The sequence below is a fragment of the Streptomyces diversicolor genome (assembly GCF_057537855.1).
Map to the genome: position 1 here is coordinate 1 of NZ_BAAJXA010000022.1, position 114,686 is coordinate 114,686.

100 protein-coding genes and 8 pseudogenes (1 of these 108 running past the window's edge) are annotated in these 114,686 nt (G+C 71.0%); 68 read left to right on the forward strand and 40 right to left on the reverse strand.

Translation table 11 applies throughout. The annotated features are described in order from the left end of the window. The first annotated feature begins 741 nt into the window (after positions 1–741). The gene (locus AC27LF_RS25260; protein ID WP_479658884.1) at positions 742–2,283 is read left to right on the forward strand and encodes an AMP-binding protein; all 1,542 of its coding nucleotides are present in this window, start codon (positions 742–744) and stop codon (positions 2,281–2,283) included. A 19-nt stretch (positions 2,284–2,302) separates the two neighbouring features. On the opposite strand, the gene AC27LF_RS25265 is transcribed toward AC27LF_RS25260, so the two are convergent. Then, a complete protein-coding gene (locus AC27LF_RS25265; RefSeq protein ID WP_479658883.1) occupies positions 2,303–3,253 on the reverse strand; it encodes an alpha/beta fold hydrolase in 951 nt (316 codons plus the stop codon). 306 nt (positions 3,254–3,559) lie between these two features. On the opposite strand from AC27LF_RS25265, the gene AC27LF_RS25270 reads away from it, so the two are divergent. Then, positions 3,560–4,447 (forward strand): alpha/beta fold hydrolase, encoded by an 888-nt coding sequence (locus tag AC27LF_RS25270; protein ID WP_479658882.1) that lies wholly within the window; start codon positions 3,560–3,562, stop codon positions 4,445–4,447. On the opposite strand, the gene AC27LF_RS25275 is transcribed toward AC27LF_RS25270, so the two are convergent. The 4 genes and pseudogenes from AC27LF_RS25275 to AC27LF_RS25290 all read right to left on the reverse strand — a co-directional run bounded on the left by AC27LF_RS25275 (position 4,426) and on the right by AC27LF_RS25290 (position 7,009). Next, a complete protein-coding gene (locus AC27LF_RS25275) occupies positions 4,426–4,965 on the reverse strand; it encodes a hypothetical protein (protein WP_479658881.1) in 540 nt (179 codons plus the stop codon). The two genes, AC27LF_RS25270 and AC27LF_RS25275, sit on opposite strands and share 22 nt — an antisense overlap. A 188-nt stretch (positions 4,966–5,153) precedes the next feature. Continuing rightward, complete coding sequence (locus AC27LF_RS25280) at positions 5,154–5,501, reverse strand: hypothetical protein (protein WP_479658880.1); 348 nt, start codon at positions 5,499–5,501, stop codon at positions 5,154–5,156. A 102-nt stretch (positions 5,502–5,603) separates the two neighbouring features. Then, positions 5,604–5,798: pseudogene (locus AC27LF_RS25285) on the reverse strand (cupin domain-containing protein); the annotation flags it as partial. 290 nt (positions 5,799–6,088) lie between these two features. Further along, positions 6,089–7,009 carry a sigma-70 family RNA polymerase sigma factor gene (locus AC27LF_RS25290; protein ID WP_479658879.1) on the reverse strand — a complete coding sequence of 307 codons (921 nt, stop codon included), beginning with the start codon at positions 7,007–7,009 and terminating at the stop codon, positions 6,089–6,091. A 353-nt stretch (positions 7,010–7,362) separates the two neighbouring features. Between AC27LF_RS25290 and AC27LF_RS25295 the strand changes: the two genes are divergently transcribed. Continuing rightward, entirely contained in the window at positions 7,363–7,629 is a 267-nt protein-coding gene (locus tag AC27LF_RS25295) for a WhiB family transcriptional regulator (protein ID WP_479658878.1), read from the forward strand. Positions 7,630–7,744: 115 nt separating this feature from the next. On the opposite strand, the gene AC27LF_RS25300 is transcribed toward AC27LF_RS25295, so the two are convergent. Next, positions 7,745–8,341 (reverse strand): YceI family protein, encoded by a 597-nt coding sequence (locus tag AC27LF_RS25300; protein WP_479658889.1) that lies wholly within the window; start codon positions 8,339–8,341, stop codon positions 7,745–7,747. 80 nt (positions 8,342–8,421) lie between these two features. Beyond that, entirely contained in the window at positions 8,422–10,152 is a 1,731-nt protein-coding gene (locus AC27LF_RS25305; protein WP_479658877.1) for an L-aspartate oxidase, read from the reverse strand. 430 nt (positions 10,153–10,582) lie between these two features. Here AC27LF_RS25305 and AC27LF_RS25310 point away from each other — a divergent pair, with 430 nt between their 5' ends. Both AC27LF_RS25310 and AC27LF_RS25315 read left to right on the forward strand, forming a co-directional pair. Beyond that, positions 10,583–10,774, forward strand: a complete 192-nt coding sequence (locus tag AC27LF_RS25310) for a hypothetical protein (RefSeq protein WP_479658876.1) — start codon at positions 10,583–10,585, stop codon at positions 10,772–10,774. Between the two features lie 8 nt (positions 10,775–10,782). Then, positions 10,783–11,412: a DUF5134 domain-containing protein gene (locus tag AC27LF_RS25315; protein WP_479658875.1), complete on the forward strand. Its 630-nt coding sequence runs from the start codon at positions 10,783–10,785 to the stop codon at positions 11,410–11,412. A 7-nt stretch (positions 11,413–11,419) separates the two neighbouring features. Here AC27LF_RS25315 and AC27LF_RS25320 read toward each other — a convergent pair whose 3' ends face one another. The 4 genes from AC27LF_RS25320 to AC27LF_RS25335 form a co-directional block, all read right to left on the reverse strand. Continuing rightward, complete coding sequence (locus AC27LF_RS25320) at positions 11,420–12,811, reverse strand: aldehyde dehydrogenase family protein (protein WP_479658874.1); 1,392 nt, start codon at positions 12,809–12,811, stop codon at positions 11,420–11,422. After that, on the reverse strand, positions 12,811–13,911 hold the full coding sequence (locus AC27LF_RS25325) for a phenazine antibiotic biosynthesis protein (protein WP_479658873.1): 1,101 nt from the start codon (positions 13,909–13,911) through the stop codon (positions 12,811–12,813). The genes AC27LF_RS25320 and AC27LF_RS25325 overlap by 1 nt, the downstream gene beginning before the upstream one ends. A gap of 189 nt (positions 13,912–14,100) precedes the next feature. Then, positions 14,101–14,871: a class I SAM-dependent methyltransferase gene (locus tag AC27LF_RS25330; RefSeq protein ID WP_479658872.1), complete on the reverse strand. Its 771-nt coding sequence runs from the start codon at positions 14,869–14,871 to the stop codon at positions 14,101–14,103. A 30-nt stretch (positions 14,872–14,901) separates the two neighbouring features. Further along, complete coding sequence (locus AC27LF_RS25335) at positions 14,902–15,024, reverse strand: hypothetical protein (protein ID WP_479658871.1); 123 nt, start codon at positions 15,022–15,024, stop codon at positions 14,902–14,904. A 43-nt stretch (positions 15,025–15,067) separates the two neighbouring features. Here AC27LF_RS25335 and AC27LF_RS25340 point away from each other — a divergent pair. Together AC27LF_RS25340 and AC27LF_RS25345 are read left to right on the forward strand one after the other, a co-directional pair. Beyond that, positions 15,068–15,268, forward strand: a pseudogene (locus AC27LF_RS25340) (alpha/beta hydrolase); the annotation flags it as partial. 548 nt (positions 15,269–15,816) lie between these two features. Continuing rightward, positions 15,817–16,275 carry a cupin domain-containing protein gene (locus AC27LF_RS25345; RefSeq protein WP_479658870.1) on the forward strand — a complete coding sequence of 153 codons (459 nt, stop codon included), beginning with the start codon at positions 15,817–15,819 and terminating at the stop codon, positions 16,273–16,275. Positions 16,276–16,529: 254 nt separating this feature from the next. Here AC27LF_RS25345 and AC27LF_RS25350 read toward each other — a convergent pair whose 3' ends face one another. Together AC27LF_RS25350 and AC27LF_RS25355 are read right to left on the reverse strand one after the other, a co-directional pair. Next, positions 16,530–16,745, reverse strand: a complete 216-nt coding sequence (locus AC27LF_RS25350; protein WP_479658869.1) for a hypothetical protein — start codon at positions 16,743–16,745, stop codon at positions 16,530–16,532. Positions 16,746–16,934: 189 nt separating this feature from the next. Continuing rightward, a complete protein-coding gene (locus AC27LF_RS25355; RefSeq protein WP_479658868.1) occupies positions 16,935–17,405 on the reverse strand; it encodes a carboxymuconolactone decarboxylase family protein in 471 nt (156 codons plus the stop codon). Positions 17,406–17,712: 307 nt separating this feature from the next. Between AC27LF_RS25355 and AC27LF_RS25360 the strand changes: the two genes are divergently transcribed. From AC27LF_RS25360 to AC27LF_RS25375, 4 genes and pseudogenes are all read left to right on the forward strand, one after another. Continuing rightward, complete coding sequence (locus AC27LF_RS25360) at positions 17,713–18,501, forward strand: DUF427 domain-containing protein (protein ID WP_479658867.1); 789 nt, start codon at positions 17,713–17,715, stop codon at positions 18,499–18,501. Between the two features lie 225 nt (positions 18,502–18,726). Next, positions 18,727–19,677: an alpha/beta hydrolase gene (locus AC27LF_RS25365; RefSeq protein ID WP_479658866.1), complete on the forward strand. Its 951-nt coding sequence runs from the start codon at positions 18,727–18,729 to the stop codon at positions 19,675–19,677. Positions 19,678–19,872: 195 nt separating this feature from the next. After that, positions 19,873–20,591 (forward strand): annotated as a pseudogene (locus tag AC27LF_RS25370) (alpha/beta fold hydrolase). A 175-nt stretch (positions 20,592–20,766) separates the two neighbouring features. Beyond that, complete coding sequence (locus AC27LF_RS25375; protein WP_479658865.1) at positions 20,767–21,108, forward strand: hypothetical protein; 342 nt, start codon at positions 20,767–20,769, stop codon at positions 21,106–21,108. A 192-nt stretch (positions 21,109–21,300) separates the two neighbouring features. On the opposite strand, the pseudogene AC27LF_RS25380 reads toward AC27LF_RS25375, so the two are convergent. Beyond that, a pseudogene (locus AC27LF_RS25380) lies at positions 21,301–21,843 on the reverse strand (ATP-binding protein); the annotation flags it as partial. A 360-nt stretch (positions 21,844–22,203) separates the two neighbouring features. On the opposite strand from AC27LF_RS25380, the gene AC27LF_RS25385 reads away from it, so the two are divergent. Continuing rightward, positions 22,204–23,061 carry a helix-turn-helix transcriptional regulator gene (locus AC27LF_RS25385; protein ID WP_479658864.1) on the forward strand — a complete coding sequence of 286 codons (858 nt, stop codon included), beginning with the start codon at positions 22,204–22,206 and terminating at the stop codon, positions 23,059–23,061. Between the two features lie 77 nt (positions 23,062–23,138). Here AC27LF_RS25385 and AC27LF_RS25390 read toward each other — a convergent pair whose 3' ends face one another. Next, positions 23,139–23,576 (reverse strand): nitroreductase family protein, encoded by a 438-nt coding sequence (locus AC27LF_RS25390; protein ID WP_479658863.1) that lies wholly within the window; start codon positions 23,574–23,576, stop codon positions 23,139–23,141. A gap of 268 nt (positions 23,577–23,844) precedes the next feature. Here AC27LF_RS25390 and AC27LF_RS25395 point away from each other — a divergent pair, with 268 nt between their 5' ends. From AC27LF_RS25395 to AC27LF_RS25430, 8 genes and pseudogenes are all read left to right on the forward strand, one after another. After that, entirely contained in the window at positions 23,845–26,658 is a 2,814-nt protein-coding gene (locus AC27LF_RS25395) for a helix-turn-helix transcriptional regulator (RefSeq protein ID WP_479658862.1), read from the forward strand. Positions 26,659–26,819: 161 nt separating this feature from the next. After that, on the forward strand, positions 26,820–27,554 hold the full coding sequence (locus AC27LF_RS25400; protein WP_479658861.1) for a sigma factor: 735 nt from the start codon (positions 26,820–26,822) through the stop codon (positions 27,552–27,554). Positions 27,555–27,706: 152 nt separating this feature from the next. Further along, positions 27,707–28,054 (forward strand): ArsR/SmtB family transcription factor, encoded by a 348-nt coding sequence (locus AC27LF_RS25405; RefSeq protein WP_479658860.1) that lies wholly within the window; start codon positions 27,707–27,709, stop codon positions 28,052–28,054. A gap of 216 nt (positions 28,055–28,270) precedes the next feature. Beyond that, positions 28,271–29,038: an SDR family NAD(P)-dependent oxidoreductase gene (locus tag AC27LF_RS25410; RefSeq protein WP_479658859.1), complete on the forward strand. Its 768-nt coding sequence runs from the start codon at positions 28,271–28,273 to the stop codon at positions 29,036–29,038. 458 nt (positions 29,039–29,496) lie between these two features. After that, entirely contained in the window at positions 29,497–29,952 is a 456-nt protein-coding gene (locus AC27LF_RS25415; protein WP_479658858.1) for a VOC family protein, read from the forward strand. Beyond that, positions 29,949–30,098, forward strand: a pseudogene (locus tag AC27LF_RS25420) (Dyp-type peroxidase domain-containing protein); the annotation flags it as partial. The gene AC27LF_RS25415 and the pseudogene AC27LF_RS25420, both read left to right, overlap by 4 nt. Positions 30,099–30,535: 437 nt before the next feature. Then, positions 30,536–31,603 (forward strand): ferritin-like domain-containing protein, encoded by a 1,068-nt coding sequence (locus tag AC27LF_RS25425; RefSeq protein ID WP_479658857.1) that lies wholly within the window; start codon positions 30,536–30,538, stop codon positions 31,601–31,603. A 250-nt stretch (positions 31,604–31,853) separates the two neighbouring features. Further along, positions 31,854–32,789 carry an SDR family oxidoreductase gene (locus tag AC27LF_RS25430; protein WP_479658856.1) on the forward strand — a complete coding sequence of 312 codons (936 nt, stop codon included), beginning with the start codon at positions 31,854–31,856 and terminating at the stop codon, positions 32,787–32,789. A gap of 2 nt (positions 32,790–32,791) precedes the next feature. On the opposite strand, the gene AC27LF_RS25435 is transcribed toward AC27LF_RS25430, so the two are convergent. After that, positions 32,792–33,886, reverse strand: a complete 1,095-nt coding sequence (locus tag AC27LF_RS25435) for a sensor histidine kinase (protein WP_479658855.1) — start codon at positions 33,884–33,886, stop codon at positions 32,792–32,794. 10 nt (positions 33,887–33,896) lie between these two features. Continuing rightward, a complete protein-coding gene (locus AC27LF_RS25440) occupies positions 33,897–34,592 on the reverse strand; it encodes a response regulator transcription factor (protein WP_479658854.1) in 696 nt (231 codons plus the stop codon). A gap of 293 nt (positions 34,593–34,885) precedes the next feature. Here AC27LF_RS25440 and AC27LF_RS25445 point away from each other — a divergent pair, with 293 nt between their 5' ends. The 6 genes from AC27LF_RS25445 (at position 34,886) to vanX (ending at position 40,507) form a co-directional block, all read left to right on the forward strand. Then, the gene (locus tag AC27LF_RS25445; protein ID WP_479658853.1) at positions 34,886–35,962 is read left to right on the forward strand and encodes an endonuclease/exonuclease/phosphatase family protein; all 1,077 of its coding nucleotides are present in this window, start codon (positions 34,886–34,888) and stop codon (positions 35,960–35,962) included. 212 nt (positions 35,963–36,174) lie between these two features. After that, positions 36,175–36,348, forward strand: a complete 174-nt coding sequence (locus tag AC27LF_RS25450; protein ID WP_479658852.1) for a hypothetical protein — start codon at positions 36,175–36,177, stop codon at positions 36,346–36,348. 261 nt (positions 36,349–36,609) lie between these two features. Next, a complete protein-coding gene (locus tag AC27LF_RS25455) occupies positions 36,610–37,683 on the forward strand; it encodes a lipid II:glycine glycyltransferase FemX (RefSeq protein ID WP_479658888.1) in 1,074 nt (357 codons plus the stop codon). Positions 37,684–37,828: 145 nt separating this feature from the next. Then, on the forward strand, positions 37,829–38,869 hold the full coding sequence (gene vanH, locus AC27LF_RS25460) for a D-lactate dehydrogenase VanH (RefSeq protein WP_479658851.1): 1,041 nt from the start codon (positions 37,829–37,831) through the stop codon (positions 38,867–38,869). Further along, on the forward strand, positions 38,862–39,902 hold the full coding sequence (gene vanA-Sc, locus AC27LF_RS25465) for a D-alanine--(R)-lactate ligase VanA-Sc (protein WP_479658850.1): 1,041 nt from the start codon (positions 38,862–38,864) through the stop codon (positions 39,900–39,902). Before vanH ends, vanA-Sc begins: the two co-directional genes overlap by 8 nt. Continuing rightward, on the forward strand, positions 39,899–40,507 hold the full coding sequence (vanX, locus tag AC27LF_RS25470; RefSeq protein ID WP_479658849.1) for a D-Ala-D-Ala dipeptidase VanX: 609 nt from the start codon (positions 39,899–39,901) through the stop codon (positions 40,505–40,507). The genes vanA-Sc and vanX overlap by 4 nt, the downstream gene beginning before the upstream one ends. A 50-nt stretch (positions 40,508–40,557) precedes the next feature. Here vanX and AC27LF_RS25475 read toward each other — a convergent pair whose 3' ends face one another. Then, positions 40,558–41,223, reverse strand: a complete 666-nt coding sequence (locus tag AC27LF_RS25475; protein WP_479658848.1) for a hypothetical protein — start codon at positions 41,221–41,223, stop codon at positions 40,558–40,560. 251 nt (positions 41,224–41,474) lie between these two features. Here AC27LF_RS25475 and gcl point away from each other — a divergent pair, with 251 nt between their 5' ends. After that, entirely contained in the window at positions 41,475–43,268 is a 1,794-nt protein-coding gene (gcl, locus tag AC27LF_RS25480; RefSeq protein WP_479658847.1) for a glyoxylate carboligase, read from the forward strand. A gap of 214 nt (positions 43,269–43,482) precedes the next feature. Here gcl and AC27LF_RS25485 read toward each other — a convergent pair. From AC27LF_RS25485 to AC27LF_RS25500, 4 genes and pseudogenes are all read right to left on the reverse strand, one after another. Beyond that, a pseudogene (locus AC27LF_RS25485) lies at positions 43,483–44,052 on the reverse strand (TIGR04222 domain-containing membrane protein); the annotation flags it as partial. Between the two features lie 163 nt (positions 44,053–44,215). Further along, complete coding sequence (locus AC27LF_RS25490; protein ID WP_404032491.1) at positions 44,216–44,452, reverse strand: hypothetical protein; 237 nt, start codon at positions 44,450–44,452, stop codon at positions 44,216–44,218. Between the two features lie 131 nt (positions 44,453–44,583). Beyond that, positions 44,584–45,528 carry a 2-hydroxy-3-oxopropionate reductase gene (locus tag AC27LF_RS25495; protein WP_479658846.1) on the reverse strand — a complete coding sequence of 315 codons (945 nt, stop codon included), beginning with the start codon at positions 45,526–45,528 and terminating at the stop codon, positions 44,584–44,586. A 40-nt stretch (positions 45,529–45,568) separates the two neighbouring features. Further along, positions 45,569–46,399: a TIM barrel protein gene (locus tag AC27LF_RS25500; protein WP_479658845.1), complete on the reverse strand. Its 831-nt coding sequence runs from the start codon at positions 46,397–46,399 to the stop codon at positions 45,569–45,571. Between the two features lie 584 nt (positions 46,400–46,983). On the opposite strand from AC27LF_RS25500, the gene AC27LF_RS25505 reads away from it, so the two are divergent. The 6 genes from AC27LF_RS25505 to AC27LF_RS25530 all read left to right on the forward strand — a co-directional run bounded on the left by AC27LF_RS25505 (position 46,984) and on the right by AC27LF_RS25530 (position 51,036). Next, positions 46,984–47,235, forward strand: a complete 252-nt coding sequence (locus AC27LF_RS25505; RefSeq protein ID WP_479658844.1) for a YkoF family thiamine-binding protein — start codon at positions 46,984–46,986, stop codon at positions 47,233–47,235. A 47-nt stretch (positions 47,236–47,282) separates the two neighbouring features. Further along, on the forward strand, positions 47,283–47,594 hold the full coding sequence (locus AC27LF_RS25510; protein WP_479658887.1) for a helix-turn-helix domain-containing protein: 312 nt from the start codon (positions 47,283–47,285) through the stop codon (positions 47,592–47,594). Positions 47,595–47,782: 188 nt separating this feature from the next. Continuing rightward, a complete protein-coding gene (gene uraD / locus AC27LF_RS25515) occupies positions 47,783–48,295 on the forward strand; it encodes a 2-oxo-4-hydroxy-4-carboxy-5-ureidoimidazoline decarboxylase (RefSeq protein ID WP_479658843.1) in 513 nt (170 codons plus the stop codon). A gap of 2 nt (positions 48,296–48,297) precedes the next feature. After that, positions 48,298–48,732, forward strand: a complete 435-nt coding sequence (gene uraH / locus AC27LF_RS25520) for a hydroxyisourate hydrolase (RefSeq protein WP_479658842.1) — start codon at positions 48,298–48,300, stop codon at positions 48,730–48,732. 4 nt (positions 48,733–48,736) lie between these two features. Then, on the forward strand, positions 48,737–49,639 hold the full coding sequence (pucL, locus tag AC27LF_RS25525) for a factor-independent urate hydroxylase (protein WP_479658841.1): 903 nt from the start codon (positions 48,737–48,739) through the stop codon (positions 49,637–49,639). Positions 49,640–49,659: 20 nt separating this feature from the next. Continuing rightward, positions 49,660–51,036: an 8-oxoguanine deaminase gene (locus AC27LF_RS25530; RefSeq protein ID WP_479658840.1), complete on the forward strand. Its 1,377-nt coding sequence runs from the start codon at positions 49,660–49,662 to the stop codon at positions 51,034–51,036. A 338-nt stretch (positions 51,037–51,374) separates the two neighbouring features. Here the strand turns inward: AC27LF_RS25530 and AC27LF_RS25535 are convergent, their stop codons facing one another. Then, the gene (locus tag AC27LF_RS25535) at positions 51,375–52,805 is read right to left on the reverse strand and encodes an MFS transporter (RefSeq protein WP_479658839.1); all 1,431 of its coding nucleotides are present in this window, start codon (positions 52,803–52,805) and stop codon (positions 51,375–51,377) included. A 141-nt stretch (positions 52,806–52,946) separates the two neighbouring features. Between AC27LF_RS25535 and AC27LF_RS25540 the strand changes: the two genes are divergently transcribed. Then, positions 52,947–53,348: a winged helix-turn-helix transcriptional regulator gene (locus AC27LF_RS25540; protein WP_479658838.1), complete on the forward strand. Its 402-nt coding sequence runs from the start codon at positions 52,947–52,949 to the stop codon at positions 53,346–53,348. Between the two features lie 70 nt (positions 53,349–53,418). Here the strand turns inward: AC27LF_RS25540 and AC27LF_RS25545 are convergent, their stop codons facing one another. The 4 genes from AC27LF_RS25545 to AC27LF_RS25560 form a co-directional block, all read right to left on the reverse strand. Then, complete coding sequence (locus AC27LF_RS25545; RefSeq protein ID WP_404032515.1) at positions 53,419–53,841, reverse strand: acyl-CoA thioesterase; 423 nt, start codon at positions 53,839–53,841, stop codon at positions 53,419–53,421. Positions 53,842–53,896: 55 nt separating this feature from the next. Continuing rightward, positions 53,897–54,559: a hypothetical protein gene (locus AC27LF_RS25550; protein WP_479658837.1), complete on the reverse strand. Its 663-nt coding sequence runs from the start codon at positions 54,557–54,559 to the stop codon at positions 53,897–53,899. A gap of 119 nt (positions 54,560–54,678) precedes the next feature. Next, entirely contained in the window at positions 54,679–55,275 is a 597-nt protein-coding gene (locus AC27LF_RS25555; protein WP_479658836.1) for a histidine phosphatase family protein, read from the reverse strand. 106 nt (positions 55,276–55,381) lie between these two features. After that, positions 55,382–56,590 carry a pyridoxal phosphate-dependent aminotransferase gene (locus AC27LF_RS25560; RefSeq protein WP_479658835.1) on the reverse strand — a complete coding sequence of 403 codons (1,209 nt, stop codon included), beginning with the start codon at positions 56,588–56,590 and terminating at the stop codon, positions 55,382–55,384. A gap of 87 nt (positions 56,591–56,677) precedes the next feature. On the opposite strand from AC27LF_RS25560, the gene AC27LF_RS25565 reads away from it, so the two are divergent. Then, a complete protein-coding gene (locus AC27LF_RS25565) occupies positions 56,678–57,304 on the forward strand; it encodes a winged helix-turn-helix transcriptional regulator (RefSeq protein ID WP_479658834.1) in 627 nt (208 codons plus the stop codon). A gap of 41 nt (positions 57,305–57,345) precedes the next feature. Here the strand turns inward: AC27LF_RS25565 and AC27LF_RS25570 are convergent, their stop codons facing one another. Genes AC27LF_RS25570 through AC27LF_RS25580 form a run of 3 tightly spaced genes read right to left on the reverse strand, consistent with a single transcriptional unit; the run spans position 57,346 to position 60,947 of the window. Next, positions 57,346–58,158, reverse strand: a complete 813-nt coding sequence (locus AC27LF_RS25570) for a hypothetical protein (protein WP_479658833.1) — start codon at positions 58,156–58,158, stop codon at positions 57,346–57,348. Beyond that, a complete protein-coding gene (locus AC27LF_RS25575) occupies positions 58,158–59,420 on the reverse strand; it encodes a VWA domain-containing protein (protein ID WP_479658832.1) in 1,263 nt (420 codons plus the stop codon). The genes AC27LF_RS25570 and AC27LF_RS25575 overlap by 1 nt, the downstream gene beginning before the upstream one ends. Positions 59,421–59,429: 9 nt before the next feature. Beyond that, positions 59,430–60,947, reverse strand: a complete 1,518-nt coding sequence (locus AC27LF_RS25580) for an IucA/IucC family protein (RefSeq protein WP_479658831.1) — start codon at positions 60,945–60,947, stop codon at positions 59,430–59,432. A 123-nt stretch (positions 60,948–61,070) separates the two neighbouring features. Here AC27LF_RS25580 and AC27LF_RS25585 point away from each other — a divergent pair, with 123 nt between their 5' ends. After that, positions 61,071–62,576 carry an IucA/IucC family protein gene (locus AC27LF_RS25585; RefSeq protein ID WP_479658830.1) on the forward strand — a complete coding sequence of 502 codons (1,506 nt, stop codon included), beginning with the start codon at positions 61,071–61,073 and terminating at the stop codon, positions 62,574–62,576. A gap of 194 nt (positions 62,577–62,770) precedes the next feature. On the opposite strand, the gene AC27LF_RS25590 is transcribed toward AC27LF_RS25585, so the two are convergent. Beyond that, on the reverse strand, positions 62,771–62,917 hold the full coding sequence (locus tag AC27LF_RS25590) for a hypothetical protein (protein ID WP_479658829.1): 147 nt from the start codon (positions 62,915–62,917) through the stop codon (positions 62,771–62,773). Between the two features lie 187 nt (positions 62,918–63,104). Next, positions 63,105–63,713, reverse strand: a complete 609-nt coding sequence (locus AC27LF_RS25595; protein ID WP_479658828.1) for a TetR/AcrR family transcriptional regulator — start codon at positions 63,711–63,713, stop codon at positions 63,105–63,107. A gap of 146 nt (positions 63,714–63,859) precedes the next feature. On the opposite strand from AC27LF_RS25595, the gene AC27LF_RS25600 reads away from it, so the two are divergent. Beyond that, entirely contained in the window at positions 63,860–64,546 is a 687-nt protein-coding gene (locus AC27LF_RS25600) for an SDR family NAD(P)-dependent oxidoreductase (RefSeq protein WP_479658827.1), read from the forward strand. Positions 64,547–64,577: 31 nt separating this feature from the next. Here AC27LF_RS25600 and AC27LF_RS25605 read toward each other — a convergent pair whose 3' ends face one another. Further along, a complete protein-coding gene (locus AC27LF_RS25605) occupies positions 64,578–65,480 on the reverse strand; it encodes a LysR family transcriptional regulator (protein ID WP_479658826.1) in 903 nt (300 codons plus the stop codon). Positions 65,481–65,591: 111 nt separating this feature from the next. Between AC27LF_RS25605 and kdgD the strand changes: the two genes are divergently transcribed. From kdgD to AC27LF_RS25650, 9 genes are all read left to right on the forward strand, one after another. Beyond that, positions 65,592–66,518 (forward strand): 5-dehydro-4-deoxyglucarate dehydratase, encoded by a 927-nt coding sequence (gene kdgD, locus AC27LF_RS25610; protein ID WP_479658825.1) that lies wholly within the window; start codon positions 65,592–65,594, stop codon positions 66,516–66,518. A gap of 34 nt (positions 66,519–66,552) precedes the next feature. Further along, the gene (locus AC27LF_RS25615; RefSeq protein ID WP_479658824.1) at positions 66,553–66,768 is read left to right on the forward strand and encodes a hypothetical protein; all 216 of its coding nucleotides are present in this window, start codon (positions 66,553–66,555) and stop codon (positions 66,766–66,768) included. 228 nt (positions 66,769–66,996) lie between these two features. Further along, positions 66,997–67,872: an ABC transporter permease gene (locus tag AC27LF_RS25620; protein WP_479663712.1), complete on the forward strand. Its 876-nt coding sequence runs from the start codon at positions 66,997–66,999 to the stop codon at positions 67,870–67,872. An 18-nt stretch (positions 67,873–67,890) separates the two neighbouring features. Further along, positions 67,891–68,919, forward strand: a complete 1,029-nt coding sequence (locus AC27LF_RS25625; protein WP_479658822.1) for an ABC transporter substrate-binding protein — start codon at positions 67,891–67,893, stop codon at positions 68,917–68,919. A 19-nt stretch (positions 68,920–68,938) separates the two neighbouring features. Further along, complete coding sequence (locus AC27LF_RS25630; RefSeq protein ID WP_479658821.1) at positions 68,939–69,718, forward strand: ABC transporter ATP-binding protein; 780 nt, start codon at positions 68,939–68,941, stop codon at positions 69,716–69,718. 50 nt (positions 69,719–69,768) lie between these two features. Beyond that, positions 69,769–71,418, forward strand: coding sequence for a M24 family metallopeptidase (locus tag AC27LF_RS25635; protein ID WP_479658820.1), 1,650 nt, complete (start codon positions 69,769–69,771; stop codon positions 71,416–71,418). A 52-nt stretch (positions 71,419–71,470) separates the two neighbouring features. Beyond that, entirely contained in the window at positions 71,471–71,929 is a 459-nt protein-coding gene (locus AC27LF_RS25640) for a RidA family protein (protein ID WP_479658819.1), read from the forward strand. Positions 71,930–72,048: 119 nt separating this feature from the next. Further along, positions 72,049–73,002 (forward strand): HipA family kinase, encoded by a 954-nt coding sequence (locus tag AC27LF_RS25645; protein WP_479658818.1) that lies wholly within the window; start codon positions 72,049–72,051, stop codon positions 73,000–73,002. Next, positions 72,999–73,268: an Rdx family protein gene (locus AC27LF_RS25650; protein WP_479658817.1), complete on the forward strand. Its 270-nt coding sequence runs from the start codon at positions 72,999–73,001 to the stop codon at positions 73,266–73,268. Before AC27LF_RS25645 ends, AC27LF_RS25650 begins: the two co-directional genes overlap by 4 nt. Positions 73,269–73,394: 126 nt before the next feature. Here the strand turns inward: AC27LF_RS25650 and aceB are convergent, their stop codons facing one another. Together aceB and AC27LF_RS25660 are read right to left on the reverse strand one after the other, a co-directional pair. Then, on the reverse strand, positions 73,395–75,020 hold the full coding sequence (gene aceB / locus AC27LF_RS25655; protein WP_479658816.1) for a malate synthase A: 1,626 nt from the start codon (positions 75,018–75,020) through the stop codon (positions 73,395–73,397). 172 nt (positions 75,021–75,192) lie between these two features. Beyond that, a complete protein-coding gene (locus tag AC27LF_RS25660) occupies positions 75,193–75,801 on the reverse strand; it encodes a nucleotidyltransferase family protein (RefSeq protein ID WP_479658815.1) in 609 nt (202 codons plus the stop codon). 184 nt (positions 75,802–75,985) lie between these two features. On the opposite strand from AC27LF_RS25660, the gene AC27LF_RS25665 reads away from it, so the two are divergent. Continuing rightward, complete coding sequence (locus AC27LF_RS25665; RefSeq protein ID WP_479658814.1) at positions 75,986–76,297, forward strand: DUF5955 family protein; 312 nt, start codon at positions 75,986–75,988, stop codon at positions 76,295–76,297. Between the two features lie 245 nt (positions 76,298–76,542). Here AC27LF_RS25665 and AC27LF_RS25670 read toward each other — a convergent pair whose 3' ends face one another. Beyond that, positions 76,543–77,334, reverse strand: a complete 792-nt coding sequence (locus AC27LF_RS25670; RefSeq protein ID WP_479658813.1) for an IclR family transcriptional regulator — start codon at positions 77,332–77,334, stop codon at positions 76,543–76,545. 269 nt (positions 77,335–77,603) lie between these two features. On the opposite strand from AC27LF_RS25670, the gene allB reads away from it, so the two are divergent. The 5 genes from allB (at position 77,604) to AC27LF_RS25695 (ending at position 83,268) form a co-directional block, all read left to right on the forward strand. Then, entirely contained in the window at positions 77,604–78,944 is a 1,341-nt protein-coding gene (gene allB / locus AC27LF_RS25675) for an allantoinase AllB (RefSeq protein ID WP_479658812.1), read from the forward strand. Between the two features lie 44 nt (positions 78,945–78,988). Continuing rightward, positions 78,989–80,131 carry an allantoicase gene (alc, locus tag AC27LF_RS25680; RefSeq protein WP_479658811.1) on the forward strand — a complete coding sequence of 381 codons (1,143 nt, stop codon included), beginning with the start codon at positions 78,989–78,991 and terminating at the stop codon, positions 80,129–80,131. Positions 80,132–80,716: 585 nt separating this feature from the next. After that, positions 80,717–81,337, forward strand: a complete 621-nt coding sequence (locus AC27LF_RS25685) for a dihydrofolate reductase family protein (protein ID WP_479658810.1) — start codon at positions 80,717–80,719, stop codon at positions 81,335–81,337. Positions 81,338–81,440: 103 nt separating this feature from the next. Beyond that, positions 81,441–81,827 carry a guanyl-specific ribonuclease gene (locus AC27LF_RS25690; protein WP_479658809.1) on the forward strand — a complete coding sequence of 129 codons (387 nt, stop codon included), beginning with the start codon at positions 81,441–81,443 and terminating at the stop codon, positions 81,825–81,827. Between the two features lie 253 nt (positions 81,828–82,080). Beyond that, on the forward strand, positions 82,081–83,268 hold the full coding sequence (locus AC27LF_RS25695) for a hypothetical protein (protein WP_479658808.1): 1,188 nt from the start codon (positions 82,081–82,083) through the stop codon (positions 83,266–83,268). 149 nt (positions 83,269–83,417) lie between these two features. Here AC27LF_RS25695 and AC27LF_RS25700 read toward each other — a convergent pair whose 3' ends face one another. Beyond that, complete coding sequence (locus AC27LF_RS25700) at positions 83,418–84,437, reverse strand: DUF4331 family protein (RefSeq protein WP_479658807.1); 1,020 nt, start codon at positions 84,435–84,437, stop codon at positions 83,418–83,420. Positions 84,438–84,901: 464 nt separating this feature from the next. After that, positions 84,902–85,102 carry a hypothetical protein gene (locus tag AC27LF_RS25705; RefSeq protein WP_479658806.1) on the reverse strand — a complete coding sequence of 67 codons (201 nt, stop codon included), beginning with the start codon at positions 85,100–85,102 and terminating at the stop codon, positions 84,902–84,904. 169 nt (positions 85,103–85,271) lie between these two features. On the opposite strand from AC27LF_RS25705, the gene AC27LF_RS25710 reads away from it, so the two are divergent. Both AC27LF_RS25710 and AC27LF_RS25715 read left to right on the forward strand, forming a co-directional pair. Further along, the gene (locus AC27LF_RS25710) at positions 85,272–86,546 is read left to right on the forward strand and encodes a sensor histidine kinase (RefSeq protein ID WP_479658805.1); all 1,275 of its coding nucleotides are present in this window, start codon (positions 85,272–85,274) and stop codon (positions 86,544–86,546) included. A gap of 83 nt (positions 86,547–86,629) precedes the next feature. After that, positions 86,630–87,328, forward strand: coding sequence for a response regulator transcription factor (locus AC27LF_RS25715; protein WP_479658804.1), 699 nt, complete (start codon positions 86,630–86,632; stop codon positions 87,326–87,328). Positions 87,329–87,398: 70 nt separating this feature from the next. Here the strand turns inward: AC27LF_RS25715 and AC27LF_RS25720 are convergent, their stop codons facing one another. Beyond that, complete coding sequence (locus AC27LF_RS25720) at positions 87,399–88,439, reverse strand: Gfo/Idh/MocA family protein (protein WP_479658803.1); 1,041 nt, start codon at positions 88,437–88,439, stop codon at positions 87,399–87,401. Between the two features lie 117 nt (positions 88,440–88,556). On the opposite strand from AC27LF_RS25720, the gene AC27LF_RS25725 reads away from it, so the two are divergent. The 10 genes and pseudogenes from AC27LF_RS25725 (at position 88,557) to AC27LF_RS25770 (ending at position 101,765) form a co-directional block, all read left to right on the forward strand. Beyond that, the gene (locus AC27LF_RS25725) at positions 88,557–89,306 is read left to right on the forward strand and encodes a GntR family transcriptional regulator (protein WP_479658886.1); all 750 of its coding nucleotides are present in this window, start codon (positions 88,557–88,559) and stop codon (positions 89,304–89,306) included. A gap of 487 nt (positions 89,307–89,793) precedes the next feature. Continuing rightward, positions 89,794–90,798, forward strand: a complete 1,005-nt coding sequence (locus tag AC27LF_RS25730; RefSeq protein ID WP_479658802.1) for a sugar ABC transporter substrate-binding protein — start codon at positions 89,794–89,796, stop codon at positions 90,796–90,798. Then, positions 90,795–91,832 (forward strand): ABC transporter permease, encoded by a 1,038-nt coding sequence (locus AC27LF_RS25735; RefSeq protein ID WP_479658801.1) that lies wholly within the window; start codon positions 90,795–90,797, stop codon positions 91,830–91,832. Before AC27LF_RS25730 ends, AC27LF_RS25735 begins: the two co-directional genes overlap by 4 nt. Next, positions 91,829–92,620, forward strand: coding sequence for an ATP-binding cassette domain-containing protein (locus AC27LF_RS25740; RefSeq protein WP_479658800.1), 792 nt, complete (start codon positions 91,829–91,831; stop codon positions 92,618–92,620). The genes AC27LF_RS25735 and AC27LF_RS25740 overlap by 4 nt, the downstream gene beginning before the upstream one ends. A 64-nt stretch (positions 92,621–92,684) precedes the next feature. Then, positions 92,685–93,830 (forward strand): ROK family glucokinase, encoded by a 1,146-nt coding sequence (locus AC27LF_RS25745; protein WP_388706551.1) that lies wholly within the window; start codon positions 92,685–92,687, stop codon positions 93,828–93,830. Beyond that, complete coding sequence (locus AC27LF_RS25750) at positions 93,827–94,408, forward strand: sugar kinase (protein ID WP_479658799.1); 582 nt, start codon at positions 93,827–93,829, stop codon at positions 94,406–94,408. The genes AC27LF_RS25745 and AC27LF_RS25750 overlap by 4 nt, the downstream gene beginning before the upstream one ends. Before the next feature lie 98 nt (positions 94,409–94,506). Next, positions 94,507–97,518, forward strand: a complete 3,012-nt coding sequence (locus tag AC27LF_RS25755; protein WP_479658798.1) for a DEAD/DEAH box helicase — start codon at positions 94,507–94,509, stop codon at positions 97,516–97,518. Between the two features lie 362 nt (positions 97,519–97,880). After that, a pseudogene (locus tag AC27LF_RS25760) lies at positions 97,881–99,167 on the forward strand (SWIM zinc finger family protein); the annotation flags it as partial. 588 nt (positions 99,168–99,755) lie between these two features. Further along, positions 99,756–101,015, forward strand: a complete 1,260-nt coding sequence (locus tag AC27LF_RS25765) for a sulfite oxidase (protein ID WP_479658797.1) — start codon at positions 99,756–99,758, stop codon at positions 101,013–101,015. A gap of 267 nt (positions 101,016–101,282) precedes the next feature. Further along, the gene (locus AC27LF_RS25770; RefSeq protein ID WP_479658796.1) at positions 101,283–101,765 is read left to right on the forward strand and encodes a hypothetical protein; all 483 of its coding nucleotides are present in this window, start codon (positions 101,283–101,285) and stop codon (positions 101,763–101,765) included. A gap of 355 nt (positions 101,766–102,120) precedes the next feature. Here the strand turns inward: AC27LF_RS25770 and AC27LF_RS25775 are convergent. After that, a pseudogene (locus AC27LF_RS25775) lies at positions 102,121–102,766 on the reverse strand (IS30 family transposase); the annotation flags it as partial. 411 nt (positions 102,767–103,177) lie between these two features. Between AC27LF_RS25775 and AC27LF_RS25780 the strand changes: the two are divergent. The 4 genes from AC27LF_RS25780 to AC27LF_RS25795 form a co-directional block, all read left to right on the forward strand. Beyond that, entirely contained in the window at positions 103,178–105,871 is a 2,694-nt protein-coding gene (locus AC27LF_RS25780; RefSeq protein WP_479658795.1) for a LamG-like jellyroll fold domain-containing protein, read from the forward strand. Positions 105,872–105,892: 21 nt separating this feature from the next. After that, complete coding sequence (locus AC27LF_RS25785; RefSeq protein WP_479658794.1) at positions 105,893–107,464, forward strand: LamG domain-containing protein; 1,572 nt, start codon at positions 105,893–105,895, stop codon at positions 107,462–107,464. Positions 107,465–107,948: 484 nt separating this feature from the next. Next, positions 107,949–114,605 (forward strand): polymorphic toxin-type HINT domain-containing protein, encoded by a 6,657-nt coding sequence (locus tag AC27LF_RS25790; protein ID WP_479663713.1) that lies wholly within the window; start codon positions 107,949–107,951, stop codon positions 114,603–114,605. Next, a protein-coding gene (locus AC27LF_RS25795) for a hypothetical protein (protein ID WP_479658792.1) crosses the window boundary here: on the forward strand, positions 114,598–114,686 show its 5' end (the start). The gene runs 595 nt beyond the window's last position; only the first 89 of its 684 coding nucleotides appear in the window; the start codon lies at positions 114,598–114,600; its stop codon lies beyond the right edge, outside the window. Before AC27LF_RS25790 ends, AC27LF_RS25795 begins: the two co-directional genes overlap by 8 nt.

The following is a 114,686-nucleotide window of genomic DNA, read 5'->3' on the forward strand; positions in this document are numbered from 1 at the left end:
AGTGGGAACACCGGCACCGCGCTCCGTGCCGACTCTACAGACGGGCACACGTGCCCGCACAGCGCGGTGAAGCAGGAAGCCCCCGGAAGGGCCAGACGACCCAGGCCGGAATCCCTGGACTTTAGGCCAGGGAGCACGTCAAACGATGCCAGAGAGCCGCCCGGCAATGGTCCGGCACGGAGGGGAGCGAGTGAACAGGAGCGGCGGACCGCCACCGTCCGAGGCGCCCCAGGCGAGCGACGGGAAAGACGCAGCAGCAGGGAGCACACGATGACGACGGCGACCGGCCGCGCGGCGAGCACTCCGTCCGGGCCCTGGACCACACCGGACGGGCCCACGCGCGGCGGGGAACCGTCGACGCTCTGCTCCGCCCCGGCAGGCCCGCCCGCTCCGCCCGTGTCGCGGACCGGCCGCGCTCGCGCGGGGTCGCCGCCGATGACGACGTCACGGTCATGCTCGCCGATCCGGGTGAGAACGCGCCGGCCGCGATGAAGCCGGGCGCCGTGGTCGCCCGGCCACCGCGCTGCTCGTCCCCGCCGACCGGCTCGATCGTGCCGAGCGCGACCGTATCCGGCACACGCTCGTCCGTACGGCCGGGTGTCCCACCGCGCGAGGCCGTCGTCGCGTCATCCGTGTCGGTCGCGTGGGCGACGTGGTGGTGGCGTCCGGAGCCGGGGGGCGGAACGCGGGCCGTGGGGTGTGCGTAGGGGCAGGCTTGACCGAGAGGAGTGGAGGAGAGCGATGCGGGTTCCGATGACGATTGCGGACTTCCTGGACCGGGCGGAGCTGGGCTTCGCCGCCAGTTCGGGGGTGATCGACGAGCCGAGCCAGCCCGCGCCGCCGGTGCCGGACTCGACGTACGGACGGCTGGGCGAGCGCGTCAGGGCGTGGCGGGCGGGGCTGGACGCGCTGGGCGTGGGGGAGGGCGAGCGGGTGGCGGTGGTCAGCCACAACTCGGCCCGTCTCCTGGAGTTGCTGTTCGCGGTGCCGATGAGCGGGCGGATCTGCGTACCGGTCAACTTCCGTCTGAAGGCGGAGGAGATCGAGTACGTGGTGCGGCAGAGCGGTGCCTCGGTGCTGCTGGTCGATCCCGAGGTCCAGGACACGGTGGCGGACATCAAGACGGATCACCGGTTCGTGCTGGGGGAGCAGACGGAGCGCGAGCTGATGCGGTTCGGCGTGGAGCCGCGCCCGTGGTCGGAGCCGGACGAGGACGCCACCGCGACGATCAACTACACCTCCGGAACCACCGCACGCCCCAAGGGAGTCCAGCTCACCCACCGCAACATCTGGGTGAACGGGCTGACCTTCGGCCTGCACACCCGGGCGTGGGAGCGGGATGTGTATATGCACACGCTGCCGATGTTCCACTGCAACGGCTGGGGCATGCCGTTCGTGATGGCCGGGCTCGGTGTGAAGCAGGTGGTGCTGCGGAAGGTGGACGGGGCGGAGATCCTGCGGCGGGTGGACGAGCACGGCGTGACGCTGATGTGCGGTGCGCCGGCGGTGTGGAACGCGGTGCTGGACGCGGCGGCGGGCCGGCAGGGGGAGATCCCGGGTCGGGGCCGGGTGCGGATCGTGTGTGCGGGGGCGCCGCCGCCCAGCCGGATGATCCAGCGGGTGGAGGAGGAACTGGGGTGGGAGTTCACACAGATCTACGGACTGACGGAGACCTCGCCGGTGCTGACGTTCAACCGCACGCGGCCCCAGGACGAGGCGCTGCCCGCGCGGGAGCGGGCGCGGAAGCTGTCGCGGGCGGGGCTGCCGGCGCTGGGGGTGAGGCTCCGTGTCGCGGATTCAGGCGAGGTGCTGGCACGGTCGAACGTGGTGCTGGACGGCTACTGGGAGAAGCCGGAGGAGACGGCGGCGGTGCTGGAGGACGGGTGGTTCCACACCGGGGACGGCGGGTCGATCGACGAGACGGACGGGCATCTGACGATCTCCGACCGGAGGAAGGACGTGATCATCACCGGAGGTGAGAACGTCTCCTCGATCGAGGTGGAGGACACGATCTTCAGTCATCCCGCGGTTGCGGAGGTGGCGGTCATCGGGGTGCCGGACGCGAAGTGGGGCGAGACGATCAAGGCGTTGGTGGTGCCGGCCGAGGGCGCCGATGTGTCCGAGGCGGAGATCATCGCGTACTGCAAGCAGCGCATGGCAGGCTACAAGGCCCCCACCTCGGTGGAGTTCCGGGACGCGATTCCGCGTACGGCGACGGGAAAGATCCAGAAGTTCAAGCTGCGCAAGCCGTACTGGGCGGGCCGCGACCGGGACGTCAACTGATCCTCGGCCGGCGACGCCGTCACGGGATCTGCTCACTCCCGAGGACACCGCGGAGGAACGCCAGGACCGCGGCACTGAATTGCTCGGGCCGTTCGATGTGCCCGAGGTGCCCGGTCTCCTCCAGGACGGACAGCTCGGTGTCAGGCATGTTCTCGTGCAGAAGACGGGCCCATCGCGGTCCGCAGATGAAGTCCTGTTCGCCGGCCAGGACGAGCGCCGGGGTGGTGATGCCGGGCAGCTCGTCGCGGATGTCGAAGGGAGCGCCCTGCCCTCGGGTCGGAGCCGCGTACATCCGAAGCGACCGGCGGGCGGGCGCGAACTCCTCCTCCCTGCCCCAGTAGTCGAAGAGATAGGCCGGCATCATCGTCCGCAGCACGGCAGTGGTGCCCTCGTCGTCGAGCTGGTCGAGACGGCTGGTGAGGGCGGCGACGTAACCGGCCACCTCCGGATGGTCATCGACATGGTCCTGCACGAACCGTTCCATGGCGGCGACCGCCGCCGACCAGAACTGTTCGTCCGCGACCGGCGACGTGTCGTACAGGACGAGGGCGGCGAGCCGTCCGGGATGGTCGAGGGCGTACTGCTGGGCGACGAAACCACCGTGGGAGTGGCCGAGCAGGGTGACCTCCGGCAGCCCCAGCTGTGCAATCACACTGTGCAGGAGACGTGCGTACGTGGCCACGGTGTAGTCGTGCGGATCGGGGAGCCGTCCGGACTCGCCCGTGCCGACCGGTTCGACGTAGACCATGGTCAGATGGCGTTCCAGGCCGGGCATGCGCAGATAGTCCCAGCCGATGCCCGGTCCGCCCGGATGAGCGATGCACACCGGGCCCGAGCCGGCGACGTGGTACCGCTGTTCGACGTGGGCGGGTCCATGAGGGACAGTGATCGTGTGGGTGCCGGGGGACAGCGGCGATGACGGGTCGTCGGTCGTCCGGGGGAGTGTCCGCGGCTGATACGAGTGCTTCACACCTTCCGATGATCCGCCGACGGCGGGTGTACCTCAAGAAGAAGCCCACCAGGTGATCACACTGTTACAGGACGATCCACTGTCTTTGACCCACAGCGGTGTGACAGGAACCGAGTCCGGTCCGTCACCGGCCCGGACGCCGGCCCATCGTGCCTGTTCCGTCGGCATAGCGGCGGATGCGTCCCCGTGCGGATGGGGCGATCCCCGGTGTGCGCCGATGGCACACCATGAGTCGACAACAGTGTGACAGGATGGATCGCCGCTCTCATGTACGAGGCGTCGTCCACTGATGAAGGAAAATCACTCATGCCTGCGATCCTGATCCACGGCGTTCCTGACACCCACCATGTATGGGACGGTGTGCGACAGCACCTGACCAGGACCGACGTGGAAGCCTGGGACCTGCCCGGCTTCGGCGCCGCGCGTCCGGCCGGTTTCGGTTCCACGAAGGAGGAGTACGTGGACTGGCTCATCCAGCGCCTGGAGCAGGTCGGTGAGCCGGTGGACCTGGTCGGTCACGACTGGGGGTGCATTCTCACCCTCCGTGTCGCCTATCTGCGTCCCGATCTGGTCCGCACCTGGGCGGGAGGCAACGGGCCGATCAACTCCGGTTACGTCTGGCACCCGTTGGCCAAGGTCTGGCAGGACCCGGTCGAAGGCGTCCGCTTCATGGCCGACCTGCGACCGGAGCCCTTCGCCGCCGACCTGGCGGCCGGCTTCGACGTGCCCATCGACCTGGCCAGGGAGATGGTGAGCCGCGTGGACGAGCCGATGAAGGACGCGGTCCTCAGGCTGTACCGGTCGGCGCTCACCATGGGCGCGGAGTGGGAGCCGGGGCTGTCCGCCGTGTCGGCGGCGTGCCTGGTCTTCTGGGGGGGCGCTCGACCCCGCCTGTCAGATCGAGTTCGGGCGCAAGCTCGGCGCATCCCTGCACGCCTCCGCGGTGGTCGAGATGGACTGCAATCACTGGACGGTGCTTCAGCGGCCCGCGGAGGTCGCCGAGATCCTGGAGCGGCACTGGGCCGCACACGCGAGCGTGTGACGAGCGCGGCGGCCCGGCCGACCGGCCGGGCCGCGTCTCCTGGCGGAGCGAGGCGGGCGCCCGGTGCGCGGAGGCGGGCAGCCCAGGACATCGGCGTAACCGCCCCACGCGGCGCGGCACCGCCGTCGGTTCAGGAGGTGACCGCGCGGTAGAGACCGCGACCGGCACGGCGGACGCGGGAGGTGCCGACGAGCCGGTCGAGTGTGCTGCGGACCGCGTTGATGCTCCCACTGTCGGTGTCACGGCCCAGCGCGGAGGCGACATCCCGGGCACGGACATCGACGTCTCCGGCCTCCGCGAAGTACGCGAGGATCTGCTCGGTGAGCCTGCCGTACGTCTTCACACCGTCGGTGTCGGTGGCGGTGGGGCCGGCCGCCGCCCTGCTCTCGTCGGCGTCCTCGGCCGGGTCCGCGGGTGTCGCACGTGGCGCGGGCACCGGCTCCGCCGGCGCGGGCACCTCCGGAAGACCGGGTGCCGCCGATGCCGGAGCGGCCCCGGGCATGAGGGCCTGAAGGGCGCTGAGGGCACGCTGTACGGAGCCGAGATGAGCGGTGACCGCGGCCAGTTCCCGCTCCAGCGCCTGCTTCTGAACCTCCAGCCGAGCCAGGTCCTCCTGAAGGCTCTCGGCGGTGATCTCGATGTTGCGAGCCGTGGCGGTCACGGAGACCATGGTTCCTCTCGTCCTCACCCCTTGTTCCGGCGGGGCCGCCCGATGCGCCGGCTCCGTCGCTCGGCCCAGTACCGAGGGGATGCTACCCGGACATCATTATGCAGCGGCCCGCGCCGGCCGGGAACGGAGCGGGCGGCGGACAGCCGAGACCGGCTGGCACGACGACTCGCGGATCCGGCCGCGCTCCGTCAGGGACGGTCCGTCGCCGAGTGATCGAGCCCGGTGACGCCCGCCTCGCCCGAGCGCGCCTCGCCGTCGGCGGGCCCGGCCACCGAGCGCTGCAGTCGCCTCAGGGTCTCGGAGACCGCGTCGATGCGGGCGTCCACCGTGTCGATCGCCTCTCGGAGCAGGCTCAGCCGTCCCTCAAGCAGGGCGGCCTCCGCCGCGAGCGACGCGGTGACGGCGGCGGGCTCGGTCTGCCGGTCGGTGCTTCGGGGCATTGCCTCGTCCTTCCTCAACTCGTGCGGGAAGCCCATGGACGGGTTTCTCCCGAACAGCGATCGCTCGAAGGCCCGGCCGACGTGTGCGGCTGCCATGCTCCTCCTCCTTCGCTCCGGGGCCCGGGCGGGCCCGGGCCGTCGACACCGCATTGACCGAGCAGTGGGGAGAGCTGTGACAACCGCCGTACGGCACGCCCGCTACTGCGGTTCGCAGCCGGGGTCGGGGGCGTCCTGCGCGAGGGGGGCGCCGTGCGGCAGGACGTAGAGGACCTCCAGGACGACGTTCGTCGCGCCACGGTTCTGGCCGATGTGCACGTGGTCGGCGCCCGACGGTTCCGTCAGGAAGCTGCCCTTCCCGTACACACCGTCCAACGCGCAGGCGGAATCGAAGTGGCGGCCGCCCCGGTCAAGTGGGCTGCATGGGCGGCCTGTTGACACAACACACTGTATTGCCACGGGATCGGCGGAGGACGGCGGGGTCCGGATGAAAGTGTGTTTCGTTGCGGAGCTGTCACAGCATCGGCCCGCGTCCGGTCTAGCTGTCAGACCGACAGCGCACACCGCCCGCGGCGGCGGTGATGCCGAAGGGCCGTTCAAGGGGAGGAGGCGGTGTGGAACCCGTCGGTGACACCCCGCCGACGCCGCCGACCACGGGCATGCCGGCACCGGCCGGGAAGGCGTGCTCAGACACCGCTGACGGCCGCGTGACGGGAGCGGGAGCCGAGGAAGGCGGCGATCTTGCTCGGGTTGAAGACCCACATCACCTGGTGGATGCCACGGGATGTGGCCGCGATGGTCATGAAGGTGGCGGGCTGGCCGTCCCGGTGGAGCAGGATGCCGCCTCGCCCGTTGGCCTCGACTGTTTCGGCCTCGACCGTCGGCCAGAACCGCGGATGGGCGGTCGACAGGTTCGCCACGCGGGCACGGCCGAGGACGGGGACCCGGGCCGCCCCCCGGATGCCGTTCCCGTCGGACACACTGACCGCGTTCGGGGTGAGCAGGGCCTCCAGCGAGGCGACGTCCCCCTGTCGCGCGGCGGCGACGAAGGCATGGAGCAGCTTGCGGTGCTCGGCGGCGTCGACGCTGTCCCGCTGGTCGTCGGTGAGGTGTTTGCGCGCGCGGCTCACGATCTTCCGCACGTTGACGGGGCTGAGCCGCAGGATGCGCGCGATCTCGGGATAGTCGTAGTCGAAGGCTTCTCTCAGCACGTACGCGGCGCGCTCGGTCGGGGGAAGCTTCTCCAGCACCAGGAGCAGCGCGAGCTCCAGTGCCTCCGCCCGTTCGGCGCCGACCTGCGGGTCATTGCCGGTGTCGATGGGCTCGGGCAGCCACGGACCGATGTACGTCTCGCGGCGGACGCGGGCTGACTGGGCCACGTTGATGGCCAGCCGGGTGGTTGTGCTCGACAGGAACGCCACGGGGCTGACCACGAGGGCGCGGTCGGTCCGCTGCCAGCGCAGCCACACCTCCTGGACGACGTCCTCGGCCTCCACCGCACTGCCCAGCACGCGATAGGCGATGCCGAACAGCCGTGGCCGGAGCTCCACGAAGACGGAAACGGCCTCGCTCAAGTCGCCTTCCACGCAGGGCGCCTCTGGATGCATGATCGTTCGGCCTCCGTTTCTTTGTCAGCGGCGTTGTCGCGGAGGGGACCAGGCGGCCGGGTGCCGAGGACCGCCGGGGCGGCGGCCCGGCGCACCGAGGGTTCTGGCCGGGTGTCGCGGTCACCTCCGCTCGAAGTGACCGACGGCGCGGGCGCTTCGTGACAGTTTCCCGGTGGATTTCTTTCCGGACCTCCGGGACGCGGGCGGTCCGTCGGCCCGATGTCACACGCACGCCGATCGTCCGGTCTCTCAAGTGAGAAGCGGGATGTTATTACCCACCGCTTTCTGTGCACTCCCTGACACGACGAGCCACCCCCCGAACCGGTATCCGTTCCTCACCCAGGAGGTGTTTCATGGATTGGCGCGTACGGGGCCTGTGTCTACGCGAAGACCCTGATCTCTTCTTCCCGATCGGCAGCGTCAACAGTGGTCCGGCCGCGGTACAGACGGATGAAGCGAAAGCCGTCTGCCGTCATTGCCCGGTGACGGAGCAGTGCTTGGCGTGGGCCCTCGACGCGGGCCCGGTCGACGGGATCTGGGGCGGCACGACGGAAGGGGAGCGCCGTGCCCTGCGGCGGCGCGCGGCGCGCGAGCCGGCGGCGACGGAGGCCGCCGCCTGAGCGCGGGCGAGCGGCCGGCCGTCCCGGTCGCCGAACCGCGCGGCGGGTGTCACCGACGCGGGTGGGCGGGTGGCCCCGGAACCGGGACCACCCGCCCACCCGCGTCGGCCTCCGGTCAGGACGCCGCGTCCGGGTCGACCCGTACCGCCGAGACGTCCAGGGTCACGGTCACCTTGTCACCGACGAGGACACCCCCCGTCTCCAGCGGAGTGTTCCAGGCCAGCCCCCAGTCCGAACGCCGCAGGGTGGCCGTGCCCTCGAAGCCGACCCGATGCTTCCCGTAGGCGTCGTCGCCGGCTCCGCCGAAGACGACGTCGATGTCCAGGGGCAGTTCGATGTCCTTGATGCGCAGACGGCCCGCGAGGCGGAACTCGTCGTCGCCGAGCGGGACCGCGTTGGTGGAGCGGAAGCTCATCAGGGGAAACGTCGCCGAGTCGAAGAAGGCGGGTCCGCTCAGGTGCGCGTCGCGGTCCCTGACTCCCGTGTCCAGACTGTCGGTCTGGACGCTCACGTACGCCTCGGAACGGGACGGGTCGGAGCCGTCGAGTGTGACAAGGCCCTCGAAACGGACGAACCTCCCGCGGACATTGGAGATCATGGCGTGCCGGACGGAGAAGCCGATCGTAGTGTGCAGCGGGTCGATGATGTAGGCGCCGGTCACCGCCGGGTACGGACCGGGGCCGGGAGAAACGGCCTGATGGCGTTGGATCAGCATGGTCGGTGGCTTTCTCTGTGATCGCTGTCTGTCGGTGAAGGGGCGGGGCGCCGGCGCTCGTCATGGCTGACGGCCCGCTATTCGACGAGCTTTCCTTCGGTGGAGACATCCGCCATGAGGGACGCGATCTCTTCCGGGATGGGCGGAATGCTCTCGTGGGTGATTCCGGTCGTCGGGGACCAGACGAGGTTGACGCGGAAGGCGGGGTCCGTGCCGGGGAAATCGCTGCGGTTGTGGCAACCGCGGGTTTCCCGGCGTTCCAACGCCGCTTCGAGGGTGGCGCGGGCCGCCAGCGCGGCCGACTTGAGGTCGAAGGCGTGGGCCAGGTCCTGGAAGCCGGCGATGTCGGGGTGGACTCCGACGTTCTCCATGCGCTTCTCGATGGTGTCCAGTTCCGCAAGGCCGGTGCGCAGCCCCTGTTCGTCACGGACGACGCCGGCGTGTTCGGTCATGGTGTTGCGGATGGCGCGCTGAAGGGCGCGGACGTTCTCCGGCCCGTCGGCGGCGAGCAGTTCGTCGACCTCGGCGCGGGCCTCGGCCACGGCGGCCGCGGACCGGGGCTGCGCGGTCAACGACTCCGAGTAGGCGGCGGCGGCCTGGCCGGTGATACGGCCGTAGACGAGGAGTTCGATGAGACTGTTGCCCCCGAGGCGGTTGGCGCCGTGCAGACCGCTGGACGCCTCGCCGATCGCGTACAGGCCGCGGACGTCGGTGCTGTGGTCCTCGGGACGGACCCAGACGCCGCCCATCGAGTAGTGCGCGGTGGGGGCGACCTCGATGGGTTCGCGGGTGATGTCGAGCATCTGCAGTTCCAGGAGCGTCTGGTAGACCCGGGGCAGCCGGTTCATGATCGTCTGGCGGGGGAGGTGGGAGACGTCGAGCCACACCCCGCCGTGGGGGGTGCCGCGGCCTTCCTTGATCTCGGTGTAGGAGGCGAGGGCCACACGGTCGCGCGTGGACAGTTCCATGCGCTGGGGGTCGTAGCGGTTCATGTACCGCTCTCCGAGGGCGTTGCGCAGGATGCCGCCCTCGCCGCGGGCCGCCTCACTGACCAGGGTGCCGGCGGCGTTCTCCGGTTCGATGATGCCGGACGGGTGGAACTGGACCAGTTCGGGGTCGCGCAGGCGTGCGCCCGCCTCGACCGCCAGGCGGAAGGAGTCGCCGGTGTTCTCGTCCCGTCGCGAGGAGGTACGTCGCCAGATGCGCGTGTGCCCGCCGGCCGCGAGGACGACGGCGTCCGCGTGGATCAGGTGACGTGCGCCGTCGGTGAGGTCGAAGCCGTAGGCCCCGAACACGGCGCCGTCGTGGACCAGGAGACGAGTGATGTAGACGCTGTCGAGCACGGGTATGTCCAGCTGGCTCGCGCGCCGGATGAGAGTGCGCTGGATCTCCAGGCCCGTGTAGTCGCCGGCGAAGGCGGTGCGGCGGAACGTGTGGGCGCCGAAGAAGCGCTGCGAGATCCGGCCGTCCGCTTCGCGGGCGAAGGCCATGCCGTAGCGTTCCAGGTCGTCGATGCCGAGGGCCGCGCCCTGGGTGACGATCTCGACCGTGCGGGGATCGCCGAGCAGATAACTCTCCTTGAGGGTGTCCGCGGCGTGCTGCTGCCAGCTGTCCTCCGGGTCCATGGTGGCCAGCGCCGCGTTGATCCCTCCTGCGGCCAAGGAGGTGTGGGTGTCCTCCTTGGGGCGCTTGCCGACGGCCATCACATCGACGCCGGCCTCGGCCAGCTCGATCGCCGCCCGCAGGCCGGCCCCGCCGGTACCGATCACCAGCACCGTGGTGGAAAGACGTCGTTCGGTGATAGGCACGATTGCTCCCGTCGCTCTGGATGGTCACTGTCTAGGACCAGGCCAGGCGGCGGTTTGTGACACCGGCGCCCGAGGGGTGATGACCACCGGGGTGTCACAACGTGACGGCATCCACGGTCATATCGACGAGTCCGACGGCCGCACGGGCCCCGTGATGTGTTCGACGCCGAGGAGGAGAAGGATGGCGTACGTCATCGCGCGCCCCCGCGCCGGCGTCGAGGACCGGGCCTTCGACGCCGCGCCGCCGGGACCGCGCCGGGGGACTGGATGACCGACGAGTAACCGTTCCTGTGACGACCGTCCGCCGCAGGTCCGAGAACGCCCGGGCAGGTCAGCCGCTCATCGCACCCCCCGGGCCGGGTCGTGTCACACGTCGACGGCGCCCCCGGTCAAGTCTGCGAACCGTCATGGATCAGGGAAGGCGCACACAGTGTCGGACGAGAAGCCAGCACACGACCACTTCGCTCTCGGCCACGGCGACCGGGAGGCAGCGGCGGGCGGGATGCGTGCGGCGAAGCCGCTTCAGGGCACGGCGCCCCTGACCCGCGCCGGGCGCGCGGTCGAGGCGGGCGGCGCGTTGCGCGAGCCGGGCGGTGGCGCGGCCCCGTGTCCCACCGCCTGAACCGCCCCATGGACACTCCCGTCGACGTCGTGCACTGCATACTGACGGCGCTCTTCGCCCTCGTGGCATGGCACGCACTGCTGCACGGCGTCCGGTCACCGGGGACGGGGCGCCGTGACCGGGTGGACCACATCCTGCACTTCGCCATGGCCGTGGCCATGGCGGCGATGCCTTGGCACCTCGCCCGATCGCTGTCCGGTCGGACCGTGACGGTCCTCTTCACGGCCGCCGCCCTGTGGTTCCCACTGACCGCCCTCCACCGCCGCACGGCGGGCACCGTGGCGGCGATCGCCGGCCGGCTGCCGTCCGCGGCCGGCATGGCGGCGATGGCCTGGGTGCCGCGTGCCCACGGCCAGGGGGTCCCTTCCCACGAGACCCTGGCCGGAGGCGTCCCGGCCGCGCACCACACCGCGGCCGTCGGCCATGCCGCGGGCGCTTCGGCAACGGCTGCCGTGGTCACCGGCCTGCTGACGGTGTATCTCCTCGCCTGCGCGATACGGTCGTTGACCCGCGCCATGCCCTCGCTCCGGTCCGCCACGGACACCGCGCACCGCGCCGCCGCGACGGACCCGTACGGTCACGCGCGCGACGGAGCGATGCCGCTGGGGACGGCCGTGATGCTGCTCATGCCGCACTGACGGCGTGTCACACGGTGCCGATGACGGCCTTGCTGCGCATCAGGAAGTCCGACAGATAGCTGTCGTGGGGCACTCCCGGAGCCATCCAGTAGGTCGGGTGGTCACCTACGTACACATTGGCAATGGTGGGTTCCGCCAGCAGCGCGTCGAGCAAGGAGCGGTCGCGGGTGAGGGCCGACAGCACGAGCGTGTCCCGCAGCGGAGCGGTTCCGTCCGTACGGTTCCAGGGCGCCACCCACACGCAGGGGAAGGGCAGTTCGGTCCGCAGCTGCGCGGCGCCTGCGCTGCCGACCTGGTGGACGGCGGGACGCAGGACGGCACTTCCGTCACCGAGGTCGTCGACGACGCCGTCGCCGCCGAGCCAGGCACGGGCCCCCACCGCCACCGACCTCAGATAGGAGGAGAGGGCCCGTGCCCGGTCCAGCGGGCACACCGGGAGCACCGCCCGCGCGTCCTGCGGCGGCAGACCGGGCAGCCGGGACAGCCGGGCCGCGACGGCCTCGGCGAGCGGCGCCGGATCGCCCTCGACGAAGACGGCGGTGGCGTTGACGCACGCGGTGCCGCCCTCGTCGGCGACAGAGCCGACGATCGTGTCCAGGTGTTCCCGCCAGTCGGTGTCCGCGGTGATGAGGATCTTGGACCGGCCCGGCCCCTGGGGCAGCACGCGGGGATCGCGGGCGTACCGGGCGACCACCTCGTCGCCGCCGTAGACCACCGCGCGATCGGCACCGCGGATCAGCGTGTCCGCGGTCCGGTGGTCCGTGGGCACCAGCACCAGCTGGTCCTCCCGGACACCCGCTCGGTGCAGCGCCCCGACCAGGCGGTGCGGCGTGAACGGCTCCCGCCGCGAGGGACGTACGGCGACGCGGTAGCCGAGGGCCAGCGCCTCAAGCCACAGCCGGTGGACGCCAGGGTGGTTGCCGGAGGCGTTGACGGCGAACACCTCGCCCCGGCGGGCCCATACGGCGTGCCCGGCCCCGAGGGCCGGATCGCGGCGGTCCGGGACCGCCCCGCGCGGCCTGCCCTGCTCGGCGGACGAACGGGCCAGCCGCACGAACCGTGCCGTGCCCCGCGTCGCGGCGCGCACCACCGTCAGCGGGGTGCCGGAGGTACGGCTGACGAAGTGTTCGTACTCGCGTACGCCCAGCCCGCCGACGGTGCCGGCGACGAACTCCTCGCCGGCCGCCTCCAGCAGCGCGTCAACGCCGGCCGCCGGCACCGCCTCGGCCCTGCGCAGGGCGGCCAGCGTCCGGTCGACGTACACCGGCGGCACCAGGCTCAGCCGCGCCACCTCGGCACCGGACACATCCGTCACCGTGCTCGGCACCCGCGTCCGGTAGGGACCGCGGGGGCCCTGCGCGTCCAGGTACACCGGCCCGGTGACCTCGGCAGCCGCCATCAGTACACGCCCTCGATCACCGTCTCACCCTGCACCGTGGGCACCGGCGCCACGTCCGCGACGGCGTCGCCCGCGTGACCGTCGGCAGGCCGCACGCGCACGGCCGTGTCGCGTTCCGCGTTGTTGGGGATCAGCATGGATTTGCTGACGTGACTCACGATCACCTGGCCCCGCTCACCGATCTCGACCCGTTCCCCGGTGCCGGGGGCCACGACCGAGAGGAACACGTACGGCGACACCGGGTCGAACACACAGGGCTGCGACGTGCTGAGGCCGACCCGTTCGAGCAGCGCGGTGAGCATCATGGTGTTGCCGTACATGCCGATGAGCGGCACATCGGGGAAGACCTCCGTGCCCAGCAGATGACGGGTGTCGGGGTCCATGTGTGTGCCACCCCAGATGATCGCCGCGACGGAGCCGTTGATCCGCTCCAGAAGGTCGTCCTCGCGGGCGAAGCGCTCCAGCAGCGGGGTGGTGGCGGCGAGCACCCCGATGTCCTGGGTCAGCAGAATCCGCCGGCACTGTTCGACGAGATGGTCGGTGTAGGACTCGACCTCGTCGCTCCGGCCTGCGGCGACCAGCTTCTTCACCCAGCGGGGGTCCATGTCGATGCTCAGCCCCGGGCCGCCGAGGGCCCCGGCCGCCCGCTGCAGCACGTCGCCCACCAGGTGCGGGCCAGTCGGCGCCACGGTCAGCCACTGGACACCGGTGGGCAGCCCGTGGTCCCGCAGACGCCTGTCGACCTGCTGGGTACTGTGCCGCATCCAGTCGTCGAGCTGGACGACCCGCTTGGGCGCCCCGGTCGTTCCGCCGCTGTCGAAGACGTTGACCAGCCTGGCCCCGCCTCCGTAGCCCCGGGGGATCAGGTCCGCCACCGGGACGTCCCGCAGTTCGTCGGTCAGGTCGGGGAAGAGCGACAGGTCGTCCACGCCCTTGACGTCCCGCCGCGGATCGAAGGCGAGCCGATCGGCCCGGTCGAGCCAGTAGCGGGAGCCTGTCGCCGGGTCGAAGTGCCAGCGCATGGCCGCTCGCACGAACGCGTCGGGGTCGACGCCGTCGGACGGCCCGGCGTCCAGAACGGCAGGGGACTCGTACGTCATGGATGGTCCTTTCTCGGCATGGTCCGGTGCCTCAGGGAAGAAGGTTCTCCAGGGGAACCGCGGGGTCGCGGAGCACGGCGTCGTCCGTCCCCACGCCGGACTCCAGTCTGAGGTTGTGAGGCACACACGATGAGGCACACACGATGAGGCACACACGGAGAGGCACCCACAGCGAGCCGTGCGGTGCGGTCATCCAAGAGACCGGGCGACGGCGGCGGGTGTGACACCTCCGGGTGAGCGTGCCGGGCCCGCCGGTGTCCCCGGCCCGGCCGTCTCGGCGTGGACACCCGCCGGCTCGTCCCGCACACGTCGTTCGGGCCGCCGGACGAGACGGCGTGCTCCGTCGGCCGACCGGGGGGCACGCAGCGTCATCGCCAGGACCTCGGGGTCGTGGTGCCCCGGCAACGGGACGAACCCGTGCCGTGCCAGGTCGTCGATCAGCCGGGCACGCGAGGCGGGCCACATCCAGAACGTCTCGGTGTGCTCCCGCAGCACACCTTCCGCGCCGTGGACCCAGTAGTCGACGCGTGTGCGGATGCGGTCACCGGCGGTCGACATCACCATGCGTCCGCCGTACGCGTGCTCGCCGACCCGCCGCTCGGGCAGGGCGCGCAGGACGGTCCTTGCGGGAAGCCGGGCAGGCGGCAACTGGAGGAACAGCGAACCGCCGGGGGCGAGGGCCGCGCCGATCGCGGGCCAGACCGCGTGCCGCGCGGCCGGCGAGAGACAGGCGACCGTGTTGTGGCAGACGGCCACGTCCGCGACCGCGTACAGCGCCGTCTCGTCCAGGGCGTGCGGGTGCACGGTCACCCGCTTGCGCAGCGGCGCGGGCAGGGCGGCGAGACGGGTCATCAAGGACGTGCGCATGGCCCGTGCGGGCTCGACGGCGTGCACGTCGGCCCGGGACTCGGCCAGGCTCATCAGCGTGACCCGTCCGGTACCGGCACCGATGTCCAGCACCCCGAGACGGGCCTTCGCGACCTCCCGGCCCTAGAGGTGACGGACGCGCGTCTCGTCCTCGTCGGCCTGGAGGATGTCGTAGAACTCCGCCGTGACGGCGTAGGAGTCCCCTTCCGGCCGGGCGGTCGGTGCTCTCGTGATGACAGGGCGCATATCCAGCAAGACAGCACGCGGGCCGCGCGTGTGACAGCGTTGCTTGCTTGCTTGCTTGCTTGCTTGCGCGCGTGCCCACGGTTATCCGGTGGTCGCCGCAGCCAACCCGCTGCGCTCCCTGAGCGGCGACTGCGCCTACCTCAAGGACGTCCTGGCCGGCATCGACGGTCCCGTCGTCCTGGCCGGTCACTCCTACGGCGGCTCGGTGATCAGCAACGCCGCCACCGGCGACAAGAACGTCAAGCTCGGTGCGCTGACCCCTCCGCGCAGCCGGTGACACCCGCCGGCCGGCCCGGCGTTCCGCGCCACAGCGTCGGGACAGGCCCGCCGTTCGGCGGTCTCCTCGCGGTCACGGTCGGGTAGCCGGTCCAGCTCACTGATCACGGGGGTCTCAGTGGGCCGGGACGGTTCACTCATGGCAGCCTTCCTGTCACGGCGTGGGTGTCGGCGACGCCGGCCGCGGACACGGTGGGTGTCGCGGGACGAGGGGTGGGGAAGCACGAGCGACGACGCGTCGCCCCGCCGGGGGCCGATGGCCCCGCCGGGTATCCGTCGGAGACGGTGGCGGACGCGGTGCGCCGACCGTGCTCAACACACCTGGACAGGACGGGTCCGGTTCTTGTGACACCGCGCCGGGCTCCCGGGCGCGGTACCACGGTCGGCGCCGCCCCTTGTCACAGATCCGCCGGACACCCGGTCAGGAGGGCGAGCGGTCTTGACGACCGGACATGACCACCGTGACGGCGGACGATGTGCCGCCCGGGCACGGTGGAACACGGAAGGTGCGACTCAGTGTCGGAGAATTCACAGCACGCCCACCACGGCCACGGTCACGGAAACGGCGGCGAGGACGGGCCGAGCTGGACCCGAGCGGCGAAGATGCTTCAGGACGCCTCCCCGATCACCATTCCCGAGGGTGCCTCGGCGATGACCATCCACGTCGAGTGGGAGCCCGGCGACCCGGGCACCCCACCGCACCGCCACTCCGGCCCGGCGTTCGGCTACGTCATCAAGGGCGCGGTCCGCTTCGAGCTGGAGGGCGAGCCCGAGCGCGTCGTCGAGGCCGGCGGCACCTTCTGGGAGCCGGGCGGCGACGCCATCCACTACCAGGACGGCAACGCCCTCTCCGACGAGAGGACCGAGTTCGTCGTCACCATGATGTGCGCCCCGGGCAAGCCCATGCTCGAACTGGTCGACGAGGAGGAGCTGAAGGAGCGCGCCCACCTGCGCGCCCCACGGCCCACCGCCTGACCCTCGCGGCGGGGCCCCGCGCCCGTGACACCCCGGCGACGGCCGCTGTCACGGGCGCGGGGCCCCGCCTGTCGGCGGCTTGCGCCCCTGCGCTACGAAGCTCCACGAGTACACGTCGTGCTTGACGCAGTACGCGTCGTGTGCCGGAGAACGCGGCACGCTCCTCCTGCGGAGCGTGCGCCGGCTGTGCCCTCTGCTCGAAAGCGAGACCGGTGGGCTTTCGCCGGTGAGAGGGCCGGGGTCCCGGCCGGGTGTCATTCGACGGGCTGGTGACGGGTGAAGCGGGACACCAGCGGCGGCTCCATCAGTCGGCCGTGTGTCCGCCCGTGCGGCGCAGGAGAGGCCGCGGCGGTCTGCCGCAGCGTGCCGAAGGCGATCGACGCACCGACGGCGGGCAGGCGGTCGAGGGCGACGGCGGGCAACTCGGCGAGAGGTGCCTCACGGCCCGCGATGGCGGATCCGGAACCCACCGTTGCCCGTGGAGCCGGCCACGGTTCGCCGGGAACGCGGGGTCGCGTGGAGGACGGCGGTTCCGCGGGGGATGCGGCCGGGCGGCCACCGGTCCACCGGCGGGGCCCGGGCCCCGTCCCCCGCCTGACCGAGGGTCGGGGCGACCAGGCGGGGGGCGGGCCGTGTCCGGCCGGGCCGAAGCGGCTGACTCAGCCGAACATGCCGGGCTTGTAGCCGCCGGCGGGCTGCCGGTTGATGACGTTGATGCGGTTGTAGGCGTTGATGACGGCGATCAGCGAGATCAGCGCGGCGAGCTGGTCCTCGTCGTAGTGCTTCGCGGCGTCCGCCCACACCTCGTCCGACACGCCGCCCGCGCCGTCAGCGATGCGCGTGCCCTGCTCGGCCAGCTCCAGCGCCGCACGCTCGGCGTCGGTGAACACCGTGGCCTCGCGCCACACGGCCACCAGGTTCAGACGCTGCTGTTCCTCACCCGCGGCGACGGCGTCTTTGATATGCATGTCCGTGCAGAACCCGCAGCCGTTGATCTGGCTGGCGCGGATCTTCACCAACTCCTGCGTGGCGACCGGGAGGGCCCCCTGCACCGCCGCGCCGGCCGAGTTCAGGTGCTTCATGACCTTGCCGGCAAGGGCGTTGCCGAAGTAGTTGATGCGCGCGTCCACGATGGATCTCCTCAGGTGCGGGACAGTTACAGCTCACTGACCGGGAGCCTCCGGGATGTGTGACATCGTTGGTCATCGATGCACGCCCGGCGGACCGGGCCACCGGTCCGGATCGGCGCGAGACGGCGACGTGGAACACCGTGTGACGACACCCTGTGTTCGCGTCCCGCACCCCGGGGGCCGCCGGGCACAGCCGATAGCATCGAACGATCAGGTGAGGGCCGTCGGCCCGAGTCGGCGCGGTCGTCCCGGGGCCGCGGACACCGGGCACGGCAAGCGCACCATCAGCGAACACAAGGTGATCACCATGGCGACCGAAAGTGTCCTGCACCCGAGTCTCATCGTCCCGATCGGGCATGTCGAGCCCGTTCCCCGCCGCATCCGGGGAATGATCGGAGGCCGTGTCGCCTTCGACACCCGCCGCGCGCTGTACGTGTGGGAATGGCAGGCGTACCCCCAGTTCAGCATCCCGGTCGAGGACCTGGTGGACGGCGTGCTCCACGACGACAAGCACACCGAGCAACTCGGTGCCGGCCCCGCGCACCGTCACACCCTGCAAGTCGGTCCGGAGGTCCGCGCCGGGGCGGCGTGGGTCTGGGGGGAGGGCGCCCCCGCGCCGCTGCGTGACACCGTGCGTTTCGAGTGGGAGGCGCTTGACTCCTGGTTCGAGGAGGACGAGCCGGTCTTCGTCCATCCCCGGAGCCCCTACTCCCGTGTGGACGCGCTGCGTTCCAGCAGCAGCGTCCGGGTCGAGGTGGACGGGGTCGTGCTGGCCGACGCCCCCGATTGCGTGAAGCTGTTCGAGACCGGCCTGCCGACCCGCTACTACCTCGACCGCACGCACATCGACTGGACCCGGCTGCGGCACTCGGACACGGTGACCCGATGCCCGTACAAGGGGACGACGAGCGGCTACTGGTCGTTCGACAGCGACACCGCCTCCCACGAGGACATCGCCTGGATGTACGACTTCCCGACCATCCACGCCAACCGCATCGCCGGGCTGACCGCGTTCTACAACGAGCATGTCGATCTGTACGTCGACGGCTTCCTGCTGCCGAGGCCCACCGACCCCACCCGGCCGGCCACCGACTGAGCGCTCCGCTGGACATGCCGCGCTGTGCCGTCGGTCGTCTGCGGCACCGTCGTGGCTGGTCGCGCAGTTCCCCGCGCCCCTTCGACTTCGGGGCGCGGTCGAACCCCAAAGCCATAGGTGAGTGATGTCCGCGCCGTTTTCCCCGGCGCGTCACACATTGGCTCCCGGCCCGGTCTCATGAGGTGGAAAGCCTCCACAAACCCACCACCTCTCAAGGAGCATGCCGTGAGCGACGTCGTTCTCGAACCCGCCGCGCAGGAACTCGCCGACGCGACGGCCAAGCCGCCACTGCTGTACGAACTCGGTGTCGAGGGTGCCCGCAAGCTGCTCGACGACGTTCAGTCCGGACCGATCGAGAAGCCCGACGTGGACGAGAAGTGGATCACCGTCCCCGCCCGGGTCGGCGACGTGCGGGTGCGCATCGTCAAGCCCGTCGGCAGCACCGGTGTCCTGCCCGTGATCCTCTACGTGCACGGCGGCGGCTGGATCCTCGGCAACGCCGGCACCCACGACCGACTGGTGCGTGAACTGGCCGTGGGCGCGAAGGCGGCCCTGGTCTTCGTCGAGTACGACCGCTCCCCGGAGGCGAAGTACCCCGTCGCCATCGAGCAGGCGTACGCCACCGCCCAGTGGGTCACCACCAAGGGTTCCGAAGAGGGTCTGGACGGCTCCCGTCTGGTCGTCGCCGGTGACTCCGTCGGGGGCAACATGAGCGCCGCCCTCACCCACATGGCCAAGCAGCGCGGGGACGTGACCTTCCTGCATCAGTCGCTGTACTACCCCGTCACCGACGCCGGGCAGGACACCGAGAGCTACCGGACCTTCGCCCATGGACCGCACCTGACCGCGAAGGCCATGGAGTGGTTCTGGAACGCCTACACCTCCGACCCGGCCGAGCGGAACCAGATCACGGCCTCCCCGCTGCGCGCGACCCTGGAAGACCTCCAGGGGCTGCCGCCGGCCTTCGTCGCGGTCGACGAGAACGACGTACTGCGCGACGAGGGCGAAGCGTACGCCCGCAAGTTGATCCAGGCCGGCGTGCCGACCACGAGCGTCCGGTACAACGCCAGCCTGCACGACTTCATGATGCTGAACCCGGTTCGCGGCACCCAGGCATCCACCGCGGCGATCGAGCAGGCCATCCACGTCCTGCGCAAGGCCCTCGGCACCGACTGATCCCTCGCGCGAGGCGATTCCGCGAAGAATCCATGGCGTGCCGGCAGTGACGCCCGGCGGACGGGAGCCGTGACATCCGGTGGAATGCGGAATACGGTCCGTCCGCCCACGCCAAGAGGGAGAAGCCCCGCGATCCAGCACAGCCGTACGCCCGATGACGCGCGTATGTCACCGGCAATTCGAAGGGCAACTCCCATGACCGCAAAGAAGCCGACCATCGTCCTCGTCCACGGCGCGTTCGCCGACTCCTCCAGCTGGAACGGCGTCGTCGACAAGCTCCGGTCCCACGGCTACCCGGTGGTGGCCGCGAGCAATCCGCTGCGCGGCCTGGCCCGGACAGCGAGTACGTCAGACAACTCGTCGCCTCCATCGACGGCCCCGTGGTCCTCGCCGGCCACTCCTACGGCGGCTCGGTCATCAGCAACGCCGCGAGCGGACTCGACCACGTCAGGGCACTCGTCTTCGTCGCGGCCTTCCTGCCGGACGAAGGCGAAAGCGCGGTCACCCTCTCCGGCACGTTCCCGGGCAGCACCCTCGGGCAGACGCTGCACCCGGTGCCGGTCACCCTGCCCGACGGGAGCCGGGTCGCGGACCTCTACATCGAGCAGAGCACGTTCCACCAGCAGTTCGCCGCCGATGTCCCGGAGGAGACCGCGGCGGTCATGGCCGCCACCCAGCGACCCGTGACCGATGCCGCGCTGGCGGAGGGTGCCTTGGCCCCGGCGTGGAAGGACATACCGTCCTGGGTTCTCGTGGCCACCGAGGACCGGAACATCCCGGCGCGGGCGCAGACCTTCATGGCCGAGCGCGCGAAGGCCACGGTGGTGACCGTTTCCGCCTCCCACGCGGTCGGCGTCTCGCGTCCCGGCGACGTCGCGCGCCTGATCGACGAGGCGGCGCGGGCGACCGGCTGAGCGGCCGGTGGGGCGCCGCCGGCCTCCCGGGTGGCGTCGCCCCTACGCTCGCCGTGTCGCCGACCCATGTCTCGGCCGGCGCCGCGGTCCATCGCGCGGTGCACGCGTCATCGCACGAACTCCCCCGCGCCCGGCCCATGTTCCGGGCGCGGGCCATCGATACTGGGAGCGCATCGTGAACACGGCCAAACAAGCCGCTCGTGGGCTGGTCGAGATAGAGGCCCTTCTGTACCGGGAGGCTCATCTCAGTGCCGCCCGCCGGCGCGTGGCCGCCTTCATCGCCACGACGGACGGGCTGACCCACCGGCAGAAGAGGAACATCGAGCTGTGGTACCTCGATGAGCAGAAGTACGTGGCCCGCATGGTGACGAAGCACATCGCCGACAGCGTCGGCGCCGCCGAGGCGGCGCACGACGTCCGGTTCGGCCGATGGCTGCGGGGGACACTGATCGCCATGGCGGCGATCGCCGTGGTGACGTTCGTGTGCACGGCGGTCGTCGTGGGATCCGTGGCCTGACCACCGCCGCGTCGCCGCATCGTCACACCGGTCCGTAGCGGCGGCCTTCGGCCCCTCACGCCCCGGCCGCTACGCGGGTGCCGAACGGTGTCGCCTCCGCTCGCCCCGCCCGTACGACGAGGCCGGCCGCGACTGTGCGACCGACGCACGGACCTGGCATGCCGGGGTATCGTGACGGCCGGGAGGCTGCCACAGCCCGGCCAGCTCGTCGCGTCCCCGTTGCTCACGGGAGGCGAAGACCAGCGCCAGCGGTTCGGCGAGCATACGGCGCGCCACGAACGCCAGCGTCTGCGCGGAGACCCGGTCGAGCCACTGCGCGTCGTCGACGAGGCAGAACAGCGGCTGCTCGGCGGCCACGTCGGTCAGCAGTCCGAGCACGGCCAGACCGACCAGGAACCGGTCGGGAGGCGGCCCGGTGCTCACCCCGAACGCCGTGGACAGCGCCTGTCTCTGCGGAGGCGGAAGGGAGTCGGCGCGTGAGAGGAACGGGGCGCACAACTGATGCAGTCCCGCGAACGGGAGCTCCATCTCCGACTCGGCACCCGCCGCACGGGCGACGCGGTGCCCCGCGGCGCGTTCCGCCAGGTGATCCAGCAGAGCGGACTTTCCGATTCCGGCGTCACCGCGCAGCACCAGCACGGCGCTGCGTCCGGCCTCCACCTGCGCGACCAGTTCTTCGAGCGCGTCACACTCGCGGCGCCGACCCCGCAGCCGCTGTGGACCGCCCCCGCTCACCCTGACCCCCGCACGTGGGGAGCATAACAACACCGCGCCCGGCCGAGGCCGTAGCGGCGAGCACCCTCTCCAGGGGCGCGAGGCCGCCCGACCGGGCCGCCCGCGAGGAAGGCCCGCGCGAGCCGTCGGCGGGCGACCGGGTGCGGCCGAGCCGAAGTCCAACGGTGTGCTGAGGAACAACACTGTCAAGGATGCTCTCCCTCGCCCCGCGACGGACCGGTGCTGCACACTGGTGCGGGGAATGAGGCGCCCGGGCCGCACTGTTGACAACGTCGACGAGCCGAGTGACGACGCGGCCGGGCGCAAGCGTCCCCCGAGCCCCACCCGGGGGACGGCACGGTCCCGGGAGAGAGGACGACCATGGCGGACCGGGCGGCACTGGCAGCGTTCCTGCGGGCGCGCCGCGAGGCCCTTCAGCCGGAGGACGTCGGGTTGCCCCGCGGCCGACGCAGGCGTACCGGGGGGCTGCGCCGCGAGGAGGTCGCGGCGCTCTGCGACATGTCGGTGGACTACTACAGCCGGCTTGAGCAGCCGCGAGGCCCCCACCCCTCGGAACAGATGCTCGCCGCGATGGCCCGCGGACTGCACCTGACACTGGAGGAGCGTGACCTTCTCTTCCAGCTCGCCGGTCACGCCCTGCCGCGCCGCGCGCGGCGCGGCGACCACATCAATCCGGGGATGATGCGCATCCTGGACCGGCTTGCGGACACCCCCGCCCAGGTGATGAACCACCTGGGCGAGACACTGAAGCAGACACGCCCGGCGGTGGCGCTGCTGGGTGACCAGACGGCACACACCGGACTGGCGCGCAGCGCCCATTACCGCTGGTTCACCGACCCGGACACCCGCCTGGTCCACCCCGAGGACGACCACGCCGAGCAGAGTCGGCTGATGGTGGCGGACCTCCACGGCGCCTACACCCGCGACGGCGGCGACTCGCGTGCTGCCGAACTGGTGGACGCCCTGAACAGGGAGAGCCCCGAGTTCGCCGGCATCTGGCGGGAGCGCCCCGCGCTGGGGCCCCACTGCGCTCCCAAACGGTTCCGGCACCCGCAGATCGGGACGCTGGAACTGCACTGCCAGACGCTGGTCGACCCCGACCAGTCCCAGCGGCTCGTGGTCTACACCGCGACACCCGGCACCGAGAGCCACACCGGCCTCCGGCTGCTGTCCCTGCTGCCGATCACCCAGGGAACGCCCGTCCCGGACGGCCCGTGAGCGTGCGGCGCGGGCGGTCGGCACGTTCGGCGAAGGGCGCGCACCGAGGTGCCGGGGCCCTGGATGTGCCGTGCGGATCAGGTCCAGTCGAGGGCGTGCTCGTGGGCCAGACGCGGCATGCGGTCGAACTGCGGGGCCCCCGCCGGGTGGCCGATGGTGACGACGAGGATGGAGTGCCAGTCGTTGTCCGTGAAGAACTCCTTGTCGATCCCGGCCGGGTCGAAGCCGGCCATCGGTCCGGCGGCCAGGCCGAAGGCGCGGACGGCGAGTATGAAGTAGCCGGCCTGGAGCGGCCCGTTGAAGCCGGTTATGCCGTCACGCTGTGCGGGCTCGGCTTCGAAGTGGTCCTTCAGCTCCGGGCGGATCGGCAGGACGTGCGGGATGTGCTCGTGGAAGCGCGGATGCCGACTTGGGCCGGTTTCCTTCGTCGGGACATCGTCGGCCGTGCGACTGCCCGGCGCGATGACCGCGACACCGGCCTCGGCGACCTCGACGGCCGCTCGGCGGCCTCCCACCGGCCCCCACCACGAGGACGGACGTGGCGAGCTGGTGTCCGAGCGAAGACATGGGACCTCCTGCGACGGCGGACGGGCGAGATCATTGGCGGTGGTCGACCGGACAGCGGGCCCGTATGTGACAACCTCGGAGCATTTCCTGACGTGGAGTCCGTCACAACATCTTGACACAAGGTGTGGGCGCCGACCCGGGTATCGTGGCAAGGATCGTTCCGACAACCGTTGTGAGAGCTTTTCGTCCCCGGATTCCGTGAAGGAGCCACGTCGCATGATCGCCAGCCCGCTTCCGGACCTGGTCGGCCGGCATCGCGAATGCGCGGCGCTCGACGACCTGCTGGCCGGCCTGCGCGAAGGCGGGTCCCGAGTACTGGTGCTCCGTGGCGAAGCCGGCATCGGGAAGTCGGTGCTTCTGGAGTACGTGGCCGCGCGGGCGTCACGGGTGAGGGTGACGTGGGCGCACGGCATCGAGGCAGACATGGAGCTGCCCTACGCGAGCCTGCACCAACTGTGCGCGCCGTTCCTGGACGAGGTCGAGGAACTGCCGGAACCCCAGCGCGATGCCCTCCGTGTCGCGTTCGGGATGGCGGCAGGAGACCCGCCCGACCGGTTCCTGGTCGGCCTCGCCGTGCTCACCTTGCTCGCCCGGGCCTCGGAGACCCGACCGGTGCTCGTGCTGGTCGACGACGCCCAGTGGCTGGACCAGGTGTCCTTGCAGACCCTGGAGTTCGTGGCCAGGAGACTGCTCGCCGAGGCGGTCGCGATGACGTTCGCGGTGCGCGACCCCGAAGGGCAGGCCGCACTCTCCGGACTGCCGGCGCTGCGGATCGACGGCCTCGACACCGCCTCGGCGGGAGAACTCCTGGAGGCCGCCGTCGGCGGGCGGTTGGAGAAGCGGGTCCGTGAGCGGTTCGTGGCCGAGATGCACGGCAACCCACTCGCGCTGCTCGAATTCTCCCGCGGTCGCAGCGCCGCCGAACTGGCCTACGGCCTGGACTCGTCGAGTCATCCGAGCATCCAGGGGCCGGTCGCGAGCCGCATCGAACGGGACTTCGCCAGCCGGCTCGGGTCGCTGCCGGCGGCGACCCGCACACTGCTGCTGATCGCCGCGGCCGAACCGGTCGGTGACGCACGCCTGTTGGTCCGCGCCGCCGCCTCCCTCAAGATCACTCCTTATGCCGCACCGGCCAAGGCGGCCGGCCTGATCGAATTCGGTGAATCCGTTCGGTTCCGGCATCCGCTGGTCCGTTCGGCGGTCTACCACGGAGCCCAGCCCGAAGAGCGCCGAGCGGTGCACCGGGCGCTGGCCGAGGCCACGGACCCGGTGCTGGACCCCGACCGGCGCGCCTGGCACGCCGCGCAGGCCGCCGACGGACCGGACGAGGAGGTCGCCGCGGGGCTGGAGCAGGCCGCCGACCGCGCGCGGCAGCGCGGCGGCATCGCGGCCGAGGCGGTACTGCTGGAACGCGCGGCCGAGGTGACGCCGGACCGGTGGTCGCGGGGGCGCCGGGCTCTCGCCGCCGCCGAGGCGCACTTCTCGGCCGCCGCACCCGACCGGGCCACGGAGCTTGCGACGGTGGCCGAACTGTCCCCCCTGAGCGCCCTGGACCGCGCCCGCCTGGCGCGGCTGCGGGCCAGGATCCTCTTCGCCCGCAGCCGCAGCGACGAGGCGGCACCCCTGCTCCTCGGGGCCGCCGCACAGTTCACCGCCGCCGGATCGCCACTGGCGCGGGAGACATATCTGGAGGCGATCAGCGCGACCATCTTCGCGGGCCGGGTGCACGGTCCCACAGGTGCCCGCGCCGCCGCGATCGCGGCCCGCGGGTCCGGGGCGCCCCCCTCGGGCTCCAAGGCCGCCGACCGCCTCCTGGACGGTGTGGCCGCGCTCCTCGCGGACGGCTGCGAGACCGGTGTCCCGGCACTGCGCGGCGCGCTGGACCTGCTCACGCACGAGGAGCTGGGCACCCGGGAGTCCACCATGCGCTGGCTTCTGCTGGCCCCGGTCGCGCTGGAGGCGTTCATCCACTACGCCTGGGACCTGCACACGTGGGACACGCTGTCGAGTCGCGCGGTGCGTCTGGCCCGTGACATCGGAGCGCTCGGCGCGCTGCCACCCGCCCTCGTCTACGCCGGCGGGGTGCACATCCACTACGGCGACTTCGCCGAGGCCGCCAGGATGATCGACGAAGCCGACGCGCTCGCCGCCGCGACCGGCCACGCTCCGCACACGTACGCGTCGCTCGTCCTGGCCGCCTGGCGAGGGGAGGCGGACGTCGCCGACGGAATCATCGAGGAAGCCAGGCGGAGGGCCGACCAACGAGGCGAGGTGTCCCTGCTGGGTGCCATGGGCTACATCCAAGGGGTGCTGTTCAACGGCCTGGCGCGCTACGAGGAGGCCCTGGTGGCCGCTCGCTCGGGCATCGAGCACGACGGGTTCAACTTCACCGGACTGTCCCTGGTCGAACACGTCGAGGCCGCCACCCGGTGCGGTGAGTTCGCCCAGGCCCGTGCCTCGCTGGCCCGGCTCGTCGAACTCACCCGGGCCGCCGATTCCGGCTGGGCCCGCGGCGCCTGCGCCCGCAGCCAGGCCCTCCTCGCCGACGGTGACGAGGCCGACCGTCTGTACCGGACGGCGATCGAGGAGTTCGGCCGCGGCGGTGTGATCGTGGAGGTGGCACGCACCCACCTGCTGTACGGCGAGTGGCTGCGCCGCAGCCAGCGCCGGTCGCTGGCCCGGGAGCACCTTCGCACGGCTCACGAGATGTTCGACACGATGCGGGCGCACGCGTTCGCCGAGCGGGCCCGCCGCGAGCTGCTGGCCACCGGCGAGCACGTCAGGGCGCGGGAGGACAAGCGGGCGAGCGCCCTCACCCCGCAGGAGTCGCAGGTGGCGACGCTCGCCGCCGACGGCATGACGAACGCGAGGATCGGCGCGGAGCTGTTCATCAGCCCCCACACCGTGGAGTGGCACCTGCGGAAGGTGTACACGAAGCTCGGGATCAACTCGCGTCGCGCGCTGCCGGGTGCGCTCGCGGGCACCGGGGCCGTGGACTCCAGGAAGGAGGGCACGGTGCGAGCCGGCTGAGGACGGTGCGGGACCCCGGGGCCCCGGGACTCCGGAACCCAGGGACCCCTGGGTCCCCACGGACTCGACCACGGACACCAAGGGCGCGACGGGCGGTGCCGCGGACGGAGGGTGGAGCCATCGCCCTTGAGGGGCGTCCGTCCACGAAAGAGGAGTCCCCGATGTCCGCGCCCAGCCCGGAGACCACGACACCGGCCGAACCCCCGGCCGCCCGGCCGGACGAGGACGACCTGGATCTCGCCCTCGACGTTTTCCTGGCCCAGCGGTCACGGCTGTTCCGCATCGCCCACCGGATTCTCGGCGACGCCTCGGGAGCCGAAGACGTCGTACAGGAGGTGTGGCTGCGCTGGCAGCTCACCCACCGCGCACCGATCAGGAATCCGGCCGCGTTCCTGACCACGGCCACGACCCGTCTGGCGATCAACGTCATCCAGTCGGGGCGGCACCGCCTGGAGACCCCGGCCGGCTCGTGGTTGGCCGACATCGGCGACGGGTCCACCCGGGATCCCGAGCTGAGTGCCGAGCAGGCCGTGGCGGTCGAGTCGGCCCTGGCCCTGCTCATGGCGCGGCTGACGCCGGATCGACTGGCCGCGTATGTGCTGCGGAAGGGGTTCGGCTACGCCTACGCCGACCTCGCGGAGTTGCTTCGGATCAGCGCCCCGAACGCCCGGGTGGTGGTCCACCGCGCGCAGGCACGACTCGACGGTGACCGTGAGCGGCCGGTGTCCGCCGAGTCGCACCGTCGTCTCGTCACCGCGTTCCGCACCGCGGCCGGTACCGGGGACCTGGCCGGCCTCGTGCGGCTTCTCGTCCCCGAGGGCCGTGTTCACCGCTTGCCGCCGTCGTACGGTCCATCACCTGGCCCGGCTCGCCAGCCCGCCCGGCACGCCGCGTGAGAGGAGACGGTGAGACGGACGGGGCCCGTCGGCTCGGCGAGCGTGCGGGGCGGGTTGCGGACATGCCCCTGCCCGGTTGGCCGCAGCCGCCCGCCCGCCCGCCGCGCCGCAGCGTGTTCGATACATGCCGAACGTTCGGTAGCATGGGCGCCATGCCGGATCATGGATCACCCGCCGCCAGCGAGATCGTCCTGCCGCGCCTGCTGGGCGTGTTGAGCGATCCGACACGGCTGGGGATCGTCCGGATCCTGTCCGACGGTGCCGAACGGGGATGGGGGCAGTTCCACGCTCCCGTCGCCAAGTCCACGCTCAGCCACCATCTCAAGATGCTGCGCGAGGCGGGCGTCACGCAGACCCGCCAGGAGGGCACCCGCTGCTATGTGAAGCTGCGGCGTGACGCCCTTGAGGCCCGTTTCCCCGGCCTCTTGCCCGCGCTGCTGTCCGCCGCCGTCACCGACAACATCGGAGACCATGTCACCGAGCGTGACGACCAGGTGTGACCGTCACTGCTCGACGCCCCCTGTGCGACGGCCGCCTCGGCCGGTGTCGGGCGTGTCGTAGTGATGGCACGGCTGTGACACGGTGAGGGCCCGCCGCGAACACATCTGAATCCCGTGGGGCGGGGTGTGTTCGGTGTGTTGCTTCCGCATTTGACGAGAGCGCGGAGCCAGCCCATATTGTTCTATGTACAACGAACATCGAACAAGGAGCCCTTGATGTCCGCGAACTCCCCCGCCCGGGCCTTCTTTGACCATGTTGTGATCGTCACCGGCGCCGGGACCGGTATCGGCCGGGCCACGGCCGTCGCCTTCGCCGAGGCGGGCGCGCATGTGCTCGGCGTGGGCCGCCGCGAGGAGCCGCTGAAGGAGACCGCCGCGGCCCACACCGGCATCGACGTCCTGGCGATCGACATCTGTGGCGACGGAGCACCCGCCAAGGTTGTGAACACCGCTGTGGAACGGTGGGGACGCCTCGACCATCTCATCAACAACGCGGGCGCGACGGCCGTCATGCCCCTGGCGGAGACCGACAAGCAGACGATCGTCAATCTGCTCGCGCTCAACGTCGTCGCGCCCAGCCTTCTGGCCCATGAGGCCCTGCCACACCTGCGGAAGACCTCCGGAACGATCGTCAATGTCTCCAGCACCTACGGGCACCGTCCCATGGCGGGCGGTGCGCACTATTCGGCCACCAAGGCGGCCATCGAACAGATGACGCGGAGCTGGGCCCTGGAACTCGCAGGCGAAGGCGTTCGCGTCAACTCCGTAGCCCCCGGCCCCACCCGCACCGACGTCATGCTGCACGCCGGTCTCAGCCCCGAGGCCGCCAACGACATGTACGCCTATGAACGCGACCGCATCCCCACCCACCACATCGCCACCGCGGACGAGATGGCCCACTGGATCCTCCGGATGGCCGACCCGGCCGGACGCCATGCGACCGGTCAGGTGATCACCGTCGACGGCGGACTGGAACTCATCTGATCCCGCTCTCCTTCGGCCCGCCCACAGGGCAAGCCGAAGGAGCGTGCCCAGATCACCTCGGGCTCTGACATCTGGCGGGAGGCTCGGTGCGTGCGGTGCCGTACGCGGCGCCGCTTTCCGCGAGCGGACCTTGTCCCGGCTTCACTTTGCCACGGTGGCCCACCGTGTGCGTCATGGCTCCGGCCGGCGCGCCCCGGCCATGACCGTCCTCTCCGCTGAGGCCGCCCCACGCCCGTGAGACGACCCGGTCATCACCGCCGCGGACACCCGTCCGTGCGCAACCGGTGGTTCCTCGGTCCATCGTCATGGACGACCGCCGCTGTCACAGATCGGGTACCTGTCCGGTCAGACCTCACGGCTCCACGCGGGTGTGACCGCCCGACCCGCGTGAGCGCGGTGGGCCGGGAAACGTCTGACCTGACCCACGACAGCTCGGGCTCATGAAGGGATGACGGACGATGACACCTCACGGCGACCTGCCCGCACCGCAACACGGCCTCCTCCTCACGCATTTCCTGACGGTGCGCGATGTCGCCGTGTCCCGGCGCTTCTACGCCGATGTCTTCGGCGGCGAGGTCGTGATGGAGGAGAATCCGGCGATGGTCAAGGTCGCCAACAGCTGGATCATCATGAACCCCGGAGGCGGGCCCACCCCCGACAAACCGGGGATCACACTGGAGCCGCCCCGAAGCGGTGAGCGCGTGTCAGGATTCCTCAATGTGCGGGTGGCCGACATGGCAGCTTTCCGCGCGCATGCCGTCGCTAAGGGGGCCGACTTCCTCACCGAGCCCGTCGACCGCGGATCCGAGCTGCGTTGCTACCTTCGCGACCCCGACGGCTACCTCATCGAGGTGGGCCAGACCACCGGTCTGCTCGCGGGTATCCAAGCGGAAACGCCCGCAGAGCCCAGCTGAACGGTCCGGTGCACCGGGCCGTCGCCACCCCCGGCGATCTGCTCTTCCACCTTCGCGCCTCGCGGCTTGACCTGTGCTTCGCGCTCGCCACAGAAATCATGAACCGACTGCGCGGGGCGGTCACTTTCATGGATGACTCCCCGGGCGACATGATCGCCGAGGCCGAGCCGGAAGCGGGCACGCTGCCTCCGCAGAGTAGGGACATGAGGCCGGCGGGTCGGCACGCGTCCTGCCGGGGCAAGATCGTGGAAAGCGTGGTGTGGCCCCGCCGGCCGACGGTCGAAACACTATCGCACACGGTGTGAGTCGCGGGCGGTCAGGAGACAGGCGGGGCACGGTGGGTGGTCGACGCGGATCCGGACCGCTGCCCCGGCACCGTCGCCGTGTCGGGGACGGTTCCCCGGTCGGTGTGTCACAGATGTCGCGACCGCCCTGTCAGAGAGGTGACTCCAAGGGGCGTGCCCGACCTTTCGGCGGCGGACGAACGCCTTCGTCACCCACGAAACGACGTCGGCGTTCTGCCGTTGGCTGCCGCAGGTGTGCCGCCCCTGCGCCTACGACACCGAAAGCGAGCCCCCGAGCCATGCTTCAGGACCAGTCCGACTCATTCGACACCGCTTCGACGACAGGCATCGCGACGCTGGAGGATCTGCGCAGGCACCTGCAGTGGGCCATCGAAGTCGAACACTCCACGCTGCCGCCCTACCTCACGGCCCTCTACTCCCTGGACCCCGAGCGGAACGCAGAGGCCGCACAGCTGATCGGCGGTGTCTTCGTCGAGGAGATGATCCACCTCGCCCTGGCCGCGAACCTGCTCAACGCGGTCGGCGGCCGGCCACGTCTGGACGCGCCGCACATGCTGCCTCCCCACCCGCGGACCATGCCGCACGCCGACCCGTCCATCGAGCTGTCCCTTCTGCCGTTCGGGCAGGAGGCCCTTGGGATGTTCCTCCGTATCGAACAGCCGGCGCACCCGGGAGACCTGGCCCAGGGCGACAACTACGAGACCATCGGCCAGTTCTACGACGCGATCGAGAAGGGCCTGTGGCGCCTGTGCGCCGAACTGGGTGAGGACAAGGTCTTCACCGGGGACCCCGCCCGTCAGGTCGCCGGCGGCCCGTTCGCCCACACGGCGGGGCACCTCAGGCCGGTCACCGACCTCAGTTCGGCGCTCGCGGCGCTGGAGGAGATCGTCGAGCAGGGTGAGGGCGCGGCCCGCGCCGACGTCTGGGACGGGGACATCGACGTGTTCCACCCCGAGACCAAGGCGGTCTCCCACTACTACCGGTTCCAGGAACTCGCGCTGGGCCGGCGCTACCAGCCCGGTGACACGCCGAAGTCCGGCCCCACCGGGGAGCCGGTGACCGTGGACCCCGCCGGGATCCGCCCCCTGCGGCCCAACCCGCGGCTGGAGGACCACCCCGAGGGCAGCGCGGTGCGTACGGCGCGGGAAGCGTTCAACCGGACGTACTGCAAGATGCTGCAACAGCTGGAGCAGGCATTCAACGGCAACCCGGCGATGCTGGGAATGTCGGTGGGCACGATGTACGCGGTCAAGGGACAGGCGCAGAGCCTGATGGCGATCCAGGACGACGACGGCTTCGCCGCCGGCCCGACCTTCGACTACGTCGCACCCGAAGACCGCGCCTGAATCATGGCGGCTGCCGGTCTTGCCGCCGGTACGCCACCGTCGCGTCGGCTGCGTCGAACTGGCCGGTGCGGCGTCCGCTGCGGCTCGGCCGTTTCGGTGGCGTCCGTAAGTCGGTCAAAGAAATGCGACATACCCTGTCGGGTTTTGGGCCGAGCATCGTGTCACCGGTCGGCGTCGACGGCGGACGTGTACCAGGCCGTACCGACAGAAACCGATGGAAACCCGTAGAACCCCATAGGAAAGGGCCTTCATGGCATTGCTGCCCGACACATCGACACCCGACCTCCGCGGAAAGATCGCGCTGGTCGCAGGGGCCACGCGGGGCGCCGGACGCGGCATCGCCGTCCAGCTCGGCGCGGCGGGTGCAACGGTCTATGTCACTGGCCGTACGACTCCGCAACGACGCTCGGAGTACGACCGGCCCGAGACCATCGAGGAGACCGCGGAACGCGTCACCGCCGCGGGCGGAACCGGCATCGCGGTGCCGACCGACCACCTGGTGCCCGACCAGGTACGTGCGCTGGCCGAGCGCGTCGACGCCGAACAGGGGCGGCTCGACGTGCTGGTCAACAATGTCTGGGGCGGCGAGCGGCTGTTCGAGTTCGAGAAACCGGTGTGGGAACACGACCTCGACAACGGACTGCGACTGCTCCGGCTGGGCGTGGAGACCCACGCGATCAGCAGTCACTTCCTGCTCCCGCTGCTGGTGCGCCGCCCGGGCGGCCTCGTGGTCGAGATGACCGACGGCACGGCCGCGTACAACGCGACGAACTATCGCAACTCGTACTTCTACGATCTGGTCAAGAACAGCGTGCTGCGCATGGCGTTCGTCCTCGCCCACGAGCTGAGGCCGCACGGCGGAACGGCGGTGGCGCTCACCCCGGGCTGGCTGCGGTCCGAGATGATGCTCGACACGTTCGGCGTCACCGAGGCGAACTGGCGCGACGCGCTGACCACGGTGCCGCACTTCTGCATCTCGGAGAGCCCGGCGTACGTCGGACGCGCGGTGGCGGCACTGGCCGGCGACGCCGGCGTCGCCCGCTGGAACGGCCAGTCGCTGTCCAGCGGGCACCTCGCACAGGAATACGGCTTCACCGACCTCGACGGCTCGCGCCCGGACTGCTGGCGCTACCTGGTCGAGGTCGACGACGCCGGCAAACCGGCCGACCCGACCGGGTACCGGTGACCTCACCCGTCGGTGCGCGGGGATGCCGCAGGTAGCTCCACGGCGATGCGGAGCCCGCCGGAGGGGCGCGGGGTCACGGTGAGGGTGCCGTCGTGCGCCTGGGTGATGGTCTTGACGATGGCCAGGCCGAGTCCGACGCCCGCGTGGTCGGTGTGAATGCGCTCGGTGCCGCGCTGGAAGGGTTCGGTGAGTGTCGAGGCCAGCTCAGGTGTGACCAGTTCGCCGGTGTTCTCGACGGTGAGCACCACGGTCTTGGGGCGGACGCCGGTATGGACCCACACGGTGCCCTGTTCGGGCAGGTTGTGGACGATCGCGTTGTGCACGAGGTTCGTGGTCAGTTGCAGCAGGAGCGCCGGCGATCCGCTCGTGGGGGTGATGTCGCCGCTGGTCTCGATGCTCACGCCGTGCTTCTCCGCGAGGGGCAGGAGTGTTTCGGTGGCCTCTTCCGCCAGGAGGGACAGGTCGACGGGTTCTCGGGCGAAGGACCGCTGGTCGGCGCGGCTGAGCAGGAGCAGTGCCTCGGTGAGGTCGATCGCTCGGGTGTTGACGGCGTGCAGGCGGTCGATGATCTCGCCGGTGTCGTGGTGCGGGTCGGTGCGGGCCAGGTCGATGAGCGTCTTCGAGATGGCCAGCGGGGTGCGCAACTCGTGCGAGGCGTTGGCAGCGAACCTCCGCTGTTCGACGACGTGTGCTTCGAGCCGTGCGAGCATCGTGTCGAAGGCGTCGGCGAGTTCGCGGAACTCGTCCTTGCGGCCCGGTAGCCGGATGCGGTGGGACAGCGATCCGTCCGTGGCCGTACGGGTGGCGTCCGTGATGCGGGTCAGCGGGGCGAGCATGCGGCCCGCGAGGACCCACCCTCCCAGCAGGCCGAACACCAGCAGGAACGCCAGCACCGCGGCCGCCCTCGGAGCGAAAACCGCCAGAAGGGTGGACCGGATGGGAAACACACCGTTTCCGGGCCTGACATCGGGGTTGATGAGCACGGCACGGTCGGGGACGTAACGCAGGAGGAACACCCACACGGCCGCGAGCAGCAGGACGCCGGCCAGCATGAGGAATCCGGCGTAGCTGAGGGTGAGTCTGAGACGGACGCTCAACCCGGGCGCTCTATCCACACGCGCCTCCCTCGTGCCCGGCCGCGGGCGGTGTGTCGATGCGGTAGCCGACACCCGGCACGGTGGCGATGATCCAGGGCTCGCCGAGCCGCTTGCGCAGTGCCGAGACGGTGATGCGCACGGCGTTGGTGAACGGGTCGGCGTTCTCGTCCCACGCGCGTTCCAGGAGTTCTTCGGCGCTGACGACACCGCCTTCGGCGGCGACGAGGACTTCGAGCACGGCGAACTGCTTCCTGGTCAGCGCGACGTAGCGGCCGTCCCGGTAGACCTCCCTGCGGAACGGGTCGAGGCGCAGACCCGCGATCTCTCGTACGGGGGGCCTGTTGTGGGCGCGTCTGCGGTCGAGCGCCCTGAGCCTGAGCGCGAGCTCCTGGAGTTCGAAGGGTTTCGTGAGGTAGTCGTCGGCGCCGAGTTCGAACCCGGACACCTTGTCGTCGAGACGGTCGGCCGCGGTGAGCATGAGGATCGGCATGCCGCTGCCGGTGGCGACGATGCGTTCGGCGATCTCGTCACCGGACGGCCCGGGGATGTCGCGGTCGAGGACGGCGATGTCGTAGGTGTTGATGCCGAGCAGTTCCAGAGCGGTGTCACCGTCACCCGCGATGTCGGCCGCGATCGCCTCCAGGCGCAGGCCGTCGCGGATGGCCTCCGCCAGATATGGCTCGTCCTCGACGATCAGCACACGCATGCCGTCAAGGCTACGAGCCGGCGCATATCGTCGGCGTATCGAAAACCGCATACGCGCTGGTAACACGGCGCCGCCTTGACTGGCGGCATGAAGCGAACACCCCCATCGGCACGAACAAGGAGTCGCCGGTCCTGGCGGCTCGTGGTGGTCGGCCCGACCGTCGGTACCGCAGTGATCACCGCGGCCCCCGGCCACCGTGTGCCGCAGCCCTCGTCCACCTGTCCGCGCAGGTGTGCCGCCCCCGCCCAGGACCCGAGGACCAAGCGGTGACCGGCGGCGAACGAGGACAGACGATGACACGGGTGGACGCGGTGGAGACCGGACGGGAAGGCACCGGCCGCCGTGACACCGGCTTCGCCACCGGGCGCGCGCACATCCGCCAGGCACTTCGCTTCGCGACCAGGCCGGGGCCCTGGAAGCGCGGCCTGGTGCTCGCGGCGTCGGCGCTGCTGCTGGGCCCGCTGATGCTGTTGCACGCGCAGATCACGGACCGCTGGGGCCTCGGCAGCCTGGTGGAGACCTTCCTGCCGTGGTTCGGCCTGATCGTTCCGCTGCTGCTGGCCGGGGCGCTCTGGCGCCGCTCCGCCTCCGCGGTGGCCGCGCTGCTGGTGCCGGTCACGGTGTGGCTGAGCCTCTTCGGCGGGATGCTCGGCGACCGGTCCCACCCGGGCAGCGACCTCACCGTGGCCAGCCACAACGTCGACGCCGACAACCCCGACCCGGCCGGCACCGCCCGTGACCTGGCCGTCTCCAAGGCGGATGTGCTGGCGCTTGAGGAGATCACCGCGCAGGCCAGGCCGGTGTACGAGAAGGCTCTGGCGAAGGCGTACCCGTACCACACGGTGCTGGGCACGGTCGGCCTGTGGAGCAAGCTGCCGCTGTCGGACACCCGGCCGGTCGACATCAAGATGGACTACGGGCCGCTGGCGGACACCAAGCCGGTCGACGTCAAGCTGTCCTACGCCCGGGCGCTGCGCACCACGGTGGCCACCGGGCAAGGTCCGCTGGCGGTGTATGTGGCGCACCTGGGGTCCGTCCGTGTGTTTCCCCGGAACGGCTTCTGGACGGACAGCCGGGACCGCGGCGCGAAGGCGCTCGCCGAGGCCGTCGCCGCCGAGCCGATGACGCGGGTGGTGCTGCTCGGCGACCTGAACGGCACCACGGACGACCGCGCGTTCGCCGGCCTCACCTCGCGGCTGCGCTCGGTCCAGGACGCGGCCGGGGACGGCTTCGGCTTCAGCTGGCCGGCGACGTTTCCGGTGGCACGGATCGACCAGATCCTGGTCCGCGGGGTGCAGCCGCGGAGTTCGTGGGTGCTGCCGGCCACCGGCAGCGACCACCTGCCGGTGGCGGCAGGAATCAGCTGGTGAACACCGCGCGAAGCCGCCGGATCCGTCCCACGCCGGCCACCGGATCCACCGGCGCGGATCACGGCGCGCACCGGCACCAGCGGCCGGAACGGGCCGCTGGTCGGGCTCGGCGAAGTCATCGGCTGGAACGGGCCGTTGGACGGGATCGGTGAAGTCATCGGCCGGAACGGGCCGTTGGACGGGATCGGCGAAGTCATCGCCCGGACACGCCGTTGGACGGGATCGCCGAGGTCGTCGGTTCGGACATGCGGCCGGACGGGATCGCCGGAGTCGCCGGTCCGGACGGGCCGCCGGACGACAACGCCGAAGCCGACGCCGTACGCGCGCCCTCGGTGTCCCCACCGGCCTGCACCGGCATCGGACTTCAGGCCGGCGGCGCCTCGTGAAGGTCCGGTCCGGTGCATATCGTCGGCGTATCGAAAACCGCATACGTGCCGGCAACACCGTGGCACCTTGACTGGAGGCATGGCCTACAGCGAAACAGCCCGAACAGCAGCCCGGAGCCGGCGGGACCCGGGGCACATCAGCGCGCCGTGTGAGCACGCCGGCGTGGGGACGGCGGACCGGTGAGCCGGACCGCGCACCACCGGGGCGCCGGGGCCGCGGGCGGGCGGCTGACCGTCGGGCCGATCGGCGCCGCCGAGCATATGGCGTTCGTGCGGGCACAGCGGTCGGTGAGCTTCCTGCAGACCCCGGCATGGGGCCGTGTCAAGACCGAGTGGCGCAGCGAGTCTCTTGGCTGGTACGACGGCCGGCGACTGGTCGGCGCCGGGCTCGTGCTGCACCGGCCGGTGCCGCGGTTCGAGCGGTACACGCTGGCCTATCTGCCCGAGGGCCCGGTCATCGACTGGACCGGCGACATCGAGGCGTGGCTCCGACCGCTGGCGGCCCATCTCAAGGCACACGGCGCGTTCGCGATCCGGCTTGGCCCGCCGGTGTGCACGGACACCTGGAGCGCCGCCCAGGTCAAGGAGGGCATCGCCGACCCGGGCGTCAAGCGGCTCACCGAGCTGTCCGGCCAGTGGGCCGACCCGGTCGGCGCCCGTGTGGCCGGCCGGCTCAGGGACACAGGCTGGCTGCCGCAGAGCCCCGAGGACGGCTTCGGGGTCGGGCATCCGCAGTTCAAGTACGAGATCCCGCTGGCAGGCAAGACCGAGGACGACCTGCTCAGGGGCATGAACCAGCTCTGGCGCCGCAACATCAAGAAGGCGGCCAAGGAGGGAGTCGAGGTCACGGTCGGTGCGGACCTGAAGGCGTTCCATGACCTGTACGTCCACACCGCCGAGCGTGACCGCTTCACGCCCCGGCCGCTGCGCTACTTCGAGACCATGTTCGCGGCGCTGAGCGCCGAGGACCCCGAGCGGATCAGGCTCTATCTGGCCCGCCACCAGGGCGACTTGGTCGCCGCGACCGTCCTGGTCCGTGTCGGCGCCCACGCGTGGTACTCCTACGGCGCCTCCTCCACCGAGAAGCGCGAGGTGCGCGGCTCCAACGCCTGCCAGTGGGCGATGATCCGCGACTCGCTGGCGGCCGGCTGCGATGTCTACGACCTGCGCGGCATCACCCCCACCCTCGACGCCGACGACCCGCACGTCGGGCTGATCCAGTTCAAGGTGGGCACGGGCGGTCAGGCGGTGCGGTACGTCGGTGAGTGGGACCTGCCCCTGCGGCCGATGGTCTACCGGGCCTTCGACCTCTATATGAAGCGGCGTGGGCGCTGAGCCCGGATCCCATGGGGGACGGCGACCGCCGGCGTGGCCGCGCGCGCCGTTCCCCGCGCCCCTTTGGAGCGCGGACGTTTATATATCGTCGGCATATCGAAAACCGCATACGCACCGGCAACACCGCGCCGCCTTGACTGGACGCATGACGTACAGCGAACCAGCGCGAACAGCGGCCCGCCGCACCCGATCACCGGTGGCCTCTTCCTCCTCGGCCGTCCCGGCGACGGGAATCACGATCTACGGATGCGGACAGGACGAGGCCGTTCTGTTCCGGGAGCTGGCACCCCGCTTCGGTGTGATACCAACCATCACCGAGGCGGCGGTGTCCGAAGCCACTGTTGAACTGGCATTCGGGAACCGCTGCATCAGCGTGAGTCATAAGACCCGGATCACCCATTCCTCTCTTCTGGCGCTCGGCCAGGCAGGCGTCACGTACATCTCGACAAGGAGCATCGGCTGCAACCACATCGATGTGGACTACGCGGGCAGCATCGGCATGCGCGTCGAAAATGTCACCTACTCGCCCGACAGTGTGGCCGACTACACGCTGATGCTGATGCTGATGGCGGTACGGAACGCGAAATCCACTGTCCGCCGCTCGGACCTGCACGACTACAGGTTGCACGAGGTGCGCGGAAAAGAACTGCGCGACCTGACCGTCGGGGTCATCGGCACAGGACGCATCGGCGCGGCGGTGGTGGCACGCCTGCGGGGTTTCGGCTGCCGGATACTCGCCCACGACAATCGGCCAAAAATCGCCGCTGATTACGTTCCGCTCGACGACTTGCTGCGACTGAGCGACATCGTGACGCTCCATGCACCGCTCAACGCGGACACGCACCATCTCCTCGATCGCCGGCGTATCGATCAGATGAAAAGCGGCGCGTTCATCGTCAATACCGGACGCGGTCCGCTGCTCGACACCGAGGCCCTTGTACCGGCGCTGGAAAGCGGCAGATTGGGCGGTGCGGCGTTGGACGTCCTCGAAGGAGAGGACGGAATATTCTACGCCGACTGCAGAAACAAGCCCATCGACAGCAAACCGCTGGTGCGGCTGCAAGAGCTGCCCAATGTTGTCATCAGCCCGCACACCGCCTATTACACGGACCACGCGTTGCGCGACACCGTCGAAAACTCCCTCACCAACTGCCTGACATTCGAAAGCAGGAACCAGCATGGCTAGGCTGAAGGTCGGAATCATATTCGGAGGCTGCTCCGAAGAACACCCCGTCTCCGTCAAGTCCGCGCAAGAAGTCGCCCGGAACCTCGACGTCGAGAAGTATGAACCGTTCTATATCAGGATCACGAAGAATGGTGCTTGGCAGCTCTGTGACGGCCCCGACCCGAACGGGGAGAACGGCGATCACCGTCCGGTCGTGCTGTCACCGGACAGGAGCGTGCACGGGCTGCTCGTGCTGGAGCAGGGGCGGTACGGCACGATCCGCCTGGACGTCGTGCTCCCCGTTCTGCACGGCAGGCTCGGTGAGGACGGCGCGATGCAGGGACTGCTGGAGCTCTCGGGCATCCCCTACGTAGGCTGCGACGTCCAGAGCTCCGCACTCTGCATGGACAAATCCCTCGCCTATGTCGTCGCCGGCAGCGCGGGGATCGCTACGCCGAATTTCTGGACGGTCACGGCGGACGAGGACATCGATCCGGACCTGCTCACCTATCCCGTCTTCGTGAAGCCCGCCCGCTCGGGGTCGTCCTTCGGCGTCAGCAAGGTGTCCCGAAATGAGGAGCTGGCGAGCGCGGTGGAAACCGCACGGCAATACGATTCGAAGGTGCTGATCGAAGAGGCCGTCGTCGGCCGTGAGATCGGATGCGCCATTCTGGGGAACGACGGGGAACTGACGGCGGGCGAGGTGGACCGGATCGCTCTCTCGCACGGCTTCTTCAGAATCCACCAGGAGGACGAACCCGAAAGCGGCTCCGAAAACTCGACGGCGATCGTCCCCGCCGACATTCCGGCCAAGTCGCGATCGCTCGTTCGGGAGACGGCGAAGGCCGTGTACCGCGCCTTGGGATGCAGGGGGCTCTCACGGGTGGACATGTTCCTCACGGACGATGGAAAAGTAGTCCTCAACGAGGTCAACACGCTGCCCGGTATGACCTCGTACAGCCGCTATCCGAGGATGATGGCGGCCGCGCAGCTGCCGCTCTCCGAAGTGATCGACCGGCTGGTGTCGCTGGCATTGACCGGGAAAAGTCGATGAGCGAGGATTTCGTCTTCGTGGACGAGCTGGTGTCCGGAATACGCTGGGATGCCAAGTACGCCACCTGGGACAACTTCACCGGCAAACCCGTGGACGGATATCTGGTCAATCGAATCGTCGGCACCAGGGCCTTGTGCGCGGCTCTGGAAAGGGCGCGACAGCAGGCCGAATCCCTCGGCTTCGGGCTGCTTCTGTGGGACGGTTATCGCCCGCAACGCGCCGTGGACTGCTTTCTGCGCTGGTCACAACAGCCCGAGGACGGCCGGACGAAGCCGCGGCACTATCCGAACATCGACCGGGCCGAGATGTTCGACAAGGGATACGTGGCCGCCAAGTCGGGCCACAGCCGGGGCAGCACCGTTGACCTGACGCTGTATCACCTCGCCACCGGTGAGCTTGCTCCCATGGGCGGTGACCATGACCTGATGGATTCGATATCGCATCACGGAGCACAAGGGATCACGCGCGTCGAAGCGGCAAACCGTCAACATCTCCGGTCCATCATGGATGCCTGCGGTTTCAGCTCCTACGCGTGCGAGTGGTGGCACTACACGCTGAAGGGCGAACCCTACCCGGACACCTATTTCGATTTCCCCATCACATAGCTGTGGACACAGTCATCACCTTTCCCCGCGGCCCCTTTCGGGGCGCTGGGCTAGTGGTTGTTCGTCGGGGCCAGCTTGGTGGCCGGGGCGTTGAGGGGGTGGGGAGTGCCTGTGGGGGACAGGGTGAACAGGGGGATGCCGAGGGTGTCGGCGCGGTCACGGGCGTCGGCGGCGTAACCGGTCAGGGAGAAGTGGACGCACTCCGCTGACTCCGCCATGGCGGTCAGCCACAGGCACTCCACGGCGCGCAGGGAGACCGGCCCCGCCGTCGGATCGACCTGGGCCAGCAGGCCGCGTGCGGTGAGCCGGACGCCTGAGGGCGGTCGCTGGTCGGCGCGGCGAATGTCCCGGTAGCCCAGCCAGCGCAGATAGAGCACGGCGTTGGTGACCGCGTCGCGCGCGGTGCGGATGGTCATGGGCCGGAAGTCCGCCCGGGGCCCGGGACCGGCCGACGTGCCGCCCGCCGCCGGGATCCGCAGCACCGTCCCGCACGGGCACCCCAGTTCCGGTTGCGGCCACTGGGTGCCGCGCCCGCAGGCCGGGCAGCGCACGGTGATCCAGTCGTCGTCCCAGGCCCGGTGCGCGATCACCGTCGGTGTGCCGTCCGGATCCAGCGCGGGGGCCACCGGGGCGCCGCAGGCGCAGGGGTAGGGCGGGGCGACGTACACGTGCTCACGCCGGCAGGCCGGGCAGCGCACCGGCAGGCTCTCGGGCATGGCCCTCTCCCACCTTCTCCAAGGCGTCGTGTCGAGGCAGCGGTCCCATCCTGCTCCCGCCGGGCCCGTGTTGTCCGTCGCTTGACGACCTTTGACCCCACGCCTACATTGATTTCAGATCGTAGAAACTGTTTTCCGCAATACGGAATATGCGGGATATGCAGCATGTGCTGAATACGCCGAATGTGTAGGCAGTGCTCGCCGCGGGGCGCGACGGGAGTACGCACCGACAGTCGAAGCAGGAGTACTCGATGGCTCGTATGTCCGCTGCCCGCGCGGCAGTTGAGATCCTCAAACGCGAGGGCGTCACCGACGCCTTCGGCGTGCCGGGCGCGGCGATCAACCCCTTCTACGCGGCACTGAAGTCCGCGGGTGGCATCACCCACACCCTCGCCCGCCATGTCGAGGGCGCCTCGCACATGGCCGAGGGATACACCCGTACCCACGCCGGCAACATCGGTGTCTGCGTGGGTACTTCGGGCCCGGCCGGCACCGACATGATCACCGGCCTGTACTCGGCCATCGGCGACTCGGTGCCGATCCTGTGCGTCACCGGCCAGGCCCCGACCGCGGTGATCCACAAGGAGGACTTCCAGGCCGTCGACATCGCCTCGATCGCCCGCCCGGTCACCAAGATGGCCGTCACGGTGCTGGAGGCCGCCCAGGTCCCGGGCGTCTTCCAGCAGGCTTTCCATCTGATGCGTTCCGGCCGTCCCGGCCCGGTGCTGATCGATCTGCCGGTGGACGTCCAGCTCACCGAGATCGAGTTCGACCCGGAGACGTACGAGCCGCTGCCGGTCTACAAACCGGCCGCGACCCGCGCCCAGATCGAGAAGGCCCTCGCGCTGCTGAACGAGTCCGCGCGGCCGCTGATCGTCGCCGGTGGTGGTGTCATCACCGCGGACGCCTGCGAACTCCTCGTCGAATTCGCCGAGTTGACCGGCATCCCGGTGGTGCCCACGCTCATGGGCTGGGGCGTCATCCCCGACGACCACGAGCTGAACGCCGGCATGGTCGGACTGCAGACCTCGCACCGCTACGGCAACGCGACCTTCCTGGAGTCGGACTTCGTCCTCGGCATCGGCAACCGGTGGGCCAACCGGCACACCGGAAAGCTGGACGTCTACACGGCCGGGCGGAGATTCGTGCACGTCGACATCGAGCCCACCCAGCTCGGCAGGATCTTCGCGCCGGACTACGGCATCGCCTCCGACGCCAAGGCGGCCCTCACGCTGTTCGTGGCGGCCGCCGGTGAGTTGAAGGCGGCCGGCCGGCTGCCCGACCGCTCCGACTGGGCCGCCGCCGCGCAGGAGAGGCGGGCCGGGCTCCAGCGCCGTACACACTTCGACGACATCCCGATCAAACCGCAGCGGGTCTACGAGGAGATGAACAGGGCCTTCGGGCCCGAGACCCGGTACGTCTCCACGATCGGCCTCTCGCAGATCGCCGGCGCCCAGATGCTGCACGTCTTCCGGCCGCGGCACTGGATCAACTGCGGTCAGGCGGGCCCGCTGGGCTGGACGGTGCCGGCGGCGCTCGGCGTCGCACGGGCCGACCCGGAGGCGTCCGTCGTCGCGCTCTCCGGGGACTACGACTTCCAGTTCATGATCGAGGAACTGGCCGTCGGCGCCCAGCACAAGATCCCGTACGTCCATGTCCTCGTGAACAACTCCTACCTGGGCCTGATCCGCCAGGCGCAGCGCGCGTTCGACATCGACTTCGAGGTCAGGCTGGAGTTCGAGAACATCAACTCGCCCGAGCTGGGTGTGTACGGCGTCGACCACGTCAAGGTCGCCGAAGGTCTGGGGTGCAAGGCGATCCGGGTCACCGACCCGAACGAGCTGGGTGCCGCGTTCGAGCTGGCCAAGAAGCTCGCCGCCGAGCACCGGGTGCCGGTCGTGGTCGAGGCGATCCTGGAACGCGTCACCGACATCTCGATGTCCGTCACCAACGACATCGGTGTCGTCGTCGAGTTCGAGGAGACCGCGACCGAGCCTTGGCATGCGCCGACGTCGATCTCCCCGCGGGGCGCTGCGCGGCTTTAGCGGGGGCGGCTACTCGGCGTTGTGGTGTGGGTGGTGGCCGGGTGCGGGTGTGTTGTGGTTGGGCGCGCCGTTCCCCGCGCCCCTTTGGGGCGGGGTTGCTGTGGTGGGGGTGGCTACGCGTCGTTGTGGTGTGGGTGGTGGTCGGGTGCGGGTGTGTTGTGGTTGGGCGCGCAGTTCCCCGCGCCCCTTTGGGGCACTTTGGGGTGAGCCTGCGCTATATCGAGCCGCAGCTGTAGCCTCCTCCGGTGCTGCCCCAGGACTGGCGTAGTTCGCGTTCCGTGGTGCCGCCGCGGCCGACCAGGCCCGCCTCCCGGGCGAAGCGGGGCGCCAGCTTGGTCAGGGCCGCGTCGCCGTGCACCGCGACCAGCAGCAGCCTGTCCTCGGCCGACAGGCCCGACCTGCGGGTCGGCATGGGGTGCCGGGCGCGCAGCTCCTTCAGCAGGCGGCGTGCGGCACGGGTGCGGCCGGGCGGGAAGGCCCGCAGGAGACCGGCGGCGGTGAGGTCGCCGGCCAGCTCGGCCAGGGCCGTCCGCACCCCCTGCCGGTCCAGCAACTGCCGCATGCCCGCGGGCCGGTACAGCGCGGCGTGCACCGCTTTGGTGAGCGGCGCCCGGATCCCGCCGTCGGCCGGCCCCGACGCCTGCATCGTGCCGGCGCGGCCCGCGCCGACCGCGCCCCGCAGATGCAGATCGAGCACGGCGACCGTCACGGCGGCCCGGCGTCCGCCGCGTATCCGTGCGATCTCGTGTGGCTCCAGCGTCGTCGTGGAGTTGATGTCCATCGCGCACCCCCCGTGCGGGCGGGCCCGCCGCCCCCGTGTCGGCGGGCCCCGCGTGCCTGGAACGTGCCCGCCGACACGGGTGGTCGAAGCATCGTGCGGCGCTGTTCAGAGGTTGATTTGAGGTTGGCGTAGCCCGGTTACGCCGAGGGCGGTACGTGCCGCCGGGCTACGGCTCGGGCTCCGACAGTCCCGGCCAGTCCTCCGGTCCGCCGCCCAGCCACTCGACGAGGTCGCTGTCCTCGACCTCGATCCGGTCCAGGTCGGCCATGCGCAGGATCTCGATCACGTCGTCCAGGTGCGAGGCGACGCCCAGCGTGACCTCGTCCTCGGTGACCCGCCGCGAGCCGTCCAGCGCCGGAGGGTGCACCACGATGTGCGGATGCTCGGTCGGTGGTTGCGTCATGACTTCAGCCTCCTGCGCCCCGCCGCGATCCGCACCCCCGAGCAGCGTGACGTGGGTTCCGGGCGGCGTCGGCGCCTGGGCGCGACAGGACAGATGTCGGCGACGGCGCCGCCCGGAGGCTGGAGGTCGGCTCAGAGCTGGGCGCCCGACAGGCGCTCCACGCCCCGCAGCAGGGCCGAGTGGTCCAGGCCGCCGTCGCCCTGGGCGCGCAGGCCGGCGACGAGTTGGGCGACCACGGCCCCGACCGGCAGAGCCGCGCCGACGGCCCGTGCCGCGTCCATGACGATGCCCATGTCCTTGTGGTGCAGATCGATACGGAAGCCCGGCTTGAAGTCGCGGTTCAAGAACGCGTCCTTCTTGCGCGCCAGCACGGTGGAGCCCGCGAGCCCGCCGCCCAGCACCTCCAGCGCCGCCCCGAGGTCCACGCCCGACTTCTCCAGGAACACGACGGCCTCGGCGCACGCCTCGATGTTCACGGCGACGATCAGCTGGTTGGCGGCCTTCACGGTCTGGCCCGAGCCGTGCGGGCCGCACCGCACGACGGTCCGGCCCAGCGCCTCGAAGACCGGCTTCGCGGCCTCGAAGTCCGCCTGCTCGCCGCCGACCATGATGGACAGCACGGCCTCGACCGCGCCGGCCTCTCCGCCGGACACCGGGGCGTCAAGGACGCGGATGCCCTTCTCCCGCGCCGCCTTCGCCAGGTCGATCGAGGTCTGCGGGGTGATGGAGGACATGTCGATCAGCAGCGTGCCCGGCCGCGCGTTCTCCAGGATGCCGTCCGGGCCGTAGGCGACCGCCTCGACCTGCGGGGAGGCGGGCACCATCGTGATGACCACCTCCGCGTCCCGCACCGCCTCCGCTATCGAGCGGGCCGCGGTGCCGCCGGCGGCGGCGAGCCGGTCCAGCTTCTCAGGCTCCAGCGTGTAGCCGGTGACCCGGTACCCCGCCTTGACCAGGTTCTCGGACATGGGCGACCCCATGATGCCGAGGCCGATCCAGGCAACCGCCAGACGGGCTGAGGCCGCACGGGTGGACGCTGCGCGGGCGGCGGGGTCGGAATCCGCAAGGGTGCTCATGGCGAGGTGGCCTCTCTGACGGAGGTGCGGTGTCGGGGGTTCAGCGCGCTGCGCGCGGGAGCCAGCCGAACGCCTCGGCGCTCGGGCGGTCGCCCGGCGTGTACTCCAGGCCGACCCGGCCCTCGTAGCCGGCCTTCCCGAGCCGGTCGAGAAGGTCCGCCAGGGGGAGCGAGCCGGTGCCCGGGGCGCCGCGGCCAGGGTTGTCGGCGATCTGCACATGACCGGTCCGTGCCGCGTAGCGCTCGATGACGGCGGGCAGGTCCTCGCCGTTCATGGACAGGTGGTACAGGTCCATGAGGAACCGGGCGTTGCCGAGGCCCGTCGCCTCGTTGACCCGGTCGACGACGTCCACCGCGGCCGGCGCCGACACCAGCGGATACCGCGGCGACTCGGTCCGGTTCAGCGCCTCGATCAGCAGGATCGCGCCGATCCGGTCGGCCGCGCGGGCCGCGAGCGCCAGGTTCTCCAGTGCCAGCGCGTCCTGCTCGGCCGGGTCCACGCCCGTGATCCGGTTGCCGTACAGGGCGTTGAGCGCCGTGCAGCCCAGGGACGCGGCGAAGCCGGCGGCCACGTCGAGGTTGGCGCGGAACCTGTCGGACTCCTCGCCGGGGACGGACAGCGCACCGCGGTCGGGTCCGGGGAGCCGGCCGGCGTAGAAGTTCAGACCGGTGAGCCGGACACCCGCGTCCTCGATCGCCCCGCGCAGGCCGTCGAGCGCGGCGGGTTCGGGGGTGGCGCAGTCGGGCCAGGGCCACCACAGCTCGACCTCGAAGAAGCCGGCCGCGGCGGCGGCCCTGGGACGCTCCAGGAGCGGGAGGTCCGTGAAGAGGATCGACAGGTTGACGGTGAAGCGCTGGTCTGCGAATCCCATCGGGGCCGCGCCCCCTTCTTGTTTCGCATAATGGAAATAAGTTTCTGTGTGATGGAAGACTGCTACTCGTGACGGGTGCTTGTCAAGACCGGCCGGCCGTCGTTCCGACGCCCCGAAGGGGCGCGGGGCTGTAGTGATATGCGGCTCCGCCGCGATGGGGGAGCGGCCGGCCGCGACGGTCCCGCGGATGACCGACGGCATACCGCGGCACGTCCAGCGGAGCGCCCCGTCACCGCCCTCGAACCCTTCGAGAACGCGACGCTGCGGCACGTCGTCCGCGTCAGCGGCGGCGGACACCGCGTCCGCGTCCGCGTCAGCAACGAGTACGGAACCGCACCCTTGTCCATCGGCGCCGCCCGTGTCGCCTCCTCGCCTCCTTTGCCGGCGACGTCCCAAGAAGGCCCCGCCGTGATCGTGTGCCGAGCGCTTGTGCAGCGCCGCTGATCGCCGCGGGGGAGTCCGTTAAGGTCGTGTCGGAGCGGCCGGGGCACACCGACGCCGCGATGACCCTGAACGTGTACAGCCATCTCTGCCCTGAGCCGCAGGGACGGACCAGGGCGGCGGAGCCATGCCATGGGGGCACAGTGCGATTGCGAGTGGAGTTCACGACGGAACCCTTCGATCTCGACGAGGTTCCGGCGCACGCGGTGGTGGCCCGCGAGGTCATCGAGGCGGCCGAACTGGACGCGGTGGACGTCGGCCCGTTCGGCAACACGGCGGAGGGCGCGGCCGACGCCGTGCTCGGTGCCGTGGACGCCCTGCTGCGCACGTCGCTCGACGCCGGTGCCACGCGGATCTCGCTCCAGGTCAACGTGGTGAGGGAGGGCGGCAATTGACCGGGGACGACCCGTTCGTCGCGGCCGTGAAGCCGCTGGTCGACGCCATGGGCGGGCAGCTGGTGCCGCCGGACCTGGCCGGTCCCGACGATGTCGTGCTCACCTGGCAGGGCGTGGCCGTGGTGGCGGTACGCCTGCCGCAGCTCGCCGACTCCCTGGAGCACATCCTCGCCGCCATGGAACGCAAGCAGGGCAGGCCGCTGGCCGACCTGGACCGCAAGGCCAAACAGGAGGTCGTACGGGTCCTGGAGGCGCGCGGCGCCTTCTCGGTGCGGCACGGCGTGGAGACCGTCGCCGGCGCCCTGGGCGTGAGCCGTTTCACCGTCTACAACTACCTCAACCGCGAGAAAGAGACCTGATCGGGGCCTTGGTCCAGGCCGCCGCCCGGGTTTCGGCCCCGGGTGGCGGGGCGGCCGCCGTCCGGTGATCGGGCGGCGGCTCTTCGTCACCCCGATTTTTCAACAAAGTGTTGACGCGGTGATGTGCGGGGCGTTAGCTGGCCGCAGCCCGATCCGCACGAAGGCCGCTCGCGGCCACGGAGGCTTCCGTGACGTCGACCGATATGCCCCCGGGGCTGGCCCGGTTCAACCTCCTGGAGGAGCACAGGGCCCGCGCCGCCCTGTACGAGGTGTGCGCCTGCGCGGCATGGGTCCGACAGTTGCTCGCCCACCGGCCCTACGCCACCGTCGACGACCTCTGCGCCGCCGGCGACGCCGCCATGGCCACGTTGACCGCCGAGGACGTGGAGGAGGCGATGGCCGGGCACCCGCCGATCGGCCGCCCCACACCGGGCGACGCGACCTCCGCCCGGGAGCAGCGCGGCATGGCGGACGCCGCCGCTGCCCTGAAGGCCGAGATGCTGGCCCTGAACCTGGCCTACCAGGACCGGTTCGGCCATGTGTTCCTCATCTGCGCCACGGGGAAGACGGCCGAACAGATGAGGGACGCGGTCAAGGAGCGGATCGGTAACACGCCCGAGCGGGAGCGTGAGGTCGTCCGCGCTGAACTGGGAAGGATCAACCGCATCCGACTGGCCCGACTCGTCGAAGAGGACGCCTGAGCATGACCACGAGCACCGCCGCCGCACCGCCGGGTCCGGTGTCCACACACATCCTGGACACCAGCATCGGCCGCCCCGCCGAGGGCGTCGCCGTCCGGCTCGCCGCCCGCGCCGGACGCCACGCCGACTGGCGGCCGCTTGGCGGCTCCGTGACCGACGCGGACGGCCGGTGCCGGGACCTGCCGGCGCTGCCGGAGGCGACCACGCATGTACGGCTCGACTTCGAGGTCGAGGCATACTTCGACAACAGCGCAAACAGCGCGAACGGCGCGGACAGGCAAGCCGACGCGCGGCAGGACGCCCCCGCGCATCGGGACGGCGGAGCCGGTGTGTTCTTCCCGGAGGTGGCGGTCACCTTCGCCGTGCACCCCGGGGAGCACTACCACGTACCGCTGCTGCTCACCCCGTTCGGCTACTCCGTCTACCGAGGGAGCTAGCACAGTGCCCATCCTTGGACAGAACCAGTACGGCAAGGCCGAGAACCGCGTCGTACGCGTCACGCGGGACGGTACGACCCACCACATCAAGGACCTCAATGTGTCGGTGTCGCTGAGCGGCGACATGCACGAGGTCCACCACTCAGGCTCCAACGCCAACGTCCTGCCGACCGACACCACCAAGAACACGGTGTACGCGTTCGCCAAGGAGTACGGCATCGACTCCGCCGAGCAGTTCGGCATCCGCCTCGCGCGGCACTTCGTGACCTCGCAGGAGCCGATCCACCGGGCCCGCGTCCGCATCGAGGAGTACGCCTGGGAGCGCATCGAGCACTCCGGAAAGGGCGCGCACTCGTTCGTCCGCACCGGCCAGGAGACCCGGCTGACCCAGATCACCTACGACGGCTCGTCCTGGGAGGTCGTCTCCGGTCTGCGGGACCTGACGGTGATGAACACGACCGACTCCGAGTTCCGGGGCTACGTCAAGGACAAGTACACGACGCTCCCGGAGGCGTACGACCGCGTCCTGGCCACCCAGGTCCGCGGACGCTGGCGGTTCAACTGGAGCCGCGAGGGCCAGGAGACGCCCGACTGGGAGACCTCCTACCGGGAGACGAGGAGACACCTGCTCCAGGCATTCGCCGAGGCCTACTCCCGCTCCTTGCAGCAGACGCTGTACCAGATGGGCACCCGCGTCATCGACCACCGCGGCGAGATCGACGAGGTCCGTTTCTCGCTCCCCAACAAGCACCACTTCCTGGTCGACCTGGAGCCGTTCGGGCTGAAGAACGACACCGCCGACGGAGCAGTCTACTTCGCCGCCGACCGCCCCTACGGCCTGATCGAGGCCACCGTGCTGCGGGACGGGTGCGAGGCGCGGATCCCGGTGGACCTCACCGACCTGTGACGCAAGCGAGAGGACGAACCATGGCATCCGGGCGCATCGTCATCGAGAACGCCGCGATCGCGACCGTCGACGCGCACGACACCGAGTACGCGGACGGGCATGTGGTCATCGCCGGCCACCGCATCGAGGCGGTCGGCGCGGGCCGGGCCCCCGAGGGCCTGCCGGACGTGGTACGCCGCATCGACGCCGGCGGCCACCTCGTGACCCCGGGCCTGGTCAACACCCACCACCACTTCTACCAGTGGATCACCCGCGGCCTGGCCACGGACCACAACCTGTTCGACTGGCTGGTCGCGCTGTACCCGGTCTGGGCGCGCATCGACGAGCCGATGGTGTACGCGGCGGCCCAGGGCTCGCTGGCGATGATGGCACGCGGCGGCGTGACCACCGCGGCGGACCACCACTACGTCTACCCGCGGGGCTGTGGCGACCTGTCCGGGGCGATCGTCCGCGCCGCCCGCGAGACGGGCGTCCGCCTCACCCTCGCCCGTGGCTCGATGGACCGCGGCCAGGGGGACGGCGGGCTGCCGCCGGACTTCGCCGTCGAAAGCCTGGAGGACGCACTCGCCGCGACCGAGGAGACCGTCCGCCTGCACCATGACGCCTCCTTCGACGCCATGACGCAGGTCGCCGTCGCGCCCTGCTCGCCCTTCTCCGTCTCCACCGAACTCCTCAAGCAGGGCGCCGAACTGGCCCGCCGGCTCGGCGTGCGGCTGCACACCCACGGCTCGGAGACCGTCGAGGAGGAGAAGTTCTGCCACGAACAGTTCGGCATGGGCCCGACCGACTACCTGGAGTCCACGGGCTGGCTCGGCGACGACGTGTGGATGGCGCACTGCGTCCACATGAACGACTCCGACATCGCGGCCTTCGCCCGCACACGGACCGGCGTCGCGCACTGCCCCTCCTCCAACGCCCGGCTCGCCGCCGGCATCGCCCGCGTCCCCGACCTGCTCGCCGCCGGCGTCCCGGTCGGCCTCGGCGTCGACGGTACGGCCTCCAACGAGTCCGGCGAACTCCACACCGAACTGCGCAACGCCCTGCTGATCAACCGCCTCGGCGCCCATCGCGAGGCCGCGCTGAACGCCCGCCAGGCGCTGCGGCTCGGTACGTACGGCGGCGCCCGGGTGCTGGGCCGCGCCGACCAGATCGGCTCGCTGGAGCCGGGCAAGCTGGCCGACCTGGTGCTGTGGAGGATGGACACCCTCGCCCACGCCTCCATCGCCGACCCGGTGACCGCTCTCGTCTTCGGCGCGGCGGCCCCGGTCACCGCCTCCTTCGTGAACGGCCGGCAGATCGTACGGGACGGTCGGCTGCTGCACGTCGACGAGGACGCCGTCGCCCGGACCACCCGAGCCGAGGCGCAACGCCTGACCCGTCTCACCACGCAAAGCTGACCGGCCAGCACACCAACCGCAACACACGGCCCCGCCCGCCGCAGCCCCCCGGCCCGCGTCACCGCGGCCCTGCTCGACCTGGTCTTCGACCACCGCGGCCCACCGACGCCCCTGCCGCCGGCACCACCGCTCACAGCGAGGAGTTCACGACTGGCCGGCACCGGTGTCAGGGACGTCGCCGTTGCGGCGCCAGGATCGCCGGGCCGGGGGCGGGACGCGGGTTGCTCAGCCGCGCGCTTGCCGGCAAGGGGGCGTTCGGCGCCGTCTGAACCGAAGCGACCGAGGGGGAGTCGGCGGGCCTTGCCGGTGTGGCCGGGCCCGCCGCCGTACCGCGTTCCTCACCGGCTGCGGGGCCGCAGCACCGCCCCGGCCAGCATCAGGGCCGCCACCGCGATCCCGGCCGCCACCCGGAACGCCAGTCGGTAGCCGTCGGCGGTGGCCGGAAGAAGGGCGGTGCCCCGGGCGAGAAGGGCGTCCGTGCGGGTCGCGGCCAGTGTGGTCAGCGTGGCCAGGCCCAGTGAACCGCCCACCACCTGCGTGGTGTTGAACAGCCCCGAGGCCAGCCCCGCGTCCTCGGCGCGGGCCCCCGACATGGCGAGCCCGGTCAGCGCGGGCATCGCCGCCGCGAAACCGGCGGCCAGCAGGAGCAGCGGCGGCAGCACATCGGTGGCGTAACGGCCGTCGACGGGCGCCCGGCTCAGCAGGGCCATGCCCGCGGTGATCAGCACGAGACCGCCCAGCAGCACCCGGTACGGTCCGAACCGGCCGATGGTGCGGGCCGACAGGCCCAGCATCAGCAGCCCGATCGCGACCGGCGCCGGCAGAAAGGCGAAACCGGTCGCCAACTCGCCGAAGCCCAGGACGCGTTGCACATACAGCGCGCCGATGAACTGGAACCCGTACATCGTCGCGATCATCAGCACCTGGACCGCGTTCGCCCCGGTCAGCATCCGGGAGCGGAACAGCCGCAGCCGCAGCAGCGGGCGCGCGGCCCGCGCCTGGCGCAGCACGAACGCGCCGAACAGCACGAGGGCGAGCGCGGTGAGCGACAGCGTGCCCGGCAGGCCGCGGTCCCCGGCGCCGACGATGACGTACACCGTCAGCATCAGGGCGCCGGTCACCAGCGCCGCCCCCGGATAGTCGGCGCCCCGCCCGGGTCCAAAGCCGTGCTCGGGCGTGAGGATCCGGACGGCCGCCAGCCATGCGGCGACACCGATCGGCAGATTGATCAGGAAGATCCAGTGCCAGCCAAGGGCCTCGGTGAGCGCCCCGCCGAGGAAGGTGCCGAGCGCCCCGCCCGCGGCCCCGACGGCGCTGAACACCGCGATGGCGCGGGCCTGTTCCGGCGGCTCGGGGAAGAGCGCGACCAGCATGCCGAGCACCACGGCGGACGCCATCGCACCGCCCACGCCCTGCGCCGCCCGGGCGGCGATGAGCAGGCCAGGACCGGTGGCGACCCCGGCCAGCAGCGAGGCCGCGGTGAACACGGCGAGCCCCGCCGTGAACATCCGCTTGCGGCCCAGCAGATCGCCGAGCCGGCCGACCAGCAGGAGCAGCCCGCCGAAGGGGATCAGATAGGCGTTGACGACCCAGGCGAGCCCGGGGCCGCTGAAGCCGAGGTCGCTCTGGATGGCGGGCATCGCCACCGTGACGATGGTTCCGTCCAGGATCGTCATGAGCGTGCCCGCGCAGAGCACGACGAGGGACGCCCAGCGGGAGTACGTCCGGGACGGGGTCACCCGTGCCGGTGGCTCGGTCGTGGTCGACATGGGCTGATGGCCTCCGCAATCTCCAGGGAAACACTCACGGGACCGACCGGCGCCCGCGGGTACTGTTCGTGCTCTTGGTGCACGACTTGTAACGGGGACCATCGTCAGTGACCATGGAGGGCGGCAGAAGGAGGCAGTTCGATGTCCCAGGGGAACACCGGTGTAACGGTCCAGGCAGTGAACGCGCACGCCTGCCCGGTCCGCGAAGTTCTTGACAGGGTCGCCGGGAAATGGAGCGTGCAGATCCTCGTCGCGGCGGCGCACGGACCCATCCGGTTCACCGAACTGGAACGCTCCGTCGAGGGCATCAGCCGCCGCATGCTCACCCTGACGCTGCGCAACCTGGAGCGCGACGGCCTGGTCACCCGGACCGTGCATCCGACGGTGCCGCCGAAGGTGGAGTACCGACTGACGCCGGTGGCCCATGAGTTGCACGAGACACTGCAACAGCTGACGGACTGGGCCGAGCGCCACCGCGGGCACATCGCGCAGGCGCGGGCGGCCTACGACGCCGAGCACCGAACCGAACTGCTCGACGCGTAGGCTGCGCGCGGGCTCGCCGCGTGGCGTGGGTCCGCCGCGCGGCGTAGGTCCGCCGCGTGGCGTGGGTTGGCTACAGCCCGAGCGGGCCGAGGTCCGTCGCCAGCTCCTTGAAGACCTCCCGTGGATCGGCGACCAGCTTCCGCAGCTTCAGGTCGAGGATCCCGCCGACCGCGCTGATCTCGGCGGCCACGGTGCCGTCGGTCTTGCGTATCGTCTGCAGGATCCGGAACGTCTTGCCGGCGCCCCACTCGAACGCGCAGGTCACCTCGACCTCGTCACCGGCCAGCAGCTCGCGCAGATAGCGGATCCTGGTCTCCAGCGCGACCGGGCCCACGCCCTGTCCGACGAGCCGGGTCTGGCTGACCCCGACCGCCTGGAGCAGCGACCAGCGGGCGTGCTCCGCGTAGTTGAGGTACACCGCCTGGTTGAGGTGTCCCTGGACATCCGTCTCGTATCCGCGGACGGTCACCCGGACGGAAAACGGCTCGCTCACGGTTGGCCTCTCTCGTGTAGGACGCCCTGATGTCTTCGATCCTGGCACGCCCGCCTCACACCCGGCGCGGGGAGGCCAGCACATAGCGCTCACGCGTCCGCGGCTGGGTGTACTCGCCGGCCTGCCAGCCCGCTTCCTCCAGCGTGGCCGCGTACGCGCCGAGCGCCCCGGCGTCCGGCGCGTACACCGCGACCGCCTCCGGCTGCGGGGTCGCACGCACCCGGTACCCGTCGGCGTCCGGCCCGGCCGGGCGGTGGCCGGCCGCCTCCAGGGCGAGGGCGGCGGCCCGCACCAGATGGGCGCGTTCCCAGCCGCAGGGCCGGTCGGCGGCCCCGTCGGGGTTGGTCATCCGGCGCAGTTCGAGCAGGCCCTGCCAGGCGCTGTGCACCTCGCGCGCCCGCGCGGGACCGGACGGGACGCCGGCTTCTTCCGCGCCGCCGACCCGGGCCGCGAAGACCCCGCCGTCCGCGGCGGGCGCGCCGGCCGGTGCGGCGGGGGCGGGTGCCGCTGTGGCCGGGCCCGCGGCCGGCGCGGCCGTCTCCCGCAGGCGGTGTCCCGCCGGGGTGAGGAAGTGGTCGTGCGGCGGACGCGGATGCCTGAAGGCGAGCCCCCGCCGCACCAGCGCGGCGAGCTGCGTCTCCGTGCCCCGCAGCCGCCCGGTGACCGGGTCGGCGGCGTCGATCACGCGCCGCTGCGCGGCGGTCGGCGGTCGGGCCACGGTCTGCTCCTCCCCGGTGGTCGTTCGCTGCGAAGAGCCGGTGACCGGCTCCTTCGCAGCCTACGACCCGGGTACGACAGCGAGGCCCGCCACGGGCGCCGGGCCCGCGCCGGGTGGTGTCAAGGGTCTGGTCGTAGGTTCCAGCCTGTGATGACCGGTCGGTCGTGTTCGGTGCCCAGTTGGCACAGCGTTCCGGTGGTGAGCGAGAACAGTGCCCCGTGGGTGGCCGGAAGGCCGAGCCGGCGGGCGGTGAGGACCCGCAGGAAATGCCCGTGCCCGACCAGGAGCACGCCCTCGGTGCCGGCGAGCGCGGCGTCCACCTTGGCCAGGACCCGGTCGGCCCGCTCACCGACCTGCCGCGGGCTCTCCCCGGGGTGCTCCGGCGGGCCCGGCGCCACCCCGTCCGTGAACAGGAACCAGCCGGGCCTGGTGCGGTGGATGTCCGCGGTGGTGACACCCTCGTAGCCCCCGTAGTCCCATTCGCGCAGGTCGGCGTCGACGCGGGCGTCGCCCACGCCGATCAGCCGGGCGGTCTCCCGGGCCCGTCCCAAGGGGCTGACGAAGGCCGCGCCGATGCGCTGCGAGCGCACCAGCGGGACCAGCCGGCGCGCCTCGGTGCGGCCGTGCTCGGTCAGCGGCACGTCCGTCCAGCCGGTGTGCCGTCCGGACCGCGACCACTCGGTCTCACCGTGCCGGACGAGAAAGAGGTCACCCACCTGCCCACCCTTCCCGCGCGTCTTCACGCACCGTGGCACGGGAGGCCGGCGGCCGCAGGCGGAACTGGGCCGTACGGCCCTCGGCGGCACCCGGAGGCGCAGGTGGTCACTGCCGGTAGCCGCCGAGGAACCGTCCGATCCGCCCGATCGCCGCCTCCAGGTCGTCCGCGTGCGGCAGGGTGAGGATCCGGAAGTGGTCCGGGGCCCGCCAGTTGAACCCGGTGCCCTGGACGACCTGGATCTTCTCGCGGAGCAGCAGGTCGAGGACGAACTTCTCGTCGTCGTGGATCCGGTGCACCTTGGGGTCGAGGCGCGGGAAGGCGTACAGCGCGCCCTTGGGCTTCACACAGGACACGCCCGGGATCTCGTTGAGCCGTTCCCAGGCCACGTCCCGCTGCTCCCGCAGCCTGCCGCCGGGCGAGGTCAGTTCGCGGATGGACTGGCGGCCGCCGAGGGCCGCCTGAATCGCGTACTGGGCGGGCGCGTTGGCGCACAGCCGCATGGAGGCCAGCATCGTCAGGCCCTCCAGATAGTCCTTCGCGTGCTGCTTCGGGCCGGTGACCACCAGCCAGCCCGAGCGGAAGCCGGCCACCCGGTACGTCTTGGACAGCCCGCAGAAGGTGAGGACGACCAGGTCGGGGGCGAGCGCGGCGGTGGAGTGGTGGACGGCGTCGTCGTAGAGGATCTGGTCGTAGATCTCGTCGGCGAAGACCATCAGGCCGTGGCGGCGGGCGAGGTCCAGGATGCCCTCAAGGATCTCCTTGGGGTAGACGGCCCCGGTCGGGTTGTTGGGGTTGATCACGACCACGGCCTTGGTACGGTCCGTGATCTTGGCGGCCATGTCGGCCAGGTCCGGGTACCACTCCGCCTGCTCGTCGCACAGATAGTGGACCGGTTTGCCGCCCGCCAGGGTGGTCACCGCCGTCCACAGCGGGAAGTCCGGCGCCGGCACCAGGATCTCGTCGCCGTCCTCCACCAGCGCCTGAACGGCCATCGACACCAGTTCGGAGACGCCATTGCCGAGGAAGACGTCGTCGACGCCGACCGCGAGGCCCAGGTTCTGGTAGCGCTGGGCGACCGCCCGGCGGGCGGAGAGGATGCCGCGCGAGTCCGTGTAGCCGTGCGCCTGCGGCAGCATCCGGATCATGTCCTGAAGGATCTCCTCCGGTGCCTCGAAGCCGAACAGCGCGGGGTTGCCGGTGTTCAGGCGCAGCACGCTGTGACCCGCCTCCTCCAGCGCGTTGGCGTGCTCGATCACCGGGCCGCGGATCTCGTAGCAGACCTCGCTGAGTTTGTTCGACTGCCGGAACTCCATGCGCCGCTTCCCCTCAGATAACTGGTGTTGCTTGGTTTTACCAAGTGAGAGCTTGGAAAGTCCAACAACATGTCTAGACTGCGTCGCATGTCACCTCGCCGAAGCTACGACCAGTACTGTTCCGCCGCCCGCGCGCTCGACCTCGTCGGCGACCGCTGGACCCTGCTGATCGTCCGGGAGCTGCTGGCCGGCCCGCGCCGCTACACGGATCTGCACGCCGACCTGCCGGGGGTGAGCACGGACGTACTCGCCTCACGGCTGAAGGACATGGAGCGGGACGGCCTCACCACCCGCCGCAGGCTGCCCCCGCCCGGCGCCGCCTACGTCTACGAACTGACGGGACGCGGACGGCAGTTGCTGCCCGTGCTGCACGCGCTCGGCGCGTGGGGGCAGGCGGAGCTGGCCGAGCGCAGGCCCACCGACGCGGTACGCGCGCACTGGTTCGCGCTGCCGCTGCTGCGGGCGCTGGACGGCGAGGGACTGGTCGAAGTCCACCTGGAAGAAGGGGACTTCCATCTGTACGCCGGCTGCGAGGAAGGGCCGGTGTACGGCGACGGGCGGGCCCCCGCGGAGCCCGACGCACGGCTCGCGATGGACACCGGGACCTGCACGGACATCGCCCGCGGCGCACTCACGCTGCGCGACGCGGTACGGGCCGGACGCGTCGCCGTCACCGGCAACGGCACGCTCGCCAAGGCGCTGCGGGAGACGTAGAGACACGGAAGGCCCGCCGCGGCGGCGGGCCTTCCCTGAGGTCAGGCTCCCGGCGGCATCCGGGACGGCCGTCCCGCGCCACGGGTCAGCGCATACCCCCCGATGCCGGCGAGCGCGGCCAGCACGCCGCCCACCCCGGTCCACACCCAGCGGTCCGACCACCAGCCGGACGACCAGCCGCCGTCCGGCTCGATGCTGGACAGCACCGCCGACTTCACCGACCCGTCCTCGTCCGCGTCGGCGGCGTCCGACGCCACCGAGACGCCGGGCACCAGCGGCTGCGCCAACGAGCCGTCCACCGCGGCCGAACCGCCGATCTCCTTGGAGCCGACGCGGACTTCGGCGCTCACCGGCAGGCCCAGATCGGCCGGGGCGGCGTTCACCACGGTCAGCCGGACGTAATAGGTGCCCGGCAGCGGGTCGTTCGCCCACGGCTCCGACCAGGCCCGTACCGTGCGCAGCACACACGCCGTCTCGACGGTGGCGGCGCCCTCGGCCGCGGTGCGGGTCTGGGCGCCGTACTGGCAGGACTGGCGGCGGCGCAGACCGTCGTACACGTCCAGCTGCCACGTCTGGGCGCCGTGCGTGTCGGGCAGCTTGACCGTGGCCCTGACGTCGGGGCGCTGCCCGGCGTCCGCCGGGAACGACCAGTACAGGTAGTCACCCGTGGAAGCGCTCGCGGTGGCCCGCTGGCCCTGCTCGATCTCGGTCGCCGTACGGAACGACGTCCCCGCCCGGGTGGGCGCGCCGCCGTCGTCCGAGGCGCCCGGCGACGGGGAGGAGTCGGCGGCCGCGGGACCCGCGGCCAGCCCGAGCGCCAGCAGGGCGCCGCTCAACACATGTGTGATCCGCATCAGTTGGTCCTCCAGACCGCGACCCGCCAGCGCGAGAGCCAGCCCCACAGCACACCGGCGACAAAGCCGGCCAGCACCAGCGCGCCGAGCAGCCACCAGCCGCGGCCCAGACCGAAGGCGGCCACGTCGCTCGCCTTGCTCGGGCCGTCCACGACGTCGACGGTCAGCTCAAGCGGCAGCCCCGGCGTCGTCTTCACCCCGGCCGCCACCGAGAAGGAGTTGGTGACCTGGAGGCACACCGCCTCCGCGGTGGCGGTGTCGTCGTCGCTCTCCGGCTTCGGATAGCGCAGGCCCGTCGAGAGGACGTCCGTGCGGCCGTTGCCCGCTGCCTCGCCGCGCACGATCTCCCGGCCGTGCACCGTGACGGCCCGCAGCAGCACCCCGTAGTCGGGGTTGACGGCCCGGTCCGCGGCCACGCTCACCGAGGCGCGCAGCTCCTGGCCGGGGTCGACGTCCACCTTGTACCAGCGCTGCTGCCCGAACTCCTCGCGGTCCGTGTACAGTCCGGCCTTCAGCGCGGGCGCCTTCGCGCACTCGGCGGCCCCCTCGGCCGCCACCGGAGTCACCACCGGTTCCGCGGCGCGGTCCACCAACTCGCCGACCCGGTCGCTGAGTTCTTCCTTGTGCTGTACGGAGGTGTAGGTGCCGCCGGTGGCGTCCGCGATGCAGATGAGCTGGTCGCGGGTCTTGGCGTCGGGCACCAGACCGAGGGTGTCGATGGTCAGCCCGATGCCCTTGGCGGCTATCTCGCGGGCCACCTCGCACGGGTCGAGCGGTGGGCAGGTGTCCTCGCCGTCGGTGATCAGGACGATACGGCGGGTCCCCTCGCCGCCGTCGAGGTCGCCGGCCGCCTGCCGCAGCGCGGGCCCGATCGGCGTCCAGCCGGTCGGCACCAGCGTCGCCACCGCCGTCTTGGCCTCGGTCCGGTCCAGCGGGCCCACCGGGTAGAGCCGTTCGGTGTCCTGGCAGCCCTGTTTGCGGTCGTCGCCCGGGTAGTTGGCGCCCAGGGTGCGGATGCCGAGCCGCACCTCCTCGGGTGTCGCGTCAAGCACCTCGTTGAACGCCTGCTTCGCCGCGGCCATCCGCGACCCGCCGTCGATGTCCCGCGTACGCATGGAACCGCTGACGTCCAGCACGAGTTCCACCTTCGGAGCGGCCTGGTCCGTCTCGTCGGCGACCGCTCCGGCTGGGAACGCGATCCCGGCCGTCAGGGCGGCGAGCAGGGCGCAGACTCCCGCCGCCAGCCGTTGTGTTCTGATCATCGGCGGATCCTATTGATCAGAGGTGTCCTGTTCCAAAACGAGCGGGTTGGGCAGTGCGGCCCACTGGTCACCGGGGGTTCGCGGGGACAGCCGCATCAGGGTCAGCGCCTTGGCCGGCAGCGGCCCCTCGCGCAGCGCGGCCAGATCGGCGGTGTGCGGTACGTCCGGCAGTGCCGCGGCCAGTGCGGCCCGCAGCGCCTGACCCGAACCCGCGGCCCCGGCCAGCGCCCCCGCCACCAGCGAGCCGAACAGCTTGCGGCGCAGGGCCGGCACCTCGTCCGTGACCAGCCGGCCCGTCAGCTCCGGCGGGGTGATGCCGTGCCGGGCCAGCCGGGCGGGGCTGATCCGGATGTCGGCGAGGTCGCGGTAGACCAGACGCAGCGGATCGCCCGCCGCGGACAGCACCACCAGCAGATTCTGACCGTGCGCCTCCAGGGCCACGCCCCACTCCAAAAGCCGCAGCCCGACGGTGAGCGTCAGCCGGGCCAGCGCCGCCAGCCGGGCGGGGCTTTCCGGCAGACCCGTGCCGGACAGCGCCGCCACCGGGAGCACATACTCGCCCGGCCCCGCGAACCGCTGCGGAGACTCGCGCAACACGGCCGCCAGATCGGGGGAGTTCGCGGTGGCCGCGCCCAGCGTGCGGGTGATGTGCAGCAGCCCGCCCATGCGGTCCGACAGGCTCTCCGCGAACGCCGACAGGGTCGCGGAGGCGCCCACCGAGTACACCGAGATGTCCCGCACCGAGGACGTCAGCCGGGTGCTCAGGGCGGTCTTGACATGCGGGCCGCCGGGGACGGCCAGGGTGCGCAGCGACATCAGAGGATGGGCCGAAGGACCCGGCTCGCAGGGCGACTTGAGGACATGGGCGGCCTGCCACGGGTGCACCGGGATCAGCAGCCGCTCCCCGTCCCGCAGCTCCGTCGGCCACGCACCCGTCAGCAGGCACTCCGCCGCCGCGACCGGCACCGTACCCAGTTGCACCACCGGCCGGTGCTCCGGACCGTACGCGAACTGCTCCGCCACCGAGAAACCCGGCCGGGAACGGCAGTTGGGGTGGAACGGATGGCCGTCGACCACCCGCTGCTCCCACTCCCATTCATGCCGCGGCCACGCGCCCGACGGCCTGGGGCTGCCCGCCCGGGACAGCGCCAACGAGGCGACGCTGTGCGCCAGTTCTCCCGCGAAGCCCGCCGCGTTCGGCACCGCGAGTGCCGTCAGCAGCCGGGCCGGGTCGTCGTGCGCCGCACCGTCCAGGAACACGGCGGTCACATACGCGTCGGTCGCGTACGGATCCGCGAGCGGACCGCGCAGCGTGCGGCCGTCGGCGAGCCGCAGCGCGAGCCCGTGCGCCCCGGCCGTCCGGCGGGCGATCCACGGCAGCGGCTCATGGGCCAGTGCCCGCCACAGACGGGTCAGCACGGCCGCGCGGGCACCGGGCAGCTCGGCCGCGTACCGGGGCACGAGGCCGGGCCGCAGGCCGGCCAGCTCGGCGGCGACCTGGGCCTCGGCGGTGGGGGGACGGTGCACGGGCGGGCTCCTCGGATCCGGGGTGGGTGGCAGCGATGCCGGGTTCCAGAGACATACTGATCGCGTTCGGACCGTGCGGCCGCACCGTGTGGGCCGTGCCACCCTGAGGACGCAGAACGACGAATGGACCGCGTGGACCCCATGCCCCCCAGCGACGACATCGGGGCGCGCGCCGACGCGTATGCCGCCGCGCCCCTGCTGAACTGCCTGCTCCGGGAGATCGCCGAGCCGCTGCCGGAATCCGGCGAGCCGCCCGCCCACCGGCTGCCCGGCAGCGGTCGGCTGCTGCGCGTGCGCGGCGGGCGGCGGCCCGCCGCACCCGAGGTCCACGCGGCCGGCGGCTGGCACCGCATCGGCCACACCGAACTGGTCAAACTGGTCGCCGACGAACTGCGCCGGCACACCGGGCTGTCCAACGACGACCTGCTCACGGAGATGATCGACAGCCGCGACGCGATCGCCGCGCTGCTCACCGCGCGCGCCGCGGCGACGCCGCCCGACGACCCCTACCGGCTCTCGGAGCAGTCCCTGGTCACCGGCCACCCCTACCATCCGGCGCCCAAGGCCCGCGGCGGCGGCCCGGTGCACCGCTGGCTGCCGTACGCCCCCGAGGCGTACGCGCGCTTCCCGCTGGTGCTGCTCGGCGTGCGCGCGGACACGGTGGTCGAGGAGGGCGACACCACGGCGCTGGACGCCCTCGGCACCGCACCGCCCGGCTACCGGCTGCTGCCCGCCCACCCCTGGCAGCTCGACCTGGTGGCCCGCACCCTCGCGCCCGCCTTCGCCGACGGACGCCTGCTGCGGCTGGGCACGACCGCGTCGACCGCGTGGCCCACCGCGGCGATCCGCACCCTGTACGAGCCCGGGCACGATCTGTTCCTGAAGTTCAGCCTCGATGTGCGCATCACCAACGACATCCGCCGTCTGTGGCGTCATGACCTCATGAAACTGCGCCGCACCGACGCCGCGGCGAGCCATGCCTTCGCCGCCTTCGACGGACCCGCGGCCTGGCTCGGGGACCGCGGCTACCGCACCGCAGGCTTCGCCTTCGAGGAACTGGCCGTCCTCGTCCGCGACGGGCTGCGCGGCCATCTGCTGCCCGGTGCGACGCCGCTGCTCGCCGCCGGACTGGTGGAGGGCTTCACCGGTGACCCGCTGGCCACCGCCGCCGACCCGGCGACCTGGTGGGCGGCGTATCTGCGCCAGGTAGTCCCGCCCGCCCTTGCCGCCTTCGCCGACCACGGCGTGGTGATCGAGGCGCATCTGCAGAACACGCTGGTCGCCGTGGACGGCGCCGGGACGCCGGTGCAGGCCCTGTTCCGGGACGCCGAGGGCGTCAAGCTGCTCCCGGAGGTGTCCCGGGCGGCCGGCTGGGAACGGCTGGTGTACTGCCTGGTCGTCAACAACCTCGTCGAGGTCGCCGCCGCCCTGGCCGAGCGCCACCCCGGATACGACCCCTGGCCGGCCGCCCGCCGCGAGCTGGCCCGGCACGACCTGCCCGAGGCCCGCGCGCTGCTCGCCTCGCCCACCCTGCCCGGCAAGACGAACCTGCTGCTGCGCTGGACCCGAGCGGACGGCGCGGCCGCCCGCTACCTCCCCCTGCCGAACCCCCTGACCCCCGACACCTGACCCGACTCCCGCCCCGTTCAACTCGGTGAGATACCGGCTACGTGTCGGCGCGGTCCGCTGTCGAGGGTTCTGCCGTGCGGTGGCCGTGGCCCGCCCGCCGGGGGTGACGGTGGCCGGGGCGGGGGGACCGTGGCGTGCCTTCCGGCACGGTCCGGGTGCGCGCACCGTGCCGGTCCGCGGCCGGCGGGCGCGGTTCAGGCCGACCGCCGCTGGTCACCGGCCCGCCACACCCGGCCGCGCGAGTCGTCCCGCTTGCCGTCGTGCTTGCCGTCCTCGCGCGCCCGGGCCGCGCCACCGCCGACCATCGGGCCCGCCGCCAGGGTCGCCCGGCACCCGCGCACTTGACCAACTGCCGCCGCGAGAACCGCGAACCGTCCCGCTCTTCACTTGCAGACAAAACCGGCACCTCTCAGTGGGCCGGCCTCTGTATGTGTCGACCACGAAGCCTCAAAGGTGTGACCAGAATCCGGGTGAACACGACCGGCCGCGATCACGAAGAGCGCTCCGTGGGCGCAGGCACGGCACAGTTCAGGGGAGCGGCCAGGTGCGCAGGGCGGCGTCGGCCATGGCCTGGAGTTCGTCGCGGCCCACACCGCTCGCGGCTTGCACGGCGATGCCGAACGCCAAGGTGGTGACGTAGCGGGCCAGCAGCCCCGGATCGGCCTCCGGAGGCAGGTCGCCGTCGTCCACGGCCCGCTGGAACCGCTCTCGCACACGGGAGCAGCCGTTGTTGCGCCAGGCGGCGAGAAGGTCCTGGACCTCACGCCCGGAGTCGCTGGTGGCCAGGGCGCCCTGGACGCCCAGGCATCCGTGGGGATGCGCCGGGCGCGTGGTGGTGCGGACGGTGCCGGTCAGGAGCGCGGTGGCGACGCCGAGGGCGGTGGGCTCTTCCAGGGCTCGGGCCAGATAGGCGCTCGGGCCTTCGGTGTAGCGCTCCAGCGCCTTGCGGAACAGCTCCTCCTTGTTGCCGAAGGCCGCGTACATGCTGGTGGTGGAGATGCCCATCGCGTCCGTCAGGCTCGCGAGGCTGGCCCCCTCGTAGCCGTGCTCCCAGAAGACCAGCATGGCGCGCTCAAGGGCTTCGTCGGCGTCGAATCCTCGCGGTCGGCCGATCGGACTGCTTCTCTTCGTCTCCACTCCCGCACCCTACCTCTTCTGTAGCGATCGATGCGGAAGTGCTACCGTGAGATTTCTGCATCGATCGATGCAGAAGTCGTCGAGTACGTCATCCGCTCCGGCAGCCGACCGGCCGGCCCGAGCCGTATGTGTGGGGAAGGAAACGCATGACCATCACGCTGATCACCGGGGCCAACAAGGGCATCGGTTTCGAGACGGCAAGACAGCTACTGGAGTTGGGCCATGTCGTCTACATCGGCGCGCGCGACGTCGAGCGGGGCGAAAAGGCCGCGGCGGCGCTCGGCGCACGATGCGTGCACCTCGATGTGACCGACGACGCGTCGGTGAGCAGCGCGCTGGCGACGATCGACTCGGCCGAGGGCCGCCTCGACGTCCTGGTGAACAACGCGGGCATCCTCGGGGGCGAAGTCCTCGACGGCCCCACGGCCCTGCGCATGTTCGACACCAACGCGGTGGGAATGGTGCGGGTCACGGAGGCGGCACTTCCGCTGCTGCGCAGATCCTCGAACCCGACCGTGGTCACCGTGTCGAGCAGCCTCGGGTCGTTCTGGGCGGTGACCAACCCCGACCGGCCGGAGTTCAACCTGCCGTTCGCGCTCTACTCCGCGTCCAAGGCGGCGGCGACCATGCTGACGGTCCAGTACGCCAAGTCCCAGCCGGGCATCAAGTTCAACGCACTGGAGCCGGGCACCACCGCCACCGACATGACCGCGGGCTTCGGAATCGGAAGGCCGGTGGAAGACAGCGCCAGGGTCGTCGTGCGGCTGGCCACCCTCGACGCGGACGGTCCGACAGGAACCTTCCAGGACGAAACCGGGGAACTGCCCTGGTAGGAGCGCAGGGGCCGACGAGCGGACGCGGATGTCAGGACGCGTCCCGGCCGGCCAGGTCGATCACCAGGTGCCGGACGGCGTGCAGGGCCGGGTTGTCGTCGTTCGCCCGCCAGGCGGCGACGAGTTCGACCGGCTCACCCTCGACCCCGACCACCGGGCGGAGCACGATCCCGTCCAGCCCCAGCGCCTCGGCCGCCCGGGGGACCAGCGCCAGTCCCAGCCCGGCTCGCACCAGCGCCAGGATCGTGTGCACCTGGCTGAGGTGGTGTACATACCTGGGCACGACCCCGGTACTGCGGAAGATGCTGACCAGCACCTCGTAGAAGTAGCGGGCCTCGGCGGGTGAGTACATGACGAACGGCTCGCCGTCGAGGTCGCGTACATGCGGTACCCGGTCCGGCGCGGCCAGCGGGTGCCCGGCCGGGATCGCGGCCAGCAATGCCTCCCGGTGCAGGAGGCGGTGCGCGAGCCCGGTGCCGGGCACAGGGGGACGCACGAGGCCCAGGTCCAGTTCCCCGGAGCGCAGGTTCTCCAACTGTGTCCCGGACACCCGCTCGCGCAGCACCAGATCGACGCCCGGCAGCCGGGAGTGGATGCCGCCGACGATGGCGTCGAGCACCGAGTACGCGGACGACGCCGTGAAGCCCAGTGCCACTGTCCCGATCTCGCCTGCGGGCACGCGGCGTACCGACAGTGCCGCCTGCTCGGACAGCCCCAGAATGCGCCGGGCATCGCTCAGGAACGCCTGTCCGGCCGCGGTGAGCCGGACGGACCGTCCGATCCGGTCGAACAGCTCGACGCCCAACTCCCGCTCCAGCAGCTGAATTCGCCGGGACAACGGGGGCTGGGTCATCGACAGCCGCTCCGCCGCGCGGCCGTAGTGCAGCGTCTCGGCGACGGCGACAAAGCTTTCCAGCTGATTCAGCGTAAACACCGATCCAGTATAGGTATCGATTGATGCCCAGGAAGTGTTGGACGTGCATCGTTTTCGTTCTTATGGTTCATCGCAATCGCTGTCTTGCATGTCCTCCGGGAGGAAACGCCGATGCCCACCATTACCCCGACCGAGCTTGCCGAGCGCCTCGGCTCCGGGCTGCTGTCGTTTCCCGTCACCCACTTCACACCTGACCTCGCGTTCGACGAGCCCGCCTATCGGGAGAACATCGTCCGCATGGGCCAGTACGAGATCGCCGGTCTGTTCGCCGCCGGCGGGACGGGAGAGTTCTTCTCCCTGACCCCGCATGAAGTCGGCACCGTGCTCCGGGCCGCCGTCGACAGCGCGCCCGAGGGCACCCCGATCCTCGCCCCGGCCGGACACGGCACCGCGCAAGCGGTCGGCATGGCCCGCGATGCCGAGGCAGCCGGCGCCGACGGCCTGCTGCTGTTCCCGCCGTACCTCACCGAGGCATCCGCGGAGGGCCTTACGGCTCATGTGCGCGCGGTGTGCGAATCCACTTCGCTGGGCGTGGTGCTTTACAGCCGCGCGAACGCCGTGTACACATCTGAAACAGTGGCCACGCTCGCCGACACCTGCCCGAACCTGATCGGAATCAAGGACGGTGTCGGTGACCTGGAGCGGATCACGCAGATCCACTCGCGTCTCGGTGACCGCCTGGTCTACATCGGCGGGCTGCCGACGGCGGAGACGTTTGCGCTGCCGTACCTGGAGCTGGGCGCCACGACCTACAGTTCGGCGATCTTCAACTTCCTGCCCGAGTTCGCCCTCACCTTCTACAAGGCGGTGCGGGCACGGGACCGCAAGACGGTGCGCCGACTGCTGGACGACGTCGTGCTGCCCTACACCGCGATTCGTGACCGTAAGGCGGGCTACGCGGTGAGCATCGTCAAGGCCGGCATGGATCTGACCGGACACCCCGCCGGTCCGGTGCGGCCGCCGCTGACGGACCTCGATGACTCCGAGCGTGAACTGCTGGCCGGTGTCATCCGAGTGTCACGCACGGCCATCGCCTGACGCCACCCACCTGATCGAGTGCAAGGAGACACCCGTGTCTGCTCTCCCCCGGACCGGCCCCGTCGGCGACATGGTCATCGGAGCCGCATCCGCCGTCGGCACGGGTGAGGAGACCCGGTCCGTCGACCCCCGTACCGGCGCGGCCCTCGAACCCGGACACCCCGCGGCGTTCGCCACGCAGACCGTACGGGCTCCGCGGGCCGGGACACGGCAGGCTGCCCGCGTCGATCCGGCACAGCCCGCCGCTTGATCAGCCGGCCGGGCGGGGCGCTTGTTCCCCCCGGCCAGGCCCAGCCCCCCACGACTGCCCAGTGGTACCCCTTCCAGTGTTGCGAGGACGCAATGACACCACGATGGCTTTCGCCGTCCCCTCTGTCGCGGCGGATACCGGCTGCGCCACCGCTGCCTGCCACCGGCCCCCGGCGGCACCCACACCCCCAGTCGGCAACCCCCGCGCTGCCCCCGCACGACGCGCCATGTGAGGGGTTTTGCCATGGCCTCTCCTGAAGTCCGCGAAGTCGGTTCGGACGGCCCGCGTCAGTCCACGCCCGAGACGGCGCTCAGCGAAACGACGGCACCCCAGCCGAAGAGATTCAACCGTGACTCGATCGCGGCCGGCGCGAAAGCAGCCGCGGGGATCATCGGGCTCTTCGTCGTGTGGCAACTGCTGGTGACCATCATCGACCCGCCGGAGTACCTGTTCGTCGGGCCGCTCGCGGCCTTCGCCGAACTGATCGACCGACCCGATTACTTCGCGAGCAACACCCTTGTCACGTTGCAGGAAGCGCTCGCCGGGTTTGCGCTCGGCACCGCGCTCGGAGTGCTGTGCGGTGCGACGCTGCACTACTCGAAAACCGTGCGCAGTTTCCTCTACCCCGCGCTCATCGCGATCGACACCATCCCCAAGGTGGCGCTCGCACCGCTGTTCATCGTGTGGTTCGGGTTCGGCTTCGAGTCGAAGGCGTTCGTCGCGATGGCCATCGCGTTCTTCCCGCTGGTGATCAACACCTATGACGGCCTGAGTTCGGTACCCCACGAACTGCAGGAACTCGCGCGGATCAACAAGGCATCGCCATGGAAGAAGATGACGAAGATCGACTTTATCTACGCGATCCCGTCGATCTTCTCCGGAGCGAAGATCTCCATCTCGCTCGCTGTCGGCGGGGCGGTCGTCGGCGAGTTCATCGCCGGCTCGAAGGGACTCGGATACGTCATCCTCCTCGCCAACAGCCAGGTCGACCTCCCCTCGATGTTCGCGGCCTTCATCGTGCTCGCCGCCATCGCCCTGGCCTTGTTCTTCATCGTCGACTTCGCGGGACGAAAGCTGGTCCCGTGGAAGAGCCACGCGAAGTGACCGGGGATCGGAGATTCGATGCGTAACTCGATTCGCCGGATCGCCGCGATCGGCGGGGCGGTGCTCCTCATGTGCGTGTCGGCGGGCTGCGCGGGCAACGGCGGGAAGAACTCGATGACCCTCATGCTCGACGTGGGGTACCTGCCGAAGCACGCGCCGTTCATATCGGCCGTCGAGCGGGGCTTCTTCAAGGCGGAAGGCATCGACCTCACGGTCATGCCGGGGTCCGGTTCGACCAACACGGTCACCTCCGTCGTCACCGGCAAGGTCGACGCCGGCTGGGCGGACTTCGGCGCCACGGTCACCGCCCAGGGCAGGGGAGTCAAAGTCAAGCAGGTCAACCTCCTGCAGGCCAGGTCCGCCTATGCGGTCGTCGCCCTCGCGGGCACCGGGATCAAGAGCTGGGACGACCTCCGGGGCAAGACGGTCGCCACCGAGGGCGGTGGCGCGATGACCGCGATGTGGCCGTTCGCGATGAGCAAGCTCGGCCTCAAGGAGGGCGATGTCAACGTCGTCTCCGCGTCGAGCGCATCGAAGATCCCCGGACTGCTGGCCGGTCAGTGGGACGCCAACCTCGCCCTGTACGTCTCCGACCAGCCGGCCATCGACGCACTCGGCCGGAAGGCAGTCGTGCTGAAGTGGTCCGATCTCGGCATCAACCTCTACGGCAACGGGATCGTCGTCTCCGACGAGAAACTCACAAAGGATCCCGAGCAGGTGCGGCGGTTCAACCGGGCGATGCAGAAGGGCTTCCTGTGGGCGTGCCAGCACCCGGCCGACGCCGCGAAGGACTTCCAGAAACAGGTCTCGGGCTACGAGACCAGCACCATCACCCTCGCGATCCGCGCGCAGTGCGGTCTCAACTGGGGCACCGGCAAGTCGGCGAACCAGTTCGGCGTCATGGACGACGCCGGCGCCCAGAAATCGATCGACGTCGCCCGCCGGTTCCTCGGCCTGAACCCGGAGAGCAATCTCACGCCCAAGGACGTGTACAGCAACTCCTACCTTGAGCCGCTGCACGCCAACGAGACCATCCAGGCCCCGTGACGGCCGGACGGAGAGCCACATGAACAACGAGTACGCCATCTCGGTCAACAACGTGGGAAAGACCTACCGATCCCGGGACGGCCGAGACAACACGGTGCTCAAGGGACTGGACTTCCATGTGAAGCCGGGACAGTTCGTCTCGATCGTCGGACAGTCGGGCAGCGGAAAGACCACGCTGCTCAAGACGATCTCCGGCCTGCAGGAGCCCACCGAGGGCGAAATCCTGGTCAAGGGGCGGCCGATCCGCGAAGGGATCGAGGACATCGCGATGGTGTTCCAGAGCCCCGTGCTCCTGCCGTGGCGCAACAACATCGACAACGTGCTCCTGCCCCTGGAGTTCCGCGGCACCCGCACCGAGGCATCACGCCGTTACGCCCAGGAACTGCTGGAGATGGTGGGGCTCGGCAACAAGGCCAAGCACTACTCCTACGAGCTCAGCGGCGGAATGCAGCAACGGGTGGCCATCTGCCGCGCGCTGGTCTCCCACCCCGAACTGCTGCTCATGGACGAGCCCTTCGGCGCGCTCGACGCCATGACCCGCGATGCGATGAACTTCGAGATCCAGCGCATCTGGCAGACCACGGGGTGCAGCGTCCTGTTCGTGACCCACAGCATCTCCGAGGCGGTCTGGCTCGGCGACCGGGTGGTCGTCGTCGGCGACCGCCCCGGCCGGATCGTCGCCGACATCGCGATCGACTTCCCACGGCCCCGGGGCAAGGAGCACCGGTTCTCCGCGGCCTTCTCCGACTACACCACGGAAATCGAGTCCCACATCGGAGTCGTGACCGGAATCAGCTGACCACCGCCGGCCCGGCCGCCGACACCGAAATCGACATCATAGGAGCCCCCATGCTGAGCCTCACCGCGGATGCCGCACAGGTCGAGGAAACCTACGGACTCGACGCACGCAAGAGCTTCCTGTTCTCCGCGATCCGCCTTGACTCCCACCCGTTCGTCGCACCGTTGATCGCACGGACCGACAAGGGACAGTACCTGCTCGTGCGCCAACAGGAGCAGGGCAACGCCCTCTCCGCCGGGGTCCCGAAGGACCGGATCAGGTTCTACGCCCCGTGGGTCACGATCGACCCCCGGGTCGTCGCCGACACGCCCGTCTCACAGTCTCTGACGAGCCTGGTGCAGGAACTCGCCGACGGCGCTGCGGTGAGCCTCGCCGCCGACGTCGTCTACAGCCACTACCGCACGCTGTCCGGCTCCGTGGAACTCGTCGTCGCGGACCAGGACCCCACCCCCGTCACCGCATACGAACTCGACACCGAGGAGGTCCTGGCGAGGTTCGCGGCGTGGCGCGCGACGGGCGTCGACACCGCGCGACGGCTCATCGAGAACGTCGAACACCTCTCCGGCCTGGCGGAGGAGTTCACCGCCGGCGAGGACAGCCGGTTCTCGGGTCTGAAGGCGCTCGTCGAGGACCGCTCCCTCGACGCGCTGCTCCTCGCGGCGCCGCCCAACTTCACCGAGGCGACCGGGTTCGCGCAGCCGGACGGCGCGGTCGCCCTGTGGCTGGCCGGTTCGGACAAACTGATGGTGCTGGCGCCCGATGAAACACCCGAGGTCTCCGGGGCGGCCGTCGGCCGGTTCCCGTCCATCGGCGCCGCCGTGCGAGCACTGGCCGGCGGCGTACGGACCGGGGTCGAGGACGAGTGGATCAGCGTCGGCCTGGCCCGCGAGCTGGAGCGCGAGGGAGCGGAACCGGTCCCGGTCTCGACCGACCTCGGCCACTGGCGCGACATCCGCGACCACGAGGACCTGGCCTTCCAGGTCGTCGCCGCCCGGGCGAGCGTGTTCGCCATCGAGGAGGCGCTGGCCTGGGCGGAGGAGGGCCTGGACGCCGGCCGCTCGTTCACCGAACTCGACATCAACGCGGTGTACCTCAAGAAGATCGCCGAGTTCCGCACGGTGAACGAGATCCCCTTCGGCATCGAACCGTACTTCACCAACCTCCACTCGTCGAACCGGATGCTCTTCCCCGGCCCGCCGGTCGACTACCCGATCAACGACGAGACGACGTGCATCCAGCTCGACGCCGGAGTGCGCATCGTGTTCGACGGGGTCAACGTCGCCACCTCCGACATGGCCCGCTCGCTGCCCCGCACCGCGGCCGCGAAGGAGGCGTACGCCTTCTTCTTCGACGTGGTGCGTGAGGGCATCATCGGACAGCTCAAGCCCGGCGTGGTCTGCGAGGACGTGCACGAGGGAACCTTGCGCTACCTGGCACCGCACCTGGAGCGGATGGTCCAGATCGGGATGCTCGGCACGGACGTCGACTTCAACACGGAGTACCGCAAGCGCAACGTCGGCCACCTCATGGGCAAGCAGGAGTCGTTCGCCAACGAACTCCGGCCCGGCTACAAGCACGTCCTCAAGGTCGGCTCGTACGGGGCCGCCGAGATCCCCTGGCGCTACGAGAACGCGGCGATCGGCACCGAGGACCTGTGGTACATCGGACGCGACCGTACCTACATCCTGAGCAAGCGATGACGGCTGAACCGCCCAAGAGCCGAACCTCCGTATTGCCGAACCGGGACGCACCATGACTGACGTGCAGGAGCGCCTGAAGGCGCTCTCCATCGAACTGCCGGTGCTCGGGGCGCCGCGCTACGCGTATGAGGCGACCACTCGCTGGGGCGATCTGCTGTACGTGTCCGGCCAGATCTCACGGACCGCCTCCGGCGAGATCCTGCGGGGCCGCCTGGGAGACGACGCCACCCTGGCCGACGGAGTGACCGCCGCGAGAACCGCTGCGCTCAACCTCCTGGCGCGTGTGGATGACGCGGTCGGCCTCGACAACGTGCGCATACTGAAGCTCAACGCATGGGCTTCGAGTTCACCGACCTTCGTGGACCAGCCGTCGGTGATCGACGGGGCGTCGCAGCTGCTGCTCGACGTCCTCGGGGACGACGGCCGTCACGCTCGGACCGCCTTGCCGGCCCATGTGCTGCCCCAAGGCGCGCTGGTGGAACTCGACGCCACGATCGCCGTCCGCGGCTAGGAAACGTATGGAGGGCGAGGCAGCTCCCCGGGCTGTTGCAGTACCCGGCGGCGCTGCCTCGCCGTGCCTCCGCTCCCGTCAGGGACGGGAAGGACGAAAGGGCGTGTAGCCTGGGGACAATGTTGCGTGAGGTCACTGCGACCCGTTATGTCGCGCCACTGCGCGAGGGTGGCTCCGTACCCGGGATCGTCGAAGCCGACGACCTCGGGACGTACGTCGTGAAGTTCACCGGCTCGGCGCAGGGGCGCAAGGCGCTGGTCGCCGAGGTGATCGTGGGTGAGCTGGCCCGCGCCCTCGGACTGCGCTTCCCCGAACTGGTCCTGGTGCGCTTCGACCCCCGGATCGCCGCGCACGAGCCGCACCAGGAGGTGCGGGACCTCCACGGTGCCAGCGCCGGTGTCAACCTCGGCATGGACTTTCTGCCGGGCGCGCGGGACTTCACCCCCGAGGTGGCGCGGACCTTCCCCGTGGACCCGGTGGAGGCGGGCCGGATCGTCTGGCTCGACGCGCTGACCGTCAACGTCGACCGCACGGTGCACAGCTCCAACCTGATGATCTGGCCGACCCTGGGCGTCGCACCGCCGCGGCTGTGGCTGATCGACCACGGCGCGGCCCTCGTCTTCCACCACCGCTGGGACGGCGCGGACCCCGCGAAGGCGTACGACTTCCGGCACCACGCCCTCGGCCGCGTCCGCGTCCCGGGCCCCGCCGGGGCCGCGGGGACGTCCGCGGCGCCGGACGTCCGCGCGGCCGACGCCGAGTTGGCGCCCAGGGTGACGCGTGACCTGCTGCGCGAGGTCGCGGCGGCGGTACCGGACGCGTGGCTGGCCGGAGAGGCCGGCTTCGCGACGCCGGACGCGGTCCGGCAGGCGTACGTTGACCATCTGCACGCGCGCGTACGGGCGTCGTCGGCCTGGATCCCCACGGACTTCCCCACCGGGGAGGAACGCGCCGCCGAGGAGGCCCAGCGGGCGGCACGCACCCAGGAAGGCCGCCCGAAGTGGCTGAAGCGGGTCCCCGACCTGCACGGCAGACCGGGGGCGGAACAGGATTGGTCGGTGCACCTGGGATGACCCAGCGCGTGGAGATCGAGTACTGCACCCGCTGCCGGTGGCTGCCCCGCGCGGCCTGGCTGGCGCAGGAACTGCTCACCACCTTCGAGGCCGAACTGACCGAACTGGCCCTGAAGCCGGGCACGGGCGGTGTCTTCGTCGTCCGGGTGAACAACGAGGTCGTGTGGGACCGGCGGGAGCAGGGCTTCCCCGAACCGACGGCCGTGAAGCGGGCCGTACGCGACCGAGTGGCCCCGGGCAGATCCCTGGGCCATTCGGACACCTGACCCGAGCCGCCACAGCGCGCTTCGGCCTGCCGGTCGTTTGTGACCGGTCTCGGTTCCTGGGACCTGGTCAAGCGGTGACGCCGATGGTGACTCGTCGGACCGGGTCCCGATCGGTTGTGGTCGGTCTCAGCCCTTCAGTTGTTCGTACGCGGGTAGCGTCAGGAAGTCCGCGTAGTCCTCGTCGAGGGCGACCTGGAGCAGCAGGTCGTGCGCCTGCTGCCAGTGTCCTGCGGCGAAGGCGTCCTCGCCGGTCTCGGCGCGGATCTCCGCCAGTACCTCGGCGGCGACCTTGCGGACCAGTTCGGGCGTGGCCTTCTCGCCGTTCTCGAACTCGACGCCCGCGTTGACCCACTGCCAGATCTGGGAGCGGGAGATCTCGGCGGTGGCCGCGTCCTCCATGAGGTTGAAGATGGCGACCGCGCCCAGGCCCCGCAGCCACGCCTCGATGTAACGGATGCCGACCTGCACGGCGTTGACCAGGCCCGGGTAGGTCGGCCTGGCGTCGAGGGAGTCGACGGCGATCAGGTCGGCCGCCGTGACGTGGACGTCCTCGCGCAGCCGGTCCTTCTGGTTCGGCCGGTCGCCGAGCACCTTGTCGAACGACTCCCTCGCGATCGGGACCAGATCGGGGTGGGCGACCCACGAGCCGTCGAAACCGTCGTTCGCCTCCCGGTCCTTGTCCGCCTTCACCTTCTCGAAGGCGACCTTGTTGACCGCCTCGTCGCGCCGCGACGGGATGAACGCGGCCATGCCGCCGATCGCGTGCGCGCCGCGCTTGTGGCAGGTGCGGACGAGGAGTTCGGTGTACGCGCGCATGAACGGGGCCGTCATGGTGACGGCGTTGCGGTCCGGCAGCACGAACCTCGGCCCGGCGTCCCGGAAGTTCTTCACGATCGAGAACAGGTAGTCCCAGCGGCCCGCGTTCAACCCGGAGGCGTGGTCGCGGAGTTCGTAGAGGATCTCCTCCATCTCGTAGGCGGCCGTGATGGTCTCGATCAGGACGGTGGCGCGTACGGTGCCCTGCGGGATGCCGACGTGGTCCTGGGCGAAGACGAACACGTCGTTCCAGAGCCGGGCCTCCAGGTGCGACTCCGTCTTCGGGAGGTAGAAGTACGGGCCCTTGCCGAGGTCCAGCAGGCGCTGGGCGTTGTGGAAGAAGTACAGGCCGAAGTCGACCAGGGCGCCGGGCACCTGGGTGCCGTCCGCGTCGACCAGGTGGCGCTCGTTCAGGTGCCAGCCGCGCGGGCGCATCACGACCGTCGCCAGCTCGGCGTCCGGGCGCAGGGCGTACGACTTGCCGCTGCCCGGGTCGGTGAAGTCGATGGTCCGGGTGTACGCGTCGATCAGGTTGGCCTGGCCGAGGACGACGTTCTCCCAGGTGGGCGCGGAGGCGTCCTCGAAGTCCGCGAGCCACACCCTGGCGCCGGAGTTGAGCGCGTTGACGGTCATCTTGCGGTCGGTCGGGCCGGTGATCTCGACCCGGCGGTCGTCCAGGGCCGCGGGGGCCGGGGCCACCTTCCAGGAGTCGTCCGCGCGGATCGCGGCGGTCTCCGGGAGGAAGTCGAGCGTGGAGGTGCGGGCGATCTCGGCGCGGCGCTCGGCCCGGCGGGCGAGGAGCCGGTCGCGGCGCGGTGTGAACCGCCGGTGCAGCTCGGCCACGAAGGCGAGCGCCGCGTCGGTGAGGACCTCCGACTGCCGGGGCAGCGGCTCGGCGTCGACGATGGCCAGCGGGGACGGCGCTGGTGCGGACATGAGCGGTCACTTCCTTCAGCGGTGGCACCGGGTGCCAGTCGTTCCGTGGGCGCGTGGAGCGGCGGGGCGCTTCTGATCAGTGGATACTAGTTTCCTCATCGTGGAAGCTCAATGGACTGTCGACGTAGTGAGTCTCCGCGTCGAGGCGAGGCGGCGCCCGGTGCCACGCCGCTCACTCAAGGTGGATCAGATCCGCCTCCGTGTCGATGTCGTACGGTCGCGCCACGTCCCCGCACTCGACGAGCGTGATCGCCGTCTCGCGCGCCTTCAGATAGCCGCGGGCGCCCCGGTCCCCGGTCGCGGCGGCGGCGATGCCCGGCCAGTGGGCGGAGCCGAGCAGGACGGGATGGCCGCGCACGCCCGCGTAGGCCGCCGACGCGAGGGACGCCTCGTCCCGGTAGGCGGCGCGCACCCGGGCCGCCGCCTCGGGCCCGATGCCCGGCTGGTCGACCAGCGAGACGAGGGCCGCACGGGTGTCCGTGCCGGCGAGCGAGTCCAGCCCGGCCCGCAGCGAGGACCCCATGCCCGCGGCCCAGTCCTGGTTGTCCACGACGACGCAGCCGCCGAGGTCGGCCCGCTCCCGCACGGTCGCCGCGGCGGCCCCGAGGACCACGTGGACGCGTGCGCAGCCGGCCGCGCGCAGCACCGCGACCGCGTGCTCCACCAGCGGTCTGCCCCGGTGCGCCAGCAGTGCCTTGGGCCGGCCACCGAGCCGTCGTCCGCCGCCCGCGGCGAGCAGCAGCCCGGCGACCTCGGTCCCGTTGCCCTGGTTGTCCGTCATGGCTCCTGCATACCTGACGCGGGGAGGAGTAGTCGGTGTCGTGGGGCTGAATTTCGGTCCGCGCAGTGGCGCGGCGCGCGGCGGGTGGCGTTTACTGGCCCGCGTCCCTGGGTGTCCGACCAGCGCAGCGGGTGCCGGCCGGGACCGCGAGGGGTGCGCCACGCGTAGTGTGAGGGGGAGGGCCATGTTGCGGAGTTTGGGGCAGATGCCGGTGACCGGCAGCGACGAGGACCCGAGAGTGACGGGACTGCGGACCGCGGTCTCCCGGCTGCGGCGTGAACTCGCCGCGCATCCGGCCGAGTTCCGGGACCGCGCGGTGGCCGAGGACGAGCTGGCGGCCCTGGCCGCGATGACCTCCGACGGCAACCCGGAGATCCCGCGCCTGCGCCGCTCCCTGCTCCTGATCGCGGGCGCGATCGGCTCCGTCAGCGCCCTGTCACGGGGCCTCGCGGAGGTCCGCGAGGCGGTGGAACTGTTCGGGGAACCCCCACGGTAGCGCTGCGCTGGCCTCGGCTTGTGCGGTGTTCTTTTCGGGTGCGGCGCCGTCGTGGCCATTCGCGCAGTTCCCCGCGCCCCTTTGGGGCGTGCTTCTGCCGTTGGCGGGATCGGCCGGTGGGTCTGGTGTGGATGCGGTGCCGCCGTTTGTGACCGGTCGTTCTTTGGGTGCGGTGTTGTTGTGGCTGGTCGCGTAGTTCCCCGCGCCCCTTTGGGGCGCTGTCGAGGCGCGCGTCGGTGGGGGTGTCAGGAAGCGGTGCTGGCCAGGGAGTGGGACAGTTCCGCTGCCACCTGCTGGAGCACCGGCACGATCCTCTCCGTCGCCGATTCGGTGACCCGGCCCGCCGGGCCGGAGATCGACAGGGCGGCGGCGGTGGGGGAGTCGGGCACCGAGACCGCGAGGCAGCGGACGCCGACCTCCTGCTCGTTGTCGTCGATCGCGTAGCCGAGCCGGCGTACGTCCGCCAGCGCGGCCAGGAAGGCGTCCGGCGTGGTGATGGTCCTCTCGGTGGCCGCGGGCATGCCGGTGCGGGCCAGCAGCGCGCGCACCTCGTCGTCGGGCACGTCCGCGAGCAGCGCCTTGCCCACCCCCGTGGAGTGCGGCAGCACACGCCGGCCGACCTCGGTGAACATGCGCATCGAGTGCTTGGAGGGCACCTGCGCCACGTATACGACCTCGTCCCCGTCCAGCAGCGCCATGTTCGCCGTCTCGCCGGTCTCCTCGACCAGGCGGGCCAGATAGGGGCGGGCCCAGGTGCCGAGCAGCCGGGATGCGGACTCGCCGAGCCGGATCAGGCGCGGACCGAGCGCGTACCGGCGGTTCGCCTGCTGGCGGACGTACCCGCAGGCCAGGAGCGTCCGCATGAGCCGGTGGATGGTCGGCAGCGGCAGCCCGCTGCTCGCGGACAACTCGCTCAGCCCGACCTCGCCGCCGGCGTCCGCCATCCGCTCCAGCAGGTCGAAGGCGCGCTCCAGGGACTGGACCCCACCGCCGGCGGACTTGGCGGAGTCGGTGGTGCTGGCGCTGGACGGCGGCACGGCGCGTTCCTTTCGACTGGCGGGAAGGGCAGAAGCCTACCCGGCGGCCGGTTGACTCCCCGCTTGTGCACAGCCATTGTTCTGCTGATCGGAATTCTAATTCCATGTTGTGGAAGGCTCCAAGTGGCTGTGCGGAGGGCCCCGTCGGGCAGTGTGCCCCTTGACGCCGGCGGAGCGGGAGTGAAGACTCCTTCAACAGATCGTTGAATTCCGTTACGTGGGCGTACATCCCGTTTCCTGGAAGCGAACGGCGGCAGAGAGGGGCCCGGGTGTCCGACGCCGAACTGGTGCTGCGCTCGACGCGCGTCATCACCCCGGAGGGGACGCGGGCCGCCTCGGTCGCCGTCTCCGCCGGGACGATCATGGGCGTACTGCCGTACGACGCGCCCGTGGCCGCGGGAGCCCGCCTGGAAGACGTCGGCGATCATGTCCTGCTGCCCGGCCTGGTCGACACCCACGTGCACATCAACGACCCGGGCCGCACCGAGTGGGAGGGCTTTTGGACCGCCACGCGCGCGGCGGCGGCCGGTGGCGTCACCGCCCTCGTGGACATGCCCCTCAACTCCCTACCGCCGACCACCACGGCCGGCCACCTCCGCACCAAGCGGGCCGTCGCCGCCGACAAGGCCCACGTGGACGTCGGCTTCTGGGGCGGCGCCCTGCCCGGCAACGTCAAGGACCTGCGCCCGCTGCACGAGGCCGGCGTCTTCGGCTTCAAGGCGTTCCTGTCGCCGTCCGGCGTGGACGAGTTCCCGCACCTCGACCAGGCCGGGCTCGCCCGGACGCTCGCCGAGACCGCCTCCTTCGACGGCCTGCTGGTCGTGCACGCCGAGGACCCGCACCGGCTCGCCGCCGCCCCGCGGTACGGCGGCCCCCGATACGCCGACTTCCTCGCCTCCCGCCCGCGCGCCGCCGAGGACACGGCCATCGCGCAGTTGATCGCACAGGCCCGGCGGCTCGACGCGCGCGTGCACGTGCTCCATCTGTCGTCGAGCGACGCGCTGCCGCTGATCGCCGCCGCCCGCGCCGACGGCGTACGCGTCACCGTGGAGACCTGCCCGCACTACCTCACCCTGACCGCCGAGGAAGTCCCCGACGGCGCCGGCGAGTTCAAGTGCTGCCCGCCCATCCGCGAGGCCGCCAACCGGGACCTGCTCTGGCAGGCGCTGGCCGACGGCACGATCGACTGCGTCGTCACCGACCACTCGCCCGCCACCGCCGACCTGAAGACGGCCGACTTCGCCACCGCCTGGGGCGGCATCTCCAGCCTCCAGCTGAGCCTGCCCGCCGTCTGGACCGAGGCGCGGCGGCGCGGCCACGACCTGGCGGACGTCGTGCGCTGGATGTCGACCCGCACGGCCGCGCTCGTCGGCCTCGACGACCGCAAGGGCGCCATCGCCCCGGGCCGCGACGCGGACTTCGCCGTCCTCGCCCCGGACGAGACCTTCACCGTCGAACCGGCCCGCCTCCAGCACCGCAACCCGGTCACCGCGTACGCGGGCAAGACCCTGTACGGCGTCGTGAAGTCCACCTGGCTGCGCGGCGAACGCATCGTCGCCGACGGCGAGTTCACCGAACCGAAGGGCCACCTGCTGAGCCGTACCCCCTGAGCCCTCCCGCAGCGGCCGACTCCCGAGAGGAACCCTTGATCACCGTGACGGCGATTCCCGGCTTCACCGGCGACGCGAGCCCCTACGCAGGCGGTGACCCGTACGCGGACTACCACACCGCCGACTTCCCCTTCACCCACCACGCCGACCTCGCCGACCGCCGGCTCGGCGCCGCTGTCATCGCTGCGAACGACGAGTTCTTCGCCCAGCGGGAGAACCTGCTGCTGCCCGGGCGCGCCGAGTTCGACCCCGAGCGCTTCGGGCACAAGGGCAAGATCATGGACGGCTGGGAGACACGCCGGCGCCGCGGCGGCTCCGCCGCCCACCCCTGGCCCACCGCCGAGGACCACGACTGGGCGCTGGTCCGGCTCGGCGCGCCCGGCGTGGTGCGGGGCATCGTCGTCGACACCGCCCACTTCCGCGGCAACCATCCGCAGGCCGTGTCCATCGAGGGCGCCTGCGTGCCCGGCTCCCCGTCGCCCGAGGCGCTGCTGTCCGACGACGTGAAGTGGACGGTGCTGGTGCCGCGCACCCCCGTCGGCGGCCACGCGGCCAACGGCTTCGAGGTCGGCGTCGAACAGCGCTTCACCCACCTGCGGGTCAATCAGCATCCCGACGGCGGCATCGCGCGCCTGCGCGTGTACGGCGAGGTCGTGCCCGATCCCGCCTGGCTGGCCGTGCTCGGCACCTTCGACGTGGTCGCCCTGGAGAACGGCGGCCGGGTCGAGGACGCCTCCGACCGCTTCTACTCGCCCGCCGGCCACACCATCCAGCCGGGCCGCTCCCGCCAGATGGACGAAGGCTGGGAGACGCGCCGCCGCCGCGACCAGGGCCATGACTGGATCCGCTACCGGCTCGCCGCACGGGCCGCGGTCCGCGCGGTCGAGATCGACACCGCCTGTCTGAAGGGCAACAGCGCCGGCTGGGCGTCGGTGTCCCTGCGGGACGGCGAGGGCGGGGCGGAGGACGAGAGCGGCGAGTGGACCGAGATCGTCCCGCGCACCCGCCTCCAGCCGGACACCAACCACCGCTTCGTCCTGCCGGAACCGGCCGTCGGCACGCACGCGCGCGTGGACATCTACCCGGACGGCGGCATCTCACGGCTGCGCCTGTACGGCTCCCTGACCCCCGACGGCGCCACCCGCCTGAAGGCCCGCCACCAGCAACTGAACGGCAGACCCCACTGACCGACAAACCCACCCCCCACGCCGCCTGGGAGTCCACCGCAGGGTCATCCCACCCAGGGGCGCGGGGAACTGCGCGCCCAGCCCCGATGCACTCGCACGGCCGCCCCCACCGCTTCCCCGACGGCGCTACCGCCCCACAGCCCGGGGTCGCCTGGGAGTCCACCGCAGGGTCATCCCACCCAGGGGCGCGGGGAACTGCGCGCCCAGCCCCGATGCACTCGCACGGCTGCCCCCACCGTTTCCCCGACGGCGCTAGTGCCCCACAGTCGGGGTCGCCTGGGAGTCCACCGCAGGGTCATCCCACCTGGGGGCGCGGGGAACTGCGCGCCCAGCCCCGATGCACTCGCACGGCCGCCCCCACCGCTTCCCCGACGGCGCCCATGCCCCACAGCCCGGGTCGCCTGAAAGACCACCCAAGGGCGCGGAAAACCGCCAAACCGCCGGGCGAGCCGCAGGGCCGTCGCCGCGCCGATGCCCCGGCCGCCGCCGGTCACCAGGGCCGCCTTGCCCAAGCGATGAGTCGCGGGGGCGCGCGGGGTCTGCACTGCTGACCGCAGACCCCGCCCCAGGAAGCAGGAACCCGCCATGGGCAAGCTCGTCTCCACCCTCTTCGTCAGCCTCGACGGCGTCTACCAGGCACCCGGCACCCCGCGCGAGGACACCCGCGGCGGCTTCACGCAGGGCGGCTGGACCGTTCCCTACGGCGACACGGACTTCGCCGGGTTCATCTCCGAGGTCTTCGACCGCGCCGGTGCCTTCCTCCTCGGCCGCCGCACCTACGACATCTTCGCCGGGCACTGGCCGCGGGTGACCGACCCCGCCGACCCGGTCGCGTCCCGGCTGAACTCCCTGCCGAAGTACGTCGCCTCCGCGACCCTGGACGCACCCGGCTGGTCCGGGACCAGCGTGGTACGCGGCGACCTCGCCAAGGAGGTCACCGCACTCAAGGAGCGCACGGACGGCGAACTCCAGGTGCACGGCAGCGGCGCGCTCGTCCGCTCCCTGCTGGACCTCGGCCTGGTGGACACCGTCCACCTGCTGACCTTCCCGGTCGTCCTGGGCGCGGGCCACCGGCTGTTCACGGCCGGCGCCACCCCGACCGCCTTCCGCCGCACCGCCGGGCGCGTCACGGCAGCGGGCGTCTCGATCCAGACGTACGACACCGCGGGCCGCCCCGAGTACGGCTCGTACGCACTGCCGGAGTAGAACCGGTCGCCAGGTTAACTTCCCGCTAATTCATGGGACTTGGCGGGAAGTTCTGCTCTCTTGTCATTGACATGCCATCCTCTACGCGCGTCATCATGGCGGCATGAGATTCCCCCCACGCATCACTCGCACCGGCGCCGCAGCCGCCGTCCTCTCCGCCCTTCTCGTCGGCGGCACCGTCACCGCCACCCCGGCGGCCGCCGCGGTCGGCAGCATCTGCTACAGCGACCTGCCCTCCCAGGCGTACGACACGCTCGAACTGATCGAGCGGGGCGGCCCGTTCCCGTACACGCAGGACGGCAGCGTCTTCCAGAACCGGGAAGGCATCCTGCCGAGCCACCCCACCGGCTACTACCACGAGTACACCGTGAAGACCCCGGGCTCCGCCACGCGCGGTGCGCGCCGCATCGTCACGGGTGAGCAGTACCAGGAGGACTACTACACCGCCGACCACTACGCCACGTTCGACCTCGTCGACCACGACTGCTGAGGCCCCCACCGAGCAGTCCGAGGAACGGTGCGACCTGCTGGAGGCCCGGCCCTCTGCCCGGCCGGGCCTCCCGCGCCCACCGCTTCTCTGCCGGCGAAGCACCCGTGCCGTCTCCGGGTGCCGATCAAGTCCGCCGCAGCCGAGGTTCAGCGTGCGGTCATGCTGCCGCCGTGGTGGCGCAAACTCGCCCTCGTAGGACTTAGGCCGACACGGCGGACATGCGTCGTCCGCCGACGGAGCACATGGAGTCAACATGGGACGTTCCACCGGAAGGACCTTCGTCGCCAGACTCGCCCTGGTCGGCGCGGCCGTGGCGCTGGCACCCGCGGTGGCGGCACCCGCTCTGGCGGCACCCGTGACGTCGGCACCCGCGCAGGCGGTCGAGACGTGGCAGTTCATCGGCAAGGACGTGTTCACCGGCGATGCCGAGAGCTCGCGCGACCAGGGCGTCACCACCGACGGCACGCACTGGTACTTCTCCAGCACCAACGGGCTGGAGATCACGGACCTGCGGTACAACACGATCTTCAAGAGCTCGCCGGCCATTCCGTCCGAACTGGCCAACCCCTCGCCGCTCGCCTACAAGGGCCTGAACCACATAGGCGACATCGACTACGCCGACGGCAAGCTCTACATCTCGCTCGACACCAGCACGCGCGACTCGGTGACCGGCAGCCGGTACGACACGCCGGTGTTCGCCGTCTACAACGCGGCCGATCTGAGCTACACCGGCCAGGCCGCCGCCCTGAAGCCGCCGCACGGCGTGAAGGACGTCGCGAGCTGGGTCGCCGTCGACGCGCGCAAGGGCCTCGCCTACGGCATGGCCTACAACGATGCGACGGAGATCGCCGTCTACAACCTGCGCGACTGGACGTTCAACCGCTACATCCCGCTGTCGCAGACGGTCGACCAGGCCCAGGGCGGCAAGATCCATGACGGCTGGATGTACTTCGCCTCGGACGACGACGGGAAGAACGTGTCCCGCGCCAACCTGACGACCGGCGAGGTCCAGGTCCTCTTCCATCTCAAGGTCCCCTACGACCAAGAGGTCGAGGGCCTGTCGTTCCTCAAGACCCGGGACGGTCTCACCCTCAACATCCTCAACCGGGAGCAGCCGGATCCCAACGGCCCCAGCAACGTCACCTTCTATCACTACCGGCTGAAGGCGCCGGGCACGCCGGTCATCAAGGGCGCACCGAAGGTCGGCGGTTATGTGACGGCCGACCCGGGCAAGTGGACCCCGGACGCGGAGTTCGGTTACCAGTGGCTCGTGAACGGCCGGCCGGTGGCGGGCGCGATAAGGCCGCGGTTCCACCTCTTGGGCAAGTACCTCGGTGACACGGTCACCGTCCGCGTGACCGGCACCTGGGCCGACGGGACGTCGAGCACCGTGGAGTCCGCTCCGCTGACGGTCGTGCCCTGCTCCGGCGCCGGGCGGTAAGGGACCACGACGCGGGCCGACCCCCTGTCATGGCGACGCGGCCGGGCCCCATCACCGGCGCGTCGCACCCGAGTTCTCTCGGCCGGCGTCGGCCCCCAGTCCTTCAGGCCGCGGTCGCGCGGTGCGACGGACAGGGGGCCCGAGCCCCCTCAGGAGGCCGTTGCCGGGTGCGGGTCGCCGAGGTACGGGAACCGGTCCAGGGTGTCGGTGTGCGGCGACAGACCGGTGGGCGGTGCCTCGTTCTTGGTGAGGAACGCGACGCGGATGTCGATGACGTCCTCGGTGAACGTCCGGCCATTGGGGTACGCGGCCGGCTTGGAGGGGTCGAAGTGCAGCACGTCCGGCAGGATGCCGTGCTCGTCGAGCGCGGCGATCGCCTCCTCGGGCGTGTAGCCGCCGGTGTGGCCCAGCAGGTGGACGAACTGGTCCGTCCACCTGGCACGGTCGTTGACCGGCTCGCCGGCGTTGTACTCCTCCTTCGTCTCGTCGGTGTTGAAGAAGCTGCTCACCGACGGGTGGCCGGCCCGGTCCGCGTGGACGAGTTCGCCGTCGCGCAGGACACTGCACCGGCCCCAGATGCGCAGCTCGGGCTGGGGTGCCAGCTCCGCGGTCGGCACCTCGACGGCCATGGAGAACACGTTGGCCGCGATGTTGGAGTCGACGCCGGTCCACGGGGACTGCCCGCTCAGGTGCGGGGCGGTGAAATTCCGGTTGCCCCGGGTGTCGAACAGGTTCTTGATGCCGTCGAAGTCGAAGAAGAAGGCGTCGCTGCGGCTGCCGGCGGCCACCTTGTAGGCGCCGCTGTCGACCACGTTGGCCCGGCGGCCGAAGGAGGCGGCGGCGTCCGACACGATCTTGGTGCCGACCGCCTCGGGGCTGCGGGACTCCGTACCGGTCGCCATGAAGACGCTGTAGGTCTGGGAGCCGTCGGCCGCCGGCGGGTCGAAGACCCAGCTGAAGGCGATGTCCGTCAGATAGTCGCCGTCGTTGTCGATGTTCAGCCGGTACACGGCGTCGGGGTGCAGGGCATCGGCGTTGGGATTGGCGTTGAGGATGAGAGCGGTCCTGCTCGGATCACCCGGGGCCTGGAAGGCGTAGAGGTCGCACAGATCGAGGCGCTGGTCGCCGAGCGGCGGCCCAAGGCTGAGGCCGGTGAAGTGATTGGACATGTCGGGCGCTTCCTCTGCTCGCTCGCTGGAAAACCGCCGGAGCGCCACGGCCGTGCGGCGGCTCGTGAAGTACGGGGGCGGTGCGGCCACGCTAGCCCGACGGACCACGTCGGCCGCCGATCGGGAAAGCGCCGTTGCCAAACAGCCCTCGAATGGGTCACCGACGGAAAGCCGCCGTCCTGCGAGTAGGCGTACGCCACGTCCGCGCGGCGCTCGCCTGTGTGGCGCCGGCTTGTGTGGTGCCGGTCTATGTGGCGTCGGCTTGTGTGGTGCCGGTCTGTGTGGTGGCGGTCTGTGTGGTGCCGGCCTGTGTGTGCCGGTCTATGTGGCGCGCCGGCTGTGTGGCGCCGGCCTGTGTGGCGCCGGGCTGTGTGGCCCCGGCCTGTGTGTGCCGGTCTATGTGGTGCCGGTCTGTGTGGTGCCCGCCTATGTGACGCCCGCCCGCGTGCCCCGTCGGCCGCGGCTCAGTCCGGCCCCTGCCTCTCCGCCACCCCGAACAGGGCGAACGCGAGCACGATCAGGGCGATGCCCGCGTAGACCCCGTACCCGTCGAGGAAGCCCAGCCGCTGGACGAGCCCCACATGCCAGTCGGTGAACTCGTGCACCAGGCTCATGACCCCCTGCACCAGGGCGAGAAAACCGATCAGCTCCAGAAACCGCTTCATGCCCCGAGCCTCGCCCCCCGCCCGCCCGCCGGGTATCGGCCGTGCGGCCCTACCGCTCCGCCACGGGTCGACGGAGTGCGCCGGCCGGGCCGCCGAAAGTATCCGGCGGCGCGACTTTGGTCGGCGATCCGGCGCACGGGTCCCTCACACCGGCCGTCCCCGCATAGATTTGTCGACTGTGACGGGTACGCAGGACACGGAGCCGCTGCCGGCGGCGCATGGTTTCGAAGGCCGGCGGTGGCTGTTCCCGTCGGCCGTGATCCATGAGCTGGACCCGGACGCCGGCCCGGCCGGGCGGCGACCACGGCGCACCGCACGCGACTGGGTCGTCGACTTCTCCTGCTTCCTGCTGGCCGTCGCCCTGGGCCTGGCGGGTGCCGAGTCCCTGCGCGACGAGACGGGACTCGCCCACGGGCTCGCCGTGCTCGACCAGACGCTGGGCGCCCTGGCCTGCGCCGCCCTGTGGCTGCGCCGCCGCCGACCGGTCGCGCTCGCCGTCGCGATGATCCCGGTCGGCTTCCTGTCCAACTCCGCCGGCGGCGTCGGCCTGGTCGTCCTGTTCACGCTCGCCGTGCACCGGCCACTGCGGTACGTGGCCTGGATCGGCGGCGCCGACCTCGCCCTGCTCCCCCTCTTCTACTGGCTGCGCCCCGACCCCGAGATCCCGTATCCGGGGGTCGTCGCGATCAGTGCGCTGCTCATGCTCTCCGTCATCGGCTGGGGCATGTTCGTACGGTCCAAACGGCAGCTCATGCTGAGCCTGCGGGACCGGGCCCGGCGCGCCGAGGCGGAGGCGCGGCTGCGGGCCGAGCGGGCGCAGCGGCTGGCCCGCGAGGCCATCGCGCGGGAGATGCACGACGTGCTCGCGCACCGGCTCACGCTGCTCAGCGTGCACGCGGGCGCCCTGGAGTTCCGGCCCGACGCACCCCGCGAGGAGGTCGCGCGGGCGGCCGGGGTGATCCGGGAGAGCGCCCACGAGGCGTTGCAGGACCTGCGCGAGATCATCGGCGTGCTGCGGGCGGGCGACGCCGACGACGCAGGCCGCCCGCAGCCGACGCTGGCCGCGCTGGAGGCCCTGGTCGCGCAGTCCCGTGCGGCGGGCACCAAGGTCGGCCTGGACAGCCGGGTCACCGATCCGGGTGCCGTGCCCGCCTCCGTCGGCCGCACCGCGTACCGCATCGCCCAGGAGGGGCTGACCAACGCCCGCAAGCACGCGCCCGGCACCGAGGTCACGGTGACCGTCACCGGCGCCCCCGGCGACGGACTGACCATCGCGATACGCAACACCGCCCCTGAGGGCGTTGTCCCGCATGTCCCCGGCTCCGGCCAGGGGCTGATCGGCCTCACCGAACGCGCGACGCTGGCCGGCGGCCGGCTCGACCACGGCGCCACCGGCGACGGCGGCTTCGAGGTGCGGTCGTGGCTGCCGTGGGCCGCGGCCTGAAACTCCATGCGGGGCCCGGCGGGCCGTCGCGCCCGGCACCCCTACGCTCCCGTGGGCCGCGCGCCCGTGATTACGTATGGGCCATGACCGCGATCAGACTGCTTCTCGTCGACGACGATCCGCTCGTGCGTGCGGGCCTCGCCCTCATGATGGGCGGGGCCGACGACATCGAGATCGTCGGCGAGGCAGCCGACGGCGGCGAGGTCGAGGCGCTGGTCGACCGCACCCGTCCGGACGTCGTCCTGATGGACATCCGCATGCCGTCCGTGGACGGGCTGACGGCCACGCGGCGGCTGCGCGGCCGTCGGCACCCGCCCCAGGTGGTGGTCCTCACCACCTTCCACGCCGACGAACAGGTGCTGCACGCCCTGCGCGCGGGCGCCGCCGGCTTCGTCCTCAAGGACACCCCGCCCGCCGAGATCGTGGCGGCCGTGCGCCGGGTCGCGGGCGGTGACCCCGTCCTGTCGCCCGCCGTCACCCGCCAGTTGATGGCGCACGCGGCCGGTACCGCCGCCGACACCCGGCGCAGCCGCGCGCGCCGGCGGCTTTCCGCGCTCAACGACCGCGAACGGGACGTCGCCGTCGCGGTCGGCCGCGGCCTGGCCAACGCCGAGATCGCCGCCGCGCTGTTCCTGAGCGTCGCCACCGTCAAGGCCCATGTCTCCCGCGTCCTCGCCAAGTTGGGCCTCAACAACCGCGTGCAGATCGCCCTGCTCGCCTACGACGCGGGACTCCTCGACGACACGGACCCCACGCACGACACGGACGACATCGGGCGCTAGGCGCTCCGCCGGGAGGGCCGAGCTGGGACCTCCGTCGTCTGCGGCGCCGTTGGACTTCGCCGGACCTGACTCACCACACGGGTGTCCGGGGCATGGGCCGGGTCTCGTCGCCGCCCTCGATCTCCGTCAGGCGCACCGGTCGCCGCTCGCGCCGGGACACCTCGCACGCCTCGGCGACGCGCAGCGCCTGCAACGCCTCGTGCCCGTCGCAGGGATTGGCCCGTTCGCCGCGCACCACCTCGACGAAGGCACACAGTTCGGCCTCGTAGGCGGGGCCGAACCGCTCCAGGAACCCCGCCCATGGCTTGTCCGCGGGCGGCGGCCCGGTCGGCTCGGTCGAGGCGACGGGCGTACGGTCGTCCAGCCCCACCACGACCGTGTCCAGCTCCCCGGCCAGCTCCATCCGGACGTCGTAGCCCGCGCCGTTCAGCCGGGTCGCCGTCGCCGTGGCCAGGGTGCCGTCGTCCAGCGTGAGCACGGCGGCGCCCGTGTCGACGTCGCCGGCCTCCCGGAACATCGCGGGGCCGGCGTCGGATCCGGTCGCGTACACATCGACCACCTCGCGTCCGGTCACCCAGCGCAGCGCGTCGAAATCGTGGATCAGGGTGTCCCGGAACAGCCCGCCCGACAGCGGCAGCCACGCGGGCGGGGGAGGGGACTGGTCGGCGGTCATGGCCCGCACCGTGTGCAGCCGCCCGAGCCGCCGTGAGCGCACGGCCTCCCGCGCGCCCGCGTACCCCGCGTCGAACCGCCGCTGGAAGCCCATCTGCAAGACCGTGCCGGCCGCGTCGACCTCCGCGAGTGCGTGCAGGGTGCCCGGCAGGTCGAGGGCGACGGGCTTCTCGCAGAAGACGGGCAGCGCGGAGCGGGCCGCACGGCCGATGAGTTCGGCGTGGGCCGAGGTCGCCGTGGTGATCACCACGGCGTCCACTCCCCACGTGAAGATCTCGTCCACCCCGGGCGCCGCCGTCTCGCCCAGGCGGTGCGCCAGTTCCTGGGCCCGCGCCGGGTCCGCGTCCGTGAGGATCAGCGAACCGACCTCGCGGTGACGGCTGAGCGTGTTCGCATGGATGGTGCCGATGCGGCCCGTACCGATGACCCCGATGCGCATGGAAACAAAGTGGGGGCCGACCCCGGACGCTGTCAATCCGTATGTCCGGACAATCGAACCTCACAACTTCCCGTCAACCGGCCACGGAGCTACGCTCGGGCCGTGCCGAAACCAGAAGTGGACCCGACCGCAGCGCTCGATCTCAGCGTGGACCGCAGCTCGCCGGTCCCGTTGTACTTTCAGCTGTCCCAACAGCTGGAGGCGGCGATCGAGCACGGAGCGCTCACACCCGGCAGTCTGCTCGGCAACGAGATCGAGCTGGCCGGACGGCTCGGCCTGTCCCGTCCCACCGTCCGCCAGGCCATCCAGTCCCTCGTCGACAAGGGGCTGCTCGTGCGCCGTCGCGGGGTCGGCACCCAGGTCGTGCACAGCCAGGTCAAACGCCCGCTGGAGCTGAGCAGCCTCTACGACGATCTGGAGGCGGCCGGCCAGCGTCCCGCGACCTCCGTCCTCGTCAACACCGTCGTCCTGGCGTCCGCCGAGGTGGCGGCGGCGCTCGGGGTGGCCGAGGGCAGCGAGGTGCAGCGCATCGAGCGGCTGCGGCTGGCCCACGGCGAGCCGATGGCGTACCTGGTCAACCACCTGCCGCCCGGCCTGCTCGACCTGGACACCGGGCAGCTGGAGGCCACCGGCCTGTACCGGCTGATGCGCGCCGCCGGGATCACCCTGCACAGCGCCCGGCAGTCCATCGGGGCCCGGGGCGCCAGGACGGCCGAGGCGGAACGGCTCGGCGAGGCCGAGGGCGCCCCGCTGCTCACCATGCAGCGCACCACCTTCGACGACACCGGACGCGCGGTCGAGTTCGGCGACCACATCTACCGCCCGTCCCGCTACTCCTTCGAGTTCCAGCTGCTCGTACGCCCCTGACGGACCGGCATGCCGCCCGTACGGCCCCGCCCGGCAGCCCGTACGGCCCCGACCAGTAGCTCGCACGGCCCTGGTGTGCAGTTCGTACGGCCTGGGCGGGCGGCTCGTAGCCCCGGCCAGTAGCTCGCACGGCCACGGCCACCGCCGAGCGGATGGTGCCGGCGCCGCCAGTATGCGGTTCGTACGGTCTCGGCGGCAGCCCGTACGGACTTGGCGGGTGGCGCCTGCGGTCCCGGCGGGCAGCTCGTACGAGCCCGGAGGGCATGGCCGGCCGCCCGCCCCTGTCGCGGCGGCCCTCCCGCGCTCCCGCGCTCCCGGACGGCCGGACGGCCGGACGCGTCGCGATGTCCGGACAATCTGACCGGTCGGCCCTCCCCGCGGCGGAACCCCTGATTCCCGTGTCCGACAATAGGACGTTTGGGGCTGCCGGCCCGATCACCGGCGGCCCCTCGCGTACGTCAGAGCACGGCAAGAAAGGCACGGCCTCGTGGCACGGTTTCGGACCTGGGTAGGCATCGCGGTGGCGGGGGCGCTGGGCGCGACCCTCGCCGGATGCAGCAGCACCGGCGGCAAACGGGCCGAGGACGCCCGCAAGGCCGCGGCGGCCCAGGGCAGGGCGGCGGTGGACACCCCCCGCTGGACCTTCGCGATGATCACCCACTCCGGGGACGGCGACACGTTCTGGGACATCGTGCAGAACGGTGCCAAGCAGGCCGCCGTCAAGGACAACATCGACTTCCTCTACTCGCATGACGACGAGGCCCAGCAGCAGGCGCAGCTCGTGGACGCGGCCGTCGACAAGAAGGTCGACGGGATCATCGTCAGCCTGGCCAAGCCCGAGGCGCTGAAGTCGGCCCTGGCCCGCGCCGAGAAGGCCGGCATCCCGGTGATCACGGTCAACTCGGGCTCGGCGCGCTCCAAGGCGTTCGGCGCGCTCGCGCACATCGGACAGGACGAGAGCGTGGCTGGCGAGGCCGTCGGCGAGGAGCTGAACGAGCGCGGCCGCAAGAAGGTCCTGTGCGTCCTGCACGAGCAGGGCAACGTCGGCCACGAGCAGCGCTGCGCCGGCGTCGCCGAGACCTTCCGCGGCTCGGTCGACAACCTCTACGTCAACGGCACCAACATGCCCGACGTGCAGTCCGCGATCGGGGCCCGGCTCCAGGCCGACCCGTCCGTCGACGCCGTCGTCACCCTGGGCGCGCCCTACGCGGACACCGCGGTCAAGGCGCGCTCGGACGCGGGCAGCAAGGCCGAGATCGACACCTTCGACCTCAACGCCAAGGTCGCCGCCGGGCTGCGGGACGGCAGCCTCGGATTCGCGGTCGACCAGCAGCCCTGGCTCCAGGGCTATGAGGCCGTCGACCTGCTGTGGGCGTACAAGTACAACGGAGACGTCCTCGGCGGCGGCCGGCCGGTGCTCACCGGGCCGCAGATCGTCACCGAGGACGAGGCGGCGGAGCTGGCGCAGTACACGAAGCGGGGCACCCGATGAGCGCGCTGCCGACCTCCTCTGATGAAAGGATTCTGCGGACCTCGCCGCTGCGCGGCCTGCTGGGCCGCCCCGAACTGGGCTCCGTGGTCGGCGCGCTCGCCGTCTTCCTGTTCTTCGCCGTCGCCGCCGACGGGTTCCTGCGCGCGAGCAGCCTGAGCACGGTCCTGTACGCGTCCTCGACGATCGGCATCATGGCGGTCCCCGTCGCGCTCCTGATGATCGGCGGCGAGTTCGACCTGTCCGCCGGGGTGATGGTGACGTCCTCCGCGCTGATCTCGTCGATGTTCAGCTACCAGATGACGGCGAACGTCTGGGCCGGCGCCGGCGTCTCCCTCCTCGCCACGCTCGCGATCGGCTTCTTCAACGGCTTCGTGCTCACCCGCACCCGGCTGCCCAGCTTCATCGTCACGCTGGGCACCTTCCTGATGCTGACCGGCATGAACCTGGGCTTCACCAAGCTGATCGACGGCACCGTCTCGACCAAGACCGTCGCCGACATGGAGGGCTTCCCGTCCGCCCGCGCGGTGTTCGCCTCGACGCTGACCCTCGGCGGCGTCGACTTCAAGATCACCATCGTGTGGTGGCTGGCCCTGGTCGCCGTCGCGTCCTGGATCCTGCTGCGCACCCGCGCCGGCAACTGGATCTTCGCGGTCGGCGGCAACAAGGACGCGGCCCGCGCCGTGGGCGTCCCCGTCGAGAAGACCAGGATCGGCCTCTACATGGGCGTGGCCTTCGGCGCCTGGATCTGCGGCCAGCACCTGCTCTTCTCGTACGACGTCGTCCAGTCCGGCGAGGGCGTCGGCAACGAACTGATCTACATCATCGCGGCCGTCATCGGCGGCTGCCTCATCACCGGCGGCTACGGCAGCGCGGTCGGCTCGGCGGTCGGCGCGCTCCTGTTCGGCATGACGAGCAAGGGCATCGTCTTCGCCGAGTGGAACCCCGACTGGTTCAAGTTCTTCCTCGGAGCCATGCTGCTCCTCGCGACCCTGCTCAACGCCTGGGTCCGCAAGCGCGCGGAGGCCACCCCATGACCCGGAACGAGACGCGTACGCCCCTCGTGGAGCTGTCCGACGTCAGCAAGCACTACGGAACCGTGCGCGCCCTGGAGGGCGTCTCGCTTGAGGTCCACCCCGGCGAGGTCACGTGCGTCCTCGGCGACAACGGCGCGGGCAAGTCGACCCTGATCAAGATCGTCGCGGGGCTGCACGGGAACGACGGCGGAACGCTGCGCATCCAGGGCGAGGACATACGCCTCGCCTCCCCGCGCGACGCCCTGGACCGCGGCATCGCCACGGTCTACCAGGACCTCGCCGTCGTCGGCCTGATGCCGGTGTGGCGCAACTTCTTCCTCGGCTCGGAGCCGCGGACCGGCTTCGGCCCGTTCAGACGCCTGGACGTCGACCTGATGCGCCGCACCACCCACGCCGAACTGCTGCGCATGGGCATCGACCTCAGGGACGTCGACCAGCCGATCGGAACGCTGTCCGGTGGTGAACGCCAGTGTGTGGCCATCGCACGGGCGGTGTACTTCGGCGCCAAGGTCCTGGTCCTGGACGAACCGACCGCCGCACTGGGGGTGAAGCAGTCCGGTGTGGTCCTCAAATATGTGGCGGCGGCACGTGATCAGGGCCTGGGTGTCATCTTGATCACCCATAACCCGCACCACGCGTATCTGGTGGGGGACCGGTTCGTGCTGCTGCGGCGCGGCACCATGGTGGGCCACCACACACGGGAGGAGATCACCCTGGACGAGCTGACCCGTCAGATGGCGGGCGGAGCCGACCTGGAGGCCCTGCGCCACGAACTGCGGCGCGGCTGAGCCGCCGGCCCCCGTCAGGTCCCCGTACCCCACCGGCCCCCGCGGTGAGGCAGAATCGGCCCTGATGAGCACCTACCGCGACCTCACGGCCCCCATCGGCTCCCGCAGAGCCCCCGTCCTGCGCACGGTCGGCACGCGGGAACGCCGGTCCCACCTGACCGCCCCGCGAGTGCCCACCGTGGGCATCGACATCGGCGGCACGAAGGTCATGGCGGGCGTCGTCGACGCCGACGGCAACATCCTGGAGCGGCTGCGCACCGAGACCCCGGACAAGTCCAAGAGCCCCAAGGTCGTCGAGGACACGATCGTGGAACTGGTCCTCGACCTGTCCGACCGGCACGACGTGCACGCGGTGGGGATCGGCGCGGCCGGCTGGGTCGACGCCGACCGCAACCGCGTGCTGTTCGCCCCCCATCTGTCCTGGCGCAACGAGCCGCTGCGCGACCGGCTGGCCGGCCGGCTCGCCGTGCCCGTCCTGGTCGACAACGACGCCAACTCCGCCGCCTGGGCCGAGTGGCGCTTCGGCGCCGGCCGCGGCGAGGACCACCTCGTCATGATCACACTGGGCACCGGCATCGGCGGTGCCATCCTGGAGGACGGCCAGGTCAAGCGGGGCAAATACGGGGTCGCGGGCGAGTTCGGCCATATGCAGGTCGTGCCCGGCGGCCACCGCTGCCCGTGCGGCAACCGCGGCTGCTGGGAGCAGTACAGCTCGGGCAACGCGCTGGTCCGCGAGGCCAGGGAACTCGCCGCCGCCGACTCCCCGGTGGCGTACGGGATCATCGAGCACGTCAAGGGCAACATCGGCGACATCACCGGCCCGATGATCACCGAACTGGCCCGCGAGGGCGACGCGATGTGCGTCGAACTGCTCCAGGACATCGGCCAGTGGCTGGGCGTCGGCATCGCCAACCTGGCGGCGGCCCTCGACCCGTCCTGCTTCGTGATCGGCGGCGGCGTCTCGGCCGCCGACGACCTGCTGATCGGCCCCGCCCGCGACGCCTTCAAGCGCCATCTCACCGGCCGCGGCTACCGCCCCGAGGCCCGCATCACCCGCGCCCAGCTCGGCCCCGAGGCCGGCATGGTCGGCGCCGCCGACCTCGCCCGGCTGGTCGCCCGCCGCTTCCGCCGGGCCAAGCGCCGCCGGGTGGAGCGCTACGAGCGCTACGAACGGTACGCGGAGGCCCGTCGCCCCCGGGACACCGCATGACCGCTTCGCTGCCGCGTCAGTCCGAACCGCCCGACATGCGGGAACGGCCCGCCGAGAGCCCCGGCCGCAAGGCCCGCCGCCGGGCGCTCACCCTGCTGATCATCGGGCTGCTCATCGGAGTACCGGCCGGCTATCTGGTGATCTCCGCCGCGCAGAGCCGCGACAGCGGCAAGGCCAAGGAGGCGAAGTACTCGGCGACCGGTCTCAGCGCGGGCTGGCCGTCGAAGGTGCAGCGCCGCCTCTACCAGGTGAACGTCCCGCACCCGGCGGACCAGATCGCCTACTACGAGACCAACAACTGGAAGACCAGCAGGCTCTACGTCCAGTTCCGCACCACCGTCGCGGGACTCGACAGCTATCTGCAGGCCCTCGGCATGCGGCGGGACGACCTGAAACCCGACGACCTGCCCATCAGCGGGCGCGACCAGAAGATCACCGGCTGGGATTTCACGGGCCCCGGCCCGTGGTCGGGCTTCACCCGCAAGCAGAAGAACCCGGCGCCCAGCCAGGACGTGGTCGTGAACATGTCCGACCCGACCTACCCGATGGTCTACGTCGTCTCGCGCACGGTGCCCTGACGGCCCGGCGCCGACCGGCCGCCGGGGCCGGTTGTCAGACCCCGCCCGTACAGTCGAAGACGTCTGGTCCGACGCACGGGCGGGAGGTGGCAGGACGTATGAGCGACACGGCCGCGGTGGCCGGGCGAACCGGGGAACCCGGACGAGGCGAGGGCCCCGTTCCGGTGCGGCTCGCCGCCGTCTACCTCCCCGCGGCGCTCCCGCGCGAGGGCCGGATCGCCTTCTGGGACCCCGACGGCGGGCCCCTGCCCGCGGCGGCCGGCGCGCCCAGCGCGCCCGTGGCGGCCCAGCCGCACCGGGCCGCCGATCACCGACAGCCGCCGGGCCCGCGCCACGACGAGCCGACCCTCGTGGGCCGCGACGAGCCGGCTGTCGCGCGCTACGACGAGCCGTCCCTCATGCGCCGCGATGAGCCGACCGTCGTGCGCCACGACGAGCTGACCGTCGTACGCCGGCACGGCGCGGGCGTGCGCCGCAGGACGGTGCCCGCGCTGACCCTGCCGCTCGACGCGGCTCTCCCGCTGCTCGTGCGGGCCCGCCACCATCCGGGCGCTCACCCGGCGACGGCCTGCTGGGGCGCGGCGGCCCTGCACGCGCTGCGGCTCGCCGCCCGCGGCCGGCTGCTGCCCGGCCTGACCCCCGCCGGACACGACGCCTGGCGGGCCGGCCCACTGGAGCCCGACGACATCGCGCACCTGCGCGCCGTCGCCGCCGCCCTGCCCGCCGAGGGCCACGCCGTGCCGCTGCCCGGCCCCGGCCCGCTCCGGCTGCCCGAACCCGAGGCGCTGATGCGCTCCTTCCTGGACGCGATCGCCGACACCCTGCCCCGCACCCCGGCCGCCCCCCACGCCTGCGGCGGCCCCTTCGCCGCCAGGGAGCCCCACCTGCTGCCCGCCGCCCACGACTGGGCGGCGGAGGTCGCCGCGGGCATGGACGCGGGCGTGCGGATCTCGCTCCGCCTCGACCTGTCGGCGTACGACCTCTTCGACACCGGCCCCGGCGGCGACGGCACCCGCGGCGCGGGCGCCGCGATCGTCCAGGTGCACAGCCTCGCCGACCCCACCCTGGTGGCCGACGCCGCCGCCCTGTGGGCGGGGGAGGCCGACACGGCGTTCGGGCCACGCGCGCGCGTGGACGCGGCCCTCGCCGTCCGCCGCGCGGCCCGCGTGTGGCCGCCCCTGGACCGGCTCGCCGAACAGGACGTGCCCGACGTGCTCGCCCTGTCCGAGGGGGAACTGGGCGACCTGCTCGGGGTGGCGGCCACCCGGCTCGCGGCGGCCGGGGTCGCCGTGCACTGGCCCCGGGACCTGGCGCAGGACCTGACGGCCACCGCGGTGGTGCGCTCCGCGCCCGGCTCGGCCACCGACGGCACCGGCTTCTTCGAGAGCGAGGAACTGCTCCAGTTCCGCTGGCAGTTGGCCCTCGGCGGCGATCCGCTCAGCGAGGCGGAGATGGACGCGCTCGCCGAGGCGCACCGGCCCGTCGTCCGGCTCCGCGACAGCTGGGTGCTCGTCGACCCCGCGCTGGTCCGCAAGGCCCGCAAGCGCGAACTGGGCCTGCTCGACCCGGTCGACGCGCTGTCCGTGGCGCTCACCGGCACCGCGGAGGTCGACGGGGAGAGCGTCGAGGCGGTGCCGGTCGGGGCGCTCGCGGCACTCCGCGACCGCCTCACGGCCGGGATCCGCCCCGCCCGGCCGCCCGCAGGACTGCACGCCACGCTGCGCGACTACCAACTGCGCGGGCTGGCCTGGCTCGACCTGATGACCTCCCTGGGCCTCGGCGGCTGCCTCGCCGACGACATGGGCCTCGGCAAGACGATCACCGTCATCGCGCTGCACCTGAAGCGGGCCCGCGACGAACCCACCCTCGTGGTCTGTCCCGCCTCCCTGCTCGGCAACTGGCAGCGGGAGATCGCCCGGTTCGCGCCCGGCGTCCCGGTCCGCCGCTTCCACGGCCCCGACCGCACCCTCGACGGCCTGGCAGGCGGCTTCGTCCTCACCACGTACGGCACCCTGCGCTCGACCGCGCCCCGTCTCGCCGAACAGCCGTGGGGCATGGTCGTCGCGGACGAGGCACAGCACGTCAAGAACCCGTACTCGGCCACGGCCAAGGCGCTGCGCACCGTCCCGACGCCCGCGCGCGTCGCCCTCACCGGCACCCCGGTCGAGAACAACCTGTCCGAACTGTGGGCGCTGCTCGACTGGACGACGCCCGGACTCCTCGGCCCGCTGAAGTCCTTCCGCGCCCGGCACGCGCGCGCGGTGGAGAACGGCGAGGACCAGGAAGCGGTGGACCGGCTGGCCCGACTGGTCCGGCCCTTCCTGCTGCGCCGCAAGAAGTCCGACCCCGGAATCGTCCCCGAACTGCCCCCCAAGACGGAGACGGACCACCCGGTGCCGCTCACCCGCGAACAGGCCGCGCTGTACGAGGCGGTGGTGCGGGAGTCGATGCTCGCCATCGAGACGGCGGAGGGCATCGCCCGCCGCGGCCTGGTCCTCAAGCTGCTCGGCGCGCTCAAACAGATCTGCGACCATCCCGCGCTGTATCTGAAGGAGCCGCCGCCCGGTGACCGCCTGGCCGCACGCTCCGGCAAACTGGCCCTGCTCGACGAGCTGTTGGACACCCTGCTGGCCGAGGACGGCTCCGCCCTCGTCTTCACCCAGTACGTCGGGATGGCCCGGCTGATCACCGCCCACCTGGGCGCTCGCGCGGTCCCCGTGGACCTTCTGCACGGCGGCACGCCCGTACCGGAGCGGGAACGCCTGGTGGACCGCTTCCAGAACGGGGCGACCCCGGTCCTCGTGCTCTCCCTCAAGGCCGCCGGCACCGGCCTGAACCTCACGCGCGCGGGCCATGTCGTCCACTTCGACCGCTGGTGGAACCCGGCCGTCGAGGAACAGGCCACCGACCGCGCCTACCGCATCGGGCAGACCCAGCCGGTGCAGGTCCACCGCCTGGTCACCGAGGGCACGGTCGAGGACCGCATCGCCCGGATGCTGGAGTCCAAGCGCGCCCTGGCGGACGCGATCCTCGGCTCCGGTGAGTCGGCCCTCACTGAGCTGACGGACCGTGAGCTGTCCGACCTGGTGTCACTGCGGAGGACGGCATGACGGCCGACCGGGAACGCCCCGCCGACATCGCCCGCCGCGCCCTGCGAGCCGCCCGGGAGCGGTCCGGCGACGGCGCGCCCCAGCGCACGGCCGCCGTGCCGGACGTGGCTCTCTCTCCCGTCGGCGAGGCCGCCCCGGACGCCGAACGTCCGGCCGGCCCTCACGCCCGGTCCGCCGGCCGTCCCGCGGACGCGGCCCGCCACGCCCTTCGGGCGGCCCGCCGGGAGCCACGAGGGACCGGCGGGCCGCTCCGGCCGTCGGCACCACCGCCCGCCGCGCACCCCGATCCCGCACCACCCGGCGACCCCGCCACCCAGCACACCGGCACCCCGACCGACCAGGGAACCCGGACGGATCCGCCGCGCCTTCCCCGGACCATGGCCACCCCCCACCGCGACGGTGAACTGCGCCGTACCTTCCCGGCGTTCCCCGGCCGCACGCCGTCGGACGGCACGGACGCGCCCTTCGCCGCCACCTGGTGGGGCCAAGCCTGGATCGAGGCGCTGGAGCGGGGCGCGCTGGATGCCAAGCGGCTGGCGCGCGGCCGGGGGTACGCCGAACAGGGGCACGTGGACGCGATCACCGTGACACCGGGACTCGTGCTGGCCTACGTGCGGGGAAGCCGGCCGCGGCCCTACCGAGTGCAGGTGCGGCTGCGCACGTTCGACGAGGCGGACTGGGAGCGGTTCCTCGACGCCGCCGCCGACCGACCCGGCCGCATCGCCGCGCTGCTCGACCGTCAACTGCCCGTGTCCCTCGCCGAGGCCGGAGCCGCGCTGCTGCCCGGCGCCGGCGACCTCGACCCGCGATGCAGCTGCCCCGACTCGGGCCATCCGTGCAAGCACGCCGCCGCGCTCTGCTACCAGACGGCACGGCTGCTGGACGCCGACCCCTTCGTCCTGCTCCTGCTGCGCGGCCGTGGCGAACGCCACCTGCTCGACGCGCTGTCCCGCCGCAGCGCCACCGCCGCGGCCCGCGCCGCACAGGACCGGCAGCCGCGCCCGCTGCCCGGCGTGCGGGCCACCGAGGCCCTGGCCGCGCGCGAACTCCCCCCGCTCCCGGCGCCGTTGCCGCCGCCCGCGCACCCCGGACAGCCCCCGGTCTACCCGGCGGCGCCGGGCGGCCCCGACCCCTTCGTCCTGGACCAGTTGGCGACGGACGCCGCCGCCCGTGCGCACGCGCTGCTGTCCACCGGGCGGGACACGGTCGGCGAGCTGACACTGTGGCAGGACGCGGTGCGGCTGGCCGCGGCCCGCCCCGGCTCCGGCCTGACCGCCGCCGCCCGCGCGCTCTACTCCGCGCTGGCAGCCGCCGCGGGCCGCACCCCCGCCGAGCTGGCGCGCGCGGTCGCCGCCTGGCGGCAGGGCGGACGTGACGGGCTCGCCACGCTGGAGGAGCCCTGGGACCCGCCGGCGGGCCGCTTCGACCGGGCCCGCCCGCTGCTGCTCGCCGCCGGTCTCCCCGCGTTCCGCCCATGGCGCAACCACCTCACCCACCCGCGGGGCCAGGTCCAACTCCGCCTGGGCCGGGACGGCCTGTGGTACGCCTACGAAGCGGAACCGGGCCACGACGACTGGTGGCCCAGAGGCACCCCGGCCCCGGACCCCATCAGCGCCCTGACCGGCCTGGACATCCTGGACACCCACTGACCCTGCGCCCCGAGCACCCTCCCACCGCCACCTGCGACCGCCGTCCCACGGCCGCCCCCGCGCGCCCGCTTCAGCCCCGCGCGCCCGCTGCCGCCCTCCGCCCCGGCCTCGCGCTGCCGCCCCCGCGCGCCCTCTGTCGCCCCCGCGCCCGCTGTCGGCACCGTTCTCCCGTTGTCGGCCCGCGTCTGGTTTCGTGCTGCTGCGCCTGGTGTGAACCCGGGCTCCCGAAGGCGGTCCGGTTGGCCCCGGCGGCTTCCGCGGTGGGGTGCCGGCGACCGGCGCTCATCCGTTTCTCCCCGCGCCGATTCCCCCGGATTCACCGCCGGCCAGGGCCGCGGCCTCGTACCATGGGCCGGGTGATCAGCAGCCGACGCCGCCCCGCCGCCCCGCGGTTCCGTGCGCTCGCGTCCCCTCGCTGTTGTTGTTGATCGTCATCGTCTGAACGGCCCTTTCCCCGCGGCCGTTCCAGGCCCCGAGCGCTCCCCGCACGTGCCCTTGCCAGGTGCCGATCCGGGCCGCGGCCCGTTCGTCCCGGTCGAGTCGCCGCCGTCCGCGTACCGCCCCCGCCCGAAAGGCAGGCCCGTACCCATGCGCACCCCCGAATCCGCCCGTGAACTGGCCTACGACCGGCGCAGGCTGCGCCAGTGGCTCGCCGGTGAGGCCCGTGCCGACGGGGTCTCCCGGCGCGACATGCTCCGGCTCCTGGCGGCGGCCGGGCTCGCCGCCACGGCAGCGCCCACCGCCCTCGCCGCCCCCGCGACGGCCGCCGCCGGCATCGTCAAACCCCTCCCCGAGGCGTGGTTCACCGTGCGCGGCACCAACGCCGAGACCAGGTTCGCCGCCCTCGCGGGCACCGGCTACCACACCCCCGTCGACCACTTCTTCGTCCGCAACCACACCTCCACCCCCGTCCTGGACGCCGCCGACTGGACCCTCACCGTCCGGGGCGACGGCCTCGTGCACCGCCGGACCGTCGAGTTCTCCCTCGACGACCTCAAGCGGCTGCCGAAGGTCACCCGCACCGCCTTCGTGGAGTGCGCGGGCAACGGGCGCAGCCTGTTCACCAGCCAGCAGGGCGACACCGTCGCCGGCACGGCCTGGACGCTCGGCGCGATCGGCACCGCCCGCTGGACCGGTGTCCGGCTCGCCGACGTGCTGCGCCGGGCCGGGCTCGGCCCCCACGCGGTCGACGTCATGCCGCGCGGCCTCGATCCCGACTACGTCACGGCCGACGGCACCGACCTCGGCCCGGTGCGGCGCCCGCTGCCGCTGTCCAAGGCGCTCGACGACGTGCTGCTCGCGTACGAGATGAACGGCGAGCCGCTGCCGTACGACCACGGCCACCCCGTGCGAGTCCTGGTGCCGTCCTGGATCGGCGTCGCCTCGATCAAGTGGGTCGGCGACATCGAGGTGTCGGCACGGCCTCTGTACTCGCCCTGGAACACCGATTTCTACCGGCTGTTCGGTGAGGCGTACCCGGAGGGCGGCAGCGCGCCGCTGACCCGGCAGACCGTCAAGAGCGCCTGGGAGCTGGAGTGGGACGCGAGCCTCGACGCCACCGAGCACCGGCTCACCGGCCGCTCCTGGTCCGGGGCCGGCGGCATCGTCCGGGTCGACGTCAGCACCGACGGGGGCGCGACCTGGCGGCGGGCCCGGCTGCACGACGCGCCGCGCCGGTCAGGCTGGGTCCGCTGGTCAACCGACTGGCGTCCGCCGGCCCCGGGCGGGTACGCCCTGCTGGCCCGGGCCACCGACTCCACGGGCCGTACCCAGCCCGGCGCCACGACGCCCAACACACAGGGCTACCTCTTCGACGCGGTGGTCCGGCACCCGGTGACGGTGGTGTGACGTCGGCGGACGCGTCCTCCCGATCGAAGGGGTGACCACCCGTCAGGTAATCACCTCAAAGGGCTAACTCCCCATCAAGCCCTCAAAGTACAAAGGCATTTGATGGGTCACCCGCTGTCGGCGAGGGGGACTGCGGGTGCCGCGGGTCCCTCGTTCGGCCCGCCGACGACAGTCTGGCGACATATCCGACATGACAGTCATGGGAGCTGTTTGTACGTTCGGTCATGCGCCGGCTGCGCGGCCGGCCCTCTCAGACAGGAGACGTGCATGCTGATGACCCGCTCCACCGCCGTCACCGCCGGCATCGCGGCCGCCGCGGCCCTGGCCGCGACCGGCATCACCTACGCCTCGGCCGCCTCCGCCCCGGGCCAGGCGGCCCCCGCTCAGGCGCCCCTCGGCGGTTCCGGGAAGGGCAACGAGGGCAACGAGGGCAACGACGGCCGGGGCAAGGGCTTCGACGAGGAGGGCCTGATCCACATCAACGAGCGGTCGTACTCCGCCCACCCGGGCGGCTGCATCACCGTGGTCAGCGGCCTGGGCGCCAAGAGCCTGAACATCCGCAACGACACCCGCCGTACCGTCGAGGTCTTCCGCGGTGCGGTCTGCGACAACGGCGCCCCCATCGCCACGGTCGGGCCGCACAGCTCCAGCGACGGCGTGAACCCGCGGTCCAATGACGGCTTCTTCGACGAGGAGGAGGCGGTGGTGGGCAGCTTCCGGGTGGTCAAGGACCGCGACGGCAAGTTCTGACCCGGCCGCCCGGAGGTGATCCCGGCCCGCCGGAATCGGGCCGGGATCCCCTCCGAGCGGGGCCGGACCCCACCATGGTGTGACAACCCGCGCGCCATGAGCACCCTGCCGGCTGGCCGTCCGCTCCGCCCGCCGACTCCGTTCACCGGCCCGCCCGCCGGGCGACTCCCGCCGCGCCGCGCCTCGTTGACGCCCGCCGCCGCGACGGCCGCGGACGCCGTCCCGGATGGCCGGACCCCTGCACGGGTGAGGGCGGCGCGAGCCGAGCGCCATGTCAGGACGGGCGTCGAGGATCTTCGCGCAGCCGCCACAACCTGGGACGGACCGCGTGCGAAAGTGACGCGTGGTTTGTTGATCAGGCCGCGAGCGGCTTGGCGAGGCGCTCGGCCGGGTTTCCCAGCCGAGTGTTCTGCGTGGTCGGCTGTTGAGCTCGGGGGCGACGACGGCCAGGTGTTCGCGAGTGTCGACTGACAGGTCGGTGCCTTTCGGGAAATGCTGCCGCAGCAGGCCGTTGACGCCCCGAAGAAGCCCGGCCCGCCAAGGCTGCACCAATGGGTGTTCGCGTTCGAGCCGCGCTGCCAGGCGACTGCCGGGGTCGCAGAAGAGACCCGGGATGTCGGTGGCGACTGTGAACGCTTTGTGTGCGGCCACCTCCGAGTCCTGGTCGCAGGTCAGGGACCGCGTCAGGCCTGGTGGGAGGGTCTGGACGGCGTCGGTGAGGGCGTCGCGGGTACTGGCCGCACGGTGAGCCTTGGGCAACGGTGCGAGCGCACGTTGCGGGTGCTGCGCTCAACGAGCGTCGCGATTGCCGACTTGGCTTCCTTGCCGATGATGAGGTCTCCCTCTCGGTGCCCTGGGGCCGCGCGGTCGGAGGGCTCGGCGGGCCGCTCACTGATCATCACCATGTCCTTGATGGTGCGGGGCCGGCGCTTGTAGGACTGCCGGTGCGGCGGGCGCATGGCTCCGCCGGTGCGCAGGGCCCGGGTCGGCTCACGGCGCACGTGTGCCCAGTTCGGGGTTCTGACTGATCTTGCCGGGCTTGGGGCGCGGGCGGCGCTGTTCGGAGAGCCCCGAGTCTGACTCCGGCAGCGCAGCCAATGGGGCCGCCCGGAAACCCTGGCTGGGTTGACGTTCGGTATCACGTAGTGACATAGGTGAAAGGCGTTGCCGTATCTATGGAGTGTTCACCTTAAATTCCCCTTGATTTTGCCGTGCGCTTCCATTTCCTGTTGGGTGTAATGGCTAAGTGTGGACATCGTGACGGATGTCACACGGATTCTCCATAGATTTTGTCGGTCGAATCCTTGGATTTGCCCATCGGTTTGTCTGGACGAGCTGTTGCCCTCCCTCTACCTTCGACTGGCGATAATTTGATCATTTTGTCGATAAAAGGTCCGGGGAGGGGCTGGGGGATGACGGTTCCCAGACGGCGGCGCGCCGCTGCATGCGCAGTGAGCGCCGTTGCAGGTCTGACGTTGCTGGGCGGGATGGTGCCGGCCTTCACGGGGACCGCGGTCGCCGCTCCTCGGGCGCAGCAGGAAGTGGCCCAGGGAGCGGCGACGGCGAAGGGCACGGAGAGCGCCGCTTTCGCTCAGGCCGCGCGTTCGGGAAAGAAGGTGGAGATCACCTCGCTGCGTGGTGAGACCAGCGAGACGTACGCCCTTCCGAATGGCAATTTCGAGGCCGTGGAACATCTGCGCCCGGTGCGAGCTCGGGTGGATGGTGAGTGGAAGACCATCGACACGGCGCTGGAAAGGCGTGCGGACGGCAGTGTCGCGCCCAAGGTGGCAACGGTGGGTATCGCGTTCTCCGGCGGTGGGAAGGAACAGCCGCTGATCACGCTGGAGCGGGCGGGCCGGAGGCTGTCCCTGTCCTGGCCGACGGCGTTGCCCGAGCCGTTGATCGACGGTGACACCGCGACCTATCCGTCGGTGTTCGAAGATGTGGACCTTCAGGTGAAGGCGAGCGTCGACGGCGCCTCGGAGATGCTGATCGTCAAGACGCCCGAGGCCGCGGCCAATCCGAAGGTGGCCGAGCTGCGGCTGGCGATGGACGCGCACGGCATGGACGTACGCATTACACCGGAGGGTGGTCTTGCGGCGGTCGACCAGGGCGCCGGGGGGCCGGTCTTCGAGGCTCCGCAGCCGATGATGTGGGACTCCAGTAAGGGCACGTCGACCGGGGCCGCACGTACCACAGGGGCGATGGCGGCCGAAGCCGCCGATCCCTCGCACGGTCCCGGTGAGTCCGTGAATGTCGCGCCCATCGGCGTGAGCATCCCCTCGGTCGACGCGCTGGTGCTGAAGCCGGACCAGAAGCTGTTGAAGAATTCCACGTTCCCGGTCTATATCGACCCGCAGTGGTACTCACCGAAGGCCGGTAGTTGGACCTTTGCCTCCCGCTACTGGGCCTCGTCCCCGCAGTGGAAGTTCAACGGCAACTCCGACTCGGGTATGGGCTACTGCGCGGGTGACGCGCGCTGCGCGCCCGAGGACGTGAAGCGGATCTTCTATACGATCCCGACCTCGCGCTTCGCGGGCAAGACGGTCCTGTCGGCGGAGTTCGTGGTGAACGAGACGCACTCCTACGACTGCACCAAGACCGAGGTAGAGCTGTGGCGCACCAAAGGGATCAACTCCTCGACGACGTGGAACACCCAGATCGCCGACGGCTTCTGGATCGATCTTCAGAAGACCCTGAGCGAGGCGAAGGGCTGGAGCAGCGACTGCCCCGGCGGCAGCGTGGAGTTCTGGGCGCTGCGTGCAGTGCAGCAGGCGGCAGCCAACGGGTGGTCGACCACGACGTTCGGACTGAAAGCCAAGGACGAGAAGGACCGGTTATCGTGGAAACGATTCTCCGACGACGCGTGGCTGCGGGTTGAGTATAATCGCCCGCCGACGCAAATCCGTATGTCGCAGCTGACGCAGAACCCCGGCGGTGCTTGCTCCTCGACGGCCAAGCGGGTCCGCATCCTGCCCACGATCCGGGCGAACAACGTGACGGACCCGGACGGTGACAACATCGCCGTGCAGTTCCAGGCGTCCTGGGACGCCGGTGACGGCAAAGGCTACACGGCCCACTGGACCTCGGCCCGGACGACGTACAAGAAGTCGGGTTCCGATTTCTCCGTCTCGCTTCCGGCGAGCATCCCCAAGAACAAGACCGTAGGCTGGCACGTGCGCTCCTACGACAGCGCGCAGTGGTCGCCGTGGAGCTATTCGGGTTCGGCGACCGACTGCCTCTTGGTCTACGACACGAGCGTGCCCGCCGGTCCCTCGATCGTTTCCACCCAGTACCCGGCCTCGGACCCTGAGGACCCGAACGACCCGTGGCTGGACGGGGTGGGCCGGTACGGCACCTTCACCATCGACTCCTCGTCCACGGACGTGTCCAAGTACTGGTTCGGCATCAACGGCGACCCGACCAGCGCGCACACGCTGACCACCTCTGGTGGCGCCGCGCAGACGACGAAGTTCATGCCGACGAAGTCCGGCGTCAACTTCATTACGGCGCAGGCCTTCGACACGGCGGGCAATGGCAGTGAGATCCGCACCTACCAGTTTCGTGTCAACGCGGGCCAGCCTGACCGGCTCAACATGAAGCTCAACGAGGCAGCCGGCTCGGCCACGGTGAGCGGAGCGGGCGGGGAGTGGCCGGCTCTGCTGAACGGTGCGGCGCCGGGTGGGGAGGGCGTCCTGGGCCACGGCCTGCGGTTCGACGGCGCCGACGACTACGCCGCCACTACCTCCCCGGTGCTCAATACACGCAAGAGCTTCTCCGTGTCGCTGTGGGCGAAGCTCGGCGACATCAACACGGGTACGGGTTCCGTGGCCTTGGCTCAGGACGGGGCGAACACGACTGCCTACGAGCTCTACTATTCTCCGTCCCGCAACGGCTGGGTTTTCGTCCGGCACACGGAGGACAAGGCCGATTCGACCGCGTCACGTGCGATGCAGCCCGCCTGTGCGACGGGGGACACGCAGTGCGCTGGCAGCCGTCTCGGGGTGTGGACGCATGCGGTCGGTGTTTTCGACAACCCGGCTTCGCAGGTGAAGCTGTACGTCGACGGTGCCTTGGCCGGTGCGGCGGCCTACGACTCGCTGTAGGACGGCCGGGGGCGCACGGTTTTGGGGGCGACCGATGGTGGTGGCGAGCTCAACAGCTTCTTCACAGGTGGTCTCGACGAGGTCCAGTTCTTCGACTACCAGCTCACCGACGCCCAGATCGGCCGCCTGTACGCCAAGCAGCCGGTGGACACCAACCGTCCGGCGAAGGTGGTCTGGCCGCTCGACGAGGAGGCCTCGGCGACCGTGGTCGCCGGTCGGTCGCAGGAGGTGTCAGCGTCTGTCAACGGTGGAGCCGTGCTGGGCTCGGCGGGCGTTGACGGTACGGCGGCGACGTTCGACGGCGTCGACGACGGTGTGATCACCTCGCGGCCGGTGCTGGACACCTATCAGAGCTTCGCGGTCTCCGCCTGGGCCAGGCTGCCCAAGGACAAAGAGAGCCGGGCGATGATGGCGGTGACCCAAGGAAGCGCCAGTGTCCCAGGTTTCGAACTGGTCCACTCCTCGGCACTGGGCGGCTGGGCCTTCCTGCGCGCCGGTTCCGATTCGACCAGCGCCACGTTGGTACGGGCCCGTCAGAACGCCTGTGATCCGAACGTGAACTGCGCGGCCGCCCGGCTCGGGGAGTGGACTCATGTCGTGGGCGTCTACGACTATGACGTCGGTGAGATCCGGCTCTACGTCGACGGCGTACTGAAGGACACGCAGCCCTTCACCACCCCCTGGCTTGCCACCGGCCCGGTCACCCTGGGCTACAAGGTGACGGGTGGACCCCAGGCGTTCATGAAGGGCGACCTGGATGATGTCCGGCTGTTCGACCGGGCGCTGTCCGGTGACGAGGTAAAGGAGCTGAACAAGGCCCGTCCGGTAGTCCAGGGCCGCTGGAAGCTGGACTCCGGCTCCGGCACACCGGTGACCTCCGCCGACGACTCGTCGGGCCAGCGGACGCTGACGCTGGGCGGCAACGCGTCCATCGACACCTCCGGCAGCTCCAACTACGTTGGTACCGGCGGTCTGCTGCTGGACGGCGATGGCGACTACGCATGGACTGTCACCTCGCCCGTCTCCACCGGGACCAGCTTCACCGCCACCGCGTGGGTGAGCGCTGCGGCCCGGCCGGATCATCCGGTGACGGCGTTCTCGCAGGCGGGCTCGGTCAACAGCGGCTTCGCGGTGCGATACGTGCCCAGCGCGACCGACCCTGCGAACGCCGGCCGGTGGCAGCTGGCAATGCCGGGCTCCGACGCCAAGGGCGCGACCGTGGCGACGGCCGAGCATCCCAACTTCATGAACAACACCAACTGGAACCATCTGGCGGTGGTCTACGACGCCTTCGCCGACCAGATGCGGCTGTATGTCGACGGCAGCCTGCAACAGGTCGTCTGCACCGACAGCGACGAGGACGGTAGCCCGGATCTTCCCGGGTGCACCGACTCCGTGTCCTGGAACTCCCACGTCCTGCCCTTCAATGCCACTGCCGGCCTTCAGCTCGGCCGTGGTAAGACCGACGGCACACCAGGCGAGTACTGGCCCGGCGTGATCGACGATGTGTGGACCCTCCAGGGCGTGGCGTCCGAGGAGCAGATCGCCCGGCTCGCGAACGGCGAGGATCTGGCCACGGCCCCCGGCCCGTAACAGCAGGCACGACCAGTGCGGGGACGGGACCCAAGGGCCCGCCCCGTGCATGGGGGGGACCTTTGTACCCGCCACTCAACGGGATGGGCGGGGTGATTCGCAGGCGGCCACGGTTCCGGTTGGGCCGCCGCATGATCTTGGCTGGACGGGCCTGGGCCCGCGCAGCCGTGTCCATGCAAGTCAGGATGACTCCCCTGTGTTGTGGGGACTCCAAGGCTGAGGAGGGGCCGCTGTGGCGGTGAGCACATGGGGGTGGGCGAGAGCGCGGCGGAGAGTCGCCGTGACCGTGTCCGGGGTGCTGGTCGGAACACTGCTGCAAGGGGCGTTCACGCCGTCGACGGCACAGGCGGATGACATGCCGGGGGTCCCGGCATCGGAGAAGCCGATGTCCGGGCACACGGTGAGGCCGCTTCCGCGGGGGACGGGCGGGCAGCGCAAAGTGCCGGACGTGCCGCCGCGGCACGCGTGGCCGAAGGCCGGGTCTGTGACGGTGACCCTGCGGCCGGGAGAGAAGGCGGTCACGCGACGGGCGGGAACGCTGCCGGTGTCGCTGACGGCACCCGCAGCGCGGGGGGCGCAGAAGGCACCGACAGCGTTATCGGGTGCCGCGACCGTACGCGTGCTGGACGCGACGGCCGCCCGGAAGGCCGGTGTCGGGGGCCTGCTGTTCTCCGTGCGGCGCGGGACCGGTGCCCAGGGCACCGAGGTCGGAGTCAGTGTCGACTACTCCGCCTTCGCGCAGGCGTACGGCGGTGCCTATGCCTCCCGCCTGAAGCTGGTACGGCTGCCCGCCTGTGCCGCGACCACCCCGCAACGCGAGGAGTGCCGTACGCAGCAGCCGGTCGACGCCCGCAACGACGGGACCAAGCTGTCCGGCGACGTCAGCATCGCGGGCGTCGAACCGATGATGCTGGCGGCGACCACAGCCGTCGCCGACGGCGCCTCCAGCGACCACGGCGACTACACCGCCAGCCAGTTGTCCCCCTCCGCGACCTGGTCGACGAGCCTGAACTCGGGCAGCTTCTCCTGGTCGTACGACATGCCTGTGCCGGGCGTGCCCGGCAAGTTCGCGCCCAGCGTGGGTCTGTCCTACTCCTCCGGGGCCATCGACGGCCGTACGTCCTCGACCAACAACCAGTCGTCCTGGGTGGGGGACGGCTTCAACCTGTGGCCCGGCTCCATCGAGCGCAGCTACAAGGGCTGCGCCGAGGACGACGTGAAGAACGCCGACGGCAACAAGCCCGGCGACATGTGCTGGGCGTACGACAACGCCACCATCTCGTTCAACGGGCGCGCAGGCGAGCTGATCCCGACCGGTACCGACACCTTCAGGATCAGGGGCGACGACGGCACCAAGGTCCAGCGTGTCTACGGCACCACCACCGACGTCCGCTCCAACGGCGCCCGCAACGACGAGTACTGGAAGGTCACCACGACCGACGGCACCCAGTACTTCTTCGGCTACAACCGCCTGCCCGGCTGGGCGTCGGACAAGGACGCCACTGACTCCACCTGGACGGCCCCCGTCTACGGAGACGACGAGGGCGAACCCTGCCACGCCGCCACCTTCGCCGACTCCTGGTGCCGGCAGGCCTACCGCTGGAACCTCGACTACGCCGTCGACGTCCACGGCAACGCGATCGCCTACTACTACAAGAAGGAATCCAACTACTACGCTCGGAACCTCACGGCCGCCGACGAGACGGCCTACGACCGCGGCGGCTACCTGGACCGGATCGAGTACGGCCTGCGCAAGGATGCCGTCTACTCGGCCAAGGCCCTTGCCAAGGTCACCTTCACCTCGGCCGAGCGCTGCCTGCCGCAGACCGGTGTGACCTGCGACGCCTCGACGATCGACGACCAGAAGTTCTACTGGTACGACACGCCGTGGGACCTGAACTGCAAGTCCGGGGAGGACTGCACCAAATCCGCCTCCCCGAGCTTCTGGACCCGTAAGCGCCTGACCGGGGTCACCACGCAAGTGCTGAAGTCGGACGGCACCTACGCCCCGATCGACACCTGGACGCTGGGACACCGCTGGGGCATGGCGGACATCGACTACCAACTGCTGCTCGACTCGATCCAGCACACCGGCAAGTCGGCCACCCCCGAGATCACCCTGCCCAAGGTCACCTTCGGGTACCACCAGGACGCCAACCGCCTCGACGTCACCGGTGACGACACCGCCCCGTTCATCAAGGAGCGCCTGTCCACCGTCGCCGACGAGTCCGGCGGCCAGATCGACGTCAACTACTCCGCGGCGGCCTGCGACGCGGGCAACCTGCCAACCCCGCAGACCAACAACACCCGCTGCTATCCGGTCTACTTCACCAAGTCCGGCGACCCCGACCCGACCCTGCAGTGGTTCAACAAGTACGTGGTGGAGTCGGTCACCGAGACCGACCGCACCAACTCCTCGCCGGACATGGTCACCCGCTACGACTACCTCGACGGCGCGGCCTGGCACTACGCCGACGACGACGGCCTGACCAAGGAGAAGTACAAGACCTGGTCGCAGTGGCGCGGCTACGGCCATGTGCGAGAGCGCACCGGCGGCCAGGACCCGGTCGGCATGAAGTCGCAGACCGACCACTACTTCCTGCGCGGCATGGACGGCGACCGCAAGGGCCCGTCTACCGCCGACGGCACCAAGTCCGTCACCGTCTCCGACGACAACGGCGCCACCATCACCGACCACGATTCCGCGGCCGGCTTCGAGTACAAGACCGAAGAGTACAGCGGCCCAGACGGCCGGGTGCTGGAGAAGACCGTCAGCACGCCCTGGCACCACCAGACGGCCAGTCGGGTCCGGGCGTGGGGCACCACCACCGCCAACCTGACCGGCACCGCCTCCGTCCGAACGTGGACCTCGCTCGACGACGGCATGGGTAACAAGTGGCGGCAGACCTACCAGACCAACACCTTCGAGAACACCGCCGGCCGAGTCACGCAGCTCGAAGACTTCGGTGACATCGGCACTGCGGCCGACGACCAGTGCACCCGCACGACCTACGTCGACAACACCACCGCCTGGATTCTGACCAAGCCCTCGCGAGTGGAAACCGTGGCGGTCAAGTGCGACGCAGTCCCGGACCGCGCCAAAGACGTCCTGTCCGACATCCGCACCGCCTACGACGGACAGGCGTACAACGCCGCCCCCGTCAAGGGCGACCCCACCCACATCGCGAGCCTGAAGTCGCACAACGGCACCACTGCGACCTACCTGGAGTCCGGCGTCACCTACGACACCACCTACGGTCGCCAGCTCACCAGCACGGACATCACCGGCACGGTCACCGCGACGCAGACCGGCACGCCGGCGCGCACCGACCGCAGTGACGGCCGGACGACGACCACGGCGTACAACCCGACCACCGGTTTCCCCACCACGGTCACCGTCACCACCCCGCCGGCCACCCCAGGTGCCCCCTCCACCGCCCAGACCAGCACGACCACGTACGACACGCTGCGCGGACTGCCCGTGACCGTGCTGGACACCAACAACAAGCGCACCGACACCACCTACGACGCGCTCGGCCGCAGCCTCAAGATCTGGCTGCCCAACCGCTCCAAGGCCAACAGCCAGACTCCGAACTACGAGTTCGACTACACCATCACCGACGGCAAGCCGGTGGCGGTGGCTACGAAGACGCTGAAGAACGACGGTGGGCAGCGCACCTCGTACACGCCGTACGACGGCTTTCTGCGAGCCCGCCAGACCCAAGCCCCCGGCCCGTCGGGCGGCAGGCTGATCAATGACGTCTTCTACAACGAACGCGGCCTGATGGCCAAGACCTTCGCGCCGTACTACAACACCGGCGCACCCTCCACCGACCTGCTCAAGCTCGACAACGCCCTGGCGGTGGAGACCCAGACCTGGAACACCTACGACGGCCTCGGTCGGGTCACCAAGTCCCAGCAGGTGGCCGGCAACGGCGACGGCGGCACGGTGCTCGCCACCACCAGCACCGGCTACGGCGGCGACCGCACTACGGTCACTCCGCCGGCCGGCGGAACTCCGAGCACCACCATCACCGACGTCCGCGGCCGCATCACCGACCTGCTGCAGTACAACGCCGCCACCCCGACCGGGACCCCGTCCACGACCCACTACGACTACGACCCTGCCGGGCGGCTGTCCGCGGTCACCGACCCCGCCGGCAACAAGTGGACGTACAGCTACGACCAGCGGGGCAACAAGACCGGGGCGAAGGACCCTGACAAGGGCGAGTCCACCTATACCTACGACGACCGCAATCAACTGATCACCAGCACCGACGACCGTGAGCCGAAGCAGACCATCACCCACGTCTACGACGGCCTGGGCCGCGAGCTGGAGACCCACGACGGCACCGCCACCGGTCCGCTGCTGACCAAGCACGTCTGGGATCCGGCCGGCTACGAGGGCCAGCCGGCCTCCACCACCCGCTACGTCGGCGGCGCGAGCGGCAGCGCGTACACCACCACCTACAACATCTACGACACGCTGTACCGACCCAACCGCGTGACCACTACGATCCCGTCGTCCGAGGGCGCCCTGGCCGGGGCCTACCAGTCGAACATCAAGTACAACCTCGATGGCACCGTCCAGTCGAGCAGCTACCCAGCGGCAGGCGGCCTCGCCTCCGACGTCCTCACCCCGACGTACGACGATGTCCTGCGCCCGGTGACGCTCTCCGGCACAGGCGGCGTCACGTACATCACCGGTACGGCCTACAGCTACACCGGCAAGCCGCTGCAGTTCACCTATCAGAGCGGTGGCAAGAAGACCCAGGTCACCAACACCTACCAGTGGGGCACCCAACGCCTGGACAACTCGCGCGTCGACCGCGAGGGCGTGCCCGGTGTCGACAAGTCGTCCACCTTCGGCTACGACGAGGCCGGCAACATCACGTCGATCAGCGACGTGTCGCGCGACGGCACCGACAATCAGTGCTTCCGCTACGACCACCTCGGCCGCCTCACCGAGGCCTGGGCCCAGGGCACCACCGGCTGCTCCGCCACCGCAGGGTCCCTGCTCGGCGGGCCCGCGCCTTACTGGCAGTCGTACACCTACGACGCCACCGGCAACCGGCGCACCGAGACCCTCCACGACATCGCCGGCGACGCCGCCAACGACGTCAAGCGTACCTACGACTACCCCGCGCCCAAGTCCCCGCGGCCGCACGGCCTGACCCAGGTCACCACCGCCGGGCCCACTGGCACGGCGATCGACACCTATTCGTACGACAGGGTCGGCAACACCCACACCCGAACCATCGACGGTGACCAGCAGACCCTCGGCTGGGATGCCGAGGGGCACCTCGCCAAGGTCTCCGACGGCACCAAGACCACCTCGTACGTCTATGACGCCGACGGCAACCGCCTGATCCGCCGCACCGACGCCGACACCACGCTCTACCTCGGCTCCACCGAAATCACCCTCGCCAAGGGCGCCACCGCCGCCGAGGCCACCCGTTACTACGACCTCGGAGGCGGCAACCAGGCGATCCGCACCGACGACGGCAAGCTGTCGTTCCTCCTCGGTGACCACCATGGCACCTCCGAACTCGCCGTCAGCGCCACCGACCTGTCCATGCAACAGCGCCGCTCCACCCCCTTCGGCGCCTCCCGCGGCCAGACACCCGCCTCATGGCCAGGCCAGAAGGGTTTCATCGGCGGCACCGACGACACCACGACCGGGCTGACCCACCTCGGGGCCCGTGAGTACGACGTCGCGACTGGCCGCTTCATCAGCGTCGACCCGGTCATGGACTCGGCCGACCCGCAGCAGATGAACGGCTACAGCTACACGGAGAACAACCCGGTCACCTACAGCGACCCCACGGGCCGCACGAAGTGCGACGCCGAACCCGAGGTGTGCGGCAAGAAGGACAATCGCTGCGACTCGGCGTGCGTGAAGAAGAACATCGAGAAGGTCAACAAGGCCAACAAGGCGACCGAGGAGTACTTCAGGAAGAAGCGGCAGAAGGAGGCGCAGAAGCTCTACAACTACTTCTTCAAGCCGTCGAAGTGCTTCGGTAATCCGGTCCTGCCGCTCCCGAAGTACGACACCTGTTACACCCAGGCGGAAATCGACTCCGACAAGCAGCTCCTGAAGACCGTCATGTCGGCCTTCGGTGACATGACGATGCTTGAGCCCTGGTACCAGTGCGCCTTCAATCAAAACCAGGACAAGTGCGACACCCTCGGCCTGTCCATGTCGACGGGGGATGCCGGCGCCATTGCCAGGGGCGGAGCCAGATTCATCGGCGCTATGGCGAAGGCCGGGCGGGTTCTGTGCAGCTTCACCCCCTCGACCCGCGTGCTCATGAAGGACGGGCGCACCAAACAGATCGGGAAGATCAAACCCGGCGACAAGGTGGAGGCGGCGGATCCGAAGACGGGCAAGCACCGAGGGGCACGCACTGTCACTGCTCAAGGTAGCCACCGTGACACGGACCTGGTCGACCTGAGGATCCGTGACAAACAGGGCCGTACCGTCACCGTCCCCACCACTTTCAAGCACCCCTTCTGGGACGCCACGGCGCACGCGTGGATCCCGGCCGGCGAGCTCACCACGGGCCACGACCTCAGCACCGCCGAGGACGGCGACGTCCGCCTGGTCGGCGTGCGCCACCGGGTCGGCGAGGCCGAGATGTACAACCTCACCGTCGAGGAACTGCACACGTACTATGTACTCGCCGGTTCCACGCCGGTCCTGGTCCACAACTGTGATCTCGCCCTCGGCTGGCGCACCATGGGAACCGGGGAATGGGCGAAGGGCAATGGCTTCAGCCACATGCTGAACAACCCCGACGACGGCTGGAAGGCCCCCGTGGCGCGCATGATCGGTGACCCGAACGTCACCCTCCACGTCAACATGAAGGGATGGGACACCGACTTCGCTGGCGCGGTGCGCAACGGTCTCCAGGGGGGCAAGGCCACGGAGCTCGAAATGAGCTGGATCGCCATGGCGGTGGCCAATGGCCAGCGTTCCTGGGACTCGGTGCGCTTCTACGATGCCGTGGGCAAGGACGGAAAGATCATCGAGGTGCCACGGCCGCCCGAGCCCGACTGGTCCACCTTCGGCAAGCTCGGTCCCGTCGACAGCAAGTTCACCTTGTGCAATTGCGAAGGGTCGGTTCCCTGGGATGAGTAGCAACAGGTCGTCGAAGCAATCCTGGGATCCGACAGGGCTCTACCCCGATCTCGACATGTCCGATGGTCTGACCGAGGCGCT

Bases quoted from the DNA above. Each gene is read 5' to 3' on its own strand.
- AC27LF_RS25705 (WP_479658806.1), bottom strand. From the start codon at position 85,102: ATGAAGCGGTTTCTGGAGCTGATCGGTTTTCTCGCCCTGGTGCAGGGG.
- AC27LF_RS25575 (WP_479658832.1), bottom strand. From the start codon at position 59,420: ATGATCAGAACACAACGGCTGGCGGCGGGAGTCTGCGCCCTGCTCGCC.
- AC27LF_RS25540 (WP_479658838.1), top strand. From the start codon at position 52,947: ATGTCCCAGGGGAACACCGGTGTAACGGTCCAGGCAGTGAACGCGCAC.
- AC27LF_RS25745 (WP_388706551.1), top strand. From the start codon at position 92,685: ATGAGCACCTACCGCGACCTCACGGCCCCCATCGGCTCCCGCAGAGCC.
- AC27LF_RS25445 (WP_479658853.1), top strand. From the start codon at position 34,886: ATGACACGGGTGGACGCGGTGGAGACCGGACGGGAAGGCACCGGCCGC.
- AC27LF_RS25735 (WP_479658801.1), top strand. From the start codon at position 90,795: ATGAGCGCGCTGCCGACCTCCTCTGATGAAAGGATTCTGCGGACCTCG.
- AC27LF_RS25665 (WP_479658814.1), top strand. From the start codon at position 75,986: ATGTTGCGGAGTTTGGGGCAGATGCCGGTGACCGGCAGCGACGAGGAC.
- AC27LF_RS25410 (WP_479658859.1), top strand. From the start codon at position 28,271: ATGTCCGCGAACTCCCCCGCCCGGGCCTTCTTTGACCATGTTGTGATC.
- AC27LF_RS25425 (WP_479658857.1), top strand. From the start codon at position 30,536: ATGCTTCAGGACCAGTCCGACTCATTCGACACCGCTTCGACGACAGGC.
- aceB (WP_479658816.1), bottom strand. From the start codon at position 75,020: ATGTCCGCACCAGCGCCGTCCCCGCTGGCCATCGTCGACGCCGAGCCG.
- AC27LF_RS25275 (WP_479658881.1), bottom strand. From the start codon at position 4,965: ATGGTCTCCGTGACCGCCACGGCTCGCAACATCGAGATCACCGCCGAG.
- AC27LF_RS25430 (WP_479658856.1), top strand. From the start codon at position 31,854: ATGGCATTGCTGCCCGACACATCGACACCCGACCTCCGCGGAAAGATC.
- AC27LF_RS25315 (WP_479658875.1), top strand. From the start codon at position 10,783: ATGGACACTCCCGTCGACGTCGTGCACTGCATACTGACGGCGCTCTTC.
- AC27LF_RS25440 (WP_479658854.1), bottom strand. From the start codon at position 34,592: ATGCGTGTGCTGATCGTCGAGGACGAGCCATATCTGGCGGAGGCCATC.
- AC27LF_RS25455 (WP_479658888.1), top strand. From the start codon at position 36,610: ATGGCGTTCGTGCGGGCACAGCGGTCGGTGAGCTTCCTGCAGACCCCG.
- AC27LF_RS25645 (WP_479658818.1), top strand. From the start codon at position 72,049: ATGTTGCGTGAGGTCACTGCGACCCGTTATGTCGCGCCACTGCGCGAG.
- AC27LF_RS25510 (WP_479658887.1), top strand. From the start codon at position 47,283: ATGGGCGGGCAGCTGGTGCCGCCGGACCTGGCCGGTCCCGACGATGTC.
- AC27LF_RS25270 (WP_479658882.1), top strand. From the start codon at position 3,560: ATGCCTGCGATCCTGATCCACGGCGTTCCTGACACCCACCATGTATGG.
- AC27LF_RS25385 (WP_479658864.1), top strand. From the start codon at position 22,204: ATGGCGGACCGGGCGGCACTGGCAGCGTTCCTGCGGGCGCGCCGCGAG.
- AC27LF_RS25690 (WP_479658809.1), top strand. From the start codon at position 81,441: ATGAGATTCCCCCCACGCATCACTCGCACCGGCGCCGCAGCCGCCGTC.
- AC27LF_RS25400 (WP_479658861.1), top strand. From the start codon at position 26,820: ATGTCCGCGCCCAGCCCGGAGACCACGACACCGGCCGAACCCCCGGCC.
- vanH (WP_479658851.1), top strand. From the start codon at position 37,829: ATGACGTACAGCGAACCAGCGCGAACAGCGGCCCGCCGCACCCGATCA.
- AC27LF_RS25405 (WP_479658860.1), top strand. From the start codon at position 27,707: ATGCCGGATCATGGATCACCCGCCGCCAGCGAGATCGTCCTGCCGCGC.
- AC27LF_RS25490 (WP_404032491.1), bottom strand. From the start codon at position 44,452: ATGACGCAACCACCGACCGAGCATCCGCACATCGTGGTGCACCCTCCG.
- AC27LF_RS25415 (WP_479658858.1), top strand. From the start codon at position 29,497: ATGACACCTCACGGCGACCTGCCCGCACCGCAACACGGCCTCCTCCTC.
- AC27LF_RS25500 (WP_479658845.1), bottom strand. From the start codon at position 46,399: ATGGGATTCGCAGACCAGCGCTTCACCGTCAACCTGTCGATCCTCTTC.
- vanA-Sc (WP_479658850.1), top strand. From the start codon at position 38,862: ATGGCTAGGCTGAAGGTCGGAATCATATTCGGAGGCTGCTCCGAAGAA.
- AC27LF_RS25565 (WP_479658834.1), top strand. From the start codon at position 56,678: ATGTCACCTCGCCGAAGCTACGACCAGTACTGTTCCGCCGCCCGCGCG.
- AC27LF_RS25625 (WP_479658822.1), top strand. From the start codon at position 67,891: ATGCGTAACTCGATTCGCCGGATCGCCGCGATCGGCGGGGCGGTGCTC.
- AC27LF_RS25325 (WP_479658873.1), bottom strand. From the start codon at position 13,911: ATGACGTACGAGTCCCCTGCCGTTCTGGACGCCGGGCCGTCCGACGGC.
- AC27LF_RS25495 (WP_479658846.1), bottom strand. From the start codon at position 45,528: ATGAGCACCCTTGCGGATTCCGACCCCGCCGCCCGCGCAGCGTCCACC.
- AC27LF_RS25720 (WP_479658803.1), bottom strand. From the start codon at position 88,439: ATGCGCATCGGGGTCATCGGTACGGGCCGCATCGGCACCATCCATGCG.
- AC27LF_RS25660 (WP_479658815.1), bottom strand. From the start codon at position 75,801: ATGACGGACAACCAGGGCAACGGGACCGAGGTCGCCGGGCTGCTGCTC.
- AC27LF_RS25630 (WP_479658821.1), top strand. From the start codon at position 68,939: ATGAACAACGAGTACGCCATCTCGGTCAACAACGTGGGAAAGACCTAC.
- AC27LF_RS25765 (WP_479658797.1), top strand. From the start codon at position 99,756: ATGCGCACCCCCGAATCCGCCCGTGAACTGGCCTACGACCGGCGCAGG.
- AC27LF_RS25750 (WP_479658799.1), top strand. From the start codon at position 93,827: ATGACCGCTTCGCTGCCGCGTCAGTCCGAACCGCCCGACATGCGGGAA.
- AC27LF_RS25295 (WP_479658878.1), top strand. From the start codon at position 7,363: ATGGATTGGCGCGTACGGGGCCTGTGTCTACGCGAAGACCCTGATCTC.
- AC27LF_RS25635 (WP_479658820.1), top strand. From the start codon at position 69,769: ATGCTGAGCCTCACCGCGGATGCCGCACAGGTCGAGGAAACCTACGGA.
- AC27LF_RS25535 (WP_479658839.1), bottom strand. From the start codon at position 52,805: ATGTCGACCACGACCGAGCCACCGGCACGGGTGACCCCGTCCCGGACG.
- AC27LF_RS25560 (WP_479658835.1), bottom strand. From the start codon at position 56,590: ATGGAGTTCCGGCAGTCGAACAAACTCAGCGAGGTCTGCTACGAGATC.
- uraH (WP_479658842.1), top strand. From the start codon at position 48,298: ATGACCACGAGCACCGCCGCCGCACCGCCGGGTCCGGTGTCCACACAC.
- AC27LF_RS25360 (WP_479658867.1), top strand. From the start codon at position 17,713: ATGGCGACCGAAAGTGTCCTGCACCCGAGTCTCATCGTCCCGATCGGG.
- AC27LF_RS25530 (WP_479658840.1), top strand. From the start codon at position 49,660: ATGGCATCCGGGCGCATCGTCATCGAGAACGCCGCGATCGCGACCGTC.
- AC27LF_RS25700 (WP_479658807.1), bottom strand. From the start codon at position 84,437: ATGTCCAATCACTTCACCGGCCTCAGCCTTGGGCCGCCGCTCGGCGAC.
- AC27LF_RS25585 (WP_479658830.1), top strand. From the start codon at position 61,071: ATGGACCGCGTGGACCCCATGCCCCCCAGCGACGACATCGGGGCGCGC.
- AC27LF_RS25640 (WP_479658819.1), top strand. From the start codon at position 71,471: ATGACTGACGTGCAGGAGCGCCTGAAGGCGCTCTCCATCGAACTGCCG.
- gcl (WP_479658847.1), top strand. From the start codon at position 41,475: ATGGCTCGTATGTCCGCTGCCCGCGCGGCAGTTGAGATCCTCAAACGC.
- AC27LF_RS25260 (WP_479658884.1), top strand. From the start codon at position 742: ATGCGGGTTCCGATGACGATTGCGGACTTCCTGGACCGGGCGGAGCTG.
- AC27LF_RS25335 (WP_479658871.1), bottom strand. From the start codon at position 15,024: ATGCGCCCTGTCATCACGAGAGCACCGACCGCCCGGCCGGAAGGGGAC.
- AC27LF_RS25395 (WP_479658862.1), top strand. From the start codon at position 23,845: ATGATCGCCAGCCCGCTTCCGGACCTGGTCGGCCGGCATCGCGAATGC.
- AC27LF_RS25780 (WP_479658795.1), top strand. From the start codon at position 103,178: ATGACGGTTCCCAGACGGCGGCGCGCCGCTGCATGCGCAGTGAGCGCC.
- AC27LF_RS25755 (WP_479658798.1), top strand. From the start codon at position 94,507: ATGAGCGACACGGCCGCGGTGGCCGGGCGAACCGGGGAACCCGGACGA.
- AC27LF_RS25475 (WP_479658848.1), bottom strand. From the start codon at position 41,223: ATGCCCGAGAGCCTGCCGGTGCGCTGCCCGGCCTGCCGGCGTGAGCAC.
- AC27LF_RS25715 (WP_479658804.1), top strand. From the start codon at position 86,630: ATGACCGCGATCAGACTGCTTCTCGTCGACGACGATCCGCTCGTGCGT.
- AC27LF_RS25280 (WP_479658880.1), bottom strand. From the start codon at position 5,501: ATGGCAGCCGCACACGTCGGCCGGGCCTTCGAGCGATCGCTGTTCGGG.
- AC27LF_RS25570 (WP_479658833.1), bottom strand. From the start codon at position 58,158: ATGCGGATCACACATGTGTTGAGCGGCGCCCTGCTGGCGCTCGGGCTG.
- vanX (WP_479658849.1), top strand. From the start codon at position 39,899: ATGAGCGAGGATTTCGTCTTCGTGGACGAGCTGGTGTCCGGAATACGC.
- AC27LF_RS25600 (WP_479658827.1), top strand. From the start codon at position 63,860: ATGACCATCACGCTGATCACCGGGGCCAACAAGGGCATCGGTTTCGAG.
- kdgD (WP_479658825.1), top strand. From the start codon at position 65,592: ATGCCCACCATTACCCCGACCGAGCTTGCCGAGCGCCTCGGCTCCGGG.
- AC27LF_RS25320 (WP_479658874.1), bottom strand. From the start codon at position 12,811: ATGGCGGCTGCCGAGGTCACCGGGCCGGTGTACCTGGACGCGCAGGGC.
- AC27LF_RS25740 (WP_479658800.1), top strand. From the start codon at position 91,829: ATGACCCGGAACGAGACGCGTACGCCCCTCGTGGAGCTGTCCGACGTC.
- AC27LF_RS25770 (WP_479658796.1), top strand. From the start codon at position 101,283: ATGCTGATGACCCGCTCCACCGCCGTCACCGCCGGCATCGCGGCCGCC.
- AC27LF_RS25290 (WP_479658879.1), bottom strand. From the start codon at position 7,009: ATGCATCCAGAGGCGCCCTGCGTGGAAGGCGACTTGAGCGAGGCCGTT.
- AC27LF_RS25650 (WP_479658817.1), top strand. From the start codon at position 72,999: ATGACCCAGCGCGTGGAGATCGAGTACTGCACCCGCTGCCGGTGGCTG.
- AC27LF_RS25695 (WP_479658808.1), top strand. From the start codon at position 82,081: ATGGGACGTTCCACCGGAAGGACCTTCGTCGCCAGACTCGCCCTGGTC.
- AC27LF_RS25685 (WP_479658810.1), top strand. From the start codon at position 80,717: ATGGGCAAGCTCGTCTCCACCCTCTTCGTCAGCCTCGACGGCGTCTAC.